The 115,343-nt window shown below is 54.1% G+C and carries 108 protein-coding genes, 3 tRNA genes, 2 pseudogenes and 1 riboswitch (1 of these 114 running past the window's edge); of the genes and pseudogenes, 70 read left to right on the forward strand and 43 right to left on the reverse strand.

Annotated elements, in window-relative coordinates; all coding sequences use genetic code 11:
• The 8 genes from ENI00_RS07300 to rluB all read left to right on the forward strand — a co-directional run.
• On the forward strand, positions 1-113 hold a 113-nt coding region (locus ENI00_RS07300; protein WP_304101083.1), incomplete at its 5' end, for a 2-oxo acid dehydrogenase subunit E2.
• Between the two features lie 35 nt (positions 114-148).
• Positions 149-1,591, forward strand: coding sequence for a dihydrolipoyl dehydrogenase (gene lpdA / locus ENI00_RS07305; RefSeq protein ID WP_304100888.1), 1,443 nt, complete (start codon positions 149-151; stop codon positions 1,589-1,591).
• A 104-nt stretch (positions 1,592-1,695) separates the two neighbouring features.
• Entirely contained in the window at positions 1,696-2,862 is a 1,167-nt protein-coding gene (sucC, locus tag ENI00_RS07310; RefSeq protein WP_304100890.1) for an ADP-forming succinate--CoA ligase subunit beta, read from the forward strand.
• A complete protein-coding gene (sucD, locus tag ENI00_RS07315; RefSeq protein WP_304100892.1) occupies positions 2,862-3,734 on the forward strand; it encodes a succinate--CoA ligase subunit alpha in 873 nt (290 codons plus the stop codon). Before sucC ends, sucD begins: the two co-directional genes overlap by 1 nt.
• A gap of 118 nt (positions 3,735-3,852) precedes the next feature.
• On the forward strand, positions 3,853-5,067 hold the full coding sequence (locus tag ENI00_RS07320) for a tryptophan--tRNA ligase (RefSeq protein ID WP_304100893.1): 1,215 nt from the start codon (positions 3,853-3,855) through the stop codon (positions 5,065-5,067).
• 25 nt (positions 5,068-5,092) lie between these two features.
• Positions 5,093-5,860, forward strand: coding sequence for a segregation and condensation protein A (locus ENI00_RS07325; protein WP_414674227.1), 768 nt, complete (start codon positions 5,093-5,095; stop codon positions 5,858-5,860).
• Between the two features lie 51 nt (positions 5,861-5,911).
• Entirely contained in the window at positions 5,912-6,553 is a 642-nt protein-coding gene (scpB, locus tag ENI00_RS07330; RefSeq protein ID WP_304100894.1) for an SMC-Scp complex subunit ScpB, read from the forward strand.
• Between the two features lie 39 nt (positions 6,554-6,592).
• Positions 6,593-7,624 carry a 23S rRNA pseudouridine(2605) synthase RluB gene (gene rluB, locus ENI00_RS07335; protein WP_304100895.1) on the forward strand — a complete coding sequence of 344 codons (1,032 nt, stop codon included), beginning with the start codon at positions 6,593-6,595 and terminating at the stop codon, positions 7,622-7,624.
• Positions 7,625-7,652: 28 nt separating this feature from the next.
• Here the strand turns inward: rluB and ENI00_RS07340 are convergent, their stop codons facing one another.
• Complete coding sequence (locus ENI00_RS07340) at positions 7,653-8,579, reverse strand: GGDEF domain-containing protein (RefSeq protein WP_304100897.1); 927 nt, start codon at positions 8,577-8,579, stop codon at positions 7,653-7,655.
• Between the two features lie 290 nt (positions 8,580-8,869).
• On the opposite strand from ENI00_RS07340, the gene ENI00_RS07345 reads away from it, so the two are divergent.
• From ENI00_RS07345 to ligA, 4 genes are all read left to right on the forward strand, one after another.
• Positions 8,870-9,553 (forward strand): GntR family transcriptional regulator, encoded by a 684-nt coding sequence (locus tag ENI00_RS07345; RefSeq protein ID WP_304100899.1) that lies wholly within the window; start codon positions 8,870-8,872, stop codon positions 9,551-9,553.
• Between the two features lies 1 nt (position 9,554).
• On the forward strand, positions 9,555-13,055 hold the full coding sequence (gene smc / locus ENI00_RS07350; protein WP_304100901.1) for a chromosome segregation protein SMC: 3,501 nt from the start codon (positions 9,555-9,557) through the stop codon (positions 13,053-13,055).
• 162 nt (positions 13,056-13,217) lie between these two features.
• Positions 13,218-14,249, forward strand: a complete 1,032-nt coding sequence (gene zipA, locus ENI00_RS07355) for a cell division protein ZipA (RefSeq protein WP_304100902.1) — start codon at positions 13,218-13,220, stop codon at positions 14,247-14,249.
• A 77-nt stretch (positions 14,250-14,326) separates the two neighbouring features.
• Complete coding sequence (ligA, locus tag ENI00_RS07360) at positions 14,327-16,357, forward strand: NAD-dependent DNA ligase LigA (protein ID WP_304100904.1); 2,031 nt, start codon at positions 14,327-14,329, stop codon at positions 16,355-16,357.
• 8 nt (positions 16,358-16,365) lie between these two features.
• Here the strand turns inward: ligA and ENI00_RS07365 are convergent, their stop codons facing one another.
• The 6 genes from ENI00_RS07365 to flgA form a co-directional block, all read right to left on the reverse strand.
• Positions 16,366-16,998, reverse strand: coding sequence for a CBS domain-containing protein (locus ENI00_RS07365; RefSeq protein WP_304100906.1), 633 nt, complete (start codon positions 16,996-16,998; stop codon positions 16,366-16,368).
• Between the two features lie 75 nt (positions 16,999-17,073).
• Positions 17,074-18,999, reverse strand: a complete 1,926-nt coding sequence (mnmC, locus tag ENI00_RS07370; RefSeq protein WP_304100908.1) for an FAD-dependent 5-carboxymethylaminomethyl-2-thiouridine(34) oxidoreductase MnmC — start codon at positions 18,997-18,999, stop codon at positions 17,074-17,076.
• Positions 19,000-19,021: 22 nt separating this feature from the next.
• Complete coding sequence (locus tag ENI00_RS07375; RefSeq protein WP_304100910.1) at positions 19,022-19,633, reverse strand: peptidylprolyl isomerase; 612 nt, start codon at positions 19,631-19,633, stop codon at positions 19,022-19,024.
• A 59-nt stretch (positions 19,634-19,692) separates the two neighbouring features.
• Complete coding sequence (locus tag ENI00_RS07380; protein WP_304100912.1) at positions 19,693-20,163, reverse strand: flagella synthesis protein FlgN; 471 nt, start codon at positions 20,161-20,163, stop codon at positions 19,693-19,695.
• 7 nt (positions 20,164-20,170) lie between these two features.
• Positions 20,171-20,497: a flagellar biosynthesis anti-sigma factor FlgM gene (flgM, locus tag ENI00_RS07385; protein WP_304100914.1), complete on the reverse strand. Its 327-nt coding sequence runs from the start codon at positions 20,495-20,497 to the stop codon at positions 20,171-20,173.
• 211 nt (positions 20,498-20,708) lie between these two features.
• Complete coding sequence (flgA, locus tag ENI00_RS07390; protein WP_304100915.1) at positions 20,709-21,410, reverse strand: flagellar basal body P-ring formation chaperone FlgA; 702 nt, start codon at positions 21,408-21,410, stop codon at positions 20,709-20,711.
• A 186-nt stretch (positions 21,411-21,596) separates the two neighbouring features.
• Between flgA and ENI00_RS07395 the strand changes: the two genes are divergently transcribed.
• From ENI00_RS07395 to ENI00_RS07405, 3 genes are read left to right on the forward strand one after another with little or no spacing between them, the layout of a single operon-like run.
• Positions 21,597-22,526 carry a chemotaxis protein CheV gene (locus tag ENI00_RS07395; protein WP_304100917.1) on the forward strand — a complete coding sequence of 310 codons (930 nt, stop codon included), beginning with the start codon at positions 21,597-21,599 and terminating at the stop codon, positions 22,524-22,526.
• A gap of 41 nt (positions 22,527-22,567) precedes the next feature.
• Positions 22,568-23,395: a CheR family methyltransferase gene (locus ENI00_RS07400; RefSeq protein ID WP_304100919.1), complete on the forward strand. Its 828-nt coding sequence runs from the start codon at positions 22,568-22,570 to the stop codon at positions 23,393-23,395.
• Positions 23,396-23,398: 3 nt separating this feature from the next.
• Positions 23,399-24,580: an MFS transporter gene (locus ENI00_RS07405; RefSeq protein WP_304100921.1), complete on the forward strand. Its 1,182-nt coding sequence runs from the start codon at positions 23,399-23,401 to the stop codon at positions 24,578-24,580.
• A 56-nt stretch (positions 24,581-24,636) separates the two neighbouring features.
• Here the strand turns inward: ENI00_RS07405 and ENI00_RS07410 are convergent, their stop codons facing one another.
• Together ENI00_RS07410 and ENI00_RS07415 are read right to left on the reverse strand one after the other, a co-directional pair.
• Positions 24,637-25,287 (reverse strand): cupin domain-containing protein, encoded by a 651-nt coding sequence (locus ENI00_RS07410; RefSeq protein WP_304100923.1) that lies wholly within the window; start codon positions 25,285-25,287, stop codon positions 24,637-24,639.
• Positions 25,288-25,360: 73 nt separating this feature from the next.
• Positions 25,361-25,891 (reverse strand): isochorismatase family protein, encoded by a 531-nt coding sequence (locus tag ENI00_RS07415; protein ID WP_304100925.1) that lies wholly within the window; start codon positions 25,889-25,891, stop codon positions 25,361-25,363.
• Positions 25,892-26,102: 211 nt separating this feature from the next.
• On the opposite strand from ENI00_RS07415, the gene ENI00_RS07420 reads away from it, so the two are divergent.
• Positions 26,103-26,193, forward strand: a tRNA-Ser gene (locus ENI00_RS07420).
• 201 nt (positions 26,194-26,394) lie between these two features.
• Positions 26,395-27,891: a methyl-accepting chemotaxis protein gene (locus ENI00_RS07425; protein WP_304100927.1), complete on the forward strand. Its 1,497-nt coding sequence runs from the start codon at positions 26,395-26,397 to the stop codon at positions 27,889-27,891.
• A gap of 489 nt (positions 27,892-28,380) precedes the next feature.
• On the opposite strand, the gene ENI00_RS07430 is transcribed toward ENI00_RS07425, so the two are convergent.
• The 3 genes from ENI00_RS07430 to ENI00_RS07440 all read right to left on the reverse strand — a co-directional run bounded on the left by ENI00_RS07430 (position 28,381) and on the right by ENI00_RS07440 (position 30,716).
• Entirely contained in the window at positions 28,381-29,082 is a 702-nt protein-coding gene (locus ENI00_RS07430) for a haloacid dehalogenase type II (RefSeq protein ID WP_304100929.1), read from the reverse strand.
• 14 nt (positions 29,083-29,096) lie between these two features.
• Entirely contained in the window at positions 29,097-29,696 is a 600-nt protein-coding gene (locus tag ENI00_RS07435) for a DUF938 domain-containing protein (RefSeq protein WP_304100931.1), read from the reverse strand.
• A gap of 72 nt (positions 29,697-29,768) precedes the next feature.
• Positions 29,769-30,716: an AEC family transporter gene (locus ENI00_RS07440; RefSeq protein WP_304100933.1), complete on the reverse strand. Its 948-nt coding sequence runs from the start codon at positions 30,714-30,716 to the stop codon at positions 29,769-29,771.
• Positions 30,717-30,978: 262 nt separating this feature from the next.
• Here ENI00_RS07440 and ENI00_RS07445 point away from each other — a divergent pair, with 262 nt between their 5' ends.
• Positions 30,979-31,383, forward strand: a complete 405-nt coding sequence (locus ENI00_RS07445) for a DUF1330 domain-containing protein (RefSeq protein WP_304100934.1) — start codon at positions 30,979-30,981, stop codon at positions 31,381-31,383.
• Positions 31,384-31,392: 9 nt separating this feature from the next.
• Here ENI00_RS07445 and ENI00_RS07450 read toward each other — a convergent pair whose 3' ends face one another.
• Together ENI00_RS07450 and ENI00_RS07455 are read right to left on the reverse strand one after the other, a co-directional pair.
• On the reverse strand, positions 31,393-31,743 hold the full coding sequence (locus ENI00_RS07450) for a branched-chain amino acid transporter permease (RefSeq protein WP_304100935.1): 351 nt from the start codon (positions 31,741-31,743) through the stop codon (positions 31,393-31,395).
• The gene (locus tag ENI00_RS07455; protein WP_304100937.1) at positions 31,736-32,437 is read right to left on the reverse strand and encodes an AzlC family ABC transporter permease; all 702 of its coding nucleotides are present in this window, start codon (positions 32,435-32,437) and stop codon (positions 31,736-31,738) included. The genes ENI00_RS07450 and ENI00_RS07455 overlap by 8 nt, the downstream gene beginning before the upstream one ends.
• A gap of 118 nt (positions 32,438-32,555) precedes the next feature.
• On the opposite strand from ENI00_RS07455, the gene ENI00_RS07460 reads away from it, so the two are divergent.
• The 4 genes from ENI00_RS07460 (at position 32,556) to pgsA (ending at position 35,971) form a co-directional block, all read left to right on the forward strand.
• Positions 32,556-32,807 (forward strand): hypothetical protein, encoded by a 252-nt coding sequence (locus ENI00_RS07460; protein WP_304100939.1) that lies wholly within the window; start codon positions 32,556-32,558, stop codon positions 32,805-32,807.
• A 99-nt stretch (positions 32,808-32,906) separates the two neighbouring features.
• Positions 32,907-33,566: a UvrY/SirA/GacA family response regulator transcription factor gene (uvrY, locus tag ENI00_RS07465; RefSeq protein ID WP_304100941.1), complete on the forward strand. Its 660-nt coding sequence runs from the start codon at positions 32,907-32,909 to the stop codon at positions 33,564-33,566.
• Positions 33,550-35,412, forward strand: coding sequence for an excinuclease ABC subunit UvrC (gene uvrC / locus ENI00_RS07470; RefSeq protein ID WP_304100943.1), 1,863 nt, complete (start codon positions 33,550-33,552; stop codon positions 35,410-35,412). Before uvrY ends, uvrC begins: the two co-directional genes overlap by 17 nt.
• Positions 35,413-35,419: 7 nt before the next feature.
• Complete coding sequence (pgsA, locus tag ENI00_RS07475) at positions 35,420-35,971, forward strand: CDP-diacylglycerol--glycerol-3-phosphate 3-phosphatidyltransferase (protein ID WP_304100944.1); 552 nt, start codon at positions 35,420-35,422, stop codon at positions 35,969-35,971.
• 257 nt (positions 35,972-36,228) lie between these two features.
• Here pgsA and ENI00_RS07480 read toward each other — a convergent pair whose 3' ends face one another.
• Positions 36,229-36,393 carry a hypothetical protein gene (locus ENI00_RS07480; RefSeq protein WP_304100946.1) on the reverse strand — a complete coding sequence of 55 codons (165 nt, stop codon included), beginning with the start codon at positions 36,391-36,393 and terminating at the stop codon, positions 36,229-36,231.
• A 274-nt stretch (positions 36,394-36,667) separates the two neighbouring features.
• Here ENI00_RS07480 and ENI00_RS07485 point away from each other — a divergent pair, with 274 nt between their 5' ends.
• A complete protein-coding gene (locus ENI00_RS07485; protein WP_304100947.1) occupies positions 36,668-37,375 on the forward strand; it encodes a DUF1223 domain-containing protein in 708 nt (235 codons plus the stop codon).
• 168 nt (positions 37,376-37,543) lie between these two features.
• Here ENI00_RS07485 and ENI00_RS07490 read toward each other — a convergent pair whose 3' ends face one another.
• The 5 genes from ENI00_RS07490 to ENI00_RS07510 all read right to left on the reverse strand — a co-directional run bounded on the left by ENI00_RS07490 (position 37,544) and on the right by ENI00_RS07510 (position 41,502).
• Positions 37,544-38,176: an ABC-type transport auxiliary lipoprotein family protein gene (locus tag ENI00_RS07490; RefSeq protein ID WP_304100949.1), complete on the reverse strand. Its 633-nt coding sequence runs from the start codon at positions 38,174-38,176 to the stop codon at positions 37,544-37,546.
• A complete protein-coding gene (locus ENI00_RS07495; protein ID WP_304100952.1) occupies positions 38,173-39,111 on the reverse strand; it encodes an MlaD family protein in 939 nt (312 codons plus the stop codon). The genes ENI00_RS07490 and ENI00_RS07495 overlap by 4 nt, the downstream gene beginning before the upstream one ends.
• A 6-nt stretch (positions 39,112-39,117) precedes the next feature.
• Complete coding sequence (locus ENI00_RS07500) at positions 39,118-39,945, reverse strand: ABC transporter ATP-binding protein (RefSeq protein ID WP_304100954.1); 828 nt, start codon at positions 39,943-39,945, stop codon at positions 39,118-39,120.
• 3 nt (positions 39,946-39,948) lie between these two features.
• On the reverse strand, positions 39,949-41,055 hold the full coding sequence (locus tag ENI00_RS07505) for an ABC transporter permease (protein ID WP_304101087.1): 1,107 nt from the start codon (positions 41,053-41,055) through the stop codon (positions 39,949-39,951).
• A gap of 108 nt (positions 41,056-41,163) precedes the next feature.
• Entirely contained in the window at positions 41,164-41,502 is a 339-nt protein-coding gene (locus ENI00_RS07510; RefSeq protein WP_304100955.1) for a hypothetical protein, read from the reverse strand.
• Positions 41,486-41,583: riboswitch (TPP riboswitch) on the reverse strand. Its footprint overlaps the gene before it by 17 nt.
• Positions 41,584-41,630: 47 nt before the next feature.
• Here ENI00_RS07510 and ENI00_RS07515 point away from each other — a divergent pair.
• The 6 genes from ENI00_RS07515 (at position 41,631) to ENI00_RS07540 (ending at position 47,767) form a co-directional block, all read left to right on the forward strand.
• A complete protein-coding gene (locus ENI00_RS07515; RefSeq protein ID WP_304100957.1) occupies positions 41,631-42,764 on the forward strand; it encodes a metallophosphoesterase family protein in 1,134 nt (377 codons plus the stop codon).
• A complete protein-coding gene (locus ENI00_RS07520) occupies positions 42,761-45,430 on the forward strand; it encodes an AAA family ATPase (RefSeq protein WP_304100959.1) in 2,670 nt (889 codons plus the stop codon). The genes ENI00_RS07515 and ENI00_RS07520 overlap by 4 nt, the downstream gene beginning before the upstream one ends.
• Before the next feature lie 125 nt (positions 45,431-45,555).
• Positions 45,556-45,630, forward strand: a tRNA-Gly gene (locus ENI00_RS07525).
• Positions 45,631-45,718: 88 nt separating this feature from the next.
• Positions 45,719-45,792 (forward strand) — tRNA-Cys (locus ENI00_RS07530).
• Between the two features lie 298 nt (positions 45,793-46,090).
• Entirely contained in the window at positions 46,091-47,350 is a 1,260-nt protein-coding gene (locus ENI00_RS07535) for a PQQ-dependent sugar dehydrogenase (protein WP_304100960.1), read from the forward strand.
• Between the two features lie 81 nt (positions 47,351-47,431).
• Positions 47,432-47,767 (forward strand): c-type cytochrome, encoded by a 336-nt coding sequence (locus tag ENI00_RS07540; RefSeq protein WP_304100962.1) that lies wholly within the window; start codon positions 47,432-47,434, stop codon positions 47,765-47,767.
• Here the strand turns inward: ENI00_RS07540 and ENI00_RS07545 are convergent.
• Together ENI00_RS07545 and ENI00_RS07550 are read right to left on the reverse strand one after the other, a co-directional pair.
• On the reverse strand, positions 47,653-48,396 hold the full coding sequence (locus ENI00_RS07545) for an L-histidine N(alpha)-methyltransferase (RefSeq protein ID WP_304100963.1): 744 nt from the start codon (positions 48,394-48,396) through the stop codon (positions 47,653-47,655). The genes ENI00_RS07540 and ENI00_RS07545 overlap by 115 nt on opposite strands.
• Before the next feature lie 18 nt (positions 48,397-48,414).
• Entirely contained in the window at positions 48,415-48,609 is a 195-nt protein-coding gene (locus ENI00_RS07550) for a hypothetical protein (protein WP_304100965.1), read from the reverse strand.
• 993 nt (positions 48,610-49,602) lie between these two features.
• On the opposite strand from ENI00_RS07550, the gene ENI00_RS07555 reads away from it, so the two are divergent.
• The 3 genes from ENI00_RS07555 to ENI00_RS07565 all read left to right on the forward strand — a co-directional run bounded on the left by ENI00_RS07555 (position 49,603) and on the right by ENI00_RS07565 (position 53,205).
• Positions 49,603-50,952, forward strand: a complete 1,350-nt coding sequence (locus ENI00_RS07555) for a virulence factor family protein (protein ID WP_304100967.1) — start codon at positions 49,603-49,605, stop codon at positions 50,950-50,952.
• Positions 50,953-51,075: 123 nt separating this feature from the next.
• Positions 51,076-51,837 (forward strand): CLCA_X family protein, encoded by a 762-nt coding sequence (locus tag ENI00_RS07560; protein WP_304100969.1) that lies wholly within the window; start codon positions 51,076-51,078, stop codon positions 51,835-51,837.
• Positions 51,838-51,891: 54 nt separating this feature from the next.
• Entirely contained in the window at positions 51,892-53,205 is a 1,314-nt protein-coding gene (locus ENI00_RS07565) for an arsenic transporter (protein WP_304100971.1), read from the forward strand.
• A 34-nt stretch (positions 53,206-53,239) separates the two neighbouring features.
• Here the strand turns inward: ENI00_RS07565 and ENI00_RS07570 are convergent, their stop codons facing one another.
• A complete protein-coding gene (locus ENI00_RS07570; RefSeq protein WP_304100973.1) occupies positions 53,240-53,467 on the reverse strand; it encodes a hypothetical protein in 228 nt (75 codons plus the stop codon).
• A gap of 187 nt (positions 53,468-53,654) precedes the next feature.
• Here ENI00_RS07570 and ENI00_RS07575 point away from each other — a divergent pair, with 187 nt between their 5' ends.
• Entirely contained in the window at positions 53,655-54,515 is an 861-nt protein-coding gene (locus ENI00_RS07575; protein WP_304100975.1) for a LysR substrate-binding domain-containing protein, read from the forward strand.
• A 4-nt stretch (positions 54,516-54,519) separates the two neighbouring features.
• Here the strand turns inward: ENI00_RS07575 and ENI00_RS07580 are convergent, their stop codons facing one another.
• The gene (locus ENI00_RS07580; protein WP_304100978.1) at positions 54,520-55,167 is read right to left on the reverse strand and encodes a TetR family transcriptional regulator; all 648 of its coding nucleotides are present in this window, start codon (positions 55,165-55,167) and stop codon (positions 54,520-54,522) included.
• Positions 55,168-55,390: 223 nt separating this feature from the next.
• Here ENI00_RS07580 and ENI00_RS07585 point away from each other — a divergent pair, with 223 nt between their 5' ends.
• The 7 genes from ENI00_RS07585 (at position 55,391) to ENI00_RS07615 (ending at position 64,493) form a co-directional block, all read left to right on the forward strand.
• Positions 55,391-55,792, forward strand: a complete 402-nt coding sequence (locus ENI00_RS07585) for a MipA/OmpV family protein (RefSeq protein ID WP_304100980.1) — start codon at positions 55,391-55,393, stop codon at positions 55,790-55,792.
• Positions 55,793-55,846: 54 nt separating this feature from the next.
• On the forward strand, positions 55,847-56,944 hold the full coding sequence (locus tag ENI00_RS07590) for an efflux RND transporter periplasmic adaptor subunit (protein ID WP_304100982.1): 1,098 nt from the start codon (positions 55,847-55,849) through the stop codon (positions 56,942-56,944).
• The gene (locus ENI00_RS07595) at positions 56,944-59,994 is read left to right on the forward strand and encodes an efflux RND transporter permease subunit (protein WP_304100984.1); all 3,051 of its coding nucleotides are present in this window, start codon (positions 56,944-56,946) and stop codon (positions 59,992-59,994) included. Before ENI00_RS07590 ends, ENI00_RS07595 begins: the two co-directional genes overlap by 1 nt.
• Positions 59,995-60,010: 16 nt before the next feature.
• Entirely contained in the window at positions 60,011-60,853 is an 843-nt protein-coding gene (gene nei, locus ENI00_RS07600; protein WP_304100986.1) for an endonuclease VIII, read from the forward strand.
• A gap of 101 nt (positions 60,854-60,954) precedes the next feature.
• The gene (locus ENI00_RS07605) at positions 60,955-61,527 is read left to right on the forward strand and encodes a fasciclin domain-containing protein (RefSeq protein ID WP_414674228.1); all 573 of its coding nucleotides are present in this window, start codon (positions 60,955-60,957) and stop codon (positions 61,525-61,527) included.
• A 134-nt stretch (positions 61,528-61,661) separates the two neighbouring features.
• The gene (locus tag ENI00_RS07610) at positions 61,662-62,747 is read left to right on the forward strand and encodes an endonuclease/exonuclease/phosphatase family protein (protein ID WP_304100988.1); all 1,086 of its coding nucleotides are present in this window, start codon (positions 61,662-61,664) and stop codon (positions 62,745-62,747) included.
• A 186-nt stretch (positions 62,748-62,933) separates the two neighbouring features.
• A complete protein-coding gene (locus ENI00_RS07615; RefSeq protein WP_304100990.1) occupies positions 62,934-64,493 on the forward strand; it encodes a DUF4139 domain-containing protein in 1,560 nt (519 codons plus the stop codon).
• Between the two features lie 17 nt (positions 64,494-64,510).
• Here the strand turns inward: ENI00_RS07615 and ENI00_RS07620 are convergent, their stop codons facing one another.
• Complete coding sequence (locus tag ENI00_RS07620) at positions 64,511-65,170, reverse strand: type II secretion system protein N (RefSeq protein ID WP_304100992.1); 660 nt, start codon at positions 65,168-65,170, stop codon at positions 64,511-64,513.
• Between the two features lie 220 nt (positions 65,171-65,390).
• Here ENI00_RS07620 and gspE point away from each other — a divergent pair, with 220 nt between their 5' ends.
• From gspE to gorA, 11 genes are all read left to right on the forward strand, one after another.
• A complete protein-coding gene (gspE, locus tag ENI00_RS07625; protein WP_304100994.1) occupies positions 65,391-66,899 on the forward strand; it encodes a type II secretion system ATPase GspE in 1,509 nt (502 codons plus the stop codon).
• Positions 66,900-66,902: 3 nt separating this feature from the next.
• Entirely contained in the window at positions 66,903-68,114 is a 1,212-nt protein-coding gene (gene gspF, locus ENI00_RS07630) for a type II secretion system inner membrane protein GspF (protein ID WP_304100997.1), read from the forward strand.
• A 99-nt stretch (positions 68,115-68,213) separates the two neighbouring features.
• Positions 68,214-68,660, forward strand: coding sequence for a type II secretion system major pseudopilin GspG (gspG, locus tag ENI00_RS07635; RefSeq protein WP_304101091.1), 447 nt, complete (start codon positions 68,214-68,216; stop codon positions 68,658-68,660).
• A 3-nt stretch (positions 68,661-68,663) separates the two neighbouring features.
• Positions 68,664-69,203 (forward strand): type II secretion system minor pseudopilin GspH, encoded by a 540-nt coding sequence (gene gspH, locus ENI00_RS07640; protein WP_304100999.1) that lies wholly within the window; start codon positions 68,664-68,666, stop codon positions 69,201-69,203.
• On the forward strand, positions 69,200-69,601 hold the full coding sequence (gspI, locus tag ENI00_RS07645; protein WP_304101001.1) for a type II secretion system minor pseudopilin GspI: 402 nt from the start codon (positions 69,200-69,202) through the stop codon (positions 69,599-69,601). The genes gspH and gspI overlap by 4 nt, the downstream gene beginning before the upstream one ends.
• Positions 69,598-70,332, forward strand: a complete 735-nt coding sequence (gspJ, locus tag ENI00_RS07650) for a type II secretion system minor pseudopilin GspJ (RefSeq protein WP_304101003.1) — start codon at positions 69,598-69,600, stop codon at positions 70,330-70,332. The genes gspI and gspJ overlap by 4 nt, the downstream gene beginning before the upstream one ends.
• 6 nt (positions 70,333-70,338) lie before the next feature.
• Positions 70,339-71,349, forward strand: coding sequence for a type II secretion system minor pseudopilin GspK (gene gspK / locus ENI00_RS07655; RefSeq protein WP_304101005.1), 1,011 nt, complete (start codon positions 70,339-70,341; stop codon positions 71,347-71,349).
• Between the two features lie 2 nt (positions 71,350-71,351).
• Positions 71,352-72,674, forward strand: coding sequence for a type II secretion system protein GspL (gene gspL, locus ENI00_RS07660; RefSeq protein ID WP_304101007.1), 1,323 nt, complete (start codon positions 71,352-71,354; stop codon positions 72,672-72,674).
• A 4-nt stretch (positions 72,675-72,678) separates the two neighbouring features.
• Positions 72,679-73,209 carry a type II secretion system protein M gene (locus ENI00_RS07665; RefSeq protein ID WP_304101009.1) on the forward strand — a complete coding sequence of 177 codons (531 nt, stop codon included), beginning with the start codon at positions 72,679-72,681 and terminating at the stop codon, positions 73,207-73,209.
• A 55-nt stretch (positions 73,210-73,264) separates the two neighbouring features.
• A complete protein-coding gene (locus ENI00_RS07670; protein ID WP_304101011.1) occupies positions 73,265-73,927 on the forward strand; it encodes a GNAT family N-acetyltransferase in 663 nt (220 codons plus the stop codon).
• Positions 73,928-73,953: 26 nt separating this feature from the next.
• Positions 73,954-75,315, forward strand: coding sequence for a glutathione-disulfide reductase (gorA, locus tag ENI00_RS07675; protein ID WP_304101013.1), 1,362 nt, complete (start codon positions 73,954-73,956; stop codon positions 75,313-75,315).
• 25 nt (positions 75,316-75,340) lie between these two features.
• Here the strand turns inward: gorA and ENI00_RS07680 are convergent, their stop codons facing one another.
• The 3 genes from ENI00_RS07680 to ENI00_RS07690 are packed head-to-tail and all read right to left on the reverse strand — an operon-like array spanning position 75,341 to position 80,434.
• A complete protein-coding gene (locus tag ENI00_RS07680) occupies positions 75,341-77,290 on the reverse strand; it encodes an ATP-binding protein (RefSeq protein ID WP_304101015.1) in 1,950 nt (649 codons plus the stop codon).
• Positions 77,283-78,212: an ABC transporter substrate-binding protein gene (locus ENI00_RS07685; protein ID WP_304101017.1), complete on the reverse strand. Its 930-nt coding sequence runs from the start codon at positions 78,210-78,212 to the stop codon at positions 77,283-77,285. The genes ENI00_RS07680 and ENI00_RS07685 overlap by 8 nt, the downstream gene beginning before the upstream one ends.
• A gap of 20 nt (positions 78,213-78,232) precedes the next feature.
• Positions 78,233-80,434 (reverse strand): TonB-dependent receptor plug domain-containing protein, encoded by a 2,202-nt coding sequence (locus tag ENI00_RS07690; RefSeq protein WP_304101019.1) that lies wholly within the window; start codon positions 80,432-80,434, stop codon positions 78,233-78,235.
• A gap of 131 nt (positions 80,435-80,565) precedes the next feature.
• Between ENI00_RS07690 and ENI00_RS07695 the strand changes: the two genes are divergently transcribed.
• Positions 80,566-81,213, forward strand: a complete 648-nt coding sequence (locus tag ENI00_RS07695) for a J domain-containing protein (RefSeq protein WP_304101021.1) — start codon at positions 80,566-80,568, stop codon at positions 81,211-81,213.
• A gap of 36 nt (positions 81,214-81,249) precedes the next feature.
• On the opposite strand, the gene ENI00_RS07700 is transcribed toward ENI00_RS07695, so the two are convergent.
• The 4 genes from ENI00_RS07700 to ENI00_RS07715 all read right to left on the reverse strand — a co-directional run bounded on the left by ENI00_RS07700 (position 81,250) and on the right by ENI00_RS07715 (position 85,569).
• Positions 81,250-82,311 (reverse strand): bile acid:sodium symporter family protein, encoded by a 1,062-nt coding sequence (locus ENI00_RS07700; protein WP_304101093.1) that lies wholly within the window; start codon positions 82,309-82,311, stop codon positions 81,250-81,252.
• Between the two features lie 2 nt (positions 82,312-82,313).
• A complete protein-coding gene (locus ENI00_RS07705; RefSeq protein ID WP_304101023.1) occupies positions 82,314-82,991 on the reverse strand; it encodes a FadR/GntR family transcriptional regulator in 678 nt (225 codons plus the stop codon).
• Positions 82,992-83,084: 93 nt separating this feature from the next.
• Positions 83,085-84,566, reverse strand: a complete 1,482-nt coding sequence (locus tag ENI00_RS07710) for a flavin-containing monooxygenase (RefSeq protein WP_304101025.1) — start codon at positions 84,564-84,566, stop codon at positions 83,085-83,087.
• Positions 84,567-84,675: 109 nt separating this feature from the next.
• Positions 84,676-85,569: a LysR family transcriptional regulator gene (locus tag ENI00_RS07715; RefSeq protein WP_304101027.1), complete on the reverse strand. Its 894-nt coding sequence runs from the start codon at positions 85,567-85,569 to the stop codon at positions 84,676-84,678.
• A gap of 124 nt (positions 85,570-85,693) precedes the next feature.
• Here ENI00_RS07715 and ENI00_RS07720 point away from each other — a divergent pair, with 124 nt between their 5' ends.
• Both ENI00_RS07720 and ENI00_RS07725 read left to right on the forward strand, forming a co-directional pair.
• Positions 85,694-87,313, forward strand: coding sequence for an NADH-quinone oxidoreductase subunit L (locus tag ENI00_RS07720; protein ID WP_304101029.1), 1,620 nt, complete (start codon positions 85,694-85,696; stop codon positions 87,311-87,313).
• Positions 87,310-89,775, forward strand: a complete 2,466-nt coding sequence (locus ENI00_RS07725; RefSeq protein ID WP_304101031.1) for a YbcC family protein — start codon at positions 87,310-87,312, stop codon at positions 89,773-89,775. Before ENI00_RS07720 ends, ENI00_RS07725 begins: the two co-directional genes overlap by 4 nt.
• A gap of 80 nt (positions 89,776-89,855) precedes the next feature.
• Here the strand turns inward: ENI00_RS07725 and wrbA are convergent, their stop codons facing one another.
• The 6 genes from wrbA to ENI00_RS07755 all read right to left on the reverse strand — a co-directional run bounded on the left by wrbA (position 89,856) and on the right by ENI00_RS07755 (position 94,922).
• Complete coding sequence (wrbA, locus tag ENI00_RS07730) at positions 89,856-90,455, reverse strand: NAD(P)H:quinone oxidoreductase (protein ID WP_304101032.1); 600 nt, start codon at positions 90,453-90,455, stop codon at positions 89,856-89,858.
• Positions 90,456-90,503: 48 nt separating this feature from the next.
• Entirely contained in the window at positions 90,504-91,202 is a 699-nt protein-coding gene (locus ENI00_RS07735; protein WP_304101034.1) for a pirin family protein, read from the reverse strand.
• A gap of 49 nt (positions 91,203-91,251) precedes the next feature.
• Positions 91,252-92,211, reverse strand: a complete 960-nt coding sequence (locus ENI00_RS07740) for a quinone oxidoreductase family protein (RefSeq protein WP_304101036.1) — start codon at positions 92,209-92,211, stop codon at positions 91,252-91,254.
• A gap of 42 nt (positions 92,212-92,253) precedes the next feature.
• Positions 92,254-93,225, reverse strand: coding sequence for a glutathione S-transferase family protein (locus ENI00_RS07745; protein ID WP_304101038.1), 972 nt, complete (start codon positions 93,223-93,225; stop codon positions 92,254-92,256).
• 328 nt (positions 93,226-93,553) lie between these two features.
• Positions 93,554-93,826, reverse strand: a complete 273-nt coding sequence (locus ENI00_RS07750; protein WP_304101041.1) for a YebG family protein — start codon at positions 93,824-93,826, stop codon at positions 93,554-93,556.
• Between the two features lie 127 nt (positions 93,827-93,953).
• Positions 93,954-94,922: a beta-ketoacyl-ACP synthase III gene (locus ENI00_RS07755; protein WP_304101043.1), complete on the reverse strand. Its 969-nt coding sequence runs from the start codon at positions 94,920-94,922 to the stop codon at positions 93,954-93,956.
• Positions 94,923-95,310: 388 nt separating this feature from the next.
• Here ENI00_RS07755 and ENI00_RS07760 point away from each other — a divergent pair, with 388 nt between their 5' ends.
• From ENI00_RS07760 to ENI00_RS07795, 8 genes and pseudogenes are all read left to right on the forward strand, one after another.
• Entirely contained in the window at positions 95,311-95,595 is a 285-nt protein-coding gene (locus ENI00_RS07760; protein WP_304101045.1) for a hypothetical protein, read from the forward strand.
• A 309-nt stretch (positions 95,596-95,904) separates the two neighbouring features.
• Positions 95,905-96,190 (forward strand): annotated as a pseudogene (locus ENI00_RS07765) (hypothetical protein); the annotation flags it as partial.
• Positions 96,191-96,403: 213 nt separating this feature from the next.
• Complete coding sequence (locus ENI00_RS07770) at positions 96,404-97,531, forward strand: branched-chain amino acid ABC transporter substrate-binding protein (RefSeq protein ID WP_304101047.1); 1,128 nt, start codon at positions 96,404-96,406, stop codon at positions 97,529-97,531.
• A gap of 92 nt (positions 97,532-97,623) precedes the next feature.
• On the forward strand, positions 97,624-98,529 hold the full coding sequence (locus ENI00_RS07775; RefSeq protein ID WP_304101049.1) for a branched-chain amino acid ABC transporter permease: 906 nt from the start codon (positions 97,624-97,626) through the stop codon (positions 98,527-98,529).
• A complete protein-coding gene (locus ENI00_RS07780) occupies positions 98,526-99,452 on the forward strand; it encodes a branched-chain amino acid ABC transporter permease (RefSeq protein WP_304101051.1) in 927 nt (308 codons plus the stop codon). Before ENI00_RS07775 ends, ENI00_RS07780 begins: the two co-directional genes overlap by 4 nt.
• Positions 99,449-100,252 (forward strand): ABC transporter ATP-binding protein, encoded by an 804-nt coding sequence (locus ENI00_RS07785; RefSeq protein WP_304101053.1) that lies wholly within the window; start codon positions 99,449-99,451, stop codon positions 100,250-100,252. The genes ENI00_RS07780 and ENI00_RS07785 overlap by 4 nt, the downstream gene beginning before the upstream one ends.
• Positions 100,249-100,959, forward strand: a complete 711-nt coding sequence (locus ENI00_RS07790; RefSeq protein ID WP_349740400.1) for an ABC transporter ATP-binding protein — start codon at positions 100,249-100,251, stop codon at positions 100,957-100,959. Before ENI00_RS07785 ends, ENI00_RS07790 begins: the two co-directional genes overlap by 4 nt.
• 186 nt (positions 100,960-101,145) lie before the next feature.
• Positions 101,146-101,950, forward strand: a pseudogene (locus ENI00_RS07795) (NAD(P)H-dependent flavin oxidoreductase).
• A 32-nt stretch (positions 101,951-101,982) separates the two neighbouring features.
• Here the strand turns inward: ENI00_RS07795 and ENI00_RS07800 are convergent.
• Positions 101,983-103,185 carry an esterase/lipase family protein gene (locus tag ENI00_RS07800; protein ID WP_304101055.1) on the reverse strand — a complete coding sequence of 401 codons (1,203 nt, stop codon included), beginning with the start codon at positions 103,183-103,185 and terminating at the stop codon, positions 101,983-101,985.
• 255 nt (positions 103,186-103,440) lie between these two features.
• Between ENI00_RS07800 and ENI00_RS07805 the strand changes: the two genes are divergently transcribed.
• From ENI00_RS07805 to ENI00_RS07820, 4 genes are all read left to right on the forward strand, one after another.
• A complete protein-coding gene (locus ENI00_RS07805) occupies positions 103,441-103,845 on the forward strand; it encodes an antitoxin Xre-like helix-turn-helix domain-containing protein (protein WP_304101057.1) in 405 nt (134 codons plus the stop codon).
• Positions 103,845-104,546: an RES family NAD+ phosphorylase gene (locus ENI00_RS07810; protein ID WP_304101059.1), complete on the forward strand. Its 702-nt coding sequence runs from the start codon at positions 103,845-103,847 to the stop codon at positions 104,544-104,546. Before ENI00_RS07805 ends, ENI00_RS07810 begins: the two co-directional genes overlap by 1 nt.
• A 114-nt stretch (positions 104,547-104,660) precedes the next feature.
• Entirely contained in the window at positions 104,661-104,963 is a 303-nt protein-coding gene (locus ENI00_RS07815) for a DUF6172 family protein (RefSeq protein ID WP_304101060.1), read from the forward strand.
• A gap of 20 nt (positions 104,964-104,983) precedes the next feature.
• Positions 104,984-105,433, forward strand: coding sequence for a DUF1456 family protein (locus ENI00_RS07820; protein WP_414674229.1), 450 nt, complete (start codon positions 104,984-104,986; stop codon positions 105,431-105,433).
• Positions 105,434-105,542: 109 nt separating this feature from the next.
• Here ENI00_RS07820 and ENI00_RS07825 read toward each other — a convergent pair whose 3' ends face one another.
• Positions 105,543-106,751: an MFS transporter gene (locus ENI00_RS07825; RefSeq protein WP_304101062.1), complete on the reverse strand. Its 1,209-nt coding sequence runs from the start codon at positions 106,749-106,751 to the stop codon at positions 105,543-105,545.
• Between the two features lie 9 nt (positions 106,752-106,760).
• Positions 106,761-108,764 (reverse strand): EAL domain-containing protein, encoded by a 2,004-nt coding sequence (locus tag ENI00_RS07830; RefSeq protein ID WP_304101064.1) that lies wholly within the window; start codon positions 108,762-108,764, stop codon positions 106,761-106,763.
• A 206-nt stretch (positions 108,765-108,970) separates the two neighbouring features.
• Between ENI00_RS07830 and ENI00_RS07835 the strand changes: the two genes are divergently transcribed.
• Entirely contained in the window at positions 108,971-110,686 is a 1,716-nt protein-coding gene (locus tag ENI00_RS07835) for a protein adenylyltransferase SelO (protein WP_304101065.1), read from the forward strand.
• Between the two features lie 24 nt (positions 110,687-110,710).
• Here the strand turns inward: ENI00_RS07835 and ENI00_RS07840 are convergent, their stop codons facing one another.
• Positions 110,711-110,857 carry a DUF1499 domain-containing protein gene (locus ENI00_RS07840; RefSeq protein WP_304101067.1) on the reverse strand — a complete coding sequence of 49 codons (147 nt, stop codon included), beginning with the start codon at positions 110,855-110,857 and terminating at the stop codon, positions 110,711-110,713.
• A 90-nt stretch (positions 110,858-110,947) separates the two neighbouring features.
• Here ENI00_RS07840 and ENI00_RS07845 point away from each other — a divergent pair, with 90 nt between their 5' ends.
• The 3 genes from ENI00_RS07845 to ENI00_RS07855 all read left to right on the forward strand — a co-directional run bounded on the left by ENI00_RS07845 (position 110,948) and on the right by ENI00_RS07855 (position 115,150).
• A complete protein-coding gene (locus ENI00_RS07845) occupies positions 110,948-112,033 on the forward strand; it encodes an OprO/OprP family phosphate-selective porin (protein WP_304101069.1) in 1,086 nt (361 codons plus the stop codon).
• A 474-nt stretch (positions 112,034-112,507) separates the two neighbouring features.
• Positions 112,508-114,361 (forward strand): copper resistance system multicopper oxidase, encoded by a 1,854-nt coding sequence (locus ENI00_RS07850; RefSeq protein ID WP_304101071.1) that lies wholly within the window; start codon positions 112,508-112,510, stop codon positions 114,359-114,361.
• A 21-nt stretch (positions 114,362-114,382) separates the two neighbouring features.
• The gene (locus ENI00_RS07855; protein WP_304101072.1) at positions 114,383-115,150 is read left to right on the forward strand and encodes a copper resistance protein B; all 768 of its coding nucleotides are present in this window, start codon (positions 114,383-114,385) and stop codon (positions 115,148-115,150) included.
• Positions 115,151-115,208: 58 nt separating this feature from the next.
• Here the strand turns inward: ENI00_RS07855 and ENI00_RS07860 are convergent, their stop codons facing one another.
• Positions 115,209-115,343, reverse strand: the 3' end of a protein-coding gene (locus ENI00_RS07860) for a hypothetical protein (RefSeq protein WP_304101074.1). The gene runs 1,158 nt beyond the window's last position; 135 of the gene's 1,293 nt are visible here — the last part of the coding sequence; its start codon lies beyond the right edge, outside the window — the gene reads right to left on this strand; its stop codon occupies positions 115,209-115,211.

The following is a 115,343-nucleotide window of genomic DNA, read 5'->3' on the forward strand; positions in this document are numbered from 1 at the left end:
ATCTTGCTCTGTCTTATGACCACCGCATGGTCGATGGCAAGGAGGCGGTGCAGTTCCTTGTGGCCATCAAGGAAATGCTCGAGGACCCGGCGCGTATTCTGCTGGACGTCTGAGCCGACACTTAACGAATCGGAAAACAGGATTAACTATGTCTGATAAGTACGACGTAATCGTCATTGGCGCAGGCCCGGGTGGCTATGTTGCCGCCATAAAAGCCGCGCAACTTGGCCTCAAAACCGCCTGTGTTGAGTCGTGGAACTCCGAAGATGGCAAAAGCCAGGTGCTTGGTGGTACCTGCCTGAACGTGGGCTGCATTCCTTCGAAAGCGTTGTTGGAAATTTCCCACAAGTTTGAAGAAGCGAGTCACGATTACGAAATGCAGGGCATCATCGCCAAGGATGTCAAAATCGACATCGCCAAGATGATGGAGCGCAAAAGCGGCATCGTAAAGCAGTTGACGGGTGGTATTGCGGGGCTGTTCAAAGCCAACGGCGTTACTGCGATTCACGGGCACGGCAAGCTTTTGGCGAACCGTCAGGTTGAAGTCACGGATAACGACGGCAAGACAAAAATCTACGAAACTGAAAACGTTATTCTTGCCACCGGTTCCAAGCCCATCGATATACCGCCCGCTCCAATGACGGAAGGTTATATTGTGGATTCCGCAGGTGCGTTGGAATTTGAAGAAGTTCCCAAACGCCTCGGTATTATCGGTGCGGGTGTGATCGGACTTGAGTTGGGCAGCGTTTGGGCCCGGTTAGGGTCGGAAGTAACTGTTTTGGAAGCCCAAGACACTTTCTTGCCTGCGGTTGATCAACAGATTGCCAAGGACGCGCTGAAGCAGTTTCGTAAGCAAGGTCTAGACATCGTAATGGGCGGCCGCGTGACGGGCGCTGAGGTGAAGCGTAAGCTTGTTTATGTAAGCTACGAAGATAGCAAGGGCAAGCAGGAGCTGAAAGTCGACAAGCTGATTGTTGCCGTAGGCCGTCGGCCATACACTGACAATCTGCTAGCGGCAGATTCAGGTGTTAACATGGATGAGCGTGGCTTCATTTTTGTTAACGAGAAGTGCAAAACAGACGCACCAGGCGTCTGGGCAGTGGGCGATGTGGTACGTGGCCCCATGCTGGCGCACAAGGCGTCGGAAGAAGGTGTTATGGTCGCTGAACGCATTGCTGGCCATAAGCCCCAAGTCAATTATGACTGCATTCCAAACGTGATTTACACGTCGCCGGAAGTGGCCTGGGTAGGCAAAACCGAAGAGCAGCTCAAGGGTGAAGGTGAGGCCTATAAGGTTGGTACCTTCCCGTTTGCAGCGAACGGTCGCGCAATGGCTGCGAATTCCGCCTCTGGCATGGTGAAAATCATTGCCGATGAAAAGACTGACCGAATTCTGGGCTTTCACGTTGTGGGCCCACAAGCATCGGAAATCGTTGCTCAGGGCGTTATTGCCATGGAATTTGGCTCCAGTGCAGAAGATCTGGCTCTGACCTGTTTTGCACACCCGACTCTTTCTGAGTCTGTGCACGAGGCAGCGCTGGCAGTCAACGATGGCGCGATTCACATTGCGAACCGTCGCAAAAAGAAGTAACGCAAACCAGGAAGCAGGGGCGCCAAATAGGGCGCCCCTTTACCATAAAAATAGCTGATTTCCGGTTGTGTGGTTATCCTCCATCAAAAAGCGGGACACTAACTATGAATTTGCACGAATATCAGGGCAAACAGCTTTTCGCTGAATATGGTTTGCCGGTATCACAAGGCATTGCCTGCGATACCGCAGATCAAGCTGTAGCAGCGGCAGAAAAGATTGGCGGCAATAGCTGGGTTGTGAAGGCCCAGGTTCACGCGGGCGGCCGCGGTAAGGCCGGCGGTGTAAAGCTGGTCAAGAGCACCGACGACATCCGCGCGTTCGCAGAGCAGTGGCTGGGCAAGAAACTGGTCACCTTCCAGACTGACGAGCACGGCCAGCCGGTCAGCAAAATTCTGGTTGAATCCTTGACGGACATTGATCAGGAGCTTTATCTGGGTGCGGTGGTAGACCGTGGCACTCGTCGTATCGTTTTCATGGCGTCCACCGAGGGCGGCGTTGAAATTGAGACGGTTGCGGAAGAAACTCCGGAAAAAATTCTGAAAGCAGAAATCGATCCGCTGGTAGGCGCACAGCCATACCAGGGTCGCGATCTGGCGTTCCAGCTTGGCCTTGAGGGCAAGCAGATTGGTCAGTTCACCAAGATCTTTATGGGCTTGGCGAAACTGTTTGAAGACTACGACCTTGCGCTGTTGGAAATTAATCCGCTGGTCATCACTCCGGCTGGCGATCTGCACTGCCTGGACGCCAAAATCGGTGTTGACGGCAACGCGCTTTACCGCCAGAAAAAACTGCAGGAAATGCGTGATCCTTCACAGGAAGACGCCCGCGAAGCGGAAGCCGCAGCTTGGGAACTGAACTACGTTGCGCTTGAAGGCAACATTGGCTGCATGGTGAACGGTGCTGGTTTGGCCATGGGTACCATGGATATCATCAAGCTCTCCGGCGGTCGCCCGGCTAACTTTCTGGACGTTGGCGGCGGTGCTACCAAAGAGCGCGTTTCCGAAGCGTTCAAAATCATTCTGTCTGACGACGCAGTACAAGCTGTACTGGTTAACATTTTCGGCGGCATTGTACGCTGTGACATGATTGCCGAAGGCATCATTGGAGCGGTGAAAGAAGTTGGCGTTAAAGTGCCCGTGGTTGTTCGTCTCGAGGGCAACAACGCAGAGCTGGGCTCCAAGGTATTGGCTGAAAGTGGCCTGAACATCATCGCCGCCAGCAGCCTTGCCGATGCTGCAGACCAAGTCGTTAAAGCCGCAGGGGGTAAATAATGAGCATCCTGATTAATAAAGACACCAAGGTAATCTGCCAGGGCTTTACCGGCGCACAGGGTACCTTCCACTCTGAGCAGGCTATCGAGTACGGAACCAAAATGGTCGGTGGCGTAAGCCCGGGCAAAGGCGGTACCGAGCACTTGGGCCTGCCGGTGTTCAACACCGTACGTGAAGCGGTAGAAAAAACCGGCGCCCAGGCAACCGTGATCTACGTTCCCGCTCCGTTCTGTAAAGACGCCATCATTGAAGCTGCAGATGCCGGTCTTGAGCTGATCGTGTGCATCACCGAAGGCATTCCGACCATCGATATGCTGTACGCCAAAGAATACGTTGATCGTAAAGGCGTTCGCATGATCGGGCCCAACTGCCCGGGTGTTATCACGCCGGGTGAATGCAAGATCGGCATCATGCCGGGCCATATTCACAAGCCAGGCAAGGTCGGTATTGTATCCCGTTCAGGCACCCTGACTTACGAAGCGGTCAAGCAGACCACAGACTTCGGCTACGGCCAGTCTACCTGCGTAGGCATCGGTGGTGACCCGATTCCGGGTTCCAACTTCATTGATATCCTGAGGCTGCTGCAAGACGATCCGCAGACAGAAGCTATCGTGATGATTGGTGAGATTGGCGGTACTGCAGAAGAAGAAGCGGCAGCGTTCATCAAGGATAACGTTACCAAGCCTGTGGTCTCCTACATTGCCGGTGTTACAGCACCTCCGGGCAAGCGTATGGGCCACGCAGGTGCCATCATTTCTGGTGGTAAGGGTACAGCGGATGAGAAGTTCGCGGCTCTGAACGACGCCGGTGTCAAAACTGTGCGCAGTCTCGCCGAAATCGGCAAGGCGCTGAAGGAAGTAACTGGCTGGTAAGCTGGCTTCTTTCACAAAACCCCCGTTTCTGTTCTGCAGAGCGGGGGTTTTTTATTTATAATGCCGAGTCGTCTGATCTATTATGGGCGAATCCCATTTAAAAGAAGGAGTTCGTGCTTTGAGTTCTGTAGATTCCCAGCAACGGGTTTTGTCCGGTATGCGTCCGACCGGCAAGCTTCATCTTGGTCATTATCACGGTGTGCTGAAAAACTGGGTGAAACTCCAGCACGAATTTGAGTGCTTCTTCTTTATTGCGGATTGGCATGCGCTAACGACGCAATACGACGACCCCTCTGGCATCGAAAAAAGCGTCTGGGATATGGCGATCGACTGGTTGGCCGCTGGTGTGAATCCCGGGTCGTCTACCATGTTTATCCAGTCACAGGTGCCCGAACACGCAGAACTGCACCTGTTGTTGTCCATGATTACGCCTTTGGGCTGGCTGGAGCGTATCCCCACCTACAAGGATCAGCAGGAAAAGCTTCGGGAAAAAGATCTGGCAACTTACGGTTTCCTGGGCTATCCGTTGCTGCAAACCGCCGACATACTGATGTACCGAGCAGGCAAGGTACCCGTGGGCGCGGACCAGGTATCCCACGTTGAAGTCACCCGTGAAATAGCCCGTCGTTTCAATCATATCTACGGGCGCGAAATCGGGTTTGAGGATCAGGCGGAGTCGGCTATCGTCAAGATGGGTAAGAAAAACGCCAAGCTTTATCGCACTCTCAAAAAGCGTTACCAGGAGGAGGGCGATCTGGAGGCACTGGACACGGCGCGCGCCTTGCTGATGGAACAACAGAATATTTCCATTGGTGATCGTGAGCGCCTCTATGGATACATCGAGGGTGGCGGTAAGGTGATTCTTCCCGAACCCCAGCCGCTGTTGACGCCGGAATCGAAGATGCCGGGGCTGGACGGACAAAAAATGTCCAAGTCCTACAACAATTACATTGGCTTGCGGGAAGAGCCTGACAGCGTGGCGCAGAAAATGCGCACCATGCAGACCGATCCTCAACGGGTACGCCGCACCGATCCGGGCGAACCTGAGAAGTGCCCGGTGTGGGGGCTTCATAAAGTGTATTCGGATGCGAAAACACAGGAGTGGGTTCAGGTTGGTTGTCGCAGCGCCGGTATTGGCTGCCTTGACTGCAAAAAGCCATTGATCGATTCCATTCTGGAAGAGCAACGCCCGTTGCGTGAGCGGGCGGTTGAGTACGAAAACAATCCGGATCTTGTGCATTCGATTCTGCAGGAAGGGCGCGAACATGCCCGGGATGCAGCCCGAGATACGCTTGAGGAAGTTCGGGCGGCAATGGGCCTGAGTTATCGTTAAGCCGGCCAAGCCAGAGCCGGCCCCGTTGGCGCGGGTTTCAGGGAAGACGCTGATTGATATTCCCAGTGATCTTTACATCCCGCCAGATGCCCTTGCGGTGTTTCTGGAAGCCTTCGAAGGTCCGCTCGATCTTTTGCTCTACCTCATTCGTCGACAGAATATGGATATTCTGGACATAGACGTGAGTGAAATAACCCGGCAATACATGGACTATATCGGAGCGGTGGAGACCATACGCTTCGAGTTGGCGGCAGAGTATTTGGTGATGGCCGCTACGCTGGCAGAAATCAAATCCCGCATGCTGTTGCCGAGACACGAAAGTGACGAAGAAGAGGAGTCAGACCCAAGGGCCGAACTGATTCGCCGACTGCAACAATACGAACGCTTCAAGCAGGCTGCAGAAGATATCGATGCATTGCCGCGTCTGGAGCGCGACGCGTTTATAGTATCGGCATCCCTGCCACAACTGCCATCGGCACAGCGGCACCCGGACGTCGACATTCGGGACATGCTTTTTGCACTTCAGGGAGTTCTTAAACGAGCAGACCTTTTCATTAGCCACCACGTGGAAAAGGAAAAGCTCTCCACCCGGGAGCGCATGTCGGCGATTCTGTCTGCGTTGCGTGACGATCAATTTGTTACGTTTCAGAGCCTTTTCACTATAGAAGAAGGGCGACTTGGCGTGGTGGTCACGTTTCTGGCAACGCTGGAGTTGGTAAAAGAGCAACTCATTGAATTGGTGCAGGCAGACCTGCTGGGCTCCATCCACGTGCGTGCCCGGGCTTCCCGCTAGATCATTTTGCACCGGACAAGGGTGGGCAAGGGCGAGTAAGGAATAACCATCATGAACGAAGAACAGCTTTCCAAAATTCAGGCGATTGCCGAAGCTGCTCTGCTTGCGGCCGGCAGGCCACTGTCACTGGATCAGTTAAGAGATCTGTTTGTGGAGGGTGAGCGTCCGGCCCGGCAGGTTATGGAGCACGTCATGATGCTTCTTGGTGGCGCCTGCGAGGGCCGGGGTTTTGAGCTGCGTAAGGTGGCCAGCGGTTACAGGCTTCAGATTCGTGAGGAGTTCGCTCCCTGGGTCAGCCGGCTGTTTGAAGAAAAACCTCAACGTTACTCCCGGGCGCTGTTGGAGACCCTCGCCCTGATTGCCTATCGCCAACCTATCACCCGCGGCGAGATTGAAGATGTCCGGGGTGTTGCGGTAAGCAGCAATATCATTCGTACGCTACTTGAGCGAGAGTGGGTTCGCGTTGTTGGTCATCGTGATGTTCCCGGTCGACCGGCCATGTATGCGACAACGCGACAGTTTTTGGACTATTTCAATCTGTCCGGCCTTGATCAGATGCCACCCTTATCCGAGATTCGGGATCTTGATGAAATAGGCAGAGAGATTGAAAAGAATATTCAGGCCGAGATTGAATTCGATTCAGCGCCGGCAAAGCCCGTCGAGGATAATCCTCCGGGCGATACAATTCACTGATACCATTCGGGTATCAGTCAGCGATTAAGGATTATTTTCATGGCGTCAGAACGCCCCGGAAAAAAGGCAAAACCAGCCGCAGATACGATTTCCAATGACGGCCCGGAGCGAATCCAGAAGCTTCTTGCCCGTGCCGGCATCGGTTCGCGCAGGGAAATCGAAGGCTGGATGGAAACCGGGCGCCTTACGGTCAACGGTGAAGCCGCAACACCCGGCCAGAAAGCCACGGTGAGCGATCGTTTCGAATTGGATGAAAAACGGCTGGAGGTCGCAGCCGCCGCTGAAACGGTGCGTAGAGTACTCATTTATAACAAGCCCGAAGGCGAGGTGACAACCCGGAAAGACCCCGAGGGCAGGCCCACGGTATTTGACCGCTTACCCAGGCTCAAGGATAACCGCTGGATATCCATAGGCCGACTGGATATCAATACCACCGGGCTTGTGTTGTTTACCACTGACGGTGAACTTGCTAACCGCTTGATGCACCCCTCAAGCCAGATTGATCGCGAGTACGCGGTCAGGGTTTTTGGCGAAGTGGATGACGCCATGATCCAACGGTTGATAACGGGCGTTTTGCTTGAAGACGGCATGGCTAAATTCAGCGATTTGAGCCCGGCGGGTGGCAGCGGAATTAACCGCTGGTTTCACGTTACGCTCCTGGAAGGCAGGAACCGTGAAGTTCGGCGCTTGTGGGAGTCTCAGGGCGTGCGTGTCAGTCGGTTGAAGCGTGTACGCTATGGGCCGATATTCTTACCAAGCCGGCTCACCGTGGGCAAGTGGGAAGAATTGGAGCAAAAAGCGGTGGATGCTCTGAGCGAAACGGTTGGTCTTGCCGCGATTGATATTCCGCAGAAAACCCCTGATGAGCAAGCGAAACACGACCGGCAGAGAAGAAAGAGCCCGGGCAGTGGCGTAAGAAAACCCGGAACCCGGCGCTGGGATGTCAGCGATACCAAGCCGAGTCGCAATGGTGGGCCTGATAAGCCCCGGAGTGGAACGGGCAAGCCAAAAACAGGGTCTGGAAGACCTCGTAGAGCCCATTCTGCAAGTACCGGCAAGTCGGGTCGATAAGGGCAATAGTGATTCTGAGCCGGGCGGCTCAGCCGATGGTGGCGAACACCCTTGTGCAGTTACGGCCTTGACCCTTGGCTCTGTAAAGCGCCTCGTCGGCGCGGGCTATCCATTGGTCCGCGCCTTCTTCCGCCATATGGCGAGCCACACCGCAACTGATCGTTACCGATAGATCTTTGCCCCCGCAGTCCACTCGAAGCGTTGAGATGGCGTCGCGAACGCGATCGGCGACTTCCCGTGCTTCCTGTTCACCCGTATGAGGCAGCAAAATAGCGAATTCTTCGCCTCCAAACCGGTAAACGGTATCGGAATTCCTGATGGCTGCTTCCAGCGCTCCGGCGGTCAGTCGCAGCAGATGATCGCCTACCACATGTCCGTGCTGATCATTCACCGCTTTAAAATGGTCCAGATCGCACAGAATCAACGAGTACTCTTCGGCATGACGCTCGGCAAGCAAACTTGCGCGCTGAAGATGTTCGTCCAGGGCGCGTTTATTTGGAATGGACGTTAGCGCATCGGTCAGCGCAGCCTGTTCAATCGTAATAAACCGACAGGCATTTCGCAGCGAGCAAATAGCCGCACTGATGAGCATTTCAACGCCTTTCAGCTCGTCCTCCGAAAATTTCTGGCGCCGGTTCAACGACAGCGTTCCGTAGTTCACACCTTCAAGATTGAGCCTGTATTCGCAGCGATGACGCCCACCAATCCCCGTTGCATACACAAACTCACGGTGAGCAATCTGATGGCGATAGGTGAAGGTATCAAAAGGTATAACGCCGCCCAGTTCTTCTGCCAGAATACCCACCTGAATTTCCAGAGACAGGGTCGTTGACAGGCGCTTTGTCAGCCTGCTGAAGACGTCTGGTGTGTTCGACCAGCCCTGATAGGCTTGTCGCAAGACGGCCAAATCTTTTGGCTGAGAGGTGGCGCTCTGTATTGACGATATATTTTTCACGGAGGTTCGATCTCTGACAGAATTGATCTGATTCTGGGAGTGCGGATGCAGTATCTATGCCCGAACATAAAATAAAAATATAAAACAGAAACATAAGAGCTACCTTTAACGTGCCTTAGTTCGTCTGAGTGCAAGCTTGGTTGGTGCTGTCAAAAAAACGGCAAACCTCGTCCGGCCGATGCATCCGTAGGCGTAACATGCGATTCAAGCGGGGGATGGGGATCAAGAATCCCTGTGGTAAACTCTCGTGCTTATATCCGCGCTGTTTTCAGAAGTGAGCAACATTTCCTATGACGTTTCAGGCCGCAGAAAGTCTTTCCGAACAGATCGCCCAGCATTTGGGGCAACGGATTGTTACGCGGGATCTGGCGCCTGGGAGCCGCATTCAGGAACTCAAGGTGTCCGGCGATCTCAACGTCAGTCGCGGTTCGGTCCGGGAAGCCTTGCTGATTCTTGAGCGCAGACACCTTGTTGAGATTTTTCCGCGCAAGGGCGCTGTGGTCTCCAGCCTGACGGTGGCCAGCGTTAACAGCCTCTATGATATTTATATTGATCTGCTGTGCATGCTTGGGCGCAAAGTCATCGAACGTCGAACGAATGATGAGCTGAGCGGCGTTGTAGGGCATGTCAGGGAAGTGGAAGCGGTGATCCAGGCTGTGACTTCACCTGGCCCCGATGCCGCGGAGAAAGTAATGGATGCCGGTTTTGGCGTGATGCGATACGCGTATCGTCTGGTGGATAACCCGTTTCTTGAACAAACGCTGGAGAATTTTCGGCCGGCGATCAGCCGCACCTATTTTGTCGCCCTTGATAATTTTCGGGAAGGTATCGGGCAAACAGCGGTCTTCTTCAGCCGCCTCGGAGAAGCTGCAAGGAGTGGCGATGCCGATCGCTTGCAGTCTGCAATAAAGGCCTTTGGTGAACACCAGCGTCAACAGGTATTGAATACTCTCAGGGCGGAGGAGCGCCAGTGACATGCGCCTGAAATCCATCAAACTCGCCGGGTTCAAGTCGTTTGTCGATCCTACCACGGTGCCGTTTCCCACGAATTTGACGGCGGTAGTGGGGCCAAACGGCTGCGGCAAGTCCAACATCATCGATGCGGTTCGTTGGGTAATGGGCGAAAGCTCCGCCAAATACCTGCGGGGTGAGTCCATGACCGATGTTATTTTCAACGGCTCCAGTGCCCGAAAACCGGTAGGTCAGGCGACTATCGAACTGGTGTTTGATAATAGCGATGGCTCGGCCCCCGGTGAATTTGTCCGCTTCAACGAGATTTCTGTGCGGCGCCGGGTTTCCCGCGAAGGCCAGTCAGAGTATTTCCTTAACGGTTCAAAATGCCGGCGGCGGGACATCACCGATTTGTTCCTTGGTACAGGCCTCGGGCCCCGAAGTTACGCCATCATCGAACAGGGCATGATCTCAAAGCTGATTGAGGCCAAGCCGGAGGAGCTGCGAACCTACATTGAGGAAGCAGCCGGCATATCGAAATACAAGGAACGGCGCCGGGAAACTGAAAACCGGATGCGCCGCACCCAGGAGAACCTTGAGCGCCTCACCGATCTGCGCGAAGAGCTTGGGCGCCAGTTGCAACACCTCGAACGACAGGCTGCGGCAGCCGAAAAATACAAATCCTACAAACACGATGAACGCCAGAAAAAGGCCGAGCTGACGGTGTTGCGGTGGCAGTCACTGGATGACGACCTGCAAAGTTGGCGGGGCAAAATCCGCGACACCGAATTGGCGCTCGAAAAACAACTGACCGATCGCATTCACTTTGACACGACACTCGAATCGCTGCGGGATGGCCATCGCGAACGTACCGACCACTTTAACCGGGCCCAGGCACGGTATTACGAAGCCGGTGCGGACATAGCCCGCATTGAGCAAAGCCTTGAGCATCAGCGCGAGCGCAGCCGACAGACTGCGGCAGAGCTGGACCAGGCCATGGCCAACCAGCGTGAACTTGCCCGGGAACTCGGCCAGGACGAAGACAGACTGGCAAACGTTCGCGAAGAACTCGACATGATCGAGCCGGAACAGGAATCTCTGGCTATACGTTCGGAAGAATCCGGTGAGACCCTTCAGCGCTCAGAAGACGCCATGAGCGAGTGGCAGCAGTGCTGGGAAGCATTCAGCGCACGCTCTGCGGATGCCCGCCGCGAGGCCGAGCTTGCACAGTCCCGCATTCGTTCACTTGAAGAGGCAATAGACCAGTTGCTCGCGCGCCAACGCAAACTGGATGGGGAGCAGGCGCAGCTGGACGGACAGATTGATCGCACAGAGCTTGAGGCCTTTCAGGAACAGCACGAAGCGCTGGAGCTGCAATGTGATGAATCTGCCGAGCATATTGAAACAGCGCAGGATGAGCTTCGGAATGTACGCCAGAACCAGCGTGATACCGAACACAACCTGACGAGGGCCCAACAACAGGTTCAGAGCCTGCAAGCCGCACTGGAATCTCAGCAGGCGTTGCTTGACGAACAAATGGGGGGGCAGAACGACACGTTGCAGGCGTGGTTGACGAAACATGGCCTGGACGATTTGCCCCGGGTTGCCGCCAAACTTCGCATAGACAATGGTTGGGAATTTGCCCTGGAACAGGTTCTTGGGCGGTTCAGTCAAGGTCTGGTGTTGCCAGATGTCAGCTCGCTGTCTCAGGCATTTGAAAGCGCACCGAAAGGTCTGGCCGTTATCCAGCAGGGCGCCGAGGGTGGTGCCTCAGTTCTACCTCCGGGGTTGGCGGCTAACGTCAATGGAATATCGTCTGTACAGACCATGCTGGCGGGCATTGAGACGGCGGAAACCCTCGATGAAGCCTTGTTAAAGCGAGTCGGACTCGCAGAGGGTCAGAGTGTGATCACCCGACAGGGCGCCTGGATTGCCCGGGACTGGGTACTGATGCCGAACTCTGATGCCGGGCAGATCGGCGTTATCGAGCGACAGAAAAAGGTGGACGAGTTAACGCGGCAACTGGCACAAGCGGAGCCGTCTCTGGAAGAGATAAAAACTCGTTATGAAGCCTTGCAGGAACGAACCGAAAAAGCAGAAGCCGCAAGGAACGATGCCCAGACCCGGTTGAGCGAAAGAGATCGCGAGCTCGGCCTGGTGACTTCCCGAATCAGCGGGCTTCGCGCTCGGGCCGAACAGATTGATGCGCGCCTGGAGCGCATTCACGAGGATGTATCGGAGGTTGCGCTGAACCTGGAAGAGCAGCAGGAAAATCTCGGCGTCGCCCGCGAAGAATGGCAGCAGGCGCTGATGTTGACAGAAGAGGGCGATGATGAAAAAGAACGCCTGCTTGAACAGCGAGATCTGCTCAGAGAAAAGCTCGATGGTCTGCGGCTGGAGGCGCGCCACGATAAGGATCACGCGCACCAATTGCAGCTACAGTTGCAATCACTCAGCAGTCAGCGCGACGGTCTGAGCCAGACCATAGATCGCATGCAATTGCACAAAGCACGGTTGGAGGAGCGACTGGAACTGCTCCGGGAGTCCCGGGAAAGCGCAGAGGAGCCCATGGAAGAGTTGCAGATGCAACTTGAGGGGTTGCTGGATCGAAGGCTGGCAGAGGAAGACAAGCTGGGCCGGGCCCGTGATGCGTTGGAAGAGATTGATCGTGAAGTACGGGAAAAAGAGCAGGGCAGAAGCGGCACAGATCATCAGATTCAAGAGGTGCGTTCAACGCTGGAAAAACTGAAAATGGAATCCCAGGCCCTTGAAATCCGCTCTGGCAATTATATCGAGCAGCTTGCGGAGCTGGATGTGAAGCTGCACGACATACTTTCGCAACTGCCAGAAAGCGCAAATCAGGACGAATGGGCAGCGGAACTCGAACGAATCGGAAGCCGTATTCAACGCCTTGGCGCTATTAATCTGGCGGCGATTGATGAGTACCAAGTGCAAAGCGAGCGCAAAACCTATCTGGACAACCAGCATGAAGATCTCACGGAAGCCCTGGATATTCTTGATACGGCCATTCGCAAAATCGACCGGGAAACCCGTCAGCGTTTCAAAGAGACCTTTGATCAGATCAACTCAGGCCTGCAGGCTTTGTTCCCAAAAGTGTTTGGCGGAGGCGATGCCAGTCTGGAACTGACCGGTGAGGATCTTCTGGAAACGGGCGTGGCCATCATGGCGCGTCCACCGGGTAAGAAAAACAGCACCATTCACCTGCTTTCCGGCGGCGAAAAAGCGCTAACAGCCATCGCACTGGTGTTTTCTATTTTCCAACTAAACCCGGCGCCTTTCTGTATGCTGGATGAAGTGGACGCACCGCTGGACGACGCGAACGTTGGGCGCTATGCCAATCTGGTCAAGGAGATGTCCGGGCAAGTTCAGTTTATTTACATAACCCATAACAAAATCGCCATGGAAATGGCCGATCAGCTTATGGGTGTTACCATGCACGAGCCCGGATGTTCGCGCCTGGTTTCGGTAGACGTGGAGGCGGCGGCTGCGCTGGCTGAGGCGTGAAAACCGGATTGATTGGAATTCCGCCAAGAATGACAAAAAGGCCATGTGACGTGGCTTTGCGTTGTATTCATTCCGCGCTTTTTTTAGAGTAGACCTTTTAGAGTAGTACCCGGAGCCCTTCACCCGCTCCCAGATCCGATCTGCAAACAGGACAGCAGCACTATGTCACTTAGGGAATGGTTAATTGCCATCGGCACCCTGGTTATCATCGGCATTGTTATCGACGGCTTGAGGCGCATGCGTCGAGCTCGCAAGGAATCCATTGCGATCTCTTCCGGGATGGGCGCCAATGATCTCAAAGAGTCGCCGCTGGATGAAGAACACAATTCCGAACTCCCGAACGGCGGGGCCAGGGCTATCTCGAAAGATACGCTGGAAGAGCGCGGTTACGTGCGGCGTGAAAAACCGTCACGTTCCCGTGTTCAGCAGCAGAAGCCTACCCGGCCTGCTCGCGATCTTTTGCGCAAAGATGCCAAGTCGCCGGACGATTCACGCCCGCTTGCGGTTGAGCCCGCAGCTGAGATAGGAATACAGGAATCGGCTGAAGACAGTGTCAAGCGTAGTGAGGATAGCGCCGAGTACCGTGATGACATTGCCGAGGACCATGACGACTTTGACGAAGAGGCCGGTTTTTCTTCGGTTGACCAGGAGAACCCAACCGCTGATATCGGCTGGGGGGCGGACGATGGCGAGTTGCTGTCCGCACCGGAACCTGAAGACGTCGATCCCAATCTGCCTCTTGCCGGTGCCAATCGCCCGGAAGCCCGTGAGGTTATCGTGATTAACGTGCTTTCCCGCCAAGGTGAGGATTTCAGCGGAAGCGCGTTGCAGAAGCTGTTCGAAGCTTGTGGTCTGGTTCATGGTGATATGAAAATCTATCACCGCCACGAAGCGGAAGACACCATTAGCCCTGTGCAGTTCAGCGTTGCAAATGCCGTGGAGCCGGGTACGTTCAAGCCCAATGATGTGGCTGCTATGACAACGCCAGGCATCAGCTTTTTTATGAGCATGCCTGGGCCAACCAGTTCAATGCAGGCCTTTGATTTCATGCTTGAAACGGCTCAGTGCGTGGTTCGTAACCTTGGTGGCGAGCTCAAGGATGAACGTCGCAGTGTGATGACCGCCCAGACCATTGAGCATTGCCGGCAGCGCATTCGTGAGTATGAGCGCAAACAGCGGACGCCGCGCCGCTGAGCCGCCCGGGGTCACAATTGAAATCATAATGCCTGGAGTGATCCGGGCATTTTTTTGACAGCCAAGAGCACAAGTCTATGAGCAAGCCTTCCGCGGGCAGTGTTAAACGAGCAGAGGAACTGCGGTCCGCCCTTGATGAACATAATTACCAGTATTACGTTCTGGACGATCCCGGTATCCCGGACGCTGAGTACGATCGTTTGTTTCGGGAGTTGCAGAAGCTCGAGACGGAATACCCCCAGTTGGTATCGGACGATTCGCCGACCAGACGTGTGGGAAGTACGGCGGAAACCAGCTTTGATGAAGTGGTTCATCGTTTGCCTATGCTGTCACTGGATAACGCATTCAGTGAAGAGGAACTGCGTGATTTTGACCGTCGTGTGCGGGAGCGCCTTGGCAGTGACAACGATATTGAATATGTCTGTGAGCCCAAGCTGGACGGCCTTGCAGTGAGCGTGCATTACGAACAAGGGTTGCTTGTGCGCGCGGCCACCCGGGGCGACGGTTACGCCGGGGAAGATATCACTGCCAATATTCGCACCATTCCCTCGGTACCCCTTCGAATAAGAGGCCGCGATGTTCCGGATCTGGTGGAGGTTCGGGGCGAGGTTTACATGCCGAGAGCCGGTTTCGAGGCGCTGAACAATCGGCTTGAGAATCATGGTGATAAAACGTTCGTAAATCCCCGAAACGCTGCGGCAGGCAGCCTGCGCCAGAAAAAATCCACGGTCACGGCACGGCGTCCACTGGAAATGTGCGCTTACAGCGTCGCGGTCACGGACGATAGCCTGTTGCCGGATACGCAATGGGAGAGCCTCCAGCAGGTTCGGCAGTGGGGTTTTCGGATCAATCCCGAGATGCGTAAGGCCCTGGGTGTAAGCGAATGCCTCGCGGCCTACGAAGAACTGATGCAAAAGCGTGATGCGCTGCCCTATGAAATAGATGGCATCGTTTTCAAAGTAAACCGATTGGATTATCAGGCTACCCTGGGGTTCGTTTCCCGGGCGCCACGCTGGGCCATCGCTCACAAGTTTCCCGCACAGGAAGAACTGACGGTTATTGAAGACGTAGAGTTTCAGGTTGGTCGCACGGGCGCCGTTACGCCGGTTGCACGCCTTAAACCGGTCTTTGTGGGGGGCGTAACGGTAAGCAATGCCACGCTTCATAACATGGACGAGATTCGCCGTTTGGACGTTCGCATCGGCGACACTGTGTTTGTTCGCCGGGCCGGCGACGTTATCCCGAAAGTTGTGAAAGTGGTTATCGAAAAGCGCCCGAAAACCGCTAAATCGGTTGTGCTCCCCAAGCAGTGCCCGGTCTGCGACTCAGATGTCATCCAGATAGAAGGCGAAGTAGTCGCACGCTGCTCAGGTGGTCTTTTTTGCCCTGCCCAACGAAAAGAAGCGATCCGACATTATGCGTCGAGAAAGGCGCTAGACATCGAGGGCCTGGGCGATAAGTGGATCGATATCCTGGTTGATCACGCCATGGTGAGCACCGTGGCGGATATCTATCACCTTACCATCAAGGATCTGCTCCGATTAGAGCGCATGGGCGAAAAGTCAGCCAGTAATCTCGTGGCGGCCATTGATCGTTCGCGGCAACCAGTGCTTTGGCGCTTCCTGTACGCGCTTGGCATACGGGAGGTGGGTGAGGCCACCGCCAAATCCCTGGCATCGCATTTTGGCAGCCTCGAGGCGGTTGCTGAAGCCGATGAAGAATCCCTTGTCGCTGTGCAGGATGTCGGGCCCATTGTTGCGGGTCACATTCGCAGTTTTTTTGAACAACCTCATAACCTGGAAACGCTCGACGCCTTGCGTGACGCTGGCGTGAAATGGCAAGAAGAGGAGATTACCGCTGGCGCCAAGCCGCTTCAGGGACAAACCTGGGTGCTAACCGGCACCTTGTCAGAGCTGACGCGTGATGAGGCGCGGGAAAAGCTGGAAACACTCGGTGCAAAAGTGGCGGGCAGTGTTTCCCGGAAAACGGCCTGCGTTGTGGCAGGTGAGGCCGCGGGTTCCAAACTCGAGAAGGCTGAAAAACTGGGCGTGCAAGTATTGGATGAGCAAGCGTTGCTGGAGATGTTAAAGGAGCATGAGTTGTTTTAAGTGCGCCCCTAAACGCTGCCTTGATGCCCGCCAACGCTGGCGTAAAGGCGCAGATAATCCGTACTGGTAACCACTCCGACGGGCTCGCCCTGAATGTCGACAACGAGTGCCGCATTGAGTTGGTGTGCAAGCATCAACCTTGCAAGCTGATGAGCGTCGGTTTCAGGGGAAGCCGTCAGGAACGCCGGCAACTCGATGTGAGTCAGGGTTTGATCCAAGGCATTGGCCTGATGTTCGTGAAGCCAGGCCAACAGCCATTGTCGCCCTACAAGCCCGGCAACATAACGGTCTGCGGTAACCACGAGGTGATTGGCACTGCGCTCGTCCATCATGGTCATCGCCTCTGCGACAGACGCAGAGGCAGGTAAGGAATACAGTACCGGTGAACAGATTGATGAGAGGGGCAAATAGGGCCGTTGATCTTTACGTTCACCGGCCGCGGCCGCGCCGTATTCTTCCAAGGCACGATGTCGACCCGATTGCGCTGCCAACTGAAACTCGGCATCCGTTGCGTCACTGTGCCCGGGGTCGATCGCCTGGTTCTCGGTCAGTTCACTGACATCGCCCACGCGGCGGCGCCGAAAAACTTCCGGCAATCTTGTCCCAAGGGGACGGCCTGGCTCGCTGACAAAAATGGACACCTGTTTTATCCTCTGGAAAACACACCGGTCATACAGTGTATCGGCAGCACAACGGAGATCGTTAGCGGTAACGGATCACGGCGCTGCTATTGGGGGCCGATGCATGCGCCTGGTTGCCAACCGTTTGGCCAGGGAGCCGGGCAGGGCGGTTGGCTGCCCTGATATCTGGTCTGCGACAAACTCCGCGAGCAAGGGCGCATAGGTAAGCCCTTTGCTCCCGAGACCGGTTAAAAGATAAAGCCCCGTCAGTTCCTGTCCTTCGGCATCACGCATAAGCCCGGCAACCGGTTGATAGTCGTGAGTCGTGCAACGAAAACCAACGCGGCCTGCAAGTTGTTCAGGCAAGTTACCCACGGCCAGTTGTGGGTCCAGCAGCTGCGGAACCATGGCTGAAAGCTCCCGGATATTTTCTCGATGACTTTCTACCGTGGTGTCAGGCTCATCGCTGTGAAGATCAAACGTTGCACCGATAACGGCTGAGCGCACGCCCGCATTATCGCAGGCGGGATTAAAATAGCGGGCGCCGCAAATCACCGCCTGCGGGTTTACGATCAGCGACTCTGGCACATGAGTTACTTGCCCGCGAATTGCTTTAAAGCGGTATTTACCAGAGCCCGGAATCAGCTGTGGGCTTAGATGCCCCGCGCAGATTACAACCTGATCTGCGCGGATCCCTGCAACGCTGGGGTCAGTTCCAGACACTCGCCAGGAGCCATCATCGGCAGTTATCTGTGAGACCGAAAAGCCATACACCCGGAGAATGCCCGGATGCAACGCGAGAGATTTGCAAAGTTCGCCGGGCTTCAGCCAGCCGCTGCCCGGAAACCATAGCCCGCCGCTCTCAAGGCCAGCGCCGGTAAGGCGTTCAGCTTCTGGCTGGGTGACCGCACGCAGAACGTCTTCGGGGTATTGATTGCGCGCGATAAACCGACGGTGACGATCCTGCTCGCTGGCATTCCACGCAAGCTGCAGCAGGCCGGTCGGGTGCCAATACTGGTCGCGATAGGGCGCATAATACCGCTGACTGAACGTCAACGCTGAGAGCGCCAGTTCCGTCTGGTGATTGAATTCCACGCCCAGTTTTACGTACAAAGCGCCTTGCACGTTGCCGGAGGCGGCCGACCCGGCCTCATCTGCTGAATCAATCAACGTAACGGCATAGCCTCTGCGGGCCAGGTTATTTGCAAGCGAGCACCCCGCAATACCCGCACCGATAACAGACACCGAAGGGGTGGGGGGGCGCGCTTCGTTGGCTGTGGTGAGAGAAACCTTGTCCGGTTGGAAAACGCCGCTCAGTAGATCGCGCTTGCCCATGAACCCGTTGGATGTCTGCGTACGAAAGCCTGCGGCGTTTAGCAGGCGCCAGGCACGCTCGCCTGCGAACGGGGTTGCCAGGGTGGTGCCCGGCTTACTGTGCTTGCCAACCCTGGTAATGGTCGTCTCCAGCCATGCTTCCGGATTTTGAGCCGATGCGCACTCAGTTAGAAACCACGCGTCTGCCTGGAAGCACAGCGCATCAAAAGCGACTTGTACATCGCCGAAGAACAGGGTCAATCGCACTCTGCCGCCATCCAGAAGCAGGCGATGAGTACCGCGAATCAGCGGCGGATAATTGGCGATCAGCTCGTCGGAAAAATCGCGGAGTCCGGGCCAGGCCAAAAGCGCTTTTTTAAGATCCTGGGGGGTAAACGGGCAGGGTTCAGCACAAACAAAATGGAGTGTCGCGGCATGAGAAGGGCCGTGATTCTGCCAGGCCTGCCACGTGGCAAGAAAATTCAGGCCTGTACCGAAACCGGTTTGTGCAACGACAAACGACCCGGCATGAGGAACCGCAGCAAAACGCGTTGGCAGATCGCCGTGTTCACTCAACACGTAGCGGAGCGCTTCCAGTTCATTCCGGTGACTGAAATAATTGCCCCCGAGTTGCGTTGATTCGGGCAGGCCGTCGTGCCAAGTCAGTTCTGCCGGCTCGATTGCCGGCGGAACGGTGGGGAAAGTCATCCTGGTGTCCTGTGGTGCGCTGTTACTCCAGCAGGGTAACGCTCTCGATGACGACCGGATTCACCGGCACATCAGCCATGCCATTGACCTGTGCAGTTTTCACGCCGGCAATGGTATCAATCACGCCCATTCCTGCTGTCACCTTTGCAAAGACCGCGTAGCCTGCGCCACGAACGCCGGCGTTCAGAAAATCGTTGTTGGCAACGTTAATAAAAAACTGGGACGTTGCTGAATCCGGCGCGTTGGTTCGTGCCATGGAAACCGTACCGCGCAGATTGGGCAGGGTTGCCGACGCTTCATTACGGATGGGGGCCCGGGTTTGCTTGCGAGTCATGTCGCTTTCGAACCCGCCGCCCTGAACCATGAAACCCGGAATGACACGATGGAAAATGGTGTCGGCAAAAAAGCCATCGCGGGCATATTGGAGAAAGTTTTCAACCGTTTCCGGTGCTACGTCCGGGCGAAGTTGTAGCTCAATGGCACCCTCGCTCGTAAGAATACGTATTTTAGGCAGTTCGGCTTTCGCACCGGCCTCGTCGTTCTGTGCGCTGGCCTGAAGCGTGAAAAAGGACAAGCCGAGAATCATAACCACAACCTGAATCAGGCTGCCTGAAGATTTTACAAAATTCGTCATTGTCGGAGTTCTCTATAGATGAGTGGCCTTTGGTTCGTAAAATCCAACCTGTATACGGGTCAGGCGCTGGCAAGAACCGTGCGGCTCGATACGGTTGTGTGCTGACCCTTGGCACCGTACAGCTTTTGCTGGCCTGAGGCACCCCGGAAAATGTCTGTAAGCCGGGTCAGGCGTTGTTGCAGGTGGTTGATGATACGCCCGTTGTTTTCGTTAAGAAGATGGCATTCTCGCAGCGACGAGTCGGCTTCTTGCCAAAGCGCATATAGATCGGTTAAGCCGGCGCTGCGGATAAAGCGGGAAGGCTCGCCGCTATCTGGCCGATAACCCATTGCGACCAATACACGGATTTTTTGCTTGGCGCGCTCCCGGATTTCTTCGAGAACGGCGTTCTTTTCCTGAGTCAGTGACTCAAGCGTTTTGCTATCGGAACCGGAAAGGCAGGACTTTTCCTGTTGCAAAATATCCGTCAGTGATTGGAGCTGGCGGATATCCAGGGACAGAAGGTTCTTCAGATCATCAATTGCAGCCATGATTTACTCACCCGAAAATGCTTTGATCCATATCAAGCATTTTCTGAGCCAGCTTTTCTGCATCTACCTTGTAAGTGCCATTCGCCAGTGCCGACCGAATCTCTTCGATCCGATCGTCGTCCATTTCCGGGTAATCCCCCAGCTTCTGTTCAAGCTGTTTGAGATTCCTCGCCTGGCTGCTCAAATTGACGTTTCCGTCGCGCGCGCTCTGTGCCTTCGCGTTGTTCTGCTCAGGAACAGCTTGTTTGGCGCTCTGACTGTTAGCAGGCTTGTCGGCCGTTGTTCTTTGGGTGTTGACCTGGCCTTGGCCAATTCCATTTAAGTCAACTGACATATCATTACCTTCTTTGCGGTTAAGCCGCATGTTCATGGGCTGAATCGGATTTATATCTACTTAGCGGCAGGGTGCCGGCATACTTTAGGGGCAGATATACGCTTTTTATTAACATTCTGTAACAAATTAACCGGATATTGCTGAAAGCTATTCGTCAGCGGACGATCTTTGCCGGCGGAAAAAATTTGCCCGTCTAGGTGCGGAGAATCCGTCACATGGGCACCTCGACGTGTCCGGGAGACGTTACGGTCGCCCGCACCGTGCGAGACGATGAGAGGTTTTTTACCAGAACCTGTTCACCAACCGACGCGTTAGCCAACGCCTTGCCTCGGGACCGAACCGAAAAAGATCCACTGCGAGCACTAATAATAACATGGTCGCCCCGGGTGACGGCATCTGGAGCGTCAAGAAGATCCGGTGTCAGAACCGAACCCGCATTGACAGGCCTGCGCACAACCATGCCTTCAACAAGGTCGGCGTCGGTCATTATGCCTCGCCTGCTGGCGTTAACCACAACAGAGCGAGTTTCAAGCATGCCGCCCGTGACGCGCTCGCCGCGGCCGAAGGGGCGGGCCGCAACCAGCGCTGGGCCGTTGATAGAGACCGTTGTTGTTACAAACATACGCCAGGGGCGTTCGCCGCTACAGGCCAGCTGAATAGAAGGATGCTCACTTGTCCAGGGATCGCCGGTGAATTCGACCTCAAGGGGCGATGAACACGGTGCGAGGGCAATTCTGCTATCAACGTTGCCCGTCTCAAATGTCACCTGATATCCATTTAAAGCCTGGCTGCGGGCAAAAGCGTCAAGAAACGATGTGGACGCCAAACGGATGTCTTCCGCCGTCGTTTTCGCCAACGCGGTGCCGGACAGGGCCGATATGAATAAAAATGAGACTAAAAGCCTGATGCGCATATGTCCTTGTTTGTCCTATGCTGTCGGTAATACGACAAATTTGCTTTAAATACTTAAGGATTACGGTGTTCCGGCCGTTAACTTGGCTAATTCTATTGCGGGGCGACGTTATTTTATCGCTCCGCAATTATTCTTAGTTGCAGCAAGATGCATGCCGGCGCTCCCGGCCGGCGAGGGGAGACTGCTATGGCAGGGGTATTAGACAGTGTTAACCAGCGTACAAATCTGGTTGGGCAAAACCGCCTGGAGCTTCTTCTTTTCCGTCTGCGCGGGCGGCAGATATACGGCATTAATGTTTTCAAGGTAAAGGAAGTGCTCCAGTGCCCGAAGCTGTTTTCCATACCTAACAGTCGCGCCGTTGTACGTGGTGTAGCGCACACCCGGGGTGAAACCATCCCGGTTATAGATCTTGGCATGGCTATTGGCCTACCCGGAATTCCTCAGGAAGACCTGCCAAACAGCTTTGTGATCATCACGGAATACAACCGCAAAACTCAGGGCTTTTTGGTCACTGCCGTGGATCGAATCCTGAATATGAACTGGGAAGATATTCTTCCGCCGCCCAAAGGCACGGGTAAGGATATTTATCTTACGGCTGTAACAAAAATTGATGATAAGCTCGCCGAAATCATAGATGTAGAGAAGATTCTGTCAGAGGTTTCTCCGCTGAAAGAGGATGTAACCGAGGCTGTTTTAAGTAAAAATGCTGAACGAGCTCCCGGGCATCTTCCCGTGCTGGTTGTGGACGATTCCGCGGTAGCCCGCCGCCAGATCGAGCGCTGCCTTATCGCCATTGGCATGGGTGTGATTACTCGAAATGACGGCAAACAGGCGCTTCAGTACCTCAAAGAAATCACGGAGGACGGCTCTCAGGCGAGGGAACATCTTTCACTTATAATTTCCGACGTGGAAATGCCCGAAATGGACGGGTACACACTGGTCACCCGGATTAAAAGTGACCCCGCGCTCAGAGATCTGTTTGTGATGCTCCACACGTCGTTAAGCGGTGTATTCAACAAGGCGATGGTACAAAAAGTCGGGGCGGATGATTTTATGGCGAAATTCAGCCCGGATGAGCTCGCTGTGCGAATAATGGACATAGTCGATCAGGCCTGACACGGCTATCTGTCCGATCATTTATTTATAACTGAGATCCAATGAAAGCGGAAATTACGCTACAGGAATATGAAGCCTTCAAAACGTTCCTGCAGGACGCGTGCGGTATTTTGCTGGGCGAAAACAAACAGTATCTCGTGAAAAGCCGGTTACGGAGAATCCTGGAAGAGAATGAGCTTAACTCGCTTGGGGAGTTATTGGCGCGACTGAAAAAACCGGGCCGAGCTAACCTCAAGGAGGTGGTTATAGATGCCATGACCACCAATGAAACCCTCTGGTTCCGAGATAATCATCCGTTTCGAATTCTGCAGGACAAACTGCTTCCGGAATTCGCGGCACGCTCCTCTGTTGCCCCTCTACGGATTTGGTCGGCTGCCTGTTCTACCGGGCAGGAACCTTATTCGGCGGGTATGATTATTGATGAGTTCAAGCGCCAGAAGCCCGGAAAACTGCGAGAGGTAAAGATCACGGCAACGGACATCTCGAAGAGCGTACTTGAGGTAGCACGTCGCGGCGACTATGAAATGATCGCGATTGGCCGAGGACTTTCACCGGAACGCCAGAAACAGTTTTTTACACCGTCTGCTAACGGTGGTTGGCAGATCCGGCCGCAGATCAAAAGCATGATCGATTACAAGGAGCTGAACCTGCTAGAACGCTACATGCTGGGCAAGTTCGATATTGTGATGTGCCGCAATGTGTTGATTTACTTTTCTGCAGATTTAAAGAAAGACATTCTTACCCGCATTCACGCCACGCTTAACCCCGGTGGCTACCTGATATTGGGCGCCTCGGAATCCCTGAATGGCCTGCCGGAGCTTTACGAGATGGTGCAGTGCCATCCCGGAATCATCTACAGGAAGAAATAAGCCATGCCCTTCAACGTATGGGTACTTGTGGCGGCGCAGGCGTTGGCTATGTGCACGGCGCCTTTCATTGTATTCATTGGGAGTATTCAGGGGCGCATGCTCGCATCGGCCCCGGAATACGCGACCTTACCCGTTGGACTGGTTGTGGTTGGCACTGTTTTAGCCATCAAGCCCGCTACCTGGCTAATGCAGGCGTTTGGGCGCAAGCGGATAATGCTGCTCGGGGCATTAATGGGCATGCTCGCAGGCACTCTTGGTGCCCTGGCGTCCTGGCTTGGTTTGTTCCCGTTACTGTGTCTGGCTGCTGTTGTAGGTGGTACCGGGCTAGCTGTGGTTCATCAGTATCGCTTTGCGGCTATGGAGTCAGTGCCAGATAATCTCGCCGGTTCAGCCGCGGCCCGGGTATTGCTAGGCGGTCTGGTTGCGGCGTGGCTAGGGCCTGAAATTGCGACACTTGGCAGAGGACCAGATGCTATCTACCCGTTCCTCACAAGCTGGGTCGCACTGGCGGTTGTCCAGTTTGCAGCCTTGGTGATACTGGGTTTTGGCTACCGTGCGCAAGGCGAGTTGGTACGAAAAGTTCACACAGGTGGCGGTAGACCGCTTAGAGAAATCCTCGCTAACCCTCTGATTCTGGTTGCTATCAGCGCGGCTGCGATTGGCTATGCCGTCATGAGTTTTATCATGACCGCAACGCCGCTCAGCATGACTGAAGTGGCCGGACACGATCTGGACGCTGCCAAACGAGTAATCCAGCTCCACATTATGGCCATGTATTTGCCATCGCTTATCAGCGGTTGGCTAATTCGTGTGATCGGCATACCGTTAATGATGTCAATTGGGATGCTTGCCTGTCTGGGATGCGTCGTACTGGCGGCCAGCGGCGTCAGTTTTCATCATTATCTGGCGGCACTGCTCTTGCTGGGTGTTGGCTGGAACTTCCTGTTTGTAGGCGGTACCACCCTGTTACCTCGTGGCTACACGGATGCAGAGCGGTTCAGGGTGCAGGGCCTCAACGATATCTTTGTGTTTGGCTCGCAAGCAACGGCCGCCTTATCGGCGGGCGTCATTCTCTCCTGGGTTGGCTGGTCGTCGCTCGTGATGATTGCAGCACCACTGCTCGTTATACACGGTGTGCTGATGTTGCGTTGGCTAACTCACAGAGAGGCCAAAGCCACCGGTTGATAGTCCGGGGCGGAAAATCCCCGGGTTGCACTGGGGTCTGTCTGATGTTGTTACCGTCAGAAGGGTAAGTGGCCGGTTTTTACCCAGATAACAGTTTCTTGCTCTACAAACGGGTGGTGTTGGCTCAAGTGGGGGCTTCTTAGCCAGGAGCCTTCTGGATAACGACCATGTTCATCACAGAACTCTCCGGACAACACGAAGATTTCTTCACCGCCGAAATGCCTGTGGGGCTGAAATGTTTCATTAGCAGGCCATTTAACGAGCGCTACATGTTCGTGCTCAAATTCATGAAGAGGCATTACTTCAAGACCGCCAATGCCAGGCAGCCAATCGCTGTTTCGCGTATTAATCCTCACTGTGGCTAAATCGCGCTCATTAAACTGGTGGAGCTTTACCAGCAAAATACAGCCCGGCTTGCTGAACGGCGTATGCCCACTTCCAGGTGGGTTGCGCAGATAGGTGCCGGCCGGGTAATTGCCGTTTTCATCGGAAAATACGCCGTCCAGAACAAAAATTTCCTCACCGCGCGGGTGTTCGTGACGACTGAACGACGCGCCGGGGTTGTAGCGTACGATGCTGGTGGCGTGGCCACGTTCAGCTTCTTCCCGGGCCAGGGGTTTTCTGTCAACTCCGCCAGAGGGGCTTCGAACCCACTCCTGCTCACGGGTGCGAACGACAACTCCCTCGTTAAAATCCATGTTCAGCATTGAATGCCTCCTCGGTAAACGTCGAGACGTTGATTACGACTCGGAACTAAAAACAGATGAGCCAGATCTACGGTTACTTGATCAACTTCTGCACGTCTCGAAACGTCGGATGTTTGCAGTGCCGCAACCACTCAAAAGCGACCATTTCGGTTGTCACAACCCGTGCACCGCTTTCACTGAGACGGTCGAGCGCGACATCGCGGTCGAATTCATTGCGTGAGCCCGTTGCATCCGCCACGACCCAGACTTTAAAACCCGCATCGAACAGGCTGAGCGCTGTTTGCATCATGCACACATGAGTTTCGCAGCCAGCGATAATAATGTGTTGTCGGCCCTCGGGAAGGTATTCGACCAACCCGTCAGGACAGGCATCGAAGTGAGATTTCGCCAGTGTATGGTGACAAAGCTCCTTTATGGCTTCAACGTTCGGCCCCAGCTTTTCCGGCAGCTGTTCGGTAGCAAGAACCGGTATATCCAGAAGCCCCGCAATGGTTGCAAGCGTGACACACCGATTGACCACATCCTGCCCGTGGGTGATGACAGGCATTAGCTTCTCCTGGACGTCGATCAGCAGCAGAGTCGATTGGTCTGATTTCATGAGCATTGACAGCCTCCAGGCTTTGTTAAAAGCTTTAAACCGGTTAGAACCGCTATGGTACCCGCAACCCGAGCGGCGAACACCCTAAGGATAATTATTGATCAAAATCGCAAGTTCTGCCGGTATTTATCGCAAGACAGTTGCCAATCACCGCCAAAACCATTAAAGTTTGCGCCCTCAAATGAGCGACGATATCGCTGATTTGAAACAGGTTATTGGAGAGGTGGCCGAGTGGCTGAAGGCGCACGCCTGGAAAGTGTGTAAACGTTAATAGCGTTTCGAGGGTTCGAATCCCTCTCTCTCCGCCAATTAAAAACCCTGATCTACTTGAAGTAGGTCAGGGTTTTTTTTGGCTCGCAAACACCCTCCCAAAGCGACAAGCATGCTCACTGACGAGCCATTTAAGTTGTATCTGTAAAACATCGTAAAACTATGATTACAAATACAAAATCGGGTCTTGCGTGCTTGCGTTTGAAACAAAACCGTCATAATTCCGACCTAAGCTCACTGTGAACCTTTTGAAAGGCAGTTCACGTTATGTCTCTTACGGTCCGTCAGCGTTTGGTGGTGTTTTCCGTGTTTTGTTTGATTTCTCTTGCCGGTCTGGCGTGGCTTTCTATCGTCAGCTTCAAGACCTTGCCTACAAAATTAAAGCCCAGCTGTTGCTGTGGGATGAGATAAACGCACAGTTTGAGAAAACCTCGGCGGCGATAAAAGCCCAATGGCAGTCAGTCAGTGACAATCCGCGGTTGCAAGGCTGGGTAGAGAGCAACACAGAGGCGCACCTGGCTGTTTTGGATCTGCTGTCAGCTCTGAAAGGACCTATCGATGAAACGAGCTACTATTCGGTAGGCAAAATTGTCGATTTTCAACTTTATCAGGCACTGGATCCCATGCTTGATCAGATCAATGCTCAGCGTCTGGTAGGACGCCAGCAGGCCGAGGCAGGGGCTGTCTCGCTGATTGAGTTCCTCGATCAGCAGCAGCATTTTCTGGTTGCGGGCTCCCTCGTCGTTTTGTTTGGAGTGTTGTTGCTAACGTATTGGCTTCGCCGCACGGTAACCACGCGGCTTCAACTGATCGCGGAACGCCTCAGATCTATGGAGGTCGCTTCAGATCTTTCACAACCACTACCGATTTCAGGGCGCGATGAAGTAACCGCTGTGGCCTTGGCAATCAACGGTTTGATCGAAAAGTTCAAGCTGTTCCTGGGAGATGCCGTGCAGGCCTCATCCCAACACAACAACCGGCAGATCTACGATGTTGTTTCATCAATGAGCGCTATTACCGGAAGTGCTAGCCAGATCCAGACGTCAGCGGAAGATTCCCGAACTCAGGTAGCCGGCGCCGTGAAAGGCAACGATGACGTTCATAATCAACTGCGTGAAAGCGAGGTTGCGGCTGAGCTTGCCGTTGCGGCGATCAATCGCGTATCCGGCGCGATTGAGGCGGTTCGGGGCTCCAGTGAAAAGATCGAACAGGTTATCAGCGTGATTGCCAACATTGCCACGCAGACGAACTTGCTGGCGCTGAATGCATCCATTGAGGCGGCTCGCGCGGGAGAGCAGGGTCGTGGCTTCGCTGTAGTTGCCGATGAAGTGCGAAGCTTATCCCTTCGAACCGGTGAATCCACCAATCAGATACGTCAATGGGTTGGTGAACTGGTCACCCAGGTTGACGGTGCCCATGGCCTGCTCGGCGAGACCCGGGCAGCCGGTGATACCAGTCGGAAAACGCTGGGAACACTCAAGACACACATGGTGGCGCTCAAACAAACCTTTGATGACCTTAGCCATTTCACCAACGAGGTAGACGAGGCGATTCGCGTTCAGCGCGATGAAATTGGCCGCGTTGGGCGGCGTGCAGATATTCTGGGAGAAAGCTCACAGGGCCTGGATCAACACATTGGCAATACGAAGGCGGTGAGCGAGCAGTTGCGTGAGCAATCAGAATCGCTGCGCGCCCTGATTGCCCGCTTCCAGATTCAGGAGTACGAAGCAAAATGATGACCAGTGATCAGTCAATAGAGTTACAGCGCATTATTAATCACCAGTTGGTTTCGACCTTGTTTCAACCGATTGTAGATTGCCGAAGGTGTTGAAACCATTGCCGAACTGACGTTACTGCGGTCAATGGGCATTCACCTGATTCAAGGCTTCCTGTTGGGGCGCCCCAATCCCTTCCCCGCAGCTGATTTGTCGGCGTTGGACAGCGCGACTACCTCAAGCAGCATTTCGTCGTGACCAGAGGTGGCCATTACATAGGGTTGGGCTCAACGCGGGCGCTGCTTCGCATGATGACCCGGCGCTGGGCCGCTCCAATTAGCCGTTTGCAGGCTCACACGGCGGCCGACACAGAAAAACAGCGCCATTGATGAGTTATTGCCTCATTTCGGGAAGCCGGCTATTGCATTGTTAAAGGTTGGTGGTGGTGTAAACAGCGAATGTCTCACGCCGCAGCAAAGAGCTCAAGACGAGTAAGATAAAGCCTAAGGCCTACCGGCGACCAATAAGCTGATCGGCGAGAACGGTCAGATCCGATGCAATAAAATCCGGAAGCGGCACGCCAGACGCGGGCAGGACGGCGTTGCCAGGGCGAGTGAGAAACGCACCAAGGCAATCAGCGGCCTGGGCTCCCACGGTGTCCCAGAGGTGACATGCGACCAGACACAGTTCCGAGGTCTCGACCGACAATTCTTTCGCAACCAGGCGATACGTTTCGGGAGCCGGCTTGAATTTGCCCGTGTCCTCAACGCTGAAGGCTCGCTCGAAAAACTGACTTAATCCGGCCTTTTCCAAGGGGGTAGGTGACGCGCCGCTGGCGGAGTTGGTTAATGTTACCAGCCGGAAACCGGCGTCGCGCAACCGAGTGAGTGCAGGTATGACATCAGAATGAGCGGGCATCGTACTCATCCGCTCCTTCAGTTCCTCAACGTCACTGTCTGCAAGAGTCAGGTGATGAGTCGTGGCGACCATCCGCAGTATTCCGATGCCAAGCTCGCCAAACGGTGTGTAGAGGCCGGACAGAGTCAATGTTTGAGAATAGAGTATGAGCTGGGCGAACCATTCTCTCAGAACCTGTTTGTCGCCGAAAACGCGATTAAACAAGGGTTCTAGGTGTGTTATGTCGAGCAGCGTTTCGTTGACGTCGAATACGATAATTGACGGGCATTTTTCATATGATTTTTCATGTGACATTGAATATCCCCTATCTAGTATTTTCTCCAGACCAGTAGCCGGTTATTAGCCGGCATCTCGAAGTCTGAGGCCAGAACCAGTCCGGTTTCACGGTTGGCTTTTTTCAATTCGTCCATATCCCGGATTCCCATGGTGGAATTCTGTTGCCGCAGTGACGCATCAAATTGCTGATTGCTGGCGCTAGTGAAGTGTCCACTGTACTTGAAGGGGCCGTATAAACAGAAGACCCCGCGTTGTTGCAGATGCACTGCTACGCCCCGGAACATGGCTTTGACTTCTGGCCACGACATGATGTGGGCAGTATTGGCGGAGAAAACGCCGTCAACCGGCGACAATGACCAGTCGTTGAGACTAACGTCCAGTGCCAATGGTTTGTTGATGTTTGGCAGACGTGCCTCTGCTAGCCATGATTCGCAAAGCTGATAGTTGCGTGGATGATCACTTGGCTGCCACGTTAACTGTGGCAGGTTCCGGGCAAAATGAACGGCGTGTTGTCCGGTTCCTGAGCCGATCTCCAGGACGGTTCCGAACCCGCTGAATTGCGCAGCGAGTTTTTCGAGAATAACCTGTTTATTATTCTCACAGGCTTGGGAAAACGGTTTTCCTTCAGTCATTGGTGGCCCTGATTTGTTGCTGAATGCTCGAAATGTAAAGCTTCGTATGAATCTAATGCTTGAATGCAAGTTTCAGATAATGCCGGCGCCTTTCAGGACAAACACGCCCATGGTTATGGTAACGCTTGCCATCAGCATGGTTATGGCAATAATGTTCGCCGCCAATCTCTCGTTGCCGCCCAGCGCTTTTGCCATCACGAAGCTGGCGGCGGCGGTCGGGCTTGCGAAGAACAGAAACAACAGGCCGAGCTCCGGGCCAGAGAAACCGAACGCCCAGGCGGCACTGGTGCATACTGAGGGCAGTATAACCATTTTCATCAACGCAGAGCTGAAGGCCGTTGAGCTGTCATTGCGCAAAGCGCTGAGCGAGACCGTTGCGCCGATACACAGCAGAGCCAAAGGCAGGGTGAGAGAGGCAAAATAGTCGCCGCTGGTAAGCACCCACTCGGGGAGCTGCAGATCAAGCCAGGCCACAGGAACGGCCGCAAACACTGACAGTATGAGCGGATTACGCAGAATATCCCGAAGAATGCGGCGCCACTCCAACGATTGTGCGGGGTGGTAGGCCGCAAGCACGACCACAGACAGCGCGTTGTATGAAAGAATGACCACCCCCAGTAGAATACTGCCCGCAGAGAGGCCGAAATCTCCATACAAACTTGCCGCCAACGCCAGCCCTACAATACCGCAGTTACCCCGAAATGCGCCCTGAACGTAGACGCCTCGATCTCTGTGGTTTACCCGCCAGCGCGCCCACAGCCAGGCCAGGGCAAAGCTGGCAAGTGTTGCAGAAAAATAAAAGATAAGAAGTCGGGGGTTCAGGGCGGCATCAAGATCGGCTTTTATGATGCTGAAAAAAACCAGAGTTGGAAGTGTCGCTTTGAAAACCAGCGCTGACGCTGTGTGCACGAAGGGTTCATCAATCCACCTGATTTTTCGCAACCCAAGGCCGATAAACACCATGGTAAAAACCGGAAGCGTGGTTTCCAGTGTCTGTTGGAAAAGGCTGATCAGATCCATTCGGGTTGGCCAGTGGAAAAGGAATGAAAGTGGGTTTGGGCAAGCGCTGTGCATTATAGGCCGGGAGATACATAGCCTGCTACCAAGCCATGCTAAAGTCGTAACCTGTTTGAGCGTGTATAAAATCGGGTCCGGAACCACCGATCTGACCGAAAGGTAATGAAATCACTTGCCGAGTGCCGTAAGGGGTGAGCTATAGTGTGCGGAAACTGATTACAACTGATCACAACTTATTACAACTTATTACAACAATAGGGCTAGCATGAACGCCGTAAACCCCGCTCCGGAACAGCTGGAAAAAGTTCTGGCAGACACGCCTAAAGATCAGCCTGTGGTAATGCTGAACCTGCTGAGATTCCGCGACAAAGCAAGCTATGACGACGAATCCGGTGAGCGAAGCGGGCGTGAAGCCTATCAGCTTTACATGCGCGAGGCGGCGGCTTGTGTCAGCGCGGTGGGTGCGGAAGTTATTTGGTCTGGTCGCAGCGTGGGCTCGCTCATTGCGCCTCCAGACGAATCGTGGGATCAGGTGCTGCTCGTGCGCTATCCGTCAATCGACGCGTTTATGGAAATGATTGAAAGTTCGGAATACAAGGGCGTGGTCAAGCACCGCACCGCAGCTCTGTGTGATTCGCGTCTGGTCGCTAATCTTGAAGAGCCGCGCTAAGAGTAGTCTTCAACCCGCAAACCCGATTTCCAGTATATCGGTTTGACGTATCAGCATATAGGCCGCTGTGCCCGTTGCAATAGAAAGCAGGGCGTTGCGGCGCCACAAATGAATAATCACCACAAGTGCGCCTGCCAGTATCGCATCAGCCCCGGGCACCGTCGCTGCCCAGTCCCCGGAACGCTGCAGAAATACCGTCGCCAGCAATGCCATAACGGCTGCCGGCAAGAAGCGCCCCAGGTGTTTGATGAGCGGGTGCTCGGTGTGCCGCTCAAAAAACAGGAACGGTATGATCCTGGTCGCAAAGGTCGCTACTGCAGCAACGGCAATAAATACTGAAAGGTAGACGGTTTCAGACATGGCTTTCGTTCTCCGCGTTTGTGGCCCGCACAGTTCGGTATTGCAGCAAAAGCACGGCGGTAACAATGGCGATCGCGCCAATCAGTTGATGCGCCGGTGGTAGCAATATCATGGCGATGCCGGCTGCGGCCGCGCCCGCCCACACGGGAAAGGCGTCTCCCAAAGCTTTGAGCTGTTCGATCGTCAGCACGATGAACAGCGCAACAAGCGCAAACTCGATTCCGGTGCTGTCGAACGCCACGTTGCGTCCCAGCAGCGCACCCAGAGTGCAACCAATCACCCAATACACCTGATTGAACGCGGTAATCCGGAAATCAACGTTGCGCTCATGAATACTGTCGTGGGAGCGCTGGCGGCTAGTGAGAAGTGAATAGGTCTCATCGGTCAGGCCAAAAATAAGATACAGTTTGCGCCAGCCAGCACCCCGGAATTGCCTGAGCAATGACAGACCGTAGAAAAGATGGCGGGCGTTAAGCACAAACATGGCAACAAACACTTCCAGCAATCCTGCACTCGCGGCCAGCAAACTGACTGCCAGAATCTGACCGGCACCGGCGTATACAACCACTCCCATGAGGGGAGCAGCCCACCATGCGTAGTCCAGCTGGGTGGTAAATAGCACCCCGAAGGCCATGCCGAGTGGGAGGTAGCCGAACAGAATCGGAAGAGTGAGGCGAAAAACCAATGAGTTCATTAGCATCCAAACTATCTAAAACGAAGGATGATAGAGAATCCCTCCGGATTTTGAAAGTGGGAGAGGGTTCTACTGCTCCGGTATTATCCTTAATATAGGGTCCCGCACAGGAGATACTATGAGTGACGACAGCATGAACCAGCCCCAGCCCGATCCTCGAGAGGAAAAATTTGTGGTGGACCGAGACTTGTTGACCGAAGATCAGCTCAACGGGCTTGCAGAAGAATATTGCACTCGCTACCACGGGTTGAATGATACCGAAAACCCGTTGGCCGAACGCGGCAACGTGCTGGCAGCCATTAATCGGGGGCATCTGGTTGTCTGGTTTGATCCGGTTGAAAATACCGCAGGGCTTGGCGCGCCGGAATAATGGTTTAACCTGCCGGGATATTTCAGGTTGCACCTACCAGGGTGCATCCGTAAACGTTACACTCACTCTGATTTCCGAAAGCTGTAAACGAGGTGAATTTTGATCAGGGTATTGGTTGTAGATGACCATGAGCTGGTTCGTTCCGGGATAACCCGAATGCTCTCGGACAGTCCCGACATTGATGTTGTCGGCCAGTGCTCGTCTGGCGAAGACGCCATCGAGTTTGTGCGCAAGAGCCGCCCTGATATCGTGCTGATGGATATTCGCATGCCGGGAATTGGGGGTCTGGAAGCTACCCGGCGTATCCTGCGGATAGACGAGACGATTCGCGTTATTGTGGTAACGGCCTGTTCAGATGACCCATACCCAGCTCGGGTAATGCAAAGCGGGGCCACCGCCTATATCACGAAAGGTGCGGATATCCGTGAGATGATCCGCGCGATCCGCATGGCCCACTCAGGCCAGCGTTATATCAGCCCCGAAATTGCCCAGAAAATGGCGCTCAAACGTTTGGGCGGTGACAGTAGTGACGAAGGCGAACTGTCGCTGTTTGACCGTCTTTCAGAGCGTGAGATGCAGATCGCTTTGATGGTGGTCGATTGCCAGAAAGTACAGGATATTTCTGACAAGCTTTGCCTCAGCCCCAAAACCGTTAACAGCTATCGCTACCGGATATTTGAAAAGCTGGAAATCTCCAGTGATGTTGAGTTGGCACTGATGGCCGTGCGACTCGGGTTGCTCGATGCCCACAAGGTCTGATCCCGCGAGCGACACCAACGGGGAGTTCGACAGTAAAGACTTCCTGAAAAAATTAACGGAACGGCCCGGTGTGTACCGAATGTACGACGACGGCGGTTCTGTGTTGTATGTCGGAAAAGCCGGGAGCCTCAAGAAACGGGTCAGCAGTTATTTTCGAAAGAGCGGCCTGGCCCCGAAAACGGAAGCTCTGGTCGCCAAGATTGCGTCCATCGAAGTGACCATAACCGGCAGTGAGACGGAAGCGCTTCTACTTGAACAAAATCTGATCAAGTCGTTGCGGCCGCCCTACAATATCTTGCTCCGGGACGATAAATCCTACCCCTATATTTATGTGTCTTCCCACAGCGATTACCCCTCGCTGACGTTCCGGCGAGGGCGCACAAAAAAGGGAGGCGGCACTTGGTATGGCCCGTTTCCGAGCTCGGGTGCGGTCAAGGAAAGCCTTAATGTGCTGCAAAAGGTTTTCCGTATAAGATCTTGTAACGAAAGCTATTTCAGAAACCGAACGCGACCATGTCTGCAGTATCAGATAAACCGCTGTACGGCGCCCTGTGTGGGGTACATTTCCCCCGAGGACTACCAGGAAGATATCCGCCACGCGGCTATGTTTCTGGAGGGCAAAAACCCCGTCATCATTCGCGACTTGATCGATGCCATGGAGGAGGCTGCCAAAAACCTCGAATTCGAGAAAGCTGCCAACTGTCGCGATCAGATCAATCACCTGCGTCACGTGCAAGAGCAGCAATCGGTAGACGGTGAGGGCGGTGATGCCGATGTGGTTGCCATTGCGCAGGATGCTGGCGTTGTGTGCATCGTCGTTATCATCGTTCGCGGTGGCCGCGTGCTGGGAACCAAAGACTACTTTCCCCGCTATTCCCTTGAACAGTCAGAAGGGGAGTTGCTCAGTGCCTTTCTCGGTCAGTATTACTTTGGCGGCAACACCCGCCGCGAGATACCACGAGATGTACTGGTTCCAGTGGAAGTTGAAGGGCAGGAGCTTCTTGCGCAGGCGCTCAGCGAAGCGGCGATCCGCGAAACTCGCATTCGTGGAAATGTAAGGGGCGAGCGCCGCCGCTGGCTTGAGCTGGCCATGACCAACGCACGGCAAACCTTGCTGACTCACCTCGCCAGCAAAGAAACGGTGTATCGACGTTTGCTGGCTCTGCGTGACATGCTGGAACTTACCGAAACTCCGTCGCGAATGGAGTGTTTTGATATTAGTCATAGCCATGGTGAAAATACCGTCGCATCCTGCGTCGTTTTCGATGAGAATGGCCCCCTGAAAAGCGATTACCGACTGTACAATATTGAAGGCGTGACCGCCGGTGACGATTACGGCGCAATGCGCCAAGTACTGACCCGTCGCTATCGCCGCATGGTTGCGGGTGAAGGCAAGCGTCCGGATCTTGTGTTTATCGATGGCGGTAAAGGACAGTTGAGCATTGCCCGGGAAGTATTTGATGCACTTGGGGTTTCGGATATCCCTCTGATCGGTGTGGCCAAGGGCGTAACCCGGCGTGCGGGCATGGAACAGTTGATTGACGCCATGACCGGTGACGTGTTCCGAGTGCCTGCCGAGTCTCCGGCGCTGCACCTGATCCAGCATATAAGGGACGAGTCTCACCGATTCGCGATTACCGGGCACCGTGCAGGACGCGACAAGAAACGTCGCCAGTCCACTCTGGAAGGTATCGAAGGGGTTGGCCCCAAACGTCGCCGGGAGCTGATCCGGTATTTCGGTGGCATACAGGATCTACGCAAAGCCAGCGTTGATGAGATGACCAAGGTTCAGGGCATCAGCAAAGCACTGGCGGAAAATATATACGCAGCACTGCACGACGAGTAACAAGCCTATGAACTTGCCCAACCTGCTCACGCTCTCCCGCATCATCATGATTCCGGTGTTCGTGGTGGTGTTTTTTCTTCCGATGCAGTGGAGCTATACGGTGAGCGCGTCAATTTTTGCGCTGGCGGCCCTGACCGACTGGCTGGATGGTTATCTTGCCCGCAAGTTGGATCAAAGCACGCCTTTCGGGGCGTTTCTTGACCCGGTTGCCGACAAGCTGATGGTGGCGGTTGCGTTGGCTGTGCTGATCCAGGAATATTCGTCTATTCTGCTGACCATTCCCGCAACGATCATTATCGGTCGCGAAATCGTGATATCGGCCTTGCGGGAATGGATGGCGGAAATCGGCAGCCGCGCGAGTGTTGCGGTTTCTTATATTGGTAAAATTAAAACCACGGCGCAGATGGCATCCATTGTCGGCTTGCTGGCGTCTCCTCCCGGCCAGTTACTTTCAGATGTGTCCATTGCTGTGCTGTACATAGCCGCGGCCCTGACACTCTGGTCCATGTGGCTTTATCTCAAGGCCGCCTGGCCGGAATTGTTGCCAAAGAACGATTAATCGAGGGTCGGCAACGATACCCGCCGGGAGTTTGATGAACAGCTATGGACTTCCACGGTCACGTGCAAGAGAGATGGGTTGTCTGTTTGGATACGGTCGTGACCAGACATGAAGATCACTCACGTGCGTATCGCCACATTCTGAGGCACGCTTGACGTATGCCCGACGTGGCTTTCAATAATCCTCGAGACCAGCGGGTAATAAGAATGGCATCGACGATACCCATCGCCGGATCCATCCAGTTCCACCCGGCGTATTTACCAGCAAGCAAAGCCACGATGGTCATGAGAGTGGTGTGAATTGTCTCCAAGAATCCATGCCGACACGCCGTTGACGATCAGTCCGAGGATCGCTGCGAAAATAGCGCCGTCGAACGAAATCGTGACCGGATGGATAAAGCGATCAATGCTCTCAACCTCCATGAAGAGTGCGAATCCGGCCAAGAGTGCGGCGCCCGTAAATCCTCCTAATCTTGCTGCGCTCGGCATCGCTTTCGATGTCAGAATTGGTGGCTTGCATCTGAACATGGTCTGCCCGCGCATACGTCGAACGCGGCTCAGCAATTGGGGATAGGAGAAATTGTCTTCTTGCGGACTAAAAGTTTATCAAAATGTGATCCTTTCGAAAGTGTCTGAACGTTACCCTGATTAACCGAGCTACTTGCCAAACACCCATGGCTGTAAACGCGAGGTTCCCATGAGCAAATTACTACTGGCACTTCTACTTTTTTGCCCTTCCGTGCTGATGGCCCAGGAGTGGACAAGCGGCACAACCCGCACCGACGTTGTGGAGCTCTATACCTCCGAGGGTTGCAGCAGTTGCCCTCCGGCTGACCGCTGGCTGAGTTCGCTGAAAGGCCGGCCGGGGCTTTTTTTAGAGTTTATACCCATGGCTTTTCACGTGGATTACTGGGACTACATCGGTTGGGAAGATCCCTTTGCGCAAGCTGCATTCAGCGAGCGCCAGCGCCAGTACGTGCGAGAAGGCAGCGTTAGCCAGTCTTACACGCCAGGCATAGTCATCAACAGCAAAGAGTGGCGCCAGTGGTTCAGTGGCAAACGTGAATGGGCGCCATCTACTCGGGATGCGGGTGTTCTGCGGGCCAGTCTTGATGAAAAAGGACAGCTCGATGTTGCCTTTACAGGGGAGGGTGCAGAACAGCTCCATGTGGCCATATTGGGCATGGGCCTGAAAACCGCTGTCCAGGCCGGAGAAAATCGCGGGCGCGAACTCTCCCATGACTTTGTCGTGCTGGAGGTTCGCATGATATCAGGCACGCGAACATGGGCGTTGGACTTGCCGGACGTGCCGGACCTAGGCCAACAACGAGTTGCCCTTGCAGCGTGGGTAACGCCCAAAGACTCACAGACCGTTATACAGGCGGTTGGCGGCTACTTGAATTAACCCGTCGGGGCATAGCGCACAGTGCGGTTATAGCGGTCGATATACGCGTTTTGCTGCGGGTTTCCCGGTTGTCATCGTCAATCGCATTGAACAGCCGATAACTTCGGCCATCCTCCAACTGGTCGTGCATGCGTCAGTGCTCCTGACCGAATAAGTGCTAGCCGACCCTCAATCCGGGCGTGCGTCGCAGGTTTCGGACCACTCAATAACCTCTTCTGCAAGTTTTTGCCCAGCGCTACCGAACGCCTTTACAACCGATTCTATACGTTTGTCTCGGGCAGGGATGGACGCGATAAAGCGTTTCGAGCAAAGTGTGGCTCGTGAGTGGTTATCAATCAGCTGGCCATAAATAGCAACGGTTGCGCGAGTGTTGTCGCCTTGGGTAATGGCATGAAAAGCCGTGATTTCAGTTGCCAGAGTCAGGTCGGTATTTGCGGGGCTACTATCTGTACTCACGTCGCGAAAATCCGATCCGGCTCTGAATGCGCCCACCAGCATATCCCGCAGAATAATAGGCGACGTGTCCCGCCAGCGAACGCCGCCGTATACTCTGAACTCCCAAGGTTCCGGTTTGGCCAGAATTCGAGAGCTGTTGTACGGTTCCGAAGCGGTTGGGGTGTCGATTCGTAAGCTTTGGGGCCGGATATTTCCATCGTGTTGCAGGCTCGCCGGTACAGGAAAATCCATTACCCGGGGAGCTTCAGGTTTGGGAAATATCGTACACGCCGTCATTATTCCGGACATCGCCAACACTACACCCACAGTGTTGAAAGCTTTTACACCAGAAGCCTTCTTGTTCACGGGGATACCTCCTTGATGGTTGGTCCGCCCCAAATTGCGCCCGTGGGGTTTTCTTCAAGGCGACGGGTAAACCGATTTAGATTTCTGAGGGTGCTGCGCAATTCTCTCAACGCCGGCGCCAATTCACCCATGCCCTGAAATCCGGAATCCAGAGCGCCCTCGTTCTCCCGGGTTAAGCCATCGATACGTGCAACCATTTTCTCTGCGGTTGTCATGGCTTTCGCCATGCTTGCCAGCACCGACTTCCCCTCATTCTGTAGCAGTGAATTAGTGTTGTCGGACACGGCGGAGACTTTACCTGCCGCCTCAGCGGTTCTGCGTGCAGCGTCGTCCATGCGCTCAAGCAGAGCAACCAATTGCTCACGGCTGCCAAGCAGTGAATCACTCGCGCTGCGGGTATTGCGTAAAATCGCCGTGAGGTTTTTTGTGTTCTCATCCGACAACAGGGTATTCGCGTTGGTTAGCAACTGCTCAGCTTTGGATAACAGAGCTTCGCCGTTGTTCAGTAAACTGTTAAACGCCGACGGTTCCGCCATGATCAGCGCGGGGTTTTCACGGGTGCCTGTTAAAACGGGGCTATCCTTACTGCCGCCGCTGAACTGGACGCTCATACTACCGGTGATATTGGCGAGCACAATCCCGGCGCGGGTATCTTTTCGCACAGGCACACTTTGCTCAACCCGTATCAGAACGCGCACCTGGCCTGGGTCGTCCTGATCCAGCCGAAGTTCAAGGACATCACCGACTTCCACGCCGCTGTATAGTACCGGGTTGCCCTTAGCCAAGCCGCCGACAGCGTGATCATAAACAATTTCGTAATAGGCCCATTCGTGATCTGCAGACGATTTTGCCAGCCAAAGTGCAAACATCAAGGCTGCCATCACCGCAACTAGCGTAAACAGCCCAATGATCAGATGATGAGCTTTCGGTTCCATAGATTTTTACTCCCGTAGCCGGCTCTGATCCTGAGCCCGGAATGCGTAACTGGCGGCCCGCCCGCGGGGGCCGTGAAAATATTCCTGTACCCATGGATCGTCCGTCTTGGCGACCTTTTCGATGTGATCCGCAACCAGAACCTTTTTTTGGGATAAAACAGCCACTCTGTTGCAGCTCGTATAGAGGGTGTCCAGATCGTGTGTGACGAGAAAAACCGTAAGGCCCAGCGCGTCCCGAAGGGTCACGATCAGCCTGTCGAATGCCGCAGCGCCTATGGGGTCCAGACCAGCGGTCGGCTCATCCAGAAAAAGAATTTCGGGGTCCATTGCCAGTGATCGAGCCAAGGCGGCGCGTTTGACCATACCACCGGAAAGCTCCGACGGGTACTTGAGTGCGGAATCAGCAGGCAACCCGGTCAGTGCAAGCTTCATGCGGGCCAGTTCCTCCGCGTCGGAGCGCGACAGGTCGCAGTGCTCAATCAACGGCAGGGCAATGTTCTGAACCAGATTCAGCGAAGTAAACAGTGCGCCCCGTTGAAACAAAACGCCAAACCGCTGTTCGGTTTCCGAGCGTTGTACGTCACTCAGCTCGTCCAGATCCTTGCCGAACACCCGGATGCTGCCCGCAGACGGTCGGTTCAGCCCAACGATGCTTCTCAGCAGTACCGACTTACCTGTGCCGGAACCCCCGACAACGCCCAGAATCTCTCCCTTGTAGAGATCCAGATCAAGGTTTTCGTGAACGACATGACGGCCAAAACGATTGCAGAGCCCGCGCACTTCGATGATGGATGACGGTTGGTTATCGATGGCTTCGTCCCCGGCGTGACTCATGGTTTACCAACCCATTTGCATAAAGAAGAGCGCTGCGATGGCATCCAGAAGAATAACCATGAAAATGGACTGAACCACGCTGGATGTTGTATGAACGCCCACTGATTGGGCGCTGCCGCCTACTTTGAAACCTTCCAGGCACCCTATGGTTGCAATCAGAAAGGCGAAAACAGGTGCTTTGGAAAACCCGACCAAGAAGTGCGTCAGCCCAATTTCCCTCCCGACCACGGCCATGAATTGAGCCGGTGAAATATCGAGCGCAATGATGCAAACCAGGGCGCCGCCTAAAAGCCCCGAAATCATTCCGACAAACGTAAGAATAGGCAAGCTCACCATCATAGCCAGAACCCTTGGGAGCACCAGCAGCTCAACCGGGTCAAGCCCCAGTGTGCGGATGGCATCCAGCTCTTCATTGACTTTCATGGCGCCAATCTGGGCGGTAAAGGCACTGGCGGTGCGGCCGGCAAGCAAAATAGCGGCAAGAAGAACGCCAAATTCCCGCAAAAATGAGAAGGCGACAAGGTTAATGGTGTAGATGGTGGCACCAAAATCTCTCAGCACGGTGGCGCCCAGAAAAGCCACCACAGCACCCACAAGGAAGGTGAGCAGCGCGACGATGGGAAGGGCATTCAGCCCGGTATCCTGAATGGCGGCGACGAACGGCGTTACTCGCCACCGTTTTGGCTTGGGCAACACGGCAAAAAACGTTGCGATAATCTGTCCCATGAATCCGATCAGAATTCGGGAAAGATCCCAGACAGCCTCTACTTTCTTACCGGTTTCATTGAGGAACTGCACAACAAGCGCAGGCGCGTCGGGCTCCGGAACGGGTTTTTCTCGCATGGCATCTGCTACTGCGTACAGCAGTGCGCTTTGCTCCCGGGGCAGGATGTCGTTCTCGCTCGTGAGTGCAACAAGGCATTCCGGCCCTAAAAGAGTCGCCAGCAGGGACGCCCCTGCCGTATCAACCCGCCCAAGATCTTCCAGGTCAATATGTTCGGATTCCCAGTGCCGATCAGAATACGCCTCTATCTGCTGTTTCAGCGCTTGATAGTCGGCAAGCGTCCAGTCACCGCGGATTGCCAGGGTGCCGTGTTCATCTGACAGGATTCCAGCAAAACCGGCCTGCGATGAGCGTTCATTTTCCGGGGCACTGGCGCGTATCGGCACGGGTGTCAGAATTCCAAAGGTGGTTGGTCTGGTTATGAGTTTACCAGCTTAGAGATTACAGACGCTGTCTGCCAGTATCCTGGAGACCGGAACGGCCACTAACAGGCTGAGCAAAACCGAGAGGAATGCTTGCCAGACCAACGCGTCCAAACCTGCCAGTGCCAATACAACAAGTGCACTGGCAATAATCAGGCCCGGCCAGAGGTGCCATTCCGGTCCGGAGGCAGGTGCGCTATTGCGAGGCGCGGCACTGAGCACCGTCGGCAATTCGTCACCCAAGTCAATAACGGGGCACATGATGTTTTTAGAAGAATGTGGCGCTGAAAGTCGGCGCTTGGCATAAAGTCGAGAAAGGCCCGGGCCCCACCAGGGCCGGTGAGTGCTCAATCCCTTCGCCGGCATAATCCGGATCAGGTTCCGCGGGTATGGTCTCAGCCCGGCATTTGCCCGGCACCCCGTTGAGTTAATTTGAGTGTACCATGCCCACAATGTCATTTCTTTCAAGGAGAAAGCCGGTGCCCAAGTTTCTACACACAGCCGATTGGCAGATGGGTCGAACCTACAGCCGGTTTGAGGCCGAAGACGGTGCTGCTTTGATGGAGGCACGTTTTGAGGCCATCGAACGCCTGGCTGCGCTGGCCACAGAGCATCAGTGTGACGCAGTGCTGGTCGCCGGTGATGTGTTTGATGCGCAGACTGTCTCTGATCGCACCATTCGTAGGGTGTTCAATGCTACCCGAGGTTTTGACGGCCCCTGGGTAATGCTCCCCGGCAATCACGATGCGGCTCTGGCGGAAAGTGTGTGGACCCGTGCCGAGCGACTTGGTGCAGTTCCCGGGAACGTTCATCTGGCACTTGAATCCGGTGTTACTCAACTGCCAGAGCAAGGCATCGCCGTGTTGGCTGCGCCCCTGACCCAGCGCCACACTTATGGCGACCTGACTGCGCCTTTTGTCGATATGGAAACCGCACCGGAATTGCTGCGCATAGGGCTGGCCCACGGCAGCGTGCAGGGTTTGCTGCCTGAGGAAATTGATTCAACAAACCCCATCGCACCCGACTGCACAGAAACCGCAAAACTGGATTACCTGGCCCTTGGCGACTGGCACGGCGTGAAGGAGATTAACGAGCGCATCTGGTACAGCGGCACGCCAGAACCAGAGCGCTTCCGCAATAACGAAGCGGGATACGTTCTGATTGTCGATATTAAAGCACCGGGCGCGGTACCCACCGTCACCTTGCATGAAACCGCCCGCTATCAATGGCATCAGTGGCGGGAGAGCTTGTCCATACCTTCCGATCTGGTTCAGCTACTGCAGCGAGTGGGCGAGTTGCCTGAAGCATCGGTTCTGGACCTGAAACTGAACGGCACCCTCACGCTGGCCGGGGATCAGCAACTGACCGAAGCACTATCCATTGCGGAGGCTCGCTATCGCAGCGTCACCTGCGACCGCACCGGGCTGCAACTGGAGCCTACCGACGACGATATCGCCGCACTGCACGCAGACGGCTATCTCGGAGACGTGGTTCAGCAGCTGCGAGAACGCCAACAGGCTGCGGATAAAAGCGATGACGCAGAGGTGTCTCGCGACGCTTTGGCCATTTTGGCAAGCCTGCTACAGCCAAAAAGAGAAGAGGTGGCCCGGTGAAGCTGCAGCGTTTACGAGTTCAGCAGTTTCGCCAATTCAGGCAAGGCATTGAGCTGGACGGCCTCACGCCCGGCATCAACCTGATACACGGCCCTAACGAATCCGGCAAAAGCACCCTTGTTCGCGCTATCCGCGCCGCGTTTTTTGAGCGTTACCGATCGAAATCCGCTGAAGATCTAGCGCCCTGGGGAGACACGTCGGCGGCGCCAACGGTTGAGCTGGTGTTTAACCACAAGGGCCAGCGCTGGCAACTCGACAAGCGTTTTCTCAAGCGACACCGCTGTGATCTATTGATTGATGGCCAGGCATTCAGCGGTGAAGAAGCCGAGGAGAAGCTTGCGGAACTGCTGGGCTACCAGTTTCCCAAGAAGGGCGCCAGCAAAGAGGAGCACTGGGGTATTCCGGGTCTGCTCTGGGTTGAGCAGGGCACCGGGCAGGATATTGAAAAGGCCGTTCAACATGCCGGCGGCCATCTGAAGTCTGCGTTGAACAACCTGGTGGGCGACATTGCCAGCAGCGGCGGAGACGACGTTATTGAGGCCGTGGAGCAGCAAAGGCAGGAACTGCTGACAGCCACCGGAAAACCGCGAGGTGATTACCTGTCTCTGGCAGGCGCCCGGGAAACCTTGCAGCAGCAGGTGTCTGATCTGCAAGCCCGGGTGGAACAATATGGAGCGCAGGTAGACCGCCTTGGCGCCCTCACAAACGAGCACTCGCAGGCAGAACGGGAACGGCCCTGGGTAGCGGCCCGGAATAGCATGCAGCACGCCGAGGCAAAATATCGGGAAGTAGAGGCTCTACAGGAGCAGCAAAATCGTGGCAGGGATTCCCTGAGCCAGCTTCAGCAAAATCTGACCTTGCTTCAGCAAAACCAGGCTCACTGGCGCAGCCAGAACGAACAGCTGGAACAGCGCCACCAGAGTTATGAGCGCGCCAGAAAAGAACGTGACCGCGAAGAGCTCGCCAGCCCGGAACTGGCGAATGTGGTTAACAGCGCTCGCAGCCAATACCAGCTCGCCAACGGCGCCGTGCAACAGGCCAATTTAAGGGATAAACGAGAGCGCCTGCAAAAGGACTGCACGAGGCTGGAGGCGGAACTGGACAAGCTCAAGCAAAGCCAGGAAAAAGCCAAAGGCATTCAGGCGTCGTTGGACGCAGCCCGCGAACAGAAACAACAGAACCAGATCGATGCCAACGGATTGCATCGGCTCAAGCAGACCCAGCGCGAACTGGATGACGCGACTATTCGAATTCAAACCGTCGCTACGCGTGTTACCTGGAACCTGAATAGCGGTAAAAGTTTGGCGCTTGATGGTCGCAGCATGGAGGGCCAGGGCGAAAAGCTGCTTCTGGAACCGGGCGTTATCGAGATTCCGGGCGTGGGCAATCTTGGTATTCAACCGGGTGGGGATGACCTTGCAAGTCTCCGCCGGAAACTCGAGAGGCTTGAGCAATCCGTGGCGCAGCAACTGGGCGCCTTAGCGGTCGAGTCAGTTGAGGCGGCCGAGGGCAAGCAAGGGCGGCTCCAGGACGCTGAGGCACAGATACAGCGCTTTGAAGAGCTTCTCAAATCGTTAGCCCCCAACGGGCGGGACCAATTGAATTCGATGACGTCCGATTCAGAATCTGAACTGCACGCCCGCAACGCCGAATTCGGAGCCTTGCCGGCGGAGCAGGCCGGTGACGGAGATGTTAAGCCGCTGAACCTCGTGGAATCCGAGTTGAAGCAGGCCGAAGAGCGATTGGCGGACGCCGAAACCCGACAAAAGAACCAGGAAACTCTGCTGCTTAAAGCCCGTCATACCTGCGATGCGGCTCAACGTGAGTGGCAGCGAATTCAGAGTGAATTGAACAGCCCCGAGCGTCAGCAGCAGATCGAAAAACTTGCCCGGGACGTTGCCGCTGTCGTGAAACAGCAGACGGAACTCGAATCGTCTCTCAAAGAGCGCGAAGCGAAAATCAGCGCGGCTCGCCCAGACCTTTTGACGCAGGATATTGAGCGGTTCCGTGCTACCGCCGAACACCAGGAAGCCGCTCAGCACAAGCGTGCACTGGAGTTGAGTGACATCCGGGCAAGGCTTGAGGCCTGGGGTGCGGAAGGGTTGGAAGAGGAGCGCAACGAGCGGGTAGCTGAGCTGGAGCACGTAAAACGTCGCTATCTTGAGCTGGATCGGCGGGCGAAGGCGCTGGATCTGCTGTTGAACCTGCTGAAAGAAAAGCGCCAGGCACTGACGCGCCGACTGCAGGCTCCGCTGCAGAAACATCTGGATCACTATTTGAGCGTGCTGTTCCCGGATGCCAGCCTGGAAGTGGACGAAAACCTGATGCCCGGAACGTTCAGCCGGGGAAGTGAACTGGGCCGTATGGCCGAACTGAGTTTCGGCGCGCGGGAACAAATGGGCCTGATCAGCCGCTTGGCCTATGCCGACCTGTTGCAGGAAGCCGGTCGCCCCACGTTAATCATTCTGGACGATACCCTTGTGCACAGCGATGCCGAACGCCTGGAGGGCATGAAACGAATCCTTTTTGACGCCGCAACCCGGCATCAGATACTGCTGTTTACCTGCCATCCCGAAAACTGGCGAGACCTGGGCGTTGAACCCCGGGATCTAGAGGCTTTGAAGTTACACGATGGTGTTGGGAAGTTACACGGTGGTGCTGGTTAAAATTTACTCACAAACCTCCGGTAAAACAGAAACTTAAAAAAAGGTATTGACGGAAGAACCGTAATCCGTAGAATACGCATCCGTTGTCGGGGCATTGCCTCGGCAGTCAGTACAGGTAATGAAGTGCGGGAATAGCTCAGTGGTAGAGCACAACCTTGCCAAGGTTGGGGTCGCGAGTTCGAATCTCGTTTCCCGCTCCAATGACTTCAAGTTGTTCAGTAAAGTCTCTCAATGAAGCCTCTCAATGCCCATTTGAGAGTACAAAGATTCGATTCCTTCGATCTTTTAGGCGCGGTGGCAGAGTGGTCATGCAGCGGACTGCAACTCCGCGTACGCCGGTTCGATTCCGACCCGCGCCTCCATTATATCCTCGTTCCTCATCACGTTAGATATCTTCGAAACACCGTGGGTTTTCCATAACCGCAGTTTCGTACCCTCCTGTGTCATTTTCTCTTAATTGTGACGTTGTTTAGCGACAACAAAACTGGCGGGCGATGCCAAGAGTATCTTTCAGGGCGCAACACCTCGATATAATAACAAAATCGGGCTTTACAGCTGGTCCAACCAGTTATTCAGTGCTGATTCTTGACACCACAGTTGCCGAAGTCTTAACTGAGATCGCAGAGTCTGATTAAAAATCATACTATGGAGACGCTTAAAATGATAAAAAAACCATTAGTCCTCCTTACTACCTTGCTTGTCGCCACACAGATTCAGGCTCAGGGGACAACCGACGAGACGCTGAAGACACTGGGACAATTCAAAGTCACTGGCGATTCCAAATTTACTACCATTGACCAGAACAGCAGCAGCGCAGACGCCCTCCGCAACTTATTGAAAAAGGTTTCAGTACCTAAAGGCTTTGAGATCACGCTTTATGCTTTGGTGCCTGACGCCCGCCATATGGCAGTGGGTCCGCAGGGAGTGGCGACGTTTGTGGGTACGCGCAAAACAGAAGTATGGGTGGTGACTGATCGGGACAAAGACCGTGTGGCAGACGAGGTCAAAAACTTTGCGCCATCCGTTGCAAAGAAAGTTCCGAATGGCCCTTGCTTCTCTCCCGATGGTGTTTTGTACATAGCAGAGCAAAATCGTGTTCTGGCCTACCCCGCAGCCGAGTTCTTCTATGAAGGCACGGATGTCGTCGCCGCGGAGCTGATCGCCGGTGGCGAGTTAATTCCGAAAGAGTACGTAAGCTATAACCACACCGCCCGCGTTTGCGATGTGGGGCCGGACGGCAAGGTCTATATTTCTCTGGGCCAGCCCCATAATGTGCCGCCCAAAGATCTGTGGGAGGACTATCAGTCCCGGGGCATGGGCGGCATCATTCGCATTAATCAGGATGGTACCGACCGCGAAGTCTATACTTTGGGGGTCCGCAATTCCGTTGGCCAGGACTTTAATCCTGCAACGGGGAACCTCTGGTTTACCGACAACCAGGTAGATGGCATGGGCGATGATATACCACCGGGCGAAATCAACCGACAAACAGAGAAAGGTCAAAACTTTGGCTTTCCCTACTACGGCGGCGGTGATGTTCGCACAGCGGAATACAAAGGCGATGAGCCACCTGCTGATGTCATCTTCCCGGTTAGCACAACCATTGCACACGCAGCAGATCTGGGAATGATGTTCTACACCGGCAATATGTTCCCGAAAGAATATCAAGGTGGTATTTTCTCGGCCCAACATGGGTCATGGAATCGCACCGAGCCGGTCGGTGCCCGGGTGATGTTCACTCCCGTAGATGCAGAAGGCAACATAACAGGGGAGACCCGTCCGTTCGCCGAAGGCTGGCTCACGTATAACGGCGAGTATCTGGGACGCCCGGTGGATGTTGCACAACTGAAAGACGGCTCTTTGCTGGTGTCAGATGATCTGGCAGGCGCTATTTATCGGATTGCCTATACCGGTGAATGATGCCAGCCTGATCCCTTAGCCCGGCTCGTATCGATACCAGGGGCAGTTCTAATTCTGGCTTATTTACAGGGGTAATATGTTATGCGCTGTTCAACGCCGCTGGTCAGTCTTGGTCTCGCTGCGATTATAGCCCTGTCGACCACCTATGCTCATGCGGTTGACCCCGCCAATGGCAAAGTGTTGGCACGCCAATGTCAGACCTGTCATGGCATAAATGGCATCGCTCAGATCCCTATCGCGCCTAACATCGCCGGAGAAAGTCAAATCTACCTTGAGCTCCAGCTCAAACGCTTTCGTAGCGGTCAGCGAGAGCATGAAATGATGACTGTGGTTGCCAAGAATCTCACTGACAGCGAGATTGAGGATTTGGCAGCTTGGTATGAATCTATCAAGGTGACGGCAACGTTACCTGAATAGAACGCTGCAAAGGGGCTGCGATGTTCAAAGCCCTGTTGTTCAGCAAGTTCACGGAAACCTGCACAGCTGTATTTATAGGAATTTTCGGTGTGGATGGTTTCACCAGCCCGCAGGTCAAACGTCTGGTCAGCGATCGAAATGCGGGTGTCGTATCCGCTAACAAGATGCATTTCGATCCGGTGTTGGGCGGGGTTGTAGGCCGCCTCCAGTGTCGCGGCGTCCTTTACCAGATCGGCACAGGCAGACATCAGAAAGTCTGTTGAAATCTCTATCGGGACATAATGGGCCATGCCTCCGGCATCAAGAATCGGGATCGCCTTTTCACCATTGCCACTACCGGGTTCAACCAGCACATCGCACGCATGCAGCGCGGGCAACATGGCCGCACGATTGCTTTCAAATATTGCCTGCTCAGTGCGGGTCGGATAGTACTCGGAAGTCTCCGTGATGCGGTCAAACAGCTCTGAGCCGGTTTGATCGTAGAAGTATTTCGGTGAAAGTGTTTTCTGTCGACGCGACAATCCGCTGATCACAGTCGCCCGATCATCGTCAGTAGATCTCGCGAGTTGATGTATTAAGAGATTGGCTGGAGGATCGAGGTACTGTTTATTCCCGGCAATCGCATCCATGGCAGTTTTCCTTAAGATTTATCTCGTTGTGCGCCTCAGCCTCTGGCCAGGCGCGTAGCCCGGGTAAGGGTGATAGGACGAAGCTGTCCATTCCCAGGCGCAACCAAACAGGTCACGGATAATGCCACCGTCATCACGCTGGCCCACTGCCAGTGGATGCAGCGATTGATCGTGATAGAACATGACCACATGTCGATTGCTGGCTGGCGACATGTTCCCATTCCGCCTCACTGGGCAACTACACGCCAATCCACCGTGCAAAAGCGTCCGCTTCATAGAAGCTGAGATGAGTGACTGGCCAATGCTCGTCCAGCGCTTCAGTGCCGTGTAAAGTGCACGTCAGGAGGTCGCCATCACGCTCCAGCCATTACAACGGGTGTCGCCACTGCTGTGCTTGTACCGCAGACCAACCATCCGCCAACCACAGTTCCGGGCGTTGATAGCCGCCATCCAGCGGCCAGGGGTGCCTCGCGATAGATCGGCAGCAGTGGGTTGCAGTACAGGTTGTATTTGATATCAGTCAGCATCAATTCCTGATGCTGTTGCTCGTGATGCAGGCCCAGGGTGATTCGTTGATCAATAGTGGATCGGTTTTCGGCGGGGAGATCGAAAAGCAGTGCAGCAATGGCTTGATCAACACTGTGCCGATAGTAATAAACGGTATCGATGAGCGCACAGGTGTTCTGAGTGTTCCCGTACCCGGTGAAAGGGCAAGGTTACGTCCAGTTGACGTTCACTTGCTGATTCCATACCGGCCTCCCGTGTATATCCAGTTGCTCGCAACTGTATTGAAAGCACGCGCGTTTCACTCGTGTTATCGCAATACGTAAGTACTGTGCAAGTTGAACTGCACCGTAACCAAGAACGAGACCTGTCCATTCATGCGGTTGTTTGACCTGTTCTGTCTTTTATGCCGAGACAGGGCCTGTCAGGTTAATGGCGGTGGTGATCGTAGAAACTTAGACTCTATTAATGGCTCCTTCGCGGGGCCAGTAACGTAGTCTGTGAGACTTAGAGACCTCACAGATACTATAAAACTATAGTTCAGAGACTGAGATACAATTGCTTACAAATAGTTAATAGGGGGCGGTTCTCATTACTCGAACCTATGTTCTGAGATTTGCTCCCCGAACCCATGGCAGCCTTATGTGCGTTGCCAGACAGATCACGGCTCATCAGTGGCGGTGAAAGAGGGCTGACAATCAGATGAAGAGACTGTATTTAATCAGCACGTTTATCTTGCTGCTGGTCGTTGTTGCGGGCTGTCAGCAACCTCCAGTCATGGTGATCAAGGCGGGGCGGATGGGCGAGATAGCCTATCTGGCGCCGGAGAGCGAACCCACGGGCGTGGTGTTTCTATTCTCCGGTGCGGACGGTTGGAATGCCGATCTGGACGATGTGGCAGAGGCTTGGCAAAACAAAGGCGCAATTGTACTCAAGGTGCCACTCCCGGGCTATCTTGAGGCGTTGCGGGCCAGCGCAGATGGTTGTCATTATCTCATCAGCGAAATAGAAGACACGAGCAAGCGAATCCAGAAGACACTCGGCACCAGGCGTTATCACGCGCCCATCCTTGCGGGCACCGGCATGGGCGCAACTCTGGTCTATGGGGCACTGGCGCAGTCACCGGCCTCGACGGTTGAGGGTGCGTTCAGCAACGGTCTACCGACACGTCTCGATACTCGTGTACCCCTGTGCGCTGGAGCGCCGTCAACGCCGGCAACCGGTGGAGGGTTCACGTATTCACCCGTGACATCCCTCAATGGCTGGTGGCAGATGATGCCCAATGCCGGTCAGCTAAAACAGGCGCGGGCGTTTGCGAGCAAGGTCAACGGGGCCCGGTTAATCGACGAGCCGGAACCGCCTGACAGCACTATGGTCGAGCGTTTTGATCGTCTGTCAGAAGGTAAACTGGCGCCCCCGGACAATCTTGGGCAGGTGATTGCAAATTTGCCGCTCGTTGAACTGCCTGTCAAGAACGAGGGAACTCTCATGGCGGTGATCTGGTCTGGCGATGGTGGCTGGCGCGATCTGGACAAAACCATCGGCGAACGATTGCAAAGTGAAGGAATTCCCGTGGTTGGCGTCGACTCTCTCCGCTATTTTTGGCGCGATAGAACGCCTTTGGAAATCGGCTCTGACCTCGCCGTTATCCTGCGTCACTACCAGAAGGTGTGGAAGCGCCAGCACATTGTATTGATCGGGTATTCATTCGGCGCTGACGTGATGCCATTCGCTGTGAACAAGCTTCCCATGGATCTTCAAGACACTATCGTACGTATCTCGTTGCTCGGTTTGGCAAAAGAGACGGTGTTCGGCATCCACATTGCTGATCGGTTGTTGAATCGCGAGAGCGAGGACGAGCTGCCGGTGCTGCCTGAAGTGGCAAAGCTTGATCTGCAAAAGGTGCAGTGTTTCTACGGAGAAGAAGAAGAGGATACCGCCTGCACCGCCGCCGCGTTCGACCATGCCGAGCGAATCAAGACGAAAGGCGGGCACCATTTCGATGGGGATTACAATGCATTGGCAAAACGCATCCTGCGCAACGTCGAATAGCAGAGTGGAATAGCAGAGCCAAATAGAGGAATCGATGGTAAACATTCAGACATTGCACGCGCTGCGTGCCCCGCAGCCTTGTGATTGCCAACCGATCGGGTGGTTTGGACGTGGAGGAAGGTTGTGACAGCGCAGGCTTCCGTGTCTTTTCTCACCGTACGGCGGCGGTTTGATTTTCGCAGCATTGAGATTGGAAACTGGGTAACTCCCGAAGAGCGAGACAGGGCAGCTGGGCGCTTTTTCGGGGCCTTAAATGATTTGTTGGTTATCCTGAAGGGCCCCGAAGTGCTGATCTCTCTTCGGGGTTCACTGGGCCTTCAATACGGCATTGGCGGTACGCCCGGCGTAGCCGCACACTATATTCCCGCGACCCGGCAATTGGCGTTGGCGAAGAATGCCGGGGCAGGCAGCCTCGCCCATGAATGGTTTCACGCCTTCGATCATTATATGGGAAGCAAGGCATTTATTAGCCCTGGCAAGCATGATTTTGCCTCCGTTGCCTGGTTGAATAACGCGAACTCCAAAGCGCATCCGCTCAATAAACGGTTGAGCAATTGCTTCCGGGCCATTTTTTTGAACGCAGAGGGTACCCAGCCCAGTGACCTGTTTCGCTGTTCGCAGCAGGCAGATCAACAACGAGATGTGTTGTATTACGCTCAGCCGGAAGAACTCTGTGCCCGGGCGTTTGAAGCGTTTGTGGAAGACAGCAAACCGAGTAACCGCTTCTTGGTGCGTGGCACACGCAACTCGGAAGAAGCGAAGGCGGGGCTGTACCCAAAAGGCCAGCAGCGGCACGATATTAACGATGCTTTCAGGCAGTACTTTTCGACGCTCGGCAAAGCCCTGTTCCGGGAGCAGGCTAAACATTCGACGCGCAGGAGTTAAGCCGTGAGTGGCAGTGTTTCTCTGAATCAGGGCTCCCCCTAAATGTAAGGTTGCGTGATGTTGGCACTGCTTATTTTCATCGTCACCCTGGTGTTGGTTATCTGGCAACCCAGAGGGCTTGGTATTGGCTGGAGTGCGTTGGCGGGTGCATTGGTCGCACTGCTGGTAGGCGTTGTGCATTGGGCGGACGTTGGTGTGGTGTGGAACATTGTCTGGGACGCCACTTTCACGTTTGTCGCGTTGATCATTATTTCTCTGATTCTGGACGAGGCCGGTTTTTTTGCCTGGGCGGCATTGCACGTTGCCCGTTGGGGGAATGGGCGAGGGCACCTGCTGTTCCCGATGATTGTCATGCTCGGGGCGGTCATTGCCGCGTTGTTTGCCAATGACGGTGCCGCACTGCTGTTAACGCCCATCGTGATTGCCATTCTGGGGCGGATGGACTTTTCTCCGGCGGCGGCCCTGGCCTTCATCATTGCGACAGGATTTATAGCCGACACCGCCAGCTTGCCTCTGGTTATTTCCAACCTGGTGAATATTGTCAGTGCCAATTACTTCAACATTGGTTTTGATCGTTACGCTCTGGTGATGGTGCCGGTAAACCTGGTTTCAATCGTCGTGACGCTGATCGTGCTTTGGGTGACTTTCGGGCGCAAAATCCCGAAGCGTTATCCCGTTGCAGAGCTTGATGCGCCGGCCTCGGCTCTGAAGGATCCTCTGGTATTCCGTGCGGCTTTTCCGTTACTGGCGGTGCTTCTTGTGGCCTACTTTGTGACGGCGCCGTTTCAAGTGCCGATCGCGTTTATAACGGGAACGGCCGCTTTGGTACTGGTGGTGATTGCCGGCCGTTGGTGGCGCGGAGGGAGTGGCGCCACGGTTTCCGTAACGTCAGCGTTGCGTAACGCGCCTTGGCAGATTGTGTTGTTCTCGATCGGGATGTACCTGGTGGTCTACGGACTGGGGAATGCAGGCCTGACCGATTATGGCGCGCAGGCGCTTCAATGGTTGGCGCAGCAGGGCAATCTGGTCGCAACGGTTGGAACCGGCTTTTTGTCTGCCTTGGCGGCATCTGTGATGAACAACCTGCCGTCAACGCTTGTCGGCGCACTCGCCATCGATCAAGCGCAGGTGTCCGCAGTCACCCGGGAGTTGATGATATACGCCAACGTTATCGGGAACGACCTCGGGCCTAAATTCACGCCCATTGGCAGCCTTGCCACGCTGTTGTGGCTGCACGTGCTGGCAGGGAAAGGCTACCGGATTGGTTGGGGGCAGTACATCAAGGTCGGGTTATTGATTACTCCGCCTGTTTTGTTGGCAACCCTTTTAGCATTGACGCTTTGGCTGCCTGTGGTATCCGCACATTGAAGTGGATGCGACCCACTGCCCCCGGATTGCAATCCTATGCTCTGGGGCGCTCTTCGAGATATCGCAACGCGTCGCGGCGAAGTGGCAGGCCCAGTGCGGCAACAAGGTTCCGGCGTTCATAGCCCAGGTCCGCAAGAACGTCATCCTTTTCAGCAAGCAGCGTGTTCGCCATGCGCCGGAAATGTTGGCGGCGGGCGTAGCTTTCCAGCAAGGAAAAAGAAGCCTGTCCGGTTGCCTGATGGTTCACTCTGAAGTTCAACATTGCCGTCACCTTTCGCTCGATGTACTGGTGCATAAACACTCGGTTGCTACGGCGACATAGCGCAACCCGTGTGACATGACTGTAGGGTGCTACTTCAGGTGTGTTCAATCAAACGAAAAGATTTTAAGATTGCATTCAGTTATTCTGAAGGCAACGCGTGAATCCCCCCCCATGGAGGTACAACAAATTGACAACGCCGCTGCTTGATAACGACGTGCTCAGAACCTTTGTGACGATTGCCGAATGCGGCACCTTTACCGCTGCCGCCAGGATTGTGCACCGAACGCCTTCAGCGCTGAGCATGCAAATCAAACAGCTGGAGCAAAAGCTGGGCAAGTGCTTGTTCATTCGGGAACCACGACGGGTTCGACTTACCACAGAGGGCGAGGCCCTGCTGGATTACAGCCGGCGATTGTTGCAGCTGAATGAGGAAGCTATCCAATACTTTCTTGCGCCAACGCTGGAAGGCAAGGTTGGCATTGGTACGTCGGATGATATTGGCACCCGTATTCTGCCCGAAGTGCTCTCACAGTTTGCGCGCTCGTATCCAGCGGTTCTGGTCAATGTGGTGGTGGGTTCCAGCAAACAGAATCTGGAGCGGCTGGATGCAGGGGAACTCGACATGGTGCTGGTTACCGTGTCAGACGAAGTTCGGGAGATTCGCGGAGAAGTTGTGCATGAGGAGCCGCTGGTCTGGGCCGGGCATGAAGAATCGTCGGCGTTTCTGCGTTCGCCCGTGCCTCTTGCGGTAGCGCACGAGGGGTGTGCGTGGCGACGGATGACGCTGCGAGCTCTGGACCGGTTGGGAACGCCCTATCGGATTGCCTACACCTGTGAGAATTGCTCCGGGCAAGAAGCGGCCTTGATGGCAGATCTTGCCATTGCGCCTTTTCCCCGCAGCCTCGTGCAGGCGCCACTGAAAGAAATTACCAACCCGAATTTGCCGGAGATTGGTTCCTACCAGTTGGCACTGGTTCGCCGCGGTTCCAATCCGGTAAATGATGCATTGGCCTCCCATGTGAAAGACGCTTTCGTGAATCGGCAATAGCAACTCAGTCGAGATGCTCGCCCGCATCGCTCAAAAAGTGTTGGGGCAACTGATCAAAGAAAAGATCAATCAGGCGTGTTGCCTGCGATTGCAGGTCGAACTTGTCCGGGAGCAACAGCCACAGGTAAACCACGCCCGTTATCTGAACGTGCAGGTGAGTGATGGCGCTGTCGACGTCCAGGTTGGCCGGCATCAGTTTTGTTGCTATTGCCTCGTTAAAAGCGGCTCGTATTCGGTCCGAGCTGATCAGGACGTTGTCGCGGAGCAGGGTGCCAATGGGTTCATTCTGCTCCGTCATTTCGCATTTCTGAAACACAATCTCATAAACACGCCGGCGTCTGGGATCCCGTTCCAGTTCGCGAACAACGTACAGGATGGACTCTCGCAGGCGGGCCAGCGGGTCCGATTCGCTGGACGCCTCCATCACCATGCCAAGCTGCCCCAATTCCACCGCCTGACGATCAAGCATCGCTTTAAATATGCTTTGCTTATTCTTGAAATGCCAATAAAAAGCACCGCGTGTAAGATTTGCCTGCTGCGCAATTTCATTCAGTGATGTTTGTGCGACGCCTTCTCGATGAAACACGATTTCGGCGGCATCGATGAGCTGTTCTCGCGTTCGTTGAGCGTCCTCTTTAGTTCGGCGCGCCATCTGAGAGGTCCTCTTTATAGGTATTTTCACACGATGTTATCACTTTTATACATTCATGAATGTATGTATAGTTCCGGCACCTAATTCATGGTTTGAAGTGATGGATGAAGATGATGAACATTCGACACGGTTTTGCGAGTTGCCTGTTAATGCCCGTTGCCGCAATGAGTCTGGCCGGCTCTGTGCAAGCGGCAACGGATAAGCCGGGGGCCGAGCCCGGTGAGTGGTCAGTCGGCCTGGGTATTGGTGGTGGCTGGTCTCCGGAGATCTTGACGGGCTGCGTGTGCGCAGTTACTTGCGCTATCGGGGCAAAATAACGGATCGCCTACGCTTTGCAGTTGGCCCGGGAGCCTCCTGGGGCAATGACCGCTGGAATCAGGCACTGTTTGACGTTTCCGCTGCGGACTCGACGCGTTCAGGCATTCGTCGGTACCGCGCCGAGGGGGATTATATCCGGGGCAGCCTGAACGGCCGTCTGACCTACCTTGTAACGCGTCATTTCAGTGTGTCGACCGTAGCGCGTTACAGCCGTTTGTTCGGTGATGCAGCCGACAGCCCTGTTGTTCAAGACGTAGGCGATGCCAATCAGTGGCACGGAAGCCTGGCGATTAATTACCAATTCTGACAATTGGCTGATACGCCTTCCTTCAGATAATCAGAATACAAGGAACAGATAACAATGATTCGTTTGTTTTCCGGGAACACGTCGCTTGTTTCGGTGGTAATGGCCGCCTTGTTGTTAGTGGGCTGCACTGACGAAAGCAGTGAAAAAAACACCCGAGCCGAACCACCTGCAAGGCCAGCAGCAATTCAGACGATTGCCGGAGGCGCCGTTGGCGGGGTGAGTTTCAACGGCGTTGTTCGCTCAGCGCAGAGGGCAGAGTTGGCTTTTCGTGTTTCCGGAAAACTGGTGAGTATGAAGGTGAGTGAGGGCGACAGGATTCGGGAAGGACAGGTGCTGGCAAAACTTGAGCAGGAAGAGTTTCTCAGAGCCGTAAATTCAGCCGGGGTAGAGTTTGAAAAGGCCCAGGCCGATTATGATCGCGGCGCGCAGATTTTCAAATCGACCCAGGCCATCGCAAAAAGCGATCTGGAGAAATTGAAAACGAACCGGGATCTGGCCCGCAATCGACTGTCCAACGCCCGGCAGGATCTCGATGACACCTCCCTCCGTGCACCTTTTGGCGGCGTTATTGCGAAAAAAACCGTCAATAACTTCCGCAATGTGGATTCCGGTCAGGCTATTTATGTGCTTCACGATCTTGGCGATCTTGGCGATCTTGGCGATCTTGAAGTGGTGGTCGATGTTCCCGGCAAACTGTTCCTGTCGCCAACCGGGCAAACGGAAGCCTTTGCCATGGTTGAGAATGGCAGCGGCGTGCGCTTGCCCGTGGTGTACAAAAGCTATTCGTCGGAATCGGATTCGCTGTCCCAGACGTATCGCGTGGTGCTTAAGTTCACCAATCTCAACGGTCAGAACGTGTTGCCTGGCATGAACGCCCGGATATACCCGGTCGAAGACGGTGTCGTTGGCGAAACTGTTATTCAGGTGCCGATTCAGGCGATTGTGCCCACCAACACCGGTGATGAATTTGTCTGGCTGGTCGGCAATGACGGCGCTGTTGAAAAACGCGTGGTCAAGATCGGTCAGTTGGTTAACGATCGGGTGATTGTGAAAGAAGGGCTGACGGCCGGCGATCAGATTGTTGTTGCGGGCGTAAGCGCGCTCACGGAGGGCGTAAAAGTTCGACCGCTCAAGGCCAAGGGGCAGAAGTAATGAATATTGCCGCGTACGCCATTCAAAAACGAACCAGCGTGTGGGTCATCATATGTTTGATTCTGCTGGGCGGTTATCTGAGTTACACCCATCTGGGACGTTTTGAAGACCCGGAATTCACGATACGAAAAGCGGTGATCACCACCTCCTATGAGGGCGCAAGCGCTCAGGACGTGGCGGATGAGATAACCGATCCCCTCGAAGCTGCCGTGCAGTCCATGCAGGAAGTAAAAGAGGTGAAGTCGGTCTCCAAACAAGGGCGTTCGGAGGTGAACGTTGAGATTGAGCTGGCCTTTTCCCGGACTAAGGCCGAGCTGGAGCAGGTCTGGGACAAGTTACGACGAAAAGTAAACGATGCCCAGAGGTCGCTGCCTTCGGGCGCCGGGCCCTCGGTCGTGAATGATGATTTTTCCGATGTTTATGCCTTGTTCTATGCCATTACCGCGCCGGGATACAGCAACAAGCAGCTGCACAACTACGCTGATTTTCTGAGCAAAGAGCTTGCCCTGGTGGAGGGCGTTGCGAAAACCACACTGATCGGCCAGCGCGAAGACCGTATTTACATCGAGATTTCCAGTGAACGTCTGGAGAACCTGGGTGTTACCGCAGAGCAGGTGTATCGGGTATTGAAAAAGCAGAACAGCATCACCGTGGCGGGGGATGTGAAGGCCGGTTCTATGCGATTTCCGGTGATTCCCCGGAGCGCAGTGGGTAGCTTTGATCAGTTAAAAAATCTGCCGCTGGGCATAGGGAGCGACGGGCAAACCGTCAAGCTTGAAAACGTTGCCAACGTTGAACGCGGCTATCAGGAGCCACCGCCGTTCCTGATGGAGTACGACGGCGAGCGGGCTATTGGTCTGGGCATCTCCAATATATCTGGAGGCAACGTTGTCGAGATGGGCGACGCCGTTAAGGCCCGGCTGGCGCAGCTGGACGATCAGCGGCCCGTTGGCGTCATGCTTAACCCGGTGTCTATACAATCGGACTCGGTGCGGGCGTCGGTGTCCGATTTCATCAGTAACCTGGCGGCAGCGGTTGTTATTGTTTTCATCGTTCTGCTGGCGTTTATCGGCCTACGGTCTGGCGTCATTATCGGTTTCGTTCTTCTGCTCACGGTCGCCGGTACCCTGATCATCATGCTGATGGACAATATTGCCATGCAGCGAGTGTCGCTGGGGGCGTTGATTATTGCGCTGGGCATGCTTGTTGATAATGCGATTGTTGTAACCGACGGCATTCTCGTGAAACTCAGAAACGGCGAGGATCGGTATCAGCCGGTTCTCGACGTTGTGCAGTCAACAAAATGGCCTCTGCTGGGCGGAACGCTGGTGGGTATTCTTGCGTTCAGCGCGATCGGCCTGTCCCCCAGCGACATGGGCGAATACGCCGGCTCGTTGTTCTGGGTGATTCTCTACTCAATGGCGCTGAGTTGGATTTTTTCAGTGACCGTTATTCCGATGCTGTGCTATCAGTTTTTGACGGTAAAGCTGACCGACAAGCCAGAATCAGAGGGCGCGATTCTGCGTAAGTATCGCGGTTTGCTGCACTGGGTACTGACCTATCGAAAGACAACCGGAGCCGTGTTGATTGCTTTGTTTGTCGCCGGCATTGCGGGCGCTGGTCTGGTGCCCCCGGGCTTTATGCCCGATTCGCAGCGGCCGCAGTTCGTGGTGGACGTCTACCTGCCTCAAGGCTCAGACATATCACACACCGCAAAGGTGCTCAGTGAGATTGCGGGCGACGTAGCGGCCGAAGACGGCGTAACGAACGTCACTTCTTTTATCGGGGGCGGCGGTTTACGATTCATGCTTACCTACTCGCCAGAACCGCGAAACCCATCCTATGGGCAGTTGCTTGTCGACGTTGACGATGAAAGCCGGATTTCCTCGCTGATAAACGACCTGCAGGCTGAGTTAACGGCTCGCCACTCTGAGGCATCCATCAAGGCCTGGAAATTCATGCTGGGCCGCGGTGGCGGCAAGAAGATAGAAGCAGGGTTCAGTGGCCCCGACTCAGCGGTGCTGCGCCAGCTTGCCGAACGTGCCAAAACCGCGATGGCCAATGAGGCAGGCCTCATAGCGGTACAGGACGACTGGCGTCAGCAGGTGCCGGTGCTGGTGCCCACCTACAACCACGCGCTGCTGCAAAAATTGGGGCTGACCAGTGTCGAGGTCAACCAGGCTATTGCACAGACCCTGAGCGGGCGCACAGTGGGCCAGTATCGTGAAGACGACGATCTTATTCCTCTGGTTGTGCGGGCGCCCATGGATGAACGGAGCCGTGAGCGGGTGATAGAAAGTATCAAGGTTTACAGCGAAAAGCTTGGCGAATCGGTTCCGGTCAGTGAGCTCACTCAGACCGTCACGGTGGCGTGGGAGGACGCAATGATCCGCCGGGTCGATCGACAACCGACCATCATGGTGCAATCGGATCCGGCGCCCGACGTGCCCACAACGGAGGCGTTTAACTCGATACGATCAACAATTGAATCAATTGAACGACCTCCCGGCTATGAGCTGACCTGGTACGGCGAATACAAGTCGTCAAATGATGCCAACGCCGGGCTCGCGGTTTCCGCCCCTTACGGGTTTGCGGCAATGATTCTGGTGGTGGTGTTCATGTTCAACGCACTTCGGCAACCGTTGGTGATCTGGTTGACGGTTCCTTTTGCGGTTGTTGGCGTCGTGATAGGACTGGCGTCATTCCAGGCGGCTTTTGAGTTCATGGCGATTCTCGGTTTTCTGAGCCTCATCGGCATGATGGTCAAAAACGCGATTGTACTCGTAGATCAGGCAGACAATGACATACGAATGGGTATTGAACCCTTTGATGCCGTAGTGCATGCGTCGATCAGTCGCGCGAGGCCCGTTGTGCTGGGCGCTTTGACCACCATTCTGGGGGTTGCCCCGTTATTGATGGACCCGTTCTTCAAAAGTATGGCTGTCACCATCATGTTCGGTTTGCTGTTCGCGACGGCACTGACGCTGGTCGTTATTCCGCTCCTGTATTCCGTGTTGTTCAGAATCCGGAGCCCTGAATTGAAGCCGTAAAAGAGGAGACTCGCCCGTGCCAGAAGGCCCCGAAATACGCCGTATGGTTGATGATATAGATTCCGCTGTAGGGCAACAGAAAGCGCATCAGGTGTTTTTCGCCTTTGATCGGTTCAAGAGCTTTGAGTCTGCCCTGTCTGGGCGCCAGGTAACGTCGGTCGAGGCGCGAGGGAAGGCGGTGTTGGTGTTTTTCTCCGCCCAGGGCAACGATGGCCCTTGGTGCGTTTACAGCCACAACCAGCTTTATGGCCAGTGGCGAATTGGCAAGCCGGGTTCGGAGCAGCGCACGAACCGCCAGCTAAGATTCGCGATCATTGGCCCCGAGAAAGCGGCGCGCCTTTACAGCGCTTCTGACATTCGCCTGGTGCGCCCGGACAAACTTGATGAAGTGGATTATCTCGCCCGATTGGGGCCTGATCCGGTTAACCAGAAGGTTTCAGAAAAAGCGCTGATAGCCCTTTTTGAGGACAAGCGCTTTCGTGGCCGCGGCCTGGGTGGCCTGTTGCTTGACCAGGGTTTTGTCGCCGGCGTGGGCAACTATCTGCGCTCGGAAATTCTCTTTGAAGCGGGTATTGCACCGTCTACGCGACCGCGGGATCTCGACTCAGACGCTCGCAAACGACTGGCCTCTGCCATCCTGAAGCTGATTGAGCGTACCTATCGCCTGAAAGGCATCACCAACGATCCCGAACGGGCAACACGATTGAAGCGCGAAGGCTGGAGCTATGCAAAAAGGCGACACATGGTATTTAATCGTGAGTCCGATGCCTGCCACTTGTGTGGCACGTTGATCGTAAAAACCAATGTCAGCAGCCGGCGCCTTTATTATTGCCCGCGCTGTCAGAGTTCAGAACGCTGACATCACCGGAGCGCGCCAGTGAGCTCAGCAACTGCATCTAAAACAGAAACCAGTGCGTATTGCCTTTGAGTATTCATTTTGTTTACGCTAAGGAATAAGCAATGAAAAACACTTTAAATCTGAAAACGTTGATGGCCTCTGTTGTTTTTGTAGCAGGTACCAGTCTTGGCGGCTATGCCGTTGCCGGTGACAACCCGATGGTGGGTGGCGCAGAAATGTTCCCGGACAAGACGGTTGTTGAGAATGCATCCCAGGCTAAAAACCTCACCACGCTGGTTGCGGCTGTAAAAGCTGCAGGTCTGGCAGAGACGCTTTCAGGCAAAGGACCTTTCACTGTATTTGCACCAACGAACGCAGCCTTTGAAAAATTGCCTGCAGGCACGGTTGAATCGCTGCTCAAGCCTGAAAACAAGGCAAAGCTGCAGGCCATTCTGACGTACCACGTGGTGCCCGCCAAGGCGACATCAATGGCGGCCATGAAGATGGTTGAAGACGATGGTGGAATGCATGCCGCACCCACTGTTCAGGGTGGCGAACTCATGCTCAGCACCAAAGACGGCAAGCTGATGGTCGAAGACGGCCAAGGTAATGTAGCAACGGTTATTCAAGCCGATGTTATGCAATCCAACGGCGTTGTGCACGTCATCGATACGGTGCTCATGCCAGGCATGTAATGTTCTAAGCAATAGGTTTAAGCAGTACGTTTAAAAGCGGCCCTTCGGGGCCGTTTTTGGTTTCTTAATGAAAAGACGCAGCACAATAATGCGGCCATAGTGCGTTTGCCGTTGGCGTTGCGTACACTTGAATCATGATACTCATTACCTTGCTCATCTTTACAGCGGCCATAGCGGTGGCGACCTTTTTGCCCCTTTGGCAAAACCCTCACTGGAGCGTTCGGAGCTTCGATTTCCCGCGCTTGCAGATCGCGACGCTGGCCGCCGTGTTGATCATTATCCAGCTGCTGTTCCTCGACCTGGCCCAACCGGTTAGCTGGCTGTTGGTTTTTGTGGCTGCGCTCTCATTGGCCGCGCAGCTCTGGTGGATTCTGCCGTACACCGCGATCTGGCCCAGCGAGGTCAAAAATGCCCCGATGAAAAGCCCGGAACGGACATTGGCGATACTGACGTCCAACGTACTCACGCCCAATCGTAACGCCCCGGCACTGTTGAAACTTGTACAAGAGCACCAGCCGGATATTCTGGTAACGCTGGAATCGGATCAATGGTGGGAAGACCAGCTGGCGGTGTTGGAAGGCGAAATGCCATACACCATCAAGTGCCCACTCGATAACCTTTACGGCATGCATGTTTTCTCCAGGTTGCCATTGCATGAGTCTGAGGTGTGTTTTCTGATCGAAGAAAAAGTGCCGTCCATGCACGCGCTGGTTGAGCTGCGATCAGGCGACAAGGTACGGATTCACTTTATACATCCGGCCCCGCCGAGCCCCACGGAAAACGACGAATCAACGGAGCGGGATGTAGAATTAGTGATTGTCGGGCGCAGTGTCGCCGACAGTGACGAACCGGTGATCGTAACCGGCGATCTGAATGACGTAGCCTGGTCACCGACCACTCGGCTCTTTCGGAAAATCAGTGGTTTACTGGACCCAAGGGTAGGGCGCGGCTTTTTCAGTACCTTCCACGCAGACTATCGATTGTTACGATGGCCACTTGATCACTTATTTCATAGCCGTCACTTTACCCTTGCCTCTATTACGCGTTTGCCCTCAATCGGATCGGATCATTTTCCGTTGCTGACCCGCGTTGTGCTCGCCCCGACTTATGGAAAGGATCAGGAGCCGCTAGACGATGACAGCGATGATCGCAGCCGCGCACGGGAGCTAGCACAGGAAAAGGGCGCCAGCAAACAGGATGTGCCGCATCCGGGCGAGTAGCCGTGTCAGTCACGGCTTACCCAATATTCGGATCATTCTTAAAGGTATCGTCTCCTCTGGCATCCAGGTAATGCATCCAGAGCATCCGGGCTGCAACACCGCGCTTTTTAGAAGATTTATCCTGTGCTTTATTGAACACTGTTTTTCTTTGCATTAATACGGCAGCGATCCTGAAGGAGCCACCCCATGAAAAAACACAGTCTGCTTGCGCTTGCCATTGCGACGACGCCTTTGATGGCCCATGCGGAGGTTACAACCGCAACGCTATATCCGTCCCATGCGGAGCTCACCTGGGAGGAAAGTGCGAAGGTAACGTTTGGCCCCGGAACCTTTGAGATAGCGGGGTTGCCTGTCAGTCTTCAGGATCAGAGTTTGCAGGTTGTGCTTGAAGGTATCGCCGGTTCACAGGTTGAGCAGGTTCAGATCAGCCGCGTGGAGCAAGCTGAATTCGTGGCGGGAGAAACCCGGCGAATCCGCGATGAGCTGACGGCGGTGACACAGAGGATTCAGGAACGCGAAGATTCAATCCGGGCCTGGAACCAGCAGGTTACGCTTATGAGCAAGGCGGCCGAGTCGCCCCATGAACTCTCGGCGTCAGAACTGAACGATATGGCCGCTGCACTGAAGAACACAACACAGAGCGCGCTGTCTGAGATACGGGCGATTCGCGCAAAAATGACCGACGATATTGCGTTGAGAGACCGTTTGATGCGCGAGCTGTCCCAGGTTAAACAGGGCGCAAGGGCCACCAAAACCGTGCGTGTGCGTTATCTGGTGCCCCAAAACGGCGAACTGCAGGTGAACCTGAAATTCCAGACCCCGGAAGCCAGTTGGCAGAGTGAATACAACGCCCGCCTGAAGACAGAACGTGAAGGAAAGCCCGGCGGCGAGATGATGCTCGAACAACTGGCTGTTGTGCAGCAATCAACCGGAACTGATTGGGAGGGGGTAGAGCTGAGGCTTGCCACCGCTAACGCCCGACAGGGAACCGCGATGCCGCCGCTCTACTCCTGGGTTGTCAGCCCCGAAGCGCCTCAGGCCTATCGCTCAAAGTCATCTTCACCCATGGCCGAGATGCAGATGGAGTCGGCTAAGCAGGCCGGGGCCGTTGTCGAGCGCAAAAGTACGTTTACGCAGAGCTACAGGGTGCCGCGGCCGGTGGATATTCCCAGTGGCGCATCGGGCCAGCGGCTGACGGTTGCACAGCACAAAATACCGGTTGAGGTGGCCACCTGGGCTGCGCCCGTCATGGACACAACGGGTTACCTGCACGCTACGGGCACGTTCAAAGCTGACGCGCCCATACCTGCAGGCCGCGTAACCTTGTATCGGGATGGTCAAAGCGTGGGTGAAAGCCAACTGCAAGAGCTGACAGACGGCGAGGAGCTTGGCCTCGGATTCGGGGTGGATGAAGGCATCCGGATTGCGGTGGTCAATGAGCTGGAGCGCACTGGCGAAGAGGGCGTCTGGAACAGTGAGAACGTTCAGCGCCGACAAAACCGCTTCGAGATTACGAATCATCACTCAAAGGCCGTACAGGTTCGGATGTTTGATCGACTTCCGGTGTCCCAGAAAGATATCCTGACGGTTAAACCCCTGAAAATCAGCGAGCCGGTTGAGCGGGATGTGGATGACAAAAAAGGCGTGTTGGCCTGGAATCGCGACGTGCCGGCCGGGGAAACTGTCACGATAGAATCGGGGTTTGAAGTGCGGGTTCCGGAAGGTACGGAGCTGCCAAGGCTTTAAAAGGCGTTGGCAGGGCTTTAGCCGTTAGTGCGCAGGCGTTCGCGTAGCAGTTCAAGACGCCTCCGTATTTCTTCACTGCGCTGCTGCTCGTTCTCCGCAGGCTCAGATGACCGGGCTGACCGATCGGTGATATCCGGCACGGGGGTTTGCGGCTCGGCCTCTGGCAGGATGTTATCGGCGTCGGATGAGAAGGTCATTCCGGATTGATCATCCGCCTCCGGAAAATACAGATTTTCCAGTTTCCCCCCGCGTTCAAGAATAACGCGATGGGGGTGAACCGATCGCAGTTTGGCATTGCCAGGCAATTCATCGCCCACCATGAATACGTCGGTTTGACGTTTTTCATCTTCGATCAGGGCGCTGCCCGGAAAATCACCGCTGGCTGCGAGAACACCACGGAGGAAAATCCGCAGGTTGGTCTCGGGTAAATCCTCGGTACTTTCCAGAGTCTTGGCGCCCGTTTTTGGCGCTGAGCCAAAAAATTCAAAGGCCACCAGCGGCTCTGAGGGAACGCTGGGCTTTTTGGCAAGCTGCTGCGCAGAGGTTCCACCACTCTCATTGGCTTGCACGCGTTGGGCCTGCCAAACGCTGTAGCCCTGCCAGGACGTCACGAGCACCATGGCAAGGCCTGTAATAACAGCCAGAATGAGGGGAATCCTTCGGTTGGTAGAAAGCATTAATAATCCTGAATACAAGTTCGCCAGTCGCCTCAACCGTCAGAGAGTTTTCGAGAGTTTTCGAAAGGGGCTATATGAGAACCCGGGCAAGAATCCACGAAAGACCCCAAGGTTATCAGACTGACACCTTCCATAGGCAGTATAGTGTACAGAGTTATTCAGCAGGCCTATATCCTGTGATAGCCTTTCTATCGATTGCATGACAAGAACGAGGACAACCTTGACCACAGAAACAGAACTTCAGCCGCAGGATGCTCCGCTGGGTCGTCTTCCCTTCACCTTTGCCAAGCGCAACGGCGTTATTCTGACCCGCTCAGAAGAGGGCAACCCGGTTATTCTGGTCAGGCCGGGCGCACCCCATTCGGCACTGGCTGAGGCAAATCGTATCAGCGGCGGCCGAGCGCGTTTTACCACCATTGATCCCGGCCATTTCGATCAGGCGCTGAATGCCGCCTATCAGAATGATTCTGCCGAAGCCATGCAGATGGTTGAAGGCATTGGCGACGATATGGATCTGGCCTCGCTCGCCGATTCCGTACCGGAAACGGAAGATCTGTTGGAGCAGGAAGACGACGCCCCGATCATTCGTTTGATCAACGCTATCCTGACCGAGGCGGTCAAAAGCAGCGCCTCCGATGTGCACATAGAAACCTATGAGAAACATCTGATCGTGCGGTTTCGCGTTGACGGTGTGTTGCGCGAAGTGGTGCAGCCCAAGCGGGCGTTGGCACCGTTGCTGGTTTCACGGATCAAGGTTATGGCAAAACTGGACATTGCCGAAAAACGCGTGCCGCAGGACGGGCGAATTGCGCTTCGAGTGGCCGGCCGTGAGGTGGATATTCGTGTCTCTACCATGCCGTCATCCGCCGGAGAGCGGGTAGTGCTGCGTTTGCTGGACAAACAGGCGGGCGCAATACGCCTCGAATCGCTCGGTATGGCATCAGACGATCTTAAAATCCTGCGCCGGCTCATACACCGGCCTTACGGTATATTGCTTGTTACCGGGCCTACGGGGTCGGGTAAGTCCACAACGCTGTACGCGTCATTGCAGGAAATAAACGATCGCAGCCGGAACATTCTTACGGTTGAAGATCCTATCGAGTACAACCTGCCGGGCATTGGTCAAACCCAGGTAAATCCGAAGGTTGAGATGACGTTTGCGCGCGGCTTGCGAGCCATTTTGCGCCAGGATCCCGATGTGGTGATGATCGGTGAAATCCGAGATCTGGAAACCGCCGAGATTGCCGTTCAGGCGAGTCTGACCGGCCACCTTGTGCTGTCTACGTTGCACACCAATACCGCAGTGGGCGCCATTACGCGGCTTATGGATATGGGCATTGAGCCCTTTTTGATCTCCTCAAGCCTGGTGGGCATTGTGGCCCAGCGCCTTGTGCGAGTGTTGTGTAAAGAATGCCGCGAACCCTACACCCCCACGGAAGAGCACTGTGAATTCTTGCAGCAGGAATTTGCCAACCCGCCAACGGTGTACAGAGCGAAAGGATGTGATCACTGCAACTATTTGGGGTACCGCGGACGTATAGGTATCTATGAGGTGGTCGAAGTAACCGAGGAGGTCAGTGCGTTGATTCACAAGCGTGCAGGTGAGCTGGATCTGGAGCGCGAAGCCCGGCGTAAAGGCCCGAGCATTCACGCCGACGGCGTCAGGAAAATACTCGAAGGCGTCACCACGCTGGAAGAGGTGCTTCGCGTGACGCATCGGGGCCAATAACCTATGCCTGCTTATGAATACAAAGCCCTTGATGCCCGGGGCAAACAAAAACAGGGCGTAGTGGAGGCAGACGCGCCCCGCGCCGTGCGTCAACAGCTGCGAGAAAAAGGCCTGACGCCGCTGGCCGTTGAACCGGCCGTGCAGAAACGAACACCCAGCAACCCGCTGAGCGGCGGCGGTTCGCTGGCAGCCGCTGATCTTGCGTTGATTACGCGGCAACTGGCAACGTTGATTCAGTCGGGTATTCCCATCGAGCAGGCGCTTTCAGCAACCGCCCAACAAACTGCCAAGCCTCGTACGCGCAGTATGTTGATCGCCATTCGGGCGAAGGTTATGGAAGGTTACACGCTGGCGGATAGTCTGGGCGAGTTCCCCAAAGCGTTTCCACGGCTCTACCGTTCAACCGTTGCGGCAGGCGAGCATGCAGGGCACCTCGACCTGGTTCTGAACCGGTTGGCCGACTACACCGAGAGCCGGCAGGAGTCGCGCCAGAAGATTCAGCTGGCCGCTATTTATCCTATTATTCTCAGTTTTGTGGCCATTGCCATTGTGGTGTTCCTGCTGACGTACGTTGTGCCGGACATCATTGAGGTGTTTGTGAAGCAGGGCCAGGAGTTGCCTGTGCTTACCCAGGCAATGTTGGCGATGTCGACGTTTCTGTCCAGTTACGGTATCTACCTTCTTATTCTGGTGATCGCGGGTTCAATGGCCTTTCGCTACGCACTCACCAAGCCGGCGATACGGATGCGTTTTCATAAACGTTTGCTGCACCTGCCGTTGTTTTCAGGAATGGTTCGGGGTGTAAACACGGCCCGATACGCCAGTACGCTAAGCATACTGACAACCAGCGGCGTGCCGTTGGTTGATGCCATGAGAATTGCCGGCGAGGTACTGTCCAATGATTATTTACGTCAGGAATTAAAGGAAGCCGCTCGTAAAGTCAGTGAGGGTGGTTCCCTGCACCGGGCGCTGGATCAGTCCGGTTACTTTCCGCCGATGATGTTGCACATGATCGCCAGTGGAGAAACCAGCGGAGAGCTGGACAGCATGCTGGAACGCACCGCAAGGATGCAGGAAAACACGTTACAAGCAAAAATAGCCGCCATCGTCGGGCTTTTTGAGCCCATGATGCTGCTGATCATGGGCGTTGTTGTACTGATCATTGTGATGGCCATCATGCTGCCCATACTGAACATGAGCAATCTGGTCGGTTAGGATGTGCTGGCAACAGCTGTTCAAGCCGTCTTTCAAACCAACTCTTCAAGCCAACTTTTAATGCCAACTTTAAAACCAACAACGAGTGACATAATGACGATGAGACACCATAACAAGCCAGAATCGAGCCGGGGCTTTACCCTTATTGAAATCATGGTCGTCATGGTCATTCTTGGCCTGCTGGTGGCCATAGTGGCGCCGAACATCATGGGCCGGAGTGATCAGGCCAAGGTAACCATCGCCGAAACCCAGCTCACCAATATTTCCAAGGCGCTGGATATCTATCGGCTGGACAACAGTCATTATCCCTCCACCCAGCAGGGCCTGGAGGCGCTAAAATCCCGCCCGACCGGCAGCCCTGAACCGAAGAACTGGAACCCTGACGGGTATATGAAAAGCATCCCGCAAGATCCCTGGGGTGGCGACTTCCAGTATGTAAGCCCGGGCGCAGAGGGTGCTTATGACTTGTATTCCTACGGCTCCGATGGCCAGGAAGGTGGCGATGGCGATGCGTCGGATATCAGTATCTGGAAAATCGGCAACTGATTGGTGATACATCGGGTATCCGCAAATCGCAGCCGCGGTTTTACGCTGATAGAGATACTGGTTGTTCTGGTTTTGATCGGGCTACTGGCGTCTCTTGCGGTTTTCACTATGGGTGGGAACTCGCAGCAGCGGGAGCTTCAAAACGAGGTGCGAGAACTGTATTTGCTCATGCAGACGGTATCGGATCAGGCGGTGCTTAACAATCTGGAAATAGGGCTGTTGTTTGAAAAAAACGGGTATGGTTTTGTCGCCTTTCAGGATGAAACCGGCGATTGGAAAGCGTCAGGTGAGCGCATATTCCGCGTCAGATCCTTTCCCGAGTGGTTGGTTGTTACGCAATTTATTGAAAATGATGCGCCCCGCCTGGCGTCTGCCGAGGACAAACTCAGACCGGATGTGGTGTTTTTCTCCAGCGGCGAGACCACGCCTTTTGAACTGGAATTTACAGTGGGCAGCGAAACGGACTATACGCAGATTCTGGCGTCAGATGGGATATCCCCTATCAAGTGGCGCCAACCCGGTGATGAGGATGAGGTTGAGTGATACCCCATAGAGCCCTGAAATCGGGAAGGTCAGCAAAAGGTTTCACGCTCATCGAAGTGATGGTTGCCTTGCTGGTGTTCGGATTAATTGCGACCGCCGCCGCAAACGTCAGCAGCCAATATATATCCAGTTATGAACGCATCCGCGATAAAACCCTTGCGGGTTGGTTGGCAGATAACCGCATCAATGAAATCCGCTTGGAGGAAAACCTGCCGGGCATTTCCGAGAACGCAAAAGACAGGGAGTATGGCCCGTACCGATGGCAAGTGACGACCAGGGTGCTGGCGACGGCCGAACCTAAAATGCGGCGCGTGGAAGTCGAAGTGGCCCTGTATCGTGATGGCCGAACTCAGCCCTATCCAGTGCACACGCTGGCGGCTTTTGTGGGTACACAATGAGTGACCAGCGGGGCTTTACGCTACTTGAGGTGTTGGTGGCAATAACCATCACAGCCATCATTGGTATTGGCGTTTGGCAGGTGCTGAATGGCGTGATTCTTTCTCGCGACAGGGTGGATGATGTTGCTGAAAATTTTGATGGCCTGCAACGGGCGATGTTGCTTTTGGAGCGGGACATTACCCAGATAGTGAACCGGCCAACTCGGGATATCTATGGCGACTTCAAGCCGGCATTGACCAGTCGTGAAGACGATTTTGCCTTGATGCTCACCCGGCAAGGCTGGCGTAACCCTCTGGGGATCCGGCGCAGTGGCCTGCAGCGTGTGGGTTGGGAATACACCGGCAGCGAACTGCGAAGACGCTATTGGCCAACGGTGGATCAAGGCCAGGAAGACAACAGTCAGGATTTATTGCTGCTTGAGGGTGTCACAGCGTTTGATCTGCGGTTCCTCAATGAACAAAACAGTTGGGAACCTGAGTGGCCGCCCGACGACGCCATGGCGGCGCTGACGCCGGGCAGTCGCCCCGACATTGCGTTTCCCCGGGGTATCGAAATCACGTTGAAGCACGAACGGTTCGGTGAGATTGTACGAACGTTTGTGCTGCCAGACTTTGATCCGTCGGGCGCACAAGGCCAGGTCGATCAACTGAACAGCGGTCGCAGCGAAGCCGAAGAAGCAGGTGCTGCGGCACAGGATACGAATTCGGATAATCCTGGGCAGGGGGGCTGAGTCGGTATGATCATTAACGCCCATGGTTCTTGGCCGGCAAAACAACAGGGTGTTGCGCTGATTATGGTGCTGCTCGCCATGGCGCTGGTGGTTATGCTGGCCTCCGGTATGACTCAGCAGCAAAGTATCCGGGTGTTCAAAGCCGGGCACTATCTGGCTCAGCAGCAGGGGCAAAGCATTGCGTTGGGCGCAGAGGCGTTTGCGCGCCAGATTCTGATTCGGGATTTTGAAGAAGATAAAGAACAAAATCTGATGGTCGACAGCCTTGACGAATTCTGGGCGATGAACGCAGCGATTTTACCTCTGGACGAGAACGGCGTCGCAGAGGTGCAAATAGACGATCTGGGTGGGCGGATAAATCTCAACGACCTGGTGTCTGCTGGCGGCCAGGTGGATCCGACAACCAAAGATCGTCTTACCCATTTATTGATCGCGCTCGGGATAACCGGGGTGTCCGTGGACGCGCTGGTGGACTGGATTGATCCGAACGACGAGACAATCAGCGCCTACGGTGCGGAAGACGGCCAATATTTAATGGCCGAGCCGGGGTTTCGAGCTGCCAATCAGCCTTTTGTGAGCGTTTCGGAACTGCGGCTGATTGAAGGAATGACCGAAGAGATTTACGTGGCGCTGCGGCCCCATGTGGCGGCGCTACCGATTCGCGGGCTGGGTATTAACGTGAACACGGCGACCGCTGAAGTGCTGATGTCATTGCACGAAGAGCTGACGGCTGCTCAGGCTGCGTCTATTATTGAAAGTCGTGAAGAAGCGCGATTTGAGAGCGTTCAGGATTTTCTGGCGCTGCCAGAGTTTGCGGGGCTGGGCCTGAAGTCCACTGGACTTGGCCTGCAAACCCGATTTTTTGAAGTTGTTTCACGGATTACCTACGATGACCGTGTTGTTAATATGGTGAGTACAGTGTTTCGCAACCAGAAGGGTAATGTCCGAACGGTGCACAGGGATACCGGACAGAAGAATCGCATTACCAAAGAGCCCTACACCATTTCGGAAGGATAACCATGTCTTATCGCCTCTACGTGCGAGCACTATCTACCACTGCAGCTGCATCTGCAACATCGGAACCCGGAGAAACTCTGGAACCCCGGTTGTTCAATTGGGTGCTCTACGATGCGGGTGGCGATGCGCAGGCTCAGGGCAACCGCGATCCTCAGAGCACGGTTGAGCAAACGCTCAGCCAGAACGGGCTAAGCGATGTATTACTGGTCGGCATTATTCCGGGCGATGAAGCGCTGTTTTGCGTGGCTGATATTCCCGCCAAGCAGAGCCGTTACATCAATCAGGCGTTGCCCTATGCGGTTGAAGAGCAGATTGCCCAGGATATCGACAGCGTTCACTTGGCGTTGGGCTCACACAATGCCGAGGGTTATCGGGTGGCGGCTATTGACCGAATCCGGATGGCGCACTGGCTTGAGCTGTTCCGCGACTGGACACACACCAGGCTTGAGGCTATCTACCCTGACGCCGCGATGCTTCCCGTGACAGAGGGCGGGTGGTCGATTTGCCTGGATGGCGAATCCGCTATGATGGGGAGCGAACGCGGTGAATGGCTGAGCATGCAGTCCGTCAACCTCGGCATGTTCGCGTACACGTTGGCAGCACCTCCTTCAGAGGATGTTGTTGCGGAAGTACCCGTTGTGATTTACGGCACAGACGCTGAGTTTGAAGAGCAACAAGCGTTGCTTGGCGAGCTTATGGTACCGGGCCGACTTGCGGTTCGACGAGAGTCGCTTGAGCTCATGCCGCTGGAATTGTTGGCCCACGCTCATCATCACCATCTTTGCCGCCCGATTAATCTGTGCCAACGTGATTTTTCAGTCAAAGATGGTAAGGCAAACCCCTTGAAACCCTGGAGGCCGCTGATTGCCGTAGCCGCGGTATGGTTCGCCGTACAAGTGGCGGTTGAAGCCGGAATGGGCTTCTATTACCAGCAACAGGCGGAAGACTTGAGACAGCAAGCAATGTCGGTGTATCGCGAGTCCTTTCCCGGCGACCGCAAGACCCACGCTGGCAACGTGAGACGCGTGGTGGAAGGCCAGTTGCGCGTTGCCGGTGCCGATGGGCCAGCGGCCGATTTCGTCACATTGATGAAGTACACGGGCCAACAATACTCAAATGTCGCCAGCACCGGTTCCGTAACGTTCAATTCCATCAATTACAGCCAGTCTCGCGGAGAACTGGTGGTCGATGTGCGGGCTGAAAGCTACGATCGCCTGAGTGCTTTACGAAACGGCCTGGTGGGTCAGGGGCTTGATGCAAAAATCGGCTCTGTGGTGAACGAGGCCAGCGGCGCTCGCGGCCGACTGACAGTCTCCGGAGGTTAGGACTATGTTGACGAAACTCAAAGAACAACCGTCAATCGGCAAATGGACTGCGCAATATGATCAGCTTCCAAGGCGGGATCAGCAGGCATTGGCGGTACTAGCCATTGCCGTGTTTCTCGGCATTCTTTATTTCGCAGTGTGGAGTCCGGTCACGGAATTCCACAACCAGGCCGCTGCGAGCAGGGAAAACGCCGCAGAACTTGCGGTCTGGATGCAATCGAACGCGCCGACAATCCGCCGGTTGGGCAGCAGCGGCGCAGACCCTTCTGCGACGGCCGCCGACATTCCCGCCGACGGTCGTGCACTGATGGGCCTGGTGACTCAATCCGCAAGGGAATCCGGCCTAACCCTGCAGCGCTTTGAGCCGAGTGGTGACGGTGCCATCAGAGTGTGGCTTGAAGCGGTTCCCTATTCGGACGTTGCAGCCTGGCTCGAAATGCTTAATGGTAAGCATGGCGTTGTCATTGATCAGGCTGCGCTCGACAGGGCCGGAGAACCCGGGAGGGTGTCCGTTCGTTTAACGTTGGCAATCTGATCCCAAGAGTCGGGGTTCCGGGGTCGTTTCTCCGGACAGAGGCAGGAGAGAAAGCATGAGTAGCGACAGCGATAGCAACCCGGAATCCGTTATTGTCCGGTTGGATGTCAGTGCCTTGAACGAAGCTAGGTCGATTCTGTATGACGCCTACCGGAACGAACCCACGTTTCAGTATCTGTTCAACCATCGCAAACCCGGGTATAACCAGCGGGTTAGGGCTACCGTGCGTGAATTGGTTGATCTGTATTTTGAACTGGATCAGGAAGCGGTCGGCGTGATGGTTGATGACACGTTGGTTGCTGTCGCGTTCATTGGCGACCCGGATCTGCGCTTGAATCTGGCGGACCAGTTCAGTTGGAGAATCCGCATGGTGCTGACGGCTGGGTTTGCCTCCACCCGGCGCTACCTGGACTACCACGAAAAAATACGGGCGATGTTGCCGCAACCACTGGCGCACCAGTTACCGTTGATGGGTGTTAATCCCAAATATCAGAATCGCGGTCATGGTCGGTTGCTGCTGCACGCGGTGCAGCGGCTTTGTGCTGACAACCCGCGGGGGAGCGGCCTGGTTCTGGATACCGGTAACAGTCGCTACCTGCCATTTTATGAATCTGAAGGCTTTCGAAGCCTTGGTAAAATTCGCCTTGGCGATTTCGAGGACCATGTATTGTTCCGCGAAGTCCATCCCCAAGCCAAGGCAACGGCTCAACAAAACTAACGTTGTAACGAACAACAGGAGACATTGTGTCTGATAGCCAGGATTATGATCTGATTGTGATTGGTGCCGGGTCCGGCGGCGTTCGCCTGGCGCGGATGTCCGCCGGTCGGGGCGCCCGCGTAGCGGTAGTGGAATCCCGCTATCTGGGAGGCACATGCGTGAACGTTGGCTGCGTTCCCAAAAAGCTGTTTGTCTATGGCGCCCACGTTCACGACGAACTGGAAGACGCGGCAGGTTATGGCTGGACGCTGCCGTTGGATCAGGTCAGCTTTGACTGGCCAACGCTTGTGGCCAACAAGAATACCGAAATCGAAAGGCTGAACGGTATTTACGGTCGAATGCTGGAGAACGCCGGTGTTACCGTTATTGACGGCACGGCCTCTATAAAAGATCCGAATACAGTGGTGGTTGGGGATAAGCAGTACACGACCGCCCATATTACAGTCGCCACAGGAAGCTGGCCGGTTGTGCCAGACGTCCCGGGCAAGGAATGTATCCTCACCTCGAACGAAATGTTCTATCTGCCCCAATTACCGAAGCAGGCCGTGATCTGGGGTGGAGGTTATATTGCGGTGGAATTCGCCGGGATTCTGGCGGGCCTGGGGGTGGAAACCACGTTGCTTTATCGCGGTGATCTTTTCCTGCGCGGTTTTGATAACGATGTCCGTCAGTTCACGGAACAGGAAATGCGCAAAAAGGGCATTCATCTAGAGTTCGGCGTAACGATTGAGGCTGTCGAAGCTGAAGACTCCCATTACACCGTCAAACTCAGTAACGGCAACGTTATGGAGACCGGGCTCGTGATGGCAGCAACGGGCAGGAGGGCACTGGTAGACGGTCTGGGTTTGACCGAGCTGGGTATTGAACTTAATGCCTCCGGGCATGTGGTCGTCGACGACTATTTTCAAACCTCAGTCCCGTCGATAACGGCGCTTGGCGATGTCATCGGAACGCCTCAGTTGACCCCAGTGGCGCTCGCACAAGGCATGGTGCTCTCCCGGCGGCTATTTGGCGACGGTGAGGGCGAGGTCGATTACACCGCAATTCCAACCGCCGTTTTCTGTCAGCCGAATATAGGCACTGTTGGTCTCACGGAACAGGAGGCCAGAGTAGCCGGGCACACTGTGAAAATTTATCGCTCTGAATTCCGGCCGATGAAATACATACTCAGCGGTCGTGAAGAGCGCTGTCTGATGAAACTTGTGGTGGATGGCGCAACAGATAAAGTGCTGGGCGCCCACATGGTCGGGCCGGATGCAGGCGAAATCACTCAGGGGCTCGCGGTCGCCATAAAAGCTGGTGCAACCAAGGCACAGTTTGATTCAACCATGGGCATACACCCAACATCCGCAGAAGAATTTGTCACCATGCGCGAGCCTGTCGCCTGATGTGAACGAGAGCCCAGGGAAGGGCTCAACAATCAGGCAACGTTATCCACCGGTCAATAACGGTCCTCAGATTTTCCTTCCTCACGGGCTTGGCAAGATAATCGTCCATGCCACTTTCAAGACAGTTGTGCTCGGTGCCGGGCAGTACATCGGCGGTGAGGGCGATGACGGGCGTTCTGCCTTGGCCGCTGTCAACTTCCCATTTCCGTATATAGCGGGTTGTTTCATAGCCATCCATGACTGGCATCTGGCAGTCCATCAGAATGACATCATAACCCTGATGACGGGTGCGAACTTTGTTCAGCGCTTCTTTGCCGTTTGTGACGGCTTCCGTGTGAAAACCAAGGCGGTTTAACAATGCTACCGCAACGCGCTGATTTATCGGATTGTCCTCTACCACCAGCGCCTGCATTGAGAGGGGCGTTTGAGTGGGTAGCACCGGGTCTTGCGTCTTCGGTGTTTCTGCCGGAGATGCCAGTTCCAAAGGCAGCTCAAAGCGGAATGAAGAACCCTTGCCCGGGTCCGTTTCCACCTGTATGTGCCCGCCCAGAAGCTCAACCAGTCGCTGCACCAGAGACAGCCCCATGCCGGTGCCACCGAAATTTCGGGCGTTGCCCGCATCCAGTTGTTCAAAGGAACTGAAAATGTCTGTCAGTCGCTCATGGGGGATGCCGCTCCCCGAATCGCTTACAGAACAGCCCAGAACAATGCAGCCATATTCAACGCTCGTGTAGCTTACCTGAACGTTTACAAAGCCGTCGCCGGTGAACTTAACCGCGTTATCAAGCAAGCACGCAAGAATTTGTCGGAGTCGGGGAGCATCGCCCGTTACCAGAGATATTTCGGGCCAGTCCCCATCAAAATCCAGTGTCAGCGCCAACCCCTGTTCTTCCGCTAAATGCCGGAAAGAGGCGACGCAATTCGTGATAAGCGTTGTCAGATCAAATACCTGTTGATCGAGCGCGACAGCGCCACTGTCCATTCGGGAATAATCGAGAATGTCGCTGATAACGGTGAGAAGGTCTTCTGTAGACTGGCGGGCGGTGCGCAAATAATCCTTTTGTTTCAGGCTTAACGGTTCATCTTGCGTCAGGTCAATCATCCCCAACACACCGTTGAGAGGCGTGCGTAATTCATGGCTCATGGTCGCCAGGAATTCGGATTTGGCGTAACTCGCCGTTTCCGCTTTTTCGCGGGCATGTTCCGAGGCCGCCAATGTTTGATCGCGGGATTTTCTCAATGTGCCGAGGTGCTCTGCCAGTTCATTGAGCTGCTGTTCAATCGCGATAACTTCCCGGGAGTTTCGTCGCTGGTTCACTTTCGTAAGCCGGTAGTCTCGTTCAATCAGACGGCTGATACGCCCGGAAACCAGATCCATGGGCGATAGAATCGCGTTCAGTGTGTGTTTGATGACCAGAATGGTAAAGAGCAATAGCGAAAGCCCGATGGCCACCGATGACCAAAGTATGTCGCTGCGTCGCGCCTCCAGAATTCTGTCACTCACCCCTACCTGAACGGTGCCCACTCGCAACGCGCCCGACCCAAAGCCAAACTCCGGCTCAAACCACTGGGTTTGACGATCAGTCTCAAGCTTCAGGGGTTTTTGAAGAATCTCCGCTTCAAAGATCTTGACCGTATTTTGCAGTGCATCTTCCGGAGTATCGTCGTGGGTCGCGAAACCCACTTGTTGACCCGCCACGTCATTGACGCGAATCCAGTCGGCCTTGCTGTAACGGATGGACTGGGACAGTATTTCTTGCAATGCCAACGTATTGCCGGAAACAACCGCATATTCCAGAGACGGTGCAAGGCTGTCGGCCAGCAACTGATTGCTGTCAGAGAGATCTCGTCTGGCATCTTCCAGCCGGGCAGACGTAAAGAACCCTATCAGGGTGACAAACATCACAATGGCGGGCAATGCGCCCAGCAGCAGCAGCTTTCGGGAAAGCGGAACACCAACGTTAGGCTTATTCATCGCGTTGCGCCTCTTGGCTGGTTAACAGCCGTTCTACTGCCTGAGCAATCTGCTCCCTGGATGCCAGAGGAATGTTCATTGAACGAGCAACTTGCTGGTTGATTTCCAGTTGGAAATCAGAGGGATAATCCGGCGCCGGAAACTGACCGGTTTCAAAAAATACCTGCAGATACGCGGCGGCCATCTCGGCCATGACGGAAAACGATGGGTAGCCAGACGCCAGAGAGCCGGCTTTGACATACGCCTGGCTTGGGCCGATAACAATCCGGTTTCTGCGATAGGCGGTCAACAGTATGTGTTTTATGGTTCTGGGGTTGTATATAACGTTGTCTGGCGCTGCCAGCAGAAAATCGCCGTAGCTCAACGCTCGTATAAGCGTTGGAATGAGCTGTTTGTCATCGTCCACAATGAAGAGGCGGGCCTCCAGATTATAGGGTTGGAGTTGGTCAATAAGGGTGTCGTAAAGTGCGGCGGAACCGGTTGTCGACAACAGCGCGATTCGCGTAGCCTGCGGAAGAATAGCCTTGCCGAGCAATGCTTGCCGGAGTAACGGCACGTCGTAGTAGATTCCCGAGACCCGACCGGGTGAAAGCGTTGTGAAACCGTCAAGGAAATTCTGCGTGGCCAGCATCGCCAGCACAGGTGCCTTGCGGTTGGCTTGGCGAATACGGGAAAATGCGCCCGGGCCGATCGTAACAATGGGCGCCTCATCGATGAGAGCCGCCTGTTTATCCGATAAGAGAATAAACTCTCGCTGGCTACCCAGGTTGAGCTTGAGAAGGTCAAGTATGTGCTGGTCCAGCGCTTCATTGCCAGAGCCGGCCAGATAAACAGGCAAGCGATCACGCTCCTGACCCTGCGCAGGCGCATTACCGACAAGTATGGCCGCTACAATCGCAGCGAAAAGAAATTTTGCGATCAAAATCATTCCATGATTGAAAATCAGAAGCGGAGACCGGCTTCAACGAAAAACTGGTTCTGATCCTCAATATTATTATCCGGGCTCATATCCGGATCTGTATTGAGGTAATGCTGTACGGTAAACGCGAACTCCATTGTGTACCGGGGCATGAAAATCGTTTTTACCAGACGCAGGTCGAGGCGCCCGAAACGGGACTCTTTGAGTTGGTCGGCCCAGTAATAGGCAACGACTCCTTTTAGCCCGAAAGGAATATCCTGAATAAACGCCAGGCTACCTGAATGCCTTGCAGAGAGACGCCCCAAAAGTCCTACCTTGTACTCTTTTCTATCATTGTTGATCGCACTGTCACTAGAGATTTCCGGGCCATTGTACCAGTCGTCCTGGTCGAGATAGCCGTAGCTGGCTCTTAGCGTGGTTCCGGGGTACTCAAGGGCGGCTTCCAGTTCAAAGCCCTTTTGATCGATGTCCACGTTGTTGTCGATCGTCCATTCCTCAAACCCGATAATGCCGCTGATCATATTCCGCAGTTGGTCCCTGAATACCCGAACTTCCAGCGAAAACTGACCCCGGTCCATGGGGAACAACCCGAAGTAACTGATCTCTCTTGAGATTATACTTTCTTCTGAAAGGTCTTCGCCCAACGTGACAAACCGCACATCGCTCCAGACATCTGTACTCTCTACCCGAGATCCCTCATAGGCCGAGTATTGTGACGGCCTTACGTTGCGCAGCGTAAATCCGTAATCAGGATTCTGCTCAAATCCGTCTGGCGTGCGCACCGCTTTTGAATAAACGAATCTCAGAGCGTGGTTATTACCAAGCCTGAAATTCGCGGCAACCCGTGGAGAGAAATAACCCTCATGAGTGGTGGTTGTCCGTTCCCAGTTACCCCCGCCATTCAGCGTAAGCCAACTGATCGGAGTGTATTCCAGATTGCCGAATATTCTCGACTGATAGTCGTTTCCGCGCCCGTTGAAAAGCGTCTGAGAGCGATAGGTGTCTTTGCGATATCCCAACCCAGTGACCAGCTTCAGATCGTCACTGAATAACAGTGTGTCCTGCAGTTCAAACTCCAGCCGGGAATCTTCGGAGTCTGAGTTTACATCAGCCATGAGCGGGGTTCCGCCTGGCTGGAAGCACAAAGCTTCATTCGCGTCGTCGAATACCAGAACGTTGTTGGCGAGACAATTTACCGCCGATTCGGGTATGGCGATCGGCCAGCGTTGTCGGCGCTCGAAGTTCTCGAAGTTCACCTGAATGTGGAAAAAGTGGGTTTGTGATGGTGTGAAATTAAGCTGCGTCTGCAGGTAGAAATCCCGAACCTGGATGTCCGGGTTGGCCAGGGGAGAGAGTTCTCCGCTTTTGAACATATCTTCTTCATTGACGCCATCAACCACGCCCGCGCGAATGTCCGCGTTAAAACCGGAGTTTACTTTTAGCCGTGAGTCGTACGTCAAGACATTGATATCCTGACCGTCGTGGAAAGGTGTCCGCATCTTGTCTTCGATCTGATAATCAAAACCGTCAAACTTGCGTTTTTCGTAAGCCACTCGCCAATCATAGCGTTCGCTCACATCGCCAATCGACGCAAAGGTGCGAACGTAATTTCTGGAACCTCGAACAACCCGCACTTCCTTACCCGACGTGTCTGAAGGACTGCGAGTAATAATGTTGATGGTTCCAAGAAAAGCATTTATGCCATAAGCCGCGGCGTTCGGCCCCCGGCTTACCTCGATTCTTTCGATCGTCTCCAACGGAACCGGCATGGTTTGCCAATCCATATCAGAGAGAGTGGCGCGGTGCGCTGTCCGGCCATCAACCAGAACCTGCATGCGCCGCTGTTCGTAGTGCACGGTACCGTGATATGTGGTGACCGGTGTACTGCTGCCAACGTCTCCCACCACCATGCCCGGAACCAGGCGAAATACCTCTACCAGGTTCATGATGCCGAGATCACGAATCAGTTCACCGGTGATCACCGTGGTGGTTCCTGGAACTCGGGTTTTGGGCTGGCGCAACCGTGTGGTTGTCAGCACTTCTGGTATCTCGTCGTTGAATCCGTAGAAGCTGGTCTCCTCGGATTCATCCGGGAGTGGCTTTGCCGCTGCCGGGCTCAGGAACACAACACTCGCAAGGCCACCCGCAAGCCCGGTCGCTAAAATACGGTACAGGCGGGACACTGAACCTCGACGAGTCAGGTTGTTGAAATTCGTAAGGAGCATGGTTGTCGTTCTATAATCGGTTTGGTGAAAGGCGGCGGCGTGGTTTTCGAGCTCTTAGCCATCGTATTTGACTACACGCCATTTGTCTCTCAAAAATGTAATGAATTGGAAAGGTGGGGGAAAAGCCAGACATGAATTGCTGGGAACTTCTTGGAATTGAGCCTACTCGCGATCATCAGCGGATTCACGACGCCTATGAGAGCCAGCTCCGTGACGCTTCAGATGAACAAGCGATACAGCTTAAAGAGGCATTAAAGGAAGCGGTTGGCATGCCCGAAAACGCAGAGAAACATGAGCTGAACGCATCAGACGGTCAGGTTGTGCGTGAAGTGATTATCCAGATCAAGGCGCTTTTAAACGATTCCGGCAGAACCCGGGATGCGGGTATATGGAAAGCGGTACTCTGCGAGCCACCGGCCGATCAATTGCCCTTGCGTCGTGAAATCGGGCGGCAATTGGAGCCACAGCTTCGCCCCATGGCCGAAAATGGCAGCTTTCCAGCGCCGGTTGTGGGCTTCCTCGCTGAATGGTTTGACTGGCACAGCCTGCAGGATGCGTTGGCTCAGGAAGACGACCGCAACCACCCCGAGCGGTACAGTGCAAAGGGGATTGCTGTTCAGCGCGCAGATCAGCGTACAGAGGAGGGCACAGAGGATAATGAAAATGGGAGCGCAGATTCAGAGCCGCGCCAAATCGTCAACTTCTGGCCTGCCGTCATTGGGTGGATCATCGGGCTTGTGATACTTGCCATTCTTTTCGGCGGAATGAGCGGCGGCTGAGGCCGCCCAACCGCCGATCGTTCACATCATGCCCGTTTAAACCGCAGTCGTTCCCCTGTCTTTGGTTTCGATGGTTTTCGACTCGGCGATTTTCGATTCAGCAACTTTCGATTCAGCGACTTTTGACTCAGAGATCAGGTCCCGATATTTCTGCGCCAAAATAGCGCCGAGAATGACCTGAACCTGGTTGTAGCACATGATCGGTAAAACGATCATGCCGAAGCCGGGGTGGCCGGAAAACAACACTTTTGCCATCGGCAATCCGGACGCCAGGCTTTTTTTGGATCCGCAGAAAACAACCGCCGCCTCATCTTCCAGGCTGAACCCGAACCGTCGAACCAGAAACCTCGCGAAGAACATAAACAACGCCAATAGCCCGATGCACAGCAGTATCGTCAAAACAATGGCTTTCATTGGCAGGTTTTGCCAGAGCCCACTTTCCACCGAATGCGAGAAGGCGGAGTAAACGATCAGCCAGATAACGCATTTGTCGTAACGGGCCATCAGGCTTTCATTGCGCGCCAGATAACCTCCCAGGAGGGGACGCATGGCATGGCCGGCGGCGAAGGGTAAGAGCAGTTGGAAGACGATATCCTTCAGGGCTTCGCCTATCGCGAAATCGCCGCTGCCTGCGGAGCTGACAAGCAATAACAACAAAAATGGTGTGAGCATCATCCCGAATACGTTCGATGCAGCAGCGCTGCAGATCGCCGCCGGTACGTTGCCCCGGGCCATGGCGGTATAGGCAATGGATGACGATACAGCCGACGGCAGCACGCCCAGATACAAAAAACCGAGCCCCAGATCCGGCGGCATCCAGGATGGCGCAAAACTGCTCATGCCATTGATGGGGAGCACCACGAGCGGGAAGAACCCGAACGTGAGTGTGGTGATCAGTATGTGCAATCGCCAGTGCGAAGCGCCCGCAACCACCTGTTCCCGCGATAGCGCTGCACCGTGGAAGAAGAAGAGCAGGGCGACAGCCACTGTGCCGGCTGTTGCCAGCAAGTCGCCTGCGGCGCCGGTAGCCGGCAAAAATGAGGCAAGAACAATGGCGCCAAGTAGCAGAATCGTAAAGGTGTCTGGCCGGAATTTCATCGTCAAGAGCCTCTCTTCTGCAGAGCCTTGAGGCTGGGCGCAAGGAGATCCCGGGCGAGCTTTTCGGCTTTTATCGGGTCCTGGCGACGCACCGCCGCTAACAGCAGTTCATGGTCTTCTTGCGATGGCTCTGGTAGATCTGCGTCGCTTTCTGTTAGCTCAATGGTCTGGATGATGGCGTGGGCGAAATAATCATAGAGTTCTGCCAGCGCCGAGTTATGAGAAGCCGCCACCAACGCATGATGAAATCCTTCATCGTGAAAAATGCGGGCCGCAAGGTCTGAATCCGCTTTGCCTCTTGCATCAAGCGCCATGGTCATCGCCCGGAGATCGGAATCCGTACGCCGTTGCGCAGCCAACTTTGCCGCTTCCGTTTCCAGCATGATGCGCACTTCAAGTTGGTCCGTAAGCTGGGTGCGAGCAATGCGTTTGAGGGTTTCACCGGCATCCCTTGTGGCTCTTACATAGGTGCCGTCTCCTTGCCGGGTTTCCAGCATTCCCACGTGGGCCAGCACGCGCACGGCTTCGCGCACGGTGTTCCTGCTCACTCCCAACGCCTCTGAAAGCTCTGCCTCTACCGGCAGTTTGTGTCCAACGGCCCACTGTGCTGTTTCAATGGCGTGCCGGAGGCTTTCTATCGCGGTTTCAACGAGAGAGCCTTTCTGGATTTTTTTAAGCATTAACCTATCATCCGTTTATATTATGAACCAATCATCCTATGAATTTAGAGTTAATGCAAACGCTCGGGACAGCCCATAGCAAGAGGCGCGGTATTATCGAGCGGGATCAAGCATTTGATAGTCTGCCGTATCAACGCGACGGGTTGAAAAACGGTAAGAGAAAGTGAAGCCAGGCCAGTTCAGGGTATTTTTGCCGTTGGCATCAAGGTACCAGGACGTACATCCGGAATTCCACACGCTGCCCTTTAGCCCTTCCTGCACGACACTGGAATAGCGCTTCAATCGGTCTTGACGAACATCCATGGCGGCGCCTGGGTACTTTTTCAGAATGTTCATGCAGCCAAGTACATACTGGAATTGTGATTCCAGCATGTAGAGGATCGAGTTGTGCGCAAGGTTAGTGTTAGGCCCGTAAAGCATGAACAGATTAGGAAACCCTGAAACAGTGATCCCCTTGAACGCAACAGCACCTTCTTGCCAGGCTTCGTTCAGTGTCAATCCATTGCGCCCGGTAATCCGGATTGGAGACAGAAATTCTGACGCACGAAAGCCGGTGCCAAAGATAATGGCATCAACGGGGTAATGCCTGCCTGATCGTGTCTGAATGCCGGTGCTGTTAATTCTTTCAATCGGGTCCGTGACCAGATCCACGTTGAGTCGATTAATGGCCGGATACCAGTCATTGGATATCAGAATACGCTTACAGCCAATCTGATAGTCGGGAATAATGTTCTTGAGTGTTGCCGGATCCGTCACGTGTTTTCCGGCTTCTTTTTTTGCCTGCCGGGCAAAGATATCGAGCAGACGATGGAAGCGCGTGAAGGCCAGGCCCCGGCTCTCATTTTTCCAGTAAATCAGATACCGATAAAGTCTGTCCCAGACAGGAATTCTTTTGAACAGACGCTGCTCCCAGCGTTTGAATGGCCGGTCTGGTTTTGGCAAAACCCACGCCGCCGAGCGTTGAAAAAGAGTGAGAGCTGCCACGTCGCCCGCTATTTCCGGCACGAACTGGATAGCGCTCGCGCCCGTTCCGATAACGGCAACGCGCTTGTTTTTGATGTCGTAATCATGGTCCCAGCGGGCGGAATGGAAACACGTGCCTTCGAAATCGCTCATGCCCTCGATCTTCGGCCAGGCAGGCTGGTTCAGTTGGCCCGTGGCCGTTATCACCACCTGTGCTTCCAGCGTTTCGCCGTTGGTGAGCGTGAGCGTCCAGCGATTACAAACATCGTCAAATACCGCGTCTGCTACTTCGCAGTTAAAGCGGATGTGTTTCCCGAGGCCATACTTTTCAACGCAATGATCCATATAGCCGAGAAGTTCGTGCTGTAGCCCGAACTTGCGGGACCAGTCGTGTTTCGGCTCGAAAGAATAGGAATAGAAATGGGATTGAACATCGCAGGCTGCGCCAGGGTAGGTGTTGTCTCGCCAAGTGCCGCCAACCCGGCCAGCTTTTTCCAGCAATGTGACGTTCTCAAGGCCGGCTTTTTTTAGCTGAATGGCCATGCCAAGACCGCCAAACCCCGTGCCGATGATGACGATTGAAGGCTGTGTTGCGCTGTTTTGCTGAGTCATACCCTAGAGTCCAATCTGATTGTTGTAATGAGGACCCGTTCATTATACGTATTTGACGCTGCCCGAGTGATGGCTGTTTAAGACGAAGTTACTGGTCAGAGTGATCAATTCACGGCCGCATCATAAAATCTTCCACGGGTTGGGATAGCAATTCCCGCAGAGCCGGGCTTTCGAACTGACGCCGTATGCTGATCGCATAAAATTCTTCATAGACGCCTGGTAGTGCGCCGTAATCAAACAAATCCCCGTTTCTGAGTTCATCGCGCACAACCACCGGAGGCAGAACCGCAAAGTGCCCGGAATCCCGGGCAAGCAACCGCATCATGGCCATATCGTCTACCTCCGCGACGAGCAGCGGGCGTACTTTGTGGTATTCGCAGAGTTGGTCAAACGCTTGCCGAATATTGTTGTCTGCGCCCGGCACAATAAGGCTGCGGCCTTCAAGAAAATCCGGAAAGATCACTTCCTGGCCTGAATTCGGTGGCCCGATAATACTGACCGATTGTCTGGAGATCAGCCGGGAACGCCAAGGATTGGTCTCATCACCGCGCACGGGTTGGTTGGAAAGAATAAGGTCTAATCTGTGCGCGGATAACCGCCTGAGCAATTCGTTAATGTCACTGCTTTGCAGGCTGAATTCGAGATTTTCCCTTCCCAGTAGGGGTTGCAGGAAAGCTTCCTGGAAATTTCTGGACAGCGTTGCCACCGCTCCGATACGTAAAACCTCGCGGCTTACCTGCACTCCGGATGCAAAAACGGCCGACAGTTCTTCGCCCTTGCGAAAGATCTCCTCGGCGTAAGAAAACGCCATTCTTCCAGCTTCAGACAGCCTGAGGCGGCGCCCCTCACGGATAAACAAATCGTGCCCGAGGCTGTCTTCCAGTTTGCGTATTTGCCCCGACAACGCCGATTGCGAGATATGCAAAGCCTTGGCTGCCCGGGTCAGGTGCCCCGTGCGGGCAACCATCCAGAAATAATGCAGGTGGTGATAGTTCAGTTTCATAGGGTGCTCTTACGATTTAATCGTTCTAAAAAAAAGAACGTAAAGTTCATTATAAACCATTTTTTAAATCAGTCTATTCACAGCAAAATAGGCACAAGTTAATGAAATCAGGAGAAAGACACCCATGAGCAATCTTGCTTTATTTTTATCAACTCTGGCATTGCTGGCCTGGCTAGCGGCACCGGCGACCCTTGCTGTGCTGGCCGGTTTCAGCGCCTGGACCCGAAATCCGCTGAAGTTGAACCATTGCTGGCGCCTGGCGGAAACGCTGCTGGTGTTCTCTATGGGTACAACGCTGTTGCTTGCCGCAGCACTTCTGATTGATCTCCAAAGCACTTCTGCCATCAGTTCGCTGGCCGTGCCTGGACGTTGGTTTGGCCTTTTCCCTACTGGGATAGCCGCCTGGATGGCCTTGATGGTGGGGTTTATAGGCTGGGTGATTCTGCGTTTTTCGGAGCGTTACCTGCGCGGTGATCCGGGGCGCGAGCGTTTCCAGCCCTGGTTTTTGCTGACGATTGCCTGTGTGCTGGCGCTGATTATGACCAATAACCTGTTAGTGCTGGCAGGCGCCTGGGTTGGAGTCAGTATCTCCCTGCACCAACTGCTGACGCTTTACCCGGAGCGGCCGCAGGCGCGGATGGCGGCGGTGCAGAAATTCATCGTCAGCCGGTTCGGAGATGCCCTTGTGGTTGGTGGTGTGGTGTTGCTTTATCTGCACCATGGCACGTTTTACCTGCCGGATATGATCCTGGCCCAAAACGCTGCGCCGTCGTCTTCACTGGCGCTCACATTTGCGTCTGTGGCGTTTGCGCTGGCGGCCATCCTCAAGTGTGCCCAGATACCGTTTCACGGCTGGTTGTTGCGGGTTATGGAAGCGCCAACGCCGGTATCTGCGCTGCTACACGCGGGTGTTATCAATCTGGGAGGATTTCTCTGGTTGCGCCTGTTCCCGGTTTTTGATGGCTTTACGGTGGGGCACCTTATCTTGCTGGTTATTGGCGGGCTAACGGCCGTTATTGCGGTGCTCACCATGATGACTCAATACTCGGTAAAGCATGCACTGGCGTGGTCCACCTGTTCCCAAATGGGTTTTATGTTGTTCGAGATCGGCATGGGAGCCTACACGCTGGCATTGCTGCATCTGCTGGCGCACTCACTGTACAAAGCGCATTCGTTTCTTGCGTCGGGCCGCACAGTTAAAGCGTCTGCGGTTGGCGTGTTTGCACGGGAACGCTCGTTCTCAGGGCTGTTTTGGGCCCTTCTGACCGGTGGTTTGTCAGCGGCTATTCTGCTGCAGTTCCCCGCTTTAATTGAGGGTAATGTGGTGTTCGGTGCATTGTTGGTGCTTGCCGTATCGAGTGCCGTCATCGCGGTGCCGCCGGGCGCGACGACTTTATCAAGAGCCCGCATAGCGTTACTCGCTCTGCTTCTTGTTCCTGCTTACGGCGTACTCCACGCGCTGGTGGGGCCGGCAGTGCCTGATCACGCACAGTTTGAGATTCCGTTCGTTGCCTACGGCATAGCGTTGGCGTTCATGGGTGTGCTTGTGAGCATGTCAGCGCTCATCTTGCATGGAGGCCAGAGCAGGCTATCCAGGGATTTGTGGAAACACTTCAGTAAGGGTCTGTATCTGGAACTGATGTTTGATCGGGTTACCCATCGCCTGGCGTCGGAAGCACTCAACGCTCCGAACATGCTGAAAAGAATTCCACACCACCCGTTTACCATGGAGAAGAGATCATGATGGATTCAAGCGCCTGGCAGAACGCCATTAATCGGGCCTGCGGGCTGATTGCGCCAGTTTGGCCATTGGACCAGTGGATTGCCGTTAATCCGTTCTGGGGTTTGCGTCATCAACCTGTGAAGTACTCTGAGCGCTTGCTGGAGAAAAGAGCCGGCTTCTCGTTTCTTATGCCGGTCGCCTTTTACCGAGAAGCCTGGGAAGGTGGGAGAATTACCGACGCAGATGTGAAAGCAAGTCTTGAAGAAAGCGGTCTAACATACAGTTTGCAATCACTTTTTGATGTGCTTAAACAAAACGAACAACCCGGCGAATCGTTTCACTATTCCGTTCTGGATGTGTTCCCAGGCAACTCTGAAGGGCTGAAAGCAACCGACGCGGTGTGTGAAGGCGTTGGCCGATTGTGTGGTGCCTATTTTGACAGCCGCCAAGCGAGATGGCCTTCTGGAGAACATCAGAGCGGGCAGGGCGGTTTGTTCGAATTCTGGCTCGAATCTGCGCGTCAGGATCTTTCGCTGGATTACCGGGCCGGCGTTCCCGGCGCTCGTGCCAAGCTGAAAGCCGTGCCCGAAAGCCAGGCTGAGGCCGTTGAGAAAGCCGTCAATCTCCTGAACCTGAACCCGGATGAACTGGAAGCGCTTTGTCACAGTCTGCTATTGCGTTTGCTTGGATGGGCTTCGTGGAGCAGCGGAGTCGACTGGCGGGCAGGCCTTGCGGGCGACGGAGCCTATGGCGCCTGTGAATCCCTGCTCAGTATTTTGTTGGTGTGGGAATCGGTTGGTTTGGCGTGCGCGACCAATGAGCACATCGTTGCGAACGCTGAAGCCTGGGCGAAAATTCGTCATAACTGGCAAACCGCTGATGAAAGCGGTCCAGAGGATAAACTGCTCTGGATCTGGCAGCGTGCCTACGAGATCGGATACCAGAAAGCGCTTTACCAGATTCTCCAGACCACCGCGCTTGAAGAATCTGCTAGCGATCGTGTTCGAACCGGCTCCGAGTCGGTTGCCAACGTTCAGGCTGTATTCTGTATCGACGTGCGCTCCGAAGTGATGAGACGGCATCTGGAAAATCACAATTCGCGCATTCGTACGCTCGGGTTTGCCGGTTTTTTTGGCTTGCCAATAGCGCATCAGAGCCACGGCCCGTTTTCAGAGGTGCCGCGGTTACCTGGGCTGCTCGCGCCGGCTTATCGTCTTATTGATACCCAGGGAAGCGCGAAAGACGACCACGCATTGAACCGCACGCTGGATCAACGGGAAATAACCCGCGAGTCTGTGCGTAAAGCAAAATACAGCAGCCTTTCGACCTTTACCCTGGTTGAAACCACCGGTCTTGCCTGGGCCTGGAAGCTGTTGAAGGACAGCCTTCATCAGAGGCCTACACGGCAAACCGAAGGTCCAGACCTGGTGGAAGGCAAGCTTGTGCATCATTTGGGGGGCGATCCTCTGGCGGTCCCTGAGAAAGTGAAGCTGGTCGCCGGATTCCTGAAGGGCATGTCGCTTACCCACAGTTTTGCACCTTTACTGGTGTTTGTTGGGCACGGCACAAAAACTGACAACAACCCCAACCATGCCGGTATGGCTTGTGGCGCCTGTGGTGGCCAAAGCGGCGGCGTGAATGCCAGGTTGGCGGCGGCATTATTCAATGACTCGCAGGTGCGTGAAGGCCTTGCCGAAGCCGGTATTCACGTGCCGGATACAACGTTTGCGATTGCGGCAGAGCATTGTACCGTTACCGACGAGGTGACCTTATTTGATCGTGACCAGATTCCCGCGTCGCATCGTGCGTTGATGACCGAGTTGGAGTCCTCCTTTCTTCAGGCCGGGATAGAGGCAAGAAAGGAGAGGGCCACACCCCTTAAATTAAACGGCTTGGATGACAACGAATTGCTGGCCGCTATGAGCCAGAGAGCACTGGACTGGTCTGAAGTTCGGCCCGAATGGGGCCTTGCGAATAATGCCGCGATGATTTTCGCCAAACGGGATATAACCCGGGGCAAGAATCTCTCGGGCAGAGTTTTCCTGCACGATTACGACCCCGAGCTGGATGCAGAAGGTCAGATTCTGGAAGCGCTCATGGCGGCCCCCATGATTGTGGGTAACTGGATCAATCTTCAGTATTTTGCTTCGGTTACGGTGCCGGAGGTTTATGGCGCCGGGAACAAGCTGCTGCACTCGGTCATTGGCGGAAACCTTGGAGTAATAGAAGGGAACGGGACCGATATGCGGATTGGCCTGCCATTGCAGTCGGTGCACGACGGCACCTACTGGCGCCACGAACCGCTTCGTCTCACTGTGCTGGTTGATGCACCGAGGGAGCGTATTCAAGCGGTTATTGAGCGCCAGCCTGACGTTGCACAGTTAGTCCGGAACCAGTGGCTGTGGCTGCACAGACTGTTGCCCGGGGGTGAACAGGAGCGATTTCATAACGGTGAATGGCAGGGCTGCGCAGGTTATTCGTGAGCGGTGATTGAATAAAATCGTGTGGAAATCATCAGCGCCACTAGAGGTGTACATCCCTCCAGGGGCGCTGTGAAAGCCTATTAACCTTTCAATTTAGCGGCAATCTGAGCAACATGTGCACCCTGATGGCGAGCGATACCCAGTTCACGCTCGTCTGGCTGGCGGGAGCCATCACCACCGGCAATCGTCGACGCGCCATAGGGCGTGCCGCCACCGACCTGAGAGACATCAAAAAGCGCCGGTGTGGTATAGCCGATGGGTACGATAACCATGCCGTGGTGCGCCAAAGTGGTCCAGGTGGAGGTGATTGTCATCTCCTGCCCACCGCCGGTGCCGGTTGAGGTGAACACACTGGCCACTTTACCGGCCAGAGCGCCCTTGGCCCAAAGGCCGCCGGTCTGGTCGAAGAACGTGCGCATTTGCCCGGTCATGTTGCCAAAGCGTGTCGGTGTGCCAACGATGATGGCGTCGTAATCCGCCAGTTCCGACGGCGTGGCCACGGGCGCATCTTGATCAACCTTGCCACCGGCCGCTTTGAATGCTTCGGCACTCATGGTTTCCGGTACACGTTTCACCGTTACCTCTACTCCAGAAACGCTACGAGCGCCCTCGGCAACTGTGTGCGCCATCGTTTCCATGTGGCCGTACATCGAATAATAAAGAACCATAATTTTAGTCATTTTTGAGCCCTCTTTCTGTGTGATTTGATGTGTGTCTGTGCTTCGTGCTTATGCCACGTCGACCAGTACAATTTCACTGTCTTCCTTTGCACTGACCTTTAATAGCTGTTCATCGCTAATGGCGACGCCGTCGCCGGCGGAGGCTACCACTCCATTAATCTCTATCTGACCGCTGGCCGGCACCAGATAGACCTTGCGCCCGGGGGCGATGTGATATTCGGTACTCTGACCAGCTTCCAGAGTCGCTGCGACCAGGCGAGCGTCCGTACGAATCGGCAACGCTTCATCGTCATCGGGCAGGCCGCTGGCGAGAGTCACGAATGCCCCGCTGCGCCCGCCCTTGGGAAACGGCTTGGTACCCCAGGTAGGCGGCAAACCGGTTTCACTGGGCATGATCCAGATTTGAAAGATCTGGGTCGGTTCGTCTTCTTCATTGAGCTCGCTGTGGGCGATGCCCGTTCCGGCGCTCATTACCTGAACATCGCCGGCCTCGGTACGGCCCTGATTACCAAGGTTATCCTGGTGCGTAATGGCACCTTTGCGAACGTAGGTAATGATTTCCATGTCGCGGTGTGGATGGCGTGGAAAGCCCGAATGTGGCGCGATCGTGTCATCATTCCAGACTCTGAGGTTTCCCCAGTGCATGCGGTTGGGATCGTAGTATTCGGCAAACGAGAAATGATGGCGAGTGTCCAGCCAGCCGTGGTGGGCACCGCCCAATTCGCCGTGGGGTCGAAGTTCGATCATTGTAGAATCTCCCGTTTAATTTAAATGTTGGCTGTAACGACAGGCTGCTTTATGGGATCAGGATGATCTTTTCGGAGCCACCCTCATTGACTTGGTGATAGGCCGCGACGGCCTCAGAAAGTGGCCGCTCTATAAACCCATTTGGAACCGGTAAGCCGCCCTCAAATGCCGCGCCTATTTGCCTAAGCATCTGTGCGCAATCCTCCAAGCTGTATAGCAGTGAATTGACGCCGATGATCGAGCCGCCACGACGGTATAGGTTCAGGGCAGGCACATTGACCAACCCATCTGCCGGAGCCGCAATGACCGCGATGCGCCCGAACGAATCAACCGTATTAATCGCCGCTGGTAACCAGAAGCCGGTCGTATCAAAGATCACTTCCGGTAACTGTTGTTGGAAGTGATCTCGCGCCTGCTCTGGCAGTTGCTTCGCTTCCGGTAATTGAAACGCACGAATACCTTGCGCCTCCAGATCTTGTGCCACCTCGGCACGCCGCACGCCCATTACAACCTTGGCGCCCCTTGCGTTGCCCAGCGCTTGCGCTGCGTTGGCCACCGCGCCAGCGCCTATGATCAACAACCGGGTGCCCGCCTGAACCTGGCTTCGTTCCAAGGCATCCCAAGCGGTGATGTAGGGAACGCCATAGGTGGCAGCCTGAGCAAAACTGAGCGATTGAGGCTTGGGCGCGACAGCATCGGCCGGCATAACCACATAGTGCGCATGACAGCCGTCACGATAGAAACCAAAGCCCTTGCCGGTGCCGCCCCAAACCGCTTTCCCCTGAAGTTCCGGTGACCCGCTCACAACCACGCCGGAGAAATCGCGCCCGGGAATGCGGGGCGTTGTGGTGTACGGAAATCGCCCAAGCACGTTTTTCACGTCGCTGGGGTTGAGGCCCGCTGCCCGAACTTCAATCAGAACCTCGCCGGCACCTGGCACAGGTGTCGGCAGATCGCGTAGTTGCAGCGAATCCAGTGTGCCGGTTGCGGAAAACTGTAAAGCTTGCATGGTAGACCTCAATCACTGGGTGTATGCCAAACTGAGCCTAAATCAATCGCGCCCGTGTGGGCCGTCGAGATTTAACACCGGGCCTGCCGGCACAACGCCCGTTGGGTTGATGGTGGCGTGGCTGCGGTAATAATGCTCTTTGATATGCTTCATATTCACCGTTTCGGCCACGCCAGGCCACTGGTACAGCTCACGCACATAGCCGGCCAGGTGCGGGTAATCTTCAATCTGCTTCAAATTGCATTTGAAGTGCCCGTGATACACAGCATCAAAGCGGATAAGCGTGGTAAACAACCGCCAGTCTGCTTCGGTGATCTGTTCGCCGAGCAGGTAACGCTGTGTCGACAAGCGCTGATCCAACCCATCCAGTGTCTCGAACAAGGGCAATACTGCCTGCTCATACGCTTCTTGAGTGGTCGCGAACCCGGCTTTGTAGACGCCGTTGTTTACGTTGTCGTAAACCTGGGCGTTGACGCTATCAATCTCCGCGCGCAGCGCCTCGGGATAATAGTCGCCAGGCTTGGCACCAATGTCGTCAAAAGCGGAGTTCAACATCCGGATAATCTCGGACGACTCGTTGCTGACAAACCGATTTTGCTTCTTATCCCAAAGTACCGGGATCGTCACGCGCCCCGTGTACTCAGGGTCGGCGGCGGTGTAGATCTGGTGCATGAAATCGGCCTGGAAGATCGGGTCTGCAACAACGCCTTCGTCCGTATCAAAGGTCCAGCCATGCTCACGCATTAACGGGTTGACCACGGACACTGAAATCATCGACTCCAGCCCTTTCAGTTTGCGAAAGATCAACGTTCTGTGTGCCCAGGGGCAGGCCAGCGAAACGTACAAATGGTAGCGTCCGGCTTCCGCCTTAAACCCGCTGTCACCGGTAGGGCCTGCACTGCCATCCGCTGTGACCCAGTTGCGAAATTGCGATTCGCCGCGAGCGAATTTGCCATTGTTGGATTTGGTGTCGTACCACTGGTCAACCCACTGACCGTTTACAAGTAGGCCCATGATGATGTCTCCGTTTGTGTTTGAAGAGGAAGTACCCGGTCAATAAAATGCTTGCTCATGGTGTTGTCTATAAGCAACATCAGTTCATTTGTTCGATATGGGTACTATAGTTAAAAGGATTGGGAGGTAATAACGGAATGATTTGATTTTTATGATCAGGAAAACTGAATTATAACTTCGCTTATCACTTTGGATGCACTACAGACACTCAACGCGATAGAGCGGCGACAAAGCTTTGCCGCCATTGGTCGCCTGGTGCTAGAGCAGGGCCGGCACCCGGGGGTGAACAGGAGCGGTTTTATGACGATGAATGGCAGGACGGCTCAGGTTATTCCTGAGCCGTGTTTAAAAGGTCGGGCTTTTTAAGCGCTTTTTGAAAGAGATCTTTGTCTTCGGCGATGGCCATGGCGCATTTTTCAGCCATGTCGTCGCCCAGGCCTTCAACTTTCCGAGCCAGAAAAACCTGAATTTCTTCCGCCAGTTCCAATATTTTATCTCTGGCATCGGCATCCGCTTTTGATGTGAAAAGCATGGTGTCAGGGTTTTTTAATGCCATATCCAGGCCGTCCCTATCGGAAAAATAGACTGCTTGTACCGCCATGGTGATTCCTCGCAGTGAATGTCTGCTTTACTGTATAAAAAAACAGTGTATCTGACTGATACTGAGAAATACACCTAATTGCAGTAAAAGCAGCCTGCCGGCAGCAAAGACAGTCCTACAATTCCGATCAGTAGCGCAACAGCGCCGAGCCCCATGTAAATCCGCCGCCAAAGGCTTCAAGCAGCACAACGTCATTACGTTTAATGCGCCCGTCTCTTACCGCAACGTCGAGTGCCAGGGGAATAGACGCAGCCGAGGTATTGCCGTGTTTGTTAACGGTAACCACAACCTGCTCCATTGGCATGCTGAGCTTCCTTGCAGTCGCGGCGATAATGCGTAGATTTGCCTGATGGGGAACAAGCCAGTCAATCTCGGACTTTTTCATCTGATTGGCTTCAAGTGTTTCATCAACGATTTTCCCAAGGGTATTTACCGCAACCTTGAACACTTCATTGCCTTTCATCTCAACAAAGGCTTCGCCGGCTTTGACCCGATCAAAACCATCGGCAATACCGCAAGGCACGTGCAAGAGTTTTTCGTACTGGCCGTCTGCGTGCAGATGTGTGGAAAGAATGCCGGTCTCTTCGTGGGCTTCAAGAATCACAGCGCCGGCGCCGTCTCCGAACAGCACACAGGTGCCGCGGTCTGACCAGTCGATGATTCGGGAAAACACCTCTGCGCCAATAACCAATGCTTTTTTGCTCGTTCCGGTTTTGATGAACTTATCGGCAACGGAAAGGGCGTACACAAAACCACTGCACACCGCCTGGATATCGAAAGCAGGGCAGCCATGAATACCTAGTCTGGCTTGCAGAATGCAGGCCGAACTTGGGAAAATTTTGTCCGGAGTGGAGGTGGCAAACACAATAAGATCGATGTCGGTGGCATCAATGCCCGCTGCCGCTATGGCGTTCAGAGCAGCTTGTTCCGCAAGATCTACAGTTGTCTGGCCCTCAACGGCAATGTGCCGTTGCTCAATGCCGGTGCGTTCACGGATCCACCTGTCCGTTGTGTCTACCATTTTTTCGAGGTCTTTGTTCGTAACAATATTCTCTGGCAAGTAAGAGCCAGTGCCGGCAATGCGTGCAAAGGTCATTCGTAAAAATCCTGCGGTGTATCCGATGAGTCCAATTAGGGAGTCTCGTGCATTCAAAACGGCCTCTTTGGTGCTCGAGGCGCCGAATGCGTATCAAACACTCCTTGGCTTTTTTCCATGCTATACCCTTGAACCTTTGTCTGTTATTAGCGGTTTGTCAAAGGCGCGCTTTGAATCTTTGATTTAAGACGTTGATTTAAGGCCCTGACCTGGGCTCCAGAACATTAACACTTGCTGGTGATTTGACAATTATTTACAATATTTAATTCGCGTCACCGTAACGTGTGTGATAGGTGCATAATGCATACACTCGAAGCCGTTTCGTTTTCTGGAAAGTAGTACTAAAGACTCCAAAGTAGTACTAAAAACTTTAGGGAGATGACACGCCATGCAGGCTATAGCGCCGAATCACGAGGACTTGGCTAAGGACTTTTTGCGACTTACGCCGGGCGCCCTCAAGGCCAAGTACCCGAAAGATCCCGAAGTTCAGGGCGCACTTGCGCAGATTACCATCGCCCGGGAAATATGCCTGTCCGACAAGACTCTGGTCGCCCGGGCCGAACATGTCGAATCCGAGATAATGCGGCGCATTGCTTTAAATCTCGCACAGGGTCTCCCCGCTATTCTGCCCGATATCAATAGTGTTTGCCGCCGGGTGCGCCCCGAGAAGTAACGCAAATTCCCCCTCAATCCCAATCTTTTCCGGTTATCAGATTGGTCATTTTATGTCCGATCATGGCTGGCCTCACTCGGAGGCAGTTCGTTTTACGCGATCGCAGGTTTGGCACTAATCGTTACCGGGTTGGCGGCTGAGGGGCGCAGGCCTATCGCGCGTAGAACGCAGATTGCAGAGGGTGATGCAGATAATATTAGCGTTAAAGTCGCCAATACGCCGGCAGAAGAACTTGCCGGTGGGCAGTGCGATGCGCAGTTGTTTCTGCCGACATCCGATGCCTGGTTAGTGGCAATTGATCCGGAAACCGGTGCGAGTGCGATAGACCAGATGCTATGTCGTATCAAATTCCGCTCTCTGCGTTACGAAGGGCAATACACGCCTCCTTCAGAGCAAGGCACAATCGTGTACCCGGGGCACGATTTACGATATGACGCCGTTGCCACTTCCCATTGAGATGGATGTGCCAGGCATAGGTGGCCCAATCATTACAGGAGGCGGCGTGGCCTTTCTGGCGGCGTCGGTGGATGACTATCTGAGAGTTTATGATCTGACGACCGGAGAGCAGATATGGGGGGAGCGTTTGCCCGCGGGGCAGCCTGAATGGGGCGTGAATGGCGCAACGAACTTTTTTCAATGCAGTAGGTTTTTGAACAATTACAGGAGTATTTTGCTAACTAAAGAGGCGTTTTTAGGCTAACTTGCTCCTAGGCCTATAGAAAGATGCGACCAACGAAGCGCATAAATCTTGGGCAGCGTCACTGCTCGATATATGTCTAACAACAACAGCAAAGAGTGGAGAATTTTAATGATTAAATTACGTTTAGCGCTTGCAACCGCAGCGCTTTCATTGAGCATGGCCGGTGTGGCCGTGGCTGATTCTGTTACTTTCGGGGTTCAGGCTCCGATCACTGGCCAGTATGCAAATGAAGGCCAGGGTATTGAAAAAGCGGTTAAATTGATCGCGAAACAGCTCAACGAGGCCGGTGGTCTGCTGGGCAAAGACGTTAAAGTCGTGTCCTGCGACGATGAAGGCAAAGCAACCCAGGCGGCCCTGTGTGGTCGTGACCTGGCAAACCAGGAAGTGTTCGCGGTCATTGGCAGCTACACCTCTGGCGCCACAGCAGCCTCGCAACCGGTTCTGGATCGCGCCAACATTCTTCAAACCAGCGACGGCACCGCAGAGCAGTTGACCCAGAAGGGCTACAAATTGTTCTTCCGGAACGCGCCACCTAACAGCGCTGAAGCCGAATTTACCGGCGAGTATCTGGTAAATGCTAAAGAATACAAGCGCATCGCGATTATCAAAGATCACTCGAGCTTTGCAAAAGGTCTGGGTGAAGCGACGGCAGCCGCTGTTGAAAAACAGGGCGGCAACATTGTATTTGATGGCTTTATCACCGCAGGTTCACAGGATTACCGGTCTATTCTGACCAAGATCAAATCTGAAAACCCGGATATCATCTACTTTTCTGGCTACTACTCAGATGGCGGTCTGATTCGTTCCCAGCAAGCTTCGTTGAACATCGATGCTGACTTCGTAGGTGGCGATGCCAACCAGAACGTGAAGTTTGCAGAGATTGCAGGCGGAGCAGCGGAAGGTTCGGTCATCATTAATGTTCCGGCGCCTGCCAATCTTCCGTACCCGGAAGCCAAGCAGTTCCTGCAAGACTACCAGGATGCCTACGGTGAGAGCCCCCCAAGCATCTTCACACTGACCAATACCGACGGTATGCGTGCAATCGTGAAAGCGGTTCAGGAAACCGAAAGTTTTGATCCGGAAAAAGTAGCGGCTTACCTGCACGAACTCAGAGATTTCCCGGGCTTCACTGGCCCACTGGGCTTTGACGAAAACGGCGAGCGCCTCGGTAGTGCGTTCCAGGCTTTTGAAGTTCAAGCCGACGGCACCTACAAGACAGTCTATCCGCAACAGTAATTCAGACAGATCGTGAATCTACAACAAAACCGCGGTAACCCGTGGTTTTGTTGTATCCCCCTTTAAAACTGCCTTACATAGGTCGAATATTAATGGACATATTCCTGCAACAGCTCATAAACGGGTTAACAGTAGGAAGCATCTATGCGCTGATTGCACTCGGTTATACGATGGTTTACGGCATCCTCAGATTGATTAACTTCGCCCATGGCGATTTGGCAATTCTGGGTGCATTTATAGGTCTAACCGTGATTACCGGATTAGCTGGCAGCGGCGGCGCTCCTGCTAACTGGATTGTAATTGTCGCTTTTGTGCTTGCGGTACTAGTCGTCGCAATTGCAGGGGTGCTTCTTGAATTTACCGCCTATCGGCCACTGCGTAATGCCCACCGCCTGTCCGCCGTGGTTTCCGCTTTGGGCGCGTCTATGTTTATCCAGAATGGCATCATGCTGATCTGGAGCCCTCAGACACTTACTTTCCCTGAAGGCATCATGCCTCAAACCACCTACAACTTCGGGTCGGTGGTTATTAGTGCTACGCAGATATTCATTGTCACAGTCTCACTGTTGTTGATGCTTGCACTTTATTTATATGTGAACAAAACCCGCTTTGGAACGGCCATTCGCGCCGCGGCTATTGACCAGGATGCGGCAAGGCTGATGGGCATTAACGTGAACAAGGTTATCACCAGTGTGTTCATACTTGGGCCTGCGCTAGGCGCTATCGGGGGTCTGTTTATTGGTGTCTATTACCGTCAGGCGGTGTTCGATATGGGTTGGATTTATGGCCTGAACGCCTTTATTGCAGCCATCATAGGCGGCATCGGTAACATTCCCGGCGCAATGATTGGCGGCTTGCTGCTTGGTCTGTTCAGCTCTCTTGCCAGTGGTTACATCTCCAGCACATGGCAGCAGGCTATTGTGTTCGGTTTGCTTATTCTGATCCTGATGGTGCGCCCCACCGGCATTCTTGGCGAACGGGTGGCGGACAAGGTATGAAACTATCTGTCAATCGTAATATAGGTGCCGTTGTCTGGATTGCCGGACTGCTGGTACCTCTGGTCGCCAGTAATAGCTGGATCAGCATTCTTTCGATCTTTGCTATTTATGCGGTGGTTGCTCTGAGCACCGATGTGGTTCTGGGCCGTGCCGGCATGTACGACATGGGCCACGCCGTCTATTTTGGCGTTGGTGCCTACGTAACGGCCATTCTGAACGTGCAGTACGGCGTTCCGATCCTTTGGACCATGCCGATTGCGGTGGTGGTTGCCGCCATTGTTGGTATGGTTCTGGCGGCGCCTATGGTGAAACTGAGGGGCGATTATCTGCTTGTCGCGACGATCGGTTTCAACGAAATCTTCCGGATGATTCTGATTAACGACGTAGGCGGTGTAACCGGTGGCCCGGACGGCATTTTCGGTATTGGCGTGCCCAGTGTCTTTGGCTATTCCATCAGCAGTCAGGAAGGGCTCTTTGTGTTGAACTGGTTGTTGTTGGGCATTGCGCTGGTGCTGATGAACAATCTGGACAAAAGCCGGCTTGGCCGGGTGTTTCGCTATCTTAAAGAAGATGAGCTTGCGGCAACCACCCTGGGCGTGAACGCGCGTTACTATAAAATTCTGGCCTTCGGGCTGGGCGCTGGTCTGGCAGGAGCCGCTGGTACGCTGTTTGCCACGCAATTGGCCACCGTCAGCCCAAGTGCGTTTGTGTTTATGGAGTCGGTCACTCTGTTCGCCATTGTGATCGTTGGTGGTCAAGCGTCTATCCCTGGCGTTCTGTTGGGCACCGTTCTGATGTTTGTGGTTCCGCAGGTGTTCCGTGATCTCGCCGAATATCGTTACCTGGTGTTTGGTCTGGCCATGATTGTTGTCATGGTACTGCGCCCACAAGGTATCTGGCCAAGAAGGAATCGTCCCGAATGAGCACTAGCGAACCGACATTGCTTGCGCTGGATAATATCGGCATCAGCTTTGGCGGCCTCCGGGCCGTTGACCAGCTGAATCTCGAAGTCAAAAAAGGGCAGGTCGTAGGATTGATCGGCCCTAACGGCGCGGGAAAAACGACCGTATTCAACATTATTACTGGCGTTTACAAACCTACTGATGGGCGGGTGCTCTGGAAAGGCGAGGCAATTAACGGGCTGCCGCCTTATCGCGTCGCCCAGCGTGGAATATTGCGAACCTTTCAGACCATTCGTTTGTTTTCCGGCATGAGCGTGCTGGAAAATGTTCTGGCCGGTAAACATCTGCGCACCCGACAAACCTGGTGGGCGGGACTGTTGTCGACACCGGCTCAGCGTCGTGAGGAAAAGCAGCTCAGAGAGGAGTGCATGGAAATCCTCAAAACGCTCAAGCTGGATCATGTGGCCAATGAAGTGGCGACATCTTTGGCTTACGGTATTCAGCGGCGCGTTGAAATGGCGCGCACCCTGGCAGCCAGCCCGGAACTATTGATCCTCGACGAGCCTGCTGCGGGCCTGAACGACAATGAATCCGCTGAACTGAACAAAACCATACTCGATATTCGCGATTCTGGTGTCACAGTTTTGCTGGTCGAGCACGATATGAACGTTGTCATGAACGTGACTGACCACATTGTGGTGATCAGTTTTGGCCGCAAAATTGCCGAGGGCGAGCCTGAATCCATTCGAAACAATCCGGATGTGATTGAAGCCTATCTCGGCAAAGACGACGATGAAGACGAACAGGAGGCCTTCGCATGAGTCTGTTAAGCATCACTGATATGAAGGTCTCCTACGGCCATATCGAGGCCATAAAAGGCGTGTCGCTGGCCGTCGAAGAAGGGGAGGTGGTTACCATTCTTGGCGCTAATGGTGCGGGTAAAACCACTTTGATGCGAACGATCAGCGGTTTGTTAAAACCAACCGCCGGTACGATCACATACGACGGTAACGATATTACGCAAACCCGCGCTGACGCCATTGTGGGGCTCGGTATTGCCCATTCGCCCGAAGGGCGCAGGGTTTTTGGTACCTTAACCGTAGAAGAAAATCTGATGCTGGGTGCATACACGCGCCCGAGAACGGAGGCCCTGGAAACCCGAAAGCAGGTTTACGACTTGTTTCCGCGACTCCTTGAGCGTCGTCTGCAACTGTCTGGCACGCTCTCCGGTGGCGAGCAGCAAATGCTGGCTATTGGTCGCGCGATGATGGCCAAACCTCGGCTGTTGATGCTCGATGAGCCTAGCCTTGGGTTGGCACCCATTATTGTGAAGAACATTTTCGCGGCCCTGGCGGATGTTCGAAAGACGGGTGTCACCATCTTGGTCGTGGAGCAGAATGCCCGTATAGCATTGAAGCTTGCAGACCGGGGCTATGTTCTGGAAGTGGGTAAGATTGTTCACGAAGACACAGCCAAAGCCCTGATGGCGTCTTCCGAAGTGCAGGAAGCGTATTTGGGCAAAGGATAGGCTCAGACCGTCTCGCCCAGCAACGCTTCAGTTAACGCCCAATCAGCCAGATCATCGGCTGATTGGGCGTTCCTCATTCAGACAGTACTCAATACCCATTGCCCAATAGACGTTTCAGAACGTTGATCCTCTGACTGGTTTCCGGGCAGAATACAATGTCGCCTGTTTACCGGTAGGAGAGCCAGCATGAAACCAAGGGAAACGTTACTCGCGCAATTGGGTATTCGCCATCCGGTTATTCAAGCGCCGATGCGGGCGTGTCAACACCAGAGCTTGCGGCAGCCGTCACGAATTCAGGGGGGCTGGGTTCATTGGGAATGGGCGCCAGCAACACCGTTCAAGCCAGGAAGATGATTGAGCGTGCCCAAACCCTGACCTCCGGGCCGTTCAACGTCAACGTCTTTTGCCACCAACCTGCACACCGGGATGTAGATACAGAGGCCCGTTGGATCCAGCACATTGCGCCTCTCTTTGCAGAAGTGGATGCGGCACCACCGAGTTCGCTGGACGAGATCTACACGTCGTTTTTAAACGATGCAGATACCCTCAAAATGCTGCTCGAATTGCGGCCAGCGGCATAATGGATGGGTACGCAATGAAGGCGGCGCTGCAGGCCGGTGCGTCTGCAGTTCAGTTTGGAGCAGCGTTCATTTTGTGCCCGGAGTCGTCCGCAAATGAGGCCTATCGGGACGCGCTGAGAAGCGAGAGGGCAGCAGAAACACGCTTAACGAAAGTTCTATCCGGTCGGCCAGCCCGCGGTATCGTTAACCGGCTCATTTCCCTTGGCGAAGCAAAAGGCAGTCCGCCGCCGGCGGATTATCCGGTCGCTTACGATTTAACCAAACGTCTCAATGAAGCGGCATCAACATGTGAAAACCATGAGTTCGCCGCGCAATGGGCAGGTCAGGGCGCACCCTTGGCGCGGGAATTACCGGCTGCGGATTTGGTTGCGTTGATCATGGAAGAGAGTCGTAGTCAGGATCTTGTCTAGAGTCCATCCAGAGCCCAGCCAGAGTCCACTATTCAGGCCAACCACTCCAGTATCTGATCGTGGACCACCTTGTTGTCCAGCAGGTCCAGATGGCTCAGTTTTTCGAACACGCGGCAGTTTTCCGGGCGTATCGACAACGTTTTCAAGTTGTCAGAGTGTTGGCCCTTGGCGCTACCCAGTCGAACCAGAAGATCGCCCACCATCATGCTGGTAAAACCTGACACATCATTACCCACCGCTGCGGCTATGAAGTAGTGCTGAGTGCCTTCGAGCAATGGAACGGGCTTTCGGTAGTCCGGATGGAAGTCATCCTGATCGATGCCTTCCCAATCCTCATCCAGCAAATTACCGTGTCGCAGGTCCTTGATGCCAGCGCTGGTGTGCTCGCCCAGAGCAAACGGGCGGGCGTAGCGGAATTTCTTCATAACAAAGGTCAACAGATTCCCGGCTTTGGCGACGGCTGAACCATGGTGAGGTGATCCAAGGTAAAGGGCGCTTTTCAACAGGCCGGTCCAGGAGAGGCCGAGTTCGGCACCGTACCAGCAGGCGCTGCGGATAACGAGGCCGCCCATGCTGTGGCCTATCAGCGTTAGCTCCTCGACGTTCACCGGCCATGCTTCAACCAACGACTTAAGTTGTCTGCTCAACTCCCTGCCATTGCTGGAAATATGCCTACCTGTATTGTATTGGAGATACAGTGGAGTAACGCCCTGCGCACGTTGCAGTTCTGTACCCAAATCCCCTTCGTTGTTTCCCTTCCAGTACTCGTGTGAGAGGCATAAACCGTGAACCAACACCACAATACGCGGGCTGATATCCGAAGTGCTAACGCCACTATTTTTTGAGCCAGGCAATACGTACCCGCCATGACGATTTCTGAGGTGCATGGAAATTGCCAGAGGATTGTTGCTGGCTTCCAGGTGGTCGCCACACACGCCGTTTAACGCAGCCGCGACCTTCACGTTCTGTGTTGAATGTGAGGGTTCCTGTTCGTCTGAAAACTCATCGAACGCCCGATGCAGTCCCTGTTGCAGCAACGAGGTGGTTGACTGAATAAATTGATAAGTGCGACCCCGTCGCTCCTCAGCAGGCACTCCCGCGATATCGCGCAGCCGGTTCAAAGGGTTCACTTCCCTCACAACATTACGGTGCGTTTTTTCCACAATCCGGGTAACGCCACCGGTAACATCCAGAAGAAGCTGAGCTGAACCGTGTACCGACTTGATTGATATCATTTTACTGTGCTCCAAGAGTCGTTCAGAACGTTTTCATCAAACCCGCTCAGAACCCTTTAATCAAACCATAGTGTCATTATCCAACAAATTCTGACGCCGCACATGGCTGGATTCAAGAAAGAAGGTGGCCGCCCAATATTATGTTGGCTGCGCCATTCTGGGAGTCGGGAAGCGACGAGCGAGACCAGACTGTTAAAAATACACACATGATGCTATATTGTTTAAATATGAACAAATATCGGCAAGAGGTGCACCATGACGGCCATAGTTGAGCGCAGAAACGCAGAAGGTGATCGCGAGGCTGAGAAGGGTCGCGTTGCGCTAAAAGGCTTCTTTCGAGTAACGGAAGAGTGGGAGTGCAGTGCCGAAGAGCGGAGCAAGCTGCTTGGTGGCCCCTCCAGAACAACGCTTTATAACTACTCAAAACTGAACCCGACCAAGCTCTCCAATGACACAATGGAACGCATCAGTTACCTTCTGGGCATCTATAAAGCCTTACAACTCCTTTACCCGACGCATGAACGAGCCAATCGCAGAATCCGTTCAAAAACGTCGGACCTACCGTTTTGTGGCAAGTCTGCGATGGAGTTCATGGCCCAGGGATCAATGATGAATCTGATGATGACCCGTCAGTATTTTGATGACAAGCGGGGGTGGTAATGTTCTCGACCCCTCCGCTACATCTTCCCCAATGGGACACGTATCGGATTATTCCCAGCCATTATCCGCCTATAGACCTATTTGAGCGCATCTACGAGCCTGAAGAATTTGAGTTGGCGTTTGAGATTGAGGGTATGACGAACCCACGGCTACGTGACGAAGCCGGGGATATCCAACGGGTGTCACCCGGCGACCGGGTCAGCGGGCCGGGCAGTACACCTGTGATGGCCTCGTTCACCCACATTGGCTTCGGTAGCCGCTTTTCTGACAGACATTTCGGGGTTTATTACGCTGCCAGCACTCTTGACGCGGCTATCCGGGAAACCGTGTTTCACAAGGAGCGCGAGATGGCCGCCGCTAACGAAGACTCCATAGAACTCACCATGAGGGCCTACATTGGTTGCGTTGCCTTGGAGATGCATGATATCCGGGGAGCAGAGTTTTCAGATCTTCATAACCCCGACGCGGATGATTACGCCCTGAGCCAGAAGTTTGCGCGCCGTTGGCGTACAAAAGGTTCAAACGGGCTTTTGTATAACAGCGTCCGCCACCCAGGCAGTGAATGTATTGCGGCATTCAAACCGAAATCTGTGTCTATCCCGGTGCAAGGGCCGCACCTGAAGTATTTCTGGGACAGCGACAAGCAACGCATCACTCACTGGGCGGAAATAGGAGAGGCGCACTCCCTGGATGGATGGTGAGCGCTCGTGATCCTGACGCACTGCAAATAGTGGTAGAATCCCTTTTAAAATTCACGTTGCGCGCAACTTAATATTTTCCAACTCGCAGTGGCGGCCCATTCCAGTAGGATTCCCATGAAAAAGACCTTCAAGTTAGATCACCCCAAAATCAAAGTGCCGCGCGTTGTCGACTCGGTGAAGCACGACATCAGAAAATTCCTGAAAAAAGAACGGAAAGCCCCCCTGCCTTCCGGAGCGGTTTATTGGGGCTTTGATTGCAAATGTGGGCAATCGGAAGAGCTTGCGGTTGAGGTACACCCGTCAGCGTTAACGAAACAGATTGATGAGCTTGTTGAAAACAACATTATGACCATCTACGTGGAAATCACACCGAAAGCTATTGCGGCCGGTGAAACGTCTTCTGCGCAGGGAAACTAGTTATCAACAACAACGATGTTTTGCGACGGGTGCGTTACATTTTTGATTTTAGCGATCAGCTTATGCTTTCTATATTCAAGCTGGGCGGTTATGACGCAGGCAGGCCTGATCTGGCTGCCTGGTTGGCGCGCGAAGAAGAGCCTGAGTTTGTTTTGTGTGAGGATGAAAAGCTTGCCCGCTTCCTGAATGGGTTGATCATAAAAAATCGAGGGCTCAAAGATGATGAGGCACCTGAGCCGGAACGTTTCCTGAGCAACAACATGGTCTTGCGGAAGTTGAAAATTGCTCTGAACCTGCAGGCAGATGATTTAATCAGAATACTGGAACTGAACGAGTTCACGTTAAGCAAACATGAATTAAGTGCTCTGTTTCGGCGCCCGGATCATAAAAACTATCGAGAATGCCTGGATCAATTGCTCCGTAATATTCTTGATGGGATGGAAAAGCGCTACAGAAAAAATCAACTGTAGATCGCAAAGGCCAGGGTCGGCATGGGTGTGGAGAAATGCCACCATGATTAACGCATAGAACATCAGCTGGCGAGGATTGGTTGCGTTTTGTATTTCCCCCTTGGCCGTATCAATCTGTAGCGCCGCCAACGCATTTCGGGTGTCTGTGTTTTTGGGCCAGAAAGAAAATAAGCAGCCCGGCAATGGCCGTAGAGGAACCCACATAACCGGTAACCTGCCAGCCCATGCCTGCGCTGATGGCCATTCCGCCTAGCCATGGCCCAATGGCGTTGGCAAGGTTAAAGGCGGCATGATGGGAGGCCGCTGCAAGGGTTTGGGCGCCGTGGGCAACATCCATCAAATGGGTTTGCAGGGCAGGGCCCAGGGCCACCATGAGAGCCACCAAAAAGCAGGCAATCAGAATGCTCCAGATGGCTCCGGTGGCCAACGGAAACAGCGCCAACATAACGGCGGCCCAGAGCAAAATCACCCCAACACTTCGGAATTGCAGGCGATCAAATAACCAGCCACCCAGTATGTTGCCAACAAAACCGCCAAGGCCAAATACAAACAGGGCGACTGGAATCCAGACTGGATCGGCCTGTGTGACGTTCAAAAGCGTTGGCGCCAGATAACTGAACACGCAAAACATACCGGCAAATCCGACGGAGCCAATAGCCAACGGATACCAGATTTGCGGTTTATTGAACGCGCGTAATTCACTCAGGGAGCTGTGCCGGGATTCTTCGCGGTTCAATGGCAGGAAAAGGAAAATGAGAACCGTTGTGAGCGCGGCCACACACGCAACAAAACCAAAGGCGTATCGCCATTCCAAGTGCTGCCCCATCAGAGTGGCTAAGGGATTACCAAACAACAAGGCCAATGCCAGCCCCATCATAATATAGCTGACGGCTTTGGCTCTCTGATTAAGCGGTACCAGCGACGCCGCCACCAATGCGGCAACACCGAAGTAAGCTCCATGGGGCAGGCCAGCTATAAACCGGGAAATCATCAGAGTTTCGTAACTGCCCGCCATTGCACTGGCGAAATTAGCCACAGCGTAAAACGCCATCAGTGCAATCAGCAGATGTTTGCGGAATAGCTGAGCACCAAAGATCGCGAGCACAGGCGCACCAACCACGACTCCCAACGCATAGGCGCTGATCAGGTGCCCGACCTGCGGCTCGGTGATGCCAAAATCCAGAGCCACATTCGGCATGAGCCCCATAATGGCGAACTCACCGGTACCAATTCCGAACCCACCCATGGCAAGGGAAAATATAATCAAAATGACTTTTTGGCGTGAATAGATCATCGAGGCAGGTGAGGGTTCGGGCATAAAGGAGTGTTAATAGTTTTTAATATAATGAAAATCAATCAGTTCTTTAGCTGGAATAGCCTTACTAAAATAATACCCTTGCATTAAGTCACACCCAAATTCGTCTAACAGCGCAATTTGCTCACGTAATTCTACTCCCTCGGCAACGACAAGCAAACCCAAACTTTCTGCCATTGCTATGGTTGCTTTTACCAAGTCACGATCTTCCTTTTTTAAGGTTATTCCGTTGATAAAACTACGATCTATTTTAAGTACATCGAATGAATATCGCCGTAAATAACTCAGTGATGAGTAACCTGTTCCAAAATCATCCATTGACAATTTCACGCCCAGGTTGTGGAGTTCATTTAAGGCATCATCAATATAAGATTTACCGATCATCAATACACCTTCGGTAATCTCAAATTCTAAATTTTTTGCTTCTATCCCTGTTTCGTCAAGATGCGTTTTTATAAAACCTACTAATTCTTCATCTTTGAACTGACGAGGAGACAGATTGACCGCCATGGTATAATCACGGTTATGGCTTTTTCGCCATTCTTTTAAAACCTGAAGAGATTTTTTAATAACAAACTTTCCGATTGGAACAATTAAGCCAGTGTGTTCAGCAATTGGGATAAACTCATCCGGCGTTACATTATCAAGAATTGGACTGTGCCACCTAATTAACGCTTCTGCCCCGACAATACTTCCATTCTTTACGTTAAATTTTGGCTGATAATATACTTCGAACTCATTGCGCTCCAAAGCGCTATGAAGCTGTCCTTCTATTTCAAATCGACGCAACATGGTTTCGTTCATTTCTTTCGTAAAAAATGAATAGGTGTTACGCCCCAGTGATTTCGCTTGGTACATTGCTGTGTCGGCGTTTCGCAACAAGTCAGAGGCGTTACTGCCGTTTTCGGGATAAATTGCGATTCCAATACTGAGTGTCAGAATGAGTTCTCTGCCATCAATTCGAAATGGATCTCGGAATATTTTAAGTAAATTTTTGGATACCTCAACGGCATCGATTTTATCCGATAATGCTCGTAATAACACAATGAATTCGTCACCACCCAGGCGGCCTACAGTGTCTGCTTTTCGCACTGCACATTTTAACCTGCCAGCAGCTTCAACAAGCAGTTTGTCGCCTACCTCATGGCCTAGTGAATCGTTCACTTTTTTAAAATCATCTAAGTCCAAAAACAGCACAGCGGTTTTTTCAGCGCTTCTTTTGGTCTCTTCAAGCATTTGTGACAAACGATCCAGAGATAAAAAACGATTTGGCAGTGATGTTAACGTATCAAAATAGGCTTGCTGTCGGATTATTTCAGCTGATTTATATTGTTCAGTAATGTCTCGAACAATAATGATTATTTGCTTGTACTCTGTAAGATGGCAAAGCCTTGCTTCAAAATAGCAAATTCCGTGAGGCATATCTAACTTATATTCGAAACTTGAAACGCCCGTTTTATTTATCGCTTTATTGATGTATTCTCTAAACTTTTGTTCTATATCTTTGGGTAGTACATCTATTGATATTTCGTCGGTAGCATTCTTGGATAAAGGATAGAGATTTTTTTTATCGCCAGCGTGATAATCAATGATGGTTCCATCTTCTTTCATCAAGAAAAATAAATCCGGAGTGGCTTGAAATACAGCTTTAAGCATATTGTCTTTGAATACTGCTTGGTTTTGAGCTTGCCTTACATCCGCCAAATTTATATCAATACAATACATTTCTTGCTTTTTGTACTCATCCATGAATAACACGTGACTTGAAAATACGATGACGTCTTCACCGCTTTTGTGACGCAAAGTAAGTTCCGAAGCGGGTATTTCTATACCCTGATCAAGCCATTTTCTATGGGCAGAAATAATAGTGTCACGCATATTTTCAGGAGCGATTAATTCCTCTAACCTTTGACCCAAGGCTTCTTCTTTCGTGTAGCCATACAGTAATTCACTGCCGGTGTTCCAGTAGGTAACTCTACGGTCCTCGTCATATCCCTGGACAGAAATGGCGTCCACTCCATCAAATAATTGATGAACAGCATCTTTTGTCGCTGCTTTAGGGAACAGGATAGGGCTGATGTTGTCACCTCTTTGTAACCAAATGAATCGTGAATTAGCCTGGTAAAAACCCGAATAACCGCTGAGTTACACAAAACATTCATTAACGATAAGGTAGAACACCTGTAACGTTACATCAAGCAAGTCTTAGGCTAGGAGTCCCTATGATAAAGCAACCGCCCCAGGAAACCGCCTCTGTTGTTGAGACAATTGACGAACTTGCAGCGTTGGCAAATTATTCGCTCATGGATTCGCTAAACAGCGACCCTGACTCCAAGGCAGATGGATACGATTACGCCCCGCGACAGGTTTTCACCGGCCATTATGTGCCCGTTAGTCCAACGCCAATCGAAAAACCCGAGTATATCGCACACAGCAAAAACCTGTTTTGCGAACTGGGCTTCGCCGACAGCATGGCGCAGTCGGTCGACTTCATTCGCATGTTCTCCGGCGACATAACGTTCGTTCCTGAGCCCATGCGCAAGGTCGGTTGGGCGTGTGGCTACGCGCTTTCAATTTATGGGACGGAATATCACCAGCAGTGCCCATTTCAAACCGGTAACGGATACGGCGACGGTCGCGCAATTTCTGTGCTTGAGGCCGTTATCAACGGTCAGCGCTGGGAAATGCAGCTAAAAGGTGGAGGGCGCACCCCGTACTGCCGCGGTGCGGACGGCCGGGCCGTTCTGCGCTCCAGTGTTCGTGAGTTCCTGGCTCAGGAGCACATGCACGCGCTCGGGGTGCCAACGTCACGGTCGCTGAGTTTATACGTTTCAAAAACGGAGAAGGTAAGGCGGCCGTGGTACTCGGAGGGCTCGCATTCCAGAGATCCAGACATGCTGATATCGGAGCCCGTTGCCATCTCAACGCGGGTCGCACCTTCGTTTATTCGAGTTGGTCAGCTTGAGCTATTTGGTCGCCGTGCCCGCAAGGCGGAACACCCGCACGCGATGGAGGAGCTTGAGCAGATCGTGTTGCACCTGATTGATCGTGAGTACGAAGACGTCATCGACCAAACGCTGGTTACCGCCGAAAAAGTGGTGTTGCTTGCACAGGCGTTCCGTGGCCGATTGACATCGCTTATGGCCAACTGGATTCGCGTTGGTTACTGCCAGGGCAATTTCAACAGTGACAACTGTGCGGCCGGCGGCTTCACTCTCGACTATGGTCCTTTCGGATTCTGCGATGTGTTTAATCCGCAATACCAACCATGGACGGGTGGTGGGCATCACTTCTCGTTTCTGAATCAGCCAGCGGCAGCCGAGCGCAACTTTCACATGTTTTGCTCAGCGTTGCGGCCGTTACTGACGGCGCATCCGGACTGTTTGCGACAACTCGACGAGATTGGAAATGATTTTTCAGACGTGATGCGAGCGGAAATGGAGAAAATGTGGGCTGTGAAGCTTGGGCTTGGCTCTTTCCATCCGGCGCTTTTCAGCGAGCTCGCAACACTGATGGCGCAAACGCCTGTTGATTACACCATTTTCTTCCGGGAACTTTCGGCCGTGCCGGACGATATTGGCCCGCTCAAAAAAGGCTTCTACAACAGCTCGGCCTATAATGCAGACCCCGAGGGAATGGATAGACGTTGGTCAGAGTGGCTTACAAAATGGAAATCGCTCCGTCAGACTTGCTCGCGTGAGGACCTTTCTCGGCAGATGAAGCTCGTCAATCCCAAATACAGTTGGCGAGAGTGGCTCGTTGTGCCCGCGTATCAGCAAGCGGCCGCGGGGAACTATTCTTTAATTCGAGAGCTACAGGACGTTATGACGCAGCCATACGCGGAGCAATCGAGGACCATTGAAGAAAAATACTACCGGCGGAAGCCGCTGGAATTCTTCGAGCTTGGTGGTTCGTCGCATTACAGCTGCTCGTCGTGATTGTTCGAAGACCGGCAGCAGGTGTCAGTCGACGGCAATACCGCGCTCTATAAGACGGCTTCTCAGTAACTCGATCCTGCGCCGATCCACTCCCAGATCGTAGAAACCGATGAGCGATTGAGATCTCACGCCGGCGCCAATGCCGATTCCACTACCCAGGAAACGCCGCATTGGTCTTTAATCTTTTTGTAATGTTAGCTGGATAGACTTACCTCGGTTCTTCAAAAACACATAACCGAACTGACAAGGTAAGAGAACACTATGAGTAAGAAATATTTGAGCTTGGCGTTGGCGATTTCTACTGTTTCTGTTGCACAAGCAGGTACCGTTACGACTGACGGGGAGGACTTGTTGATCAATACGGAGAGCGGTATTGAGGTCAAAAGGTCTGATGATTCGGCGTCCTTTCAACTTGGTGGCCGTATTCAATGGGACTATGACGCCACGCAATCAGATGACAACGGCGTTGATACGAAGGATTTTGATGTGCGGCGTGCTCGGTTATACGTTAAAGGGCATTATGGCGACTGGGCCTACAAGACCCAGTTTAATGTAGCGGAAAGTGATGGTGTCGACGGTGGTGACGTCGAAGACCTTTACATTCGGTATCTCGGATTTGGCTCAGTAGCAAGCGTCACCATTGGTAAGCAAAAAGAGCCTTTTGGTCTGGAAGCGTTAACGAGTTCGAAAGACATTTCAGCGCTTGAGCGTTCGGCCATGACAGAGCGCTATGCTCCCGGGCGCAGTGGCGGTATTCAGTTAAGTGGCAAGGGACGCAACTGGACCTACGGTGTCGGTTATTTTGAAGCGGATGGTGACGGCAGCAATGACTTCAACAATACGGCGATAACGGCACGGGGTACTTTTGCGCCTATTCTGACGAATGATGCCGTTGTTCATCTTGGTGCGGGTTATACCAAGCGTGATGCCGATGTTCAGGCTGATGAGGTCGACACCTATAATTTGGAATTGGCTGGTCGTACGGGCCCCTTTCATGCACAGGCTGAATACTTTGATTCAGAGGAGGGCCAGTTTGGTGTGGATGGCTACTATGTGCAGCTCGGCTGGGTCATTACTGGCGAAAGTCGCCCATACAAAGCGGGGGTGTTTAAGCGCGTGAAGCCGTCGTCGCCCAAAGGTGCCTGGGAGCTGATTGCCCGCTTTGAGGATGGTGATGGAAAGTACAGTGACGTGGGGCTGGCCACAACCAACGGCGAGCAGAAGACGCTGGGTGTCAACTATTACGCCAATAATAATGTTCGACTCGGTTTGAGCTATATGGATGGCAAAGAAGCCAATGGCGAAAGTGGCGATGAGGTTCGTGCGCGATTTCAGTATGCGTTTTAATAATGCATGATTCTTGATCTTGGCTGCCGTTAGCGTGAGCTTAATGACAAACCGGGTTGCTGTATGAATGTTAATCTGATAATTCAGTCTGGATTCAGTTTGCCCTGTTAATCTTTTTAACGAGTTAGTGAGCTAGCGAATTAGTTAAGCGTTTAGGGCAGATATTTCTGCCCTTTTTTTGTTTGCGGCGTCCATTTTTGCTGAGGACAGGGATTGCGTGTGAGGCCGCTGACTGAGTTACAGGCTCCGGCTGCGTTCTCAGCAATGAGTGCCTATTCCCTGTCTTGCATAAAGCGATAAACTTGTTTAATTTTTTAGATGCACGTCGGTTCAGTTTCATTTTAGGTCCAGAGCGTAGAGTGGGCGTTGCTGGCCGGCGTTAAGTGCCAGAGAGCAAATGGACCTTAATGTGGCCTGTCAGGTTGCAGCAACCCACCATAGGTGTTTCGATAAGGCGAAAAACAGGGGCTATGTATGAGTCAGAAAGATGTTGGTAGAAGGTTGTCCCGGCGGCGGCTAATCCAGGGTTCTGCCGCGATGGGGCTTCTCGCCGGTTTTGACAGCATGATGCCGGCTTTTGCCAGGGGGAGGCTGGATAATTCCAATGTTTATCATACCGTGCGAGACGGTGCTGATATCTACGATATGACGATTGCACGAACGCCACTCACTATTGGTTCGAGAGTCTCCTCGCAGCCCATCACCATCAACGGTACCTTGCCAGCACCGCTGGTCAGGCTCAAGCAAGGCCGCGAAGCGATCATGCGCGTTACCAACAGGATGGATGAGCCAACGTCGATTCACTGGCACGGTGTGCTACTGCCATTTCAGATGGACGGTGTTCCAGGGGTCAGTTTTCCCGGCATCAAGCCGGGCGAAACCTTCGAGTACCGTTTTCCGGTCAAGCAGCACGGTACCTACTGGTACCACAGCCATTCCGGCTTTCAGGAGCAGCTTGGCCATTATGGGCCGATAATCATTGACCCTGCCGAACCCGAGCCAGTCGCCTATGAGCGTGAATACGTGGTGGTGCTGTCTGACTGGACCTTCGATGCTCCCGGCGATGTATTTCGTAACCTCAAGGTGGCTGAAGGCTACTACAACTACAACCAACGCACCGTTGGTGATTTCTTCAAAGACGTAGAAAACATGGGCTGGGGTGCCGCGTGGAGCAAAGCCGACATGTGGGGCAAGATGCGTATGAGTCCCCGGGACATTCTCGATGTCACGGGTTCCGAATATACCTACTTGATGAATGGTTCGCCCTCGGCAACCAACTGGACGGGACTGTTCCGGCCAGGCGAAAAAATTCGCCTCAGATTCATCAACGCATCAGCCATGACTTTCTTTGATGTGCGTATTCCCGGGCTCCCAATGACGGTAATTTCCGCTGACGGCCAGCCCGTACGCCCGGTTGAGACCGATGAGTTTCGCATCGGTGTGGCTGAAACCTACGACGTTATCGTTGAGCCAACGGACATTGCTCATACCGTGTTTGCGCAGTCACAGGACCGATCCGGGTTCGTGCGTGGCACACTGGCCAGCCGCCAGGGCCTGGAGGCACCGGTGCCCCCCATGTACCCGAGAACTGAACGCGGTATGGCGGCCATGGGAATGGGCGCGATGGACATGAAGGGCAGCATGAAAATGGGCAGCGACATGGACATGAAGGGCGGCATGAAAATGGCCGGCGATATGGACACAGCCCACGGCCCAATGAAGATGAATGGCAATGGCGAAAAAATGACCAAAATGGATGCGCCGTCCGACACAGTGAGCCTGAGCGCTGTCCCGACCGCCGGGCGCCCAATATCCCATGGTCCGGACAATCACGGCCCCGGAGCGGCAATGGTTGCTTCTAAACCGCAATCGCGTCTGGATGATCCAGGCGTTGGTTTTGAAACCGTGAATCATCGCATACTGACCTACTCGCAATTACAGAGTATTGATGGCTGGCCTGACAAACGTCCTGCGGAAAGGGAAGTGGAGCTCCACCTTACCGGCAACATGGAGCGCTATATGTGGTCCTTCGATGGCAAGAAATTCTCTGAAGTGGATGGCCCGGTCAAGTTTTATAATGGTGAGCGCTTACGGCTGATACTGGTCAACGATTCGATGATGGATCATCCGATCCACTTGCATGGTATGTGGATGGAGCTGGAGACTGGTGCGGGTGAGTACCGCCCACGTAAGCACACGATTTCTCTTAAACCCGGCGAGCGAGTGTCTGCCTTGATAACGGTAGATGCGCCTGGAGATTGGGCATTCCATTGCCATCTGCTCTATCACATGGAGGCAGGGATGTTTCGTGTCGTGTCGGTTGTCTAACGAGTTCAGGGTGTGATTATTATGATGATTCGAATAAAACAGGTTACGGGCATTTCTCTTTTGATGTTAGCAGCCGGGACCTCAGCCGCCGCTGGTACCGGTGTGCAAGCCGAACCGGACTGGGCGTTACCTGTTCACGACGACAAGGTCTTTGGTCAGATACTGGTTGATCGGCTGGAATATCAGCGAGACGGTAATGACGAGATCGCCCTGTGGGATGCCCAGGCCTGGCTTGGCAAGGATCGCAAACGGCTCTGGATAGAAACCGAGGGCAAAACAGATCTGTCCACCGAGAGCGGCGAAATCGAAAACTTCGATGTTCAGTACAGTTATCGTTTGGATGCCTTTTGGGACATCCAGACTGGTCTGGGCGCGCAGTCGACCTTCGGTGCAGACCCTAACAGGGAGCGTTACTCGGCTATCATTGGCTTACAGGGGTTGGCGCCCTACTGGTTTGAGGTGGATACAAACCTCAGGGTTACCGACGACGGTGATGTATCGTACGACCTTGAGGCTGAATATGACTGGTTGCTGACGCAAAGGCTTATTCTTCAGGGCCGCGGGGAAACCCTGGTCGCATTCAGTGACGTAGAGGAGTGGGGAGTGGGCACCGGCATCAACAATATTGGCCTCGGACTTCGGCTGAGATACCAGTTTTCGCGGGAGTTCGCTCCTTATATCGGTGTTTCCTATACGCGCTACTTGGGTAATACCAAGGATCTTCGTGAACGCGGAGGCGAGGGCGTCGACGCCTCGAGTTTCGTGGCGGGTGTTCGGTGGTGGTTTTAGAACGTTTTCAAACCGGTCGAGAACTCGGCCTGATGCGCACCAACTGGGAGGCAAACATTCACACCTGAAACACCGGCGCGAAACCACCGCCAGGCGTGCGAAAGTTGGTGGTCTGACCTTGGTATACACGTGCAGCGGCAAGCAAACGTTTTCCCGCGTAGGTGTAAAGGCGAATGTCGACCTTTCTCGTGGT

It is taken from the genome of Marinobacter antarcticus (assembly GCF_011049865.1).
In the GTDB taxonomy this organism is placed as follows: Bacteria; Pseudomonadota; Gammaproteobacteria; order Pseudomonadales; family Oleiphilaceae; genus Marinobacter; species Marinobacter antarcticus_A.

Coding starts and splice junctions, on each gene's coding strand:
- lpdA (WP_304100888.1), top strand. CDS start 149: ATGTCTGATAAGTACGACGTAATCGTCATTGGCGCAGGCCCGGGTGGC.
- sucC (WP_304100890.1), top strand. CDS start 1,696: ATGAATTTGCACGAATATCAGGGCAAACAGCTTTTCGCTGAATATGGT.
- sucD (WP_304100892.1), top strand. CDS start 2,862: ATGAGCATCCTGATTAATAAAGACACCAAGGTAATCTGCCAGGGCTTT.
- scpB (WP_304100894.1), top strand. CDS start 5,912: ATGAACGAAGAACAGCTTTCCAAAATTCAGGCGATTGCCGAAGCTGCT.
- rluB (WP_304100895.1), top strand. CDS start 6,593: ATGGCGTCAGAACGCCCCGGAAAAAAGGCAAAACCAGCCGCAGATACG.
- ENI00_RS07345 (WP_304100899.1), top strand. CDS start 8,870: ATGACGTTTCAGGCCGCAGAAAGTCTTTCCGAACAGATCGCCCAGCAT.
- smc (WP_304100901.1), top strand. CDS start 9,555: ATGCGCCTGAAATCCATCAAACTCGCCGGGTTCAAGTCGTTTGTCGAT.
- zipA (WP_304100902.1), top strand. CDS start 13,218: ATGTCACTTAGGGAATGGTTAATTGCCATCGGCACCCTGGTTATCATC.
- ligA (WP_304100904.1), top strand. CDS start 14,327: ATGAGCAAGCCTTCCGCGGGCAGTGTTAAACGAGCAGAGGAACTGCGG.
- mnmC (WP_304100908.1), bottom strand. CDS start 18,999: ATGACTTTCCCCACCGTTCCGCCGGCAATCGAGCCGGCAGAACTGACT.
- ENI00_RS07375 (WP_304100910.1), bottom strand. CDS start 19,633: ATGACGAATTTTGTAAAATCTTCAGGCAGCCTGATTCAGGTTGTGGTT.
- ENI00_RS07380 (WP_304100912.1), bottom strand. CDS start 20,163: ATGGCTGCAATTGATGATCTGAAGAACCTTCTGTCCCTGGATATCCGC.
- flgM (WP_304100914.1), bottom strand. CDS start 20,497: ATGTCAGTTGACTTAAATGGAATTGGCCAAGGCCAGGTCAACACCCAA.
- flgA (WP_304100915.1), bottom strand. CDS start 21,410: ATGCGCATCAGGCTTTTAGTCTCATTTTTATTCATATCGGCCCTGTCC.
- ENI00_RS07395 (WP_304100917.1), top strand. CDS start 21,597: ATGGCAGGGGTATTAGACAGTGTTAACCAGCGTACAAATCTGGTTGGG.
- ENI00_RS07400 (WP_304100919.1), top strand. CDS start 22,568: ATGAAAGCGGAAATTACGCTACAGGAATATGAAGCCTTCAAAACGTTC.
- ENI00_RS07405 (WP_304100921.1), top strand. CDS start 23,399: ATGCCCTTCAACGTATGGGTACTTGTGGCGGCGCAGGCGTTGGCTATG.
- ENI00_RS07410 (WP_304100923.1), bottom strand. CDS start 25,287: ATGCTGAACATGGATTTTAACGAGGGAGTTGTCGTTCGCACCCGTGAG.
- ENI00_RS07415 (WP_304100925.1), bottom strand. CDS start 25,891: ATGCTCATGAAATCAGACCAATCGACTCTGCTGCTGATCGACGTCCAG.
- ENI00_RS07430 (WP_304100929.1), bottom strand. CDS start 29,082: ATGTCACATGAAAAATCATATGAAAAATGCCCGTCAATTATCGTATTC.
- ENI00_RS07435 (WP_304100931.1), bottom strand. CDS start 29,696: ATGACTGAAGGAAAACCGTTTTCCCAAGCCTGTGAGAATAATAAACAG.
- ENI00_RS07440 (WP_304100933.1), bottom strand. CDS start 30,716: ATGGATCTGATCAGCCTTTTCCAACAGACACTGGAAACCACGCTTCCG.
- ENI00_RS07445 (WP_304100934.1), top strand. CDS start 30,979: ATGAACGCCGTAAACCCCGCTCCGGAACAGCTGGAAAAAGTTCTGGCA.
- ENI00_RS07450 (WP_304100935.1), bottom strand. CDS start 31,743: ATGTCTGAAACCGTCTACCTTTCAGTATTTATTGCCGTTGCTGCAGTA.
- ENI00_RS07455 (WP_304100937.1), bottom strand. CDS start 32,437: ATGAACTCATTGGTTTTTCGCCTCACTCTTCCGATTCTGTTCGGCTAC.
- ENI00_RS07460 (WP_304100939.1), top strand. CDS start 32,556: ATGAGTGACGACAGCATGAACCAGCCCCAGCCCGATCCTCGAGAGGAA.
- uvrC (WP_304100943.1), top strand. CDS start 33,550: ATGCCCACAAGGTCTGATCCCGCGAGCGACACCAACGGGGAGTTCGAC.
- pgsA (WP_304100944.1), top strand. CDS start 35,420: ATGAACTTGCCCAACCTGCTCACGCTCTCCCGCATCATCATGATTCCG.
- ENI00_RS07480 (WP_304100946.1), bottom strand. CDS start 36,393: ATGGAGGTTGAGAGCATTGATCGCTTTATCCATCCGGTCACGATTTCG.
- ENI00_RS07485 (WP_304100947.1), top strand. CDS start 36,668: ATGAGCAAATTACTACTGGCACTTCTACTTTTTTGCCCTTCCGTGCTG.
- ENI00_RS07495 (WP_304100952.1), bottom strand. CDS start 39,111: ATGGAACCGAAAGCTCATCATCTGATCATTGGGCTGTTTACGCTAGTT.
- ENI00_RS07500 (WP_304100954.1), bottom strand. CDS start 39,945: ATGAGTCACGCCGGGGACGAAGCCATCGATAACCAACCGTCATCCATC.
- ENI00_RS07535 (WP_304100960.1), top strand. CDS start 46,091: ATGATAAAAAAACCATTAGTCCTCCTTACTACCTTGCTTGTCGCCACA.
- ENI00_RS07540 (WP_304100962.1), top strand. CDS start 47,432: ATGCGCTGTTCAACGCCGCTGGTCAGTCTTGGTCTCGCTGCGATTATA.
- ENI00_RS07545 (WP_304100963.1), bottom strand. CDS start 48,396: ATGGATGCGATTGCCGGGAATAAACAGTACCTCGATCCTCCAGCCAAT.
- ENI00_RS07550 (WP_304100965.1), bottom strand. CDS start 48,609: ATGTCGCCAGCCAGCAATCGACATGTGGTCATGTTCTATCACGATCAA.
- ENI00_RS07555 (WP_304100967.1), top strand. CDS start 49,603: ATGAAGAGACTGTATTTAATCAGCACGTTTATCTTGCTGCTGGTCGTT.
- ENI00_RS07570 (WP_304100973.1), bottom strand. CDS start 53,467: ATGTTGAACTTCAGAGTGAACCATCAGGCAACCGGACAGGCTTCTTTT.
- ENI00_RS07580 (WP_304100978.1), bottom strand. CDS start 55,167: ATGGCGCGCCGAACTAAAGAGGACGCTCAACGAACGCGAGAACAGCTC.
- ENI00_RS07590 (WP_304100982.1), top strand. CDS start 55,847: ATGATTCGTTTGTTTTCCGGGAACACGTCGCTTGTTTCGGTGGTAATG.
- ENI00_RS07595 (WP_304100984.1), top strand. CDS start 56,944: ATGAATATTGCCGCGTACGCCATTCAAAAACGAACCAGCGTGTGGGTC.
- ENI00_RS07605 (WP_414674228.1), top strand. CDS start 60,955: ATGAAAAACACTTTAAATCTGAAAACGTTGATGGCCTCTGTTGTTTTT.
- ENI00_RS07610 (WP_304100988.1), top strand. CDS start 61,662: ATGATACTCATTACCTTGCTCATCTTTACAGCGGCCATAGCGGTGGCG.
- ENI00_RS07615 (WP_304100990.1), top strand. CDS start 62,934: ATGAAAAAACACAGTCTGCTTGCGCTTGCCATTGCGACGACGCCTTTG.
- ENI00_RS07620 (WP_304100992.1), bottom strand. CDS start 65,170: ATGCTTTCTACCAACCGAAGGATTCCCCTCATTCTGGCTGTTATTACA.
- gspF (WP_304100997.1), top strand. CDS start 66,903: ATGCCTGCTTATGAATACAAAGCCCTTGATGCCCGGGGCAAACAAAAA.
- gspG (WP_304101091.1), top strand. CDS start 68,214: ATGAGACACCATAACAAGCCAGAATCGAGCCGGGGCTTTACCCTTATT.
- gspJ (WP_304101003.1), top strand. CDS start 69,598: ATGAGTGACCAGCGGGGCTTTACGCTACTTGAGGTGTTGGTGGCAATA.
- gspK (WP_304101005.1), top strand. CDS start 70,339: ATGATCATTAACGCCCATGGTTCTTGGCCGGCAAAACAACAGGGTGTT.
- gspL (WP_304101007.1), top strand. CDS start 71,352: ATGTCTTATCGCCTCTACGTGCGAGCACTATCTACCACTGCAGCTGCA.
- ENI00_RS07665 (WP_304101009.1), top strand. CDS start 72,679: ATGTTGACGAAACTCAAAGAACAACCGTCAATCGGCAAATGGACTGCG.
- ENI00_RS07670 (WP_304101011.1), top strand. CDS start 73,265: ATGAGTAGCGACAGCGATAGCAACCCGGAATCCGTTATTGTCCGGTTG.
- ENI00_RS07680 (WP_304101015.1), bottom strand. CDS start 77,290: ATGAATAAGCCTAACGTTGGTGTTCCGCTTTCCCGAAAGCTGCTGCTG.
- ENI00_RS07690 (WP_304101019.1), bottom strand. CDS start 80,434: ATGCTCCTTACGAATTTCAACAACCTGACTCGTCGAGGTTCAGTGTCC.
- ENI00_RS07695 (WP_304101021.1), top strand. CDS start 80,566: ATGAATTGCTGGGAACTTCTTGGAATTGAGCCTACTCGCGATCATCAG.
- ENI00_RS07700 (WP_304101093.1), bottom strand. CDS start 82,311: ATGAAATTCCGGCCAGACACCTTTACGATTCTGCTACTTGGCGCCATT.
- ENI00_RS07705 (WP_304101023.1), bottom strand. CDS start 82,991: ATGCTTAAAAAAATCCAGAAAGGCTCTCTCGTTGAAACCGCGATAGAA.
- ENI00_RS07710 (WP_304101025.1), bottom strand. CDS start 84,566: ATGACTCAGCAAAACAGCGCAACACAGCCTTCAATCGTCATCATCGGC.
- ENI00_RS07715 (WP_304101027.1), bottom strand. CDS start 85,569: ATGAAACTGAACTATCACCACCTGCATTATTTCTGGATGGTTGCCCGC.
- ENI00_RS07720 (WP_304101029.1), top strand. CDS start 85,694: ATGAGCAATCTTGCTTTATTTTTATCAACTCTGGCATTGCTGGCCTGG.
- ENI00_RS07725 (WP_304101031.1), top strand. CDS start 87,310: ATGATGGATTCAAGCGCCTGGCAGAACGCCATTAATCGGGCCTGCGGG.
- wrbA (WP_304101032.1), bottom strand. CDS start 90,455: ATGACTAAAATTATGGTTCTTTATTATTCGATGTACGGCCACATGGAA.
- ENI00_RS07735 (WP_304101034.1), bottom strand. CDS start 91,202: ATGATCGAACTTCGACCCCACGGCGAATTGGGCGGTGCCCACCACGGC.
- ENI00_RS07740 (WP_304101036.1), bottom strand. CDS start 92,211: ATGCAAGCTTTACAGTTTTCCGCAACCGGCACACTGGATTCGCTGCAA.
- ENI00_RS07745 (WP_304101038.1), bottom strand. CDS start 93,225: ATGGGCCTACTTGTAAACGGTCAGTGGGTTGACCAGTGGTACGACACC.
- ENI00_RS07750 (WP_304101041.1), bottom strand. CDS start 93,826: ATGGCGGTACAAGCAGTCTATTTTTCCGATAGGGACGGCCTGGATATG.
- ENI00_RS07755 (WP_304101043.1), bottom strand. CDS start 94,922: ATGACCTTTGCACGCATTGCCGGCACTGGCTCTTACTTGCCAGAGAAT.
- ENI00_RS07760 (WP_304101045.1), top strand. CDS start 95,311: ATGCAGGCTATAGCGCCGAATCACGAGGACTTGGCTAAGGACTTTTTG.
- ENI00_RS07770 (WP_304101047.1), top strand. CDS start 96,404: ATGATTAAATTACGTTTAGCGCTTGCAACCGCAGCGCTTTCATTGAGC.
- ENI00_RS07775 (WP_304101049.1), top strand. CDS start 97,624: ATGGACATATTCCTGCAACAGCTCATAAACGGGTTAACAGTAGGAAGC.
- ENI00_RS07780 (WP_304101051.1), top strand. CDS start 98,526: ATGAAACTATCTGTCAATCGTAATATAGGTGCCGTTGTCTGGATTGCC.
- ENI00_RS07785 (WP_304101053.1), top strand. CDS start 99,449: ATGAGCACTAGCGAACCGACATTGCTTGCGCTGGATAATATCGGCATC.
- ENI00_RS07790 (WP_349740400.1), top strand. CDS start 100,249: ATGAGTCTGTTAAGCATCACTGATATGAAGGTCTCCTACGGCCATATC.
- ENI00_RS07800 (WP_304101055.1), bottom strand. CDS start 103,185: ATGATATCAATCAAGTCGGTACACGGTTCAGCTCAGCTTCTTCTGGAT.
- ENI00_RS07805 (WP_304101057.1), top strand. CDS start 103,441: ATGACGGCCATAGTTGAGCGCAGAAACGCAGAAGGTGATCGCGAGGCT.
- ENI00_RS07810 (WP_304101059.1), top strand. CDS start 103,845: ATGTTCTCGACCCCTCCGCTACATCTTCCCCAATGGGACACGTATCGG.
- ENI00_RS07815 (WP_304101060.1), top strand. CDS start 104,661: ATGAAAAAGACCTTCAAGTTAGATCACCCCAAAATCAAAGTGCCGCGC.
- ENI00_RS07825 (WP_304101062.1), bottom strand. CDS start 106,751: ATGCCCGAACCCTCACCTGCCTCGATGATCTATTCACGCCAAAAAGTC.
- ENI00_RS07835 (WP_304101065.1), top strand. CDS start 108,971: ATGATAAAGCAACCGCCCCAGGAAACCGCCTCTGTTGTTGAGACAATT.
- ENI00_RS07840 (WP_304101067.1), bottom strand. CDS start 110,857: ATGCGGCGTTTCCTGGGTAGTGGAATCGGCATTGGCGCCGGCGTGAGA.
- ENI00_RS07845 (WP_304101069.1), top strand. CDS start 110,948: ATGAGTAAGAAATATTTGAGCTTGGCGTTGGCGATTTCTACTGTTTCT.
- ENI00_RS07850 (WP_304101071.1), top strand. CDS start 112,508: ATGAGTCAGAAAGATGTTGGTAGAAGGTTGTCCCGGCGGCGGCTAATC.
- ENI00_RS07855 (WP_304101072.1), top strand. CDS start 114,383: ATGATGATTCGAATAAAACAGGTTACGGGCATTTCTCTTTTGATGTTA.